This window comes from Dokdonia sp. Asnod2-E02, assembly GCF_045063915.1.
GTDB lineage: Bacteria > Bacteroidota > Bacteroidia > Flavobacteriales > Flavobacteriaceae > Dokdonia.
In genome coordinates this window covers 2,981,858-3,097,200 of record NZ_JBEFNX010000005.1, presented here as the reverse complement: position 1 = coordinate 3,097,200, position 115,343 = coordinate 2,981,858, and the positions used below count along the sequence as shown (strand labels likewise).

Annotated in this window: 104 protein-coding genes, 1 tRNA gene and 1 riboswitch (2 of these 106 running past the window's edge); of the genes, 59 read left to right on the top strand and 46 right to left on the bottom strand. The window is 37.9% G+C overall.

Annotation, left to right across the window (positions count from 1 at the left end):
- Positions 1-777 carry the 5' portion of a DUF3810 domain-containing protein gene (locus tag ACJJVM_RS14055; protein WP_405212042.1) on the bottom strand. Its footprint begins 300 nt before the window's first position, so the window shows 777 of its 1,077 coding nt (coding positions 1-777); its start codon is at positions 775-777; its stop codon lies off the left edge, out of view.
- Between the two features lie 111 nt (positions 778-888).
- Here ACJJVM_RS14055 and ACJJVM_RS14050 point away from each other — a divergent pair, with 111 nt between their 5' ends.
- A complete protein-coding gene (locus ACJJVM_RS14050) occupies positions 889-2,490 on the top strand; it encodes an FMN-binding glutamate synthase family protein (RefSeq protein ID WP_405212041.1) in 1,602 nt (533 codons plus the stop codon).
- A gap of 79 nt (positions 2,491-2,569) precedes the next feature.
- The gene (locus ACJJVM_RS14045; RefSeq protein ID WP_021778835.1) at positions 2,570-3,088 is read left to right on the top strand and encodes a hypothetical protein; all 519 of its coding nucleotides are present in this window, start codon (positions 2,570-2,572) and stop codon (positions 3,086-3,088) included.
- Here ACJJVM_RS14045 and ACJJVM_RS14040 read toward each other — a convergent pair whose 3' ends face one another.
- Entirely contained in the window at positions 3,089-5,185 is a 2,097-nt protein-coding gene (locus ACJJVM_RS14040; protein ID WP_405212040.1) for a M1 family metallopeptidase, read from the bottom strand. It lies immediately after the preceding gene.
- An 82-nt stretch (positions 5,186-5,267) separates the two neighbouring features.
- Between ACJJVM_RS14040 and recG the strand changes: the two genes are divergently transcribed.
- Positions 5,268-7,370, top strand: coding sequence for an ATP-dependent DNA helicase RecG (gene recG, locus ACJJVM_RS14035; RefSeq protein WP_405212039.1), 2,103 nt, complete (start codon positions 5,268-5,270; stop codon positions 7,368-7,370).
- Here recG and ACJJVM_RS14030 read toward each other — a convergent pair whose 3' ends face one another.
- Positions 7,371-8,621, bottom strand: coding sequence for a TlpA family protein disulfide reductase (locus ACJJVM_RS14030; protein ID WP_405212038.1), 1,251 nt, complete (start codon positions 8,619-8,621; stop codon positions 7,371-7,373). It lies immediately after the preceding gene.
- Between the two features lie 204 nt (positions 8,622-8,825).
- Between ACJJVM_RS14030 and pheT the strand changes: the two genes are divergently transcribed.
- The 3 genes from pheT to ACJJVM_RS14015 all read left to right on the top strand — a co-directional run bounded on the left by pheT (position 8,826) and on the right by ACJJVM_RS14015 (position 12,710).
- A complete protein-coding gene (gene pheT, locus ACJJVM_RS14025; RefSeq protein ID WP_405212037.1) occupies positions 8,826-11,252 on the top strand; it encodes a phenylalanine--tRNA ligase subunit beta in 2,427 nt (808 codons plus the stop codon).
- A gap of 212 nt (positions 11,253-11,464) precedes the next feature.
- Complete coding sequence (locus ACJJVM_RS14020; protein WP_405212036.1) at positions 11,465-12,187, top strand: hypothetical protein; 723 nt, start codon at positions 11,465-11,467, stop codon at positions 12,185-12,187.
- 4 nt (positions 12,188-12,191) lie between these two features.
- Entirely contained in the window at positions 12,192-12,710 is a 519-nt protein-coding gene (locus ACJJVM_RS14015; RefSeq protein WP_298348578.1) for a putative signal transducing protein, read from the top strand.
- A 9-nt stretch (positions 12,711-12,719) separates the two neighbouring features.
- On the opposite strand, the gene ACJJVM_RS14010 is transcribed toward ACJJVM_RS14015, so the two are convergent.
- A complete protein-coding gene (locus tag ACJJVM_RS14010; protein ID WP_405212035.1) occupies positions 12,720-14,339 on the bottom strand; it encodes an ABC-F family ATP-binding cassette domain-containing protein in 1,620 nt (539 codons plus the stop codon).
- Positions 14,340-14,506: 167 nt separating this feature from the next.
- Between ACJJVM_RS14010 and ACJJVM_RS14005 the strand changes: the two genes are divergently transcribed.
- The gene (locus tag ACJJVM_RS14005) at positions 14,507-15,919 is read left to right on the top strand and encodes a TlpA family protein disulfide reductase (protein WP_405212034.1); all 1,413 of its coding nucleotides are present in this window, start codon (positions 14,507-14,509) and stop codon (positions 15,917-15,919) included.
- A gap of 69 nt (positions 15,920-15,988) precedes the next feature.
- On the opposite strand, the gene fsa is transcribed toward ACJJVM_RS14005, so the two are convergent.
- The 4 genes from fsa to ACJJVM_RS13985 all read right to left on the bottom strand — a co-directional run bounded on the left by fsa (position 15,989) and on the right by ACJJVM_RS13985 (position 18,872).
- Positions 15,989-16,645 carry a fructose-6-phosphate aldolase gene (gene fsa, locus ACJJVM_RS14000; RefSeq protein WP_298348572.1) on the bottom strand — a complete coding sequence of 219 codons (657 nt, stop codon included), beginning with the start codon at positions 16,643-16,645 and terminating at the stop codon, positions 15,989-15,991.
- An 81-nt stretch (positions 16,646-16,726) separates the two neighbouring features.
- On the bottom strand, positions 16,727-17,530 hold the full coding sequence (locus ACJJVM_RS13995; protein ID WP_299148955.1) for an SDR family oxidoreductase: 804 nt from the start codon (positions 17,528-17,530) through the stop codon (positions 16,727-16,729).
- Positions 17,531-17,699: 169 nt separating this feature from the next.
- Positions 17,700-18,143 carry a thioredoxin family protein gene (locus ACJJVM_RS13990; protein ID WP_405212033.1) on the bottom strand — a complete coding sequence of 148 codons (444 nt, stop codon included), beginning with the start codon at positions 18,141-18,143 and terminating at the stop codon, positions 17,700-17,702.
- 96 nt (positions 18,144-18,239) lie between these two features.
- Positions 18,240-18,872 carry an NAD(P)H-dependent oxidoreductase gene (locus ACJJVM_RS13985; RefSeq protein WP_405212032.1) on the bottom strand — a complete coding sequence of 211 codons (633 nt, stop codon included), beginning with the start codon at positions 18,870-18,872 and terminating at the stop codon, positions 18,240-18,242.
- Between the two features lie 90 nt (positions 18,873-18,962).
- Between ACJJVM_RS13985 and ACJJVM_RS13980 the strand changes: the two genes are divergently transcribed.
- The 6 genes from ACJJVM_RS13980 to ACJJVM_RS13955 all read left to right on the top strand — a co-directional run bounded on the left by ACJJVM_RS13980 (position 18,963) and on the right by ACJJVM_RS13955 (position 25,182).
- Positions 18,963-19,358 (top strand): acyl-CoA thioesterase, encoded by a 396-nt coding sequence (locus ACJJVM_RS13980; RefSeq protein WP_405212031.1) that lies wholly within the window; start codon positions 18,963-18,965, stop codon positions 19,356-19,358.
- On the top strand, positions 19,358-20,026 hold the full coding sequence (locus ACJJVM_RS13975) for a vancomycin high temperature exclusion protein (protein ID WP_405212030.1): 669 nt from the start codon (positions 19,358-19,360) through the stop codon (positions 20,024-20,026). Before ACJJVM_RS13980 ends, ACJJVM_RS13975 begins: the two co-directional genes overlap by 1 nt.
- A gap of 56 nt (positions 20,027-20,082) precedes the next feature.
- The gene (gldG, locus tag ACJJVM_RS13970; RefSeq protein WP_405212029.1) at positions 20,083-22,512 is read left to right on the top strand and encodes a gliding motility-associated ABC transporter substrate-binding protein GldG; all 2,430 of its coding nucleotides are present in this window, start codon (positions 20,083-20,085) and stop codon (positions 22,510-22,512) included.
- A 119-nt stretch (positions 22,513-22,631) separates the two neighbouring features.
- Complete coding sequence (gene dnaN, locus ACJJVM_RS13965; protein WP_021778818.1) at positions 22,632-23,750, top strand: DNA polymerase III subunit beta; 1,119 nt, start codon at positions 22,632-22,634, stop codon at positions 23,748-23,750.
- A gap of 167 nt (positions 23,751-23,917) precedes the next feature.
- The gene (locus ACJJVM_RS13960) at positions 23,918-24,988 is read left to right on the top strand and encodes a M28 family metallopeptidase (protein ID WP_035324609.1); all 1,071 of its coding nucleotides are present in this window, start codon (positions 23,918-23,920) and stop codon (positions 24,986-24,988) included.
- Between the two features lie 118 nt (positions 24,989-25,106).
- A tRNA-His gene (locus ACJJVM_RS13955) sits at positions 25,107-25,182 on the top strand.
- Positions 25,183-25,246: 64 nt separating this feature from the next.
- Here ACJJVM_RS13955 and bshB1 read toward each other — a convergent pair.
- Positions 25,247-25,963: a bacillithiol biosynthesis deacetylase BshB1 gene (gene bshB1, locus ACJJVM_RS13950; RefSeq protein ID WP_299148961.1), complete on the bottom strand. Its 717-nt coding sequence runs from the start codon at positions 25,961-25,963 to the stop codon at positions 25,247-25,249.
- 50 nt (positions 25,964-26,013) lie between these two features.
- On the bottom strand, positions 26,014-27,189 hold the full coding sequence (locus ACJJVM_RS13945; RefSeq protein WP_405212028.1) for a trans-sulfuration enzyme family protein: 1,176 nt from the start codon (positions 27,187-27,189) through the stop codon (positions 26,014-26,016).
- A gap of 166 nt (positions 27,190-27,355) precedes the next feature.
- Between ACJJVM_RS13945 and hutI the strand changes: the two genes are divergently transcribed.
- From hutI to ACJJVM_RS13920, 5 genes are read left to right on the top strand one after another with little or no spacing between them, the layout of a single operon-like run.
- A complete protein-coding gene (gene hutI / locus ACJJVM_RS13940; RefSeq protein WP_405212027.1) occupies positions 27,356-28,585 on the top strand; it encodes an imidazolonepropionase in 1,230 nt (409 codons plus the stop codon).
- On the top strand, positions 28,582-29,160 hold the full coding sequence (locus ACJJVM_RS13935; protein ID WP_298348544.1) for a hypothetical protein: 579 nt from the start codon (positions 28,582-28,584) through the stop codon (positions 29,158-29,160). Before hutI ends, ACJJVM_RS13935 begins: the two co-directional genes overlap by 4 nt.
- Position 29,161: 1 nt before the next feature.
- Positions 29,162-30,163, top strand: coding sequence for a formimidoylglutamase (locus ACJJVM_RS13930; RefSeq protein ID WP_405212026.1), 1,002 nt, complete (start codon positions 29,162-29,164; stop codon positions 30,161-30,163).
- Complete coding sequence (locus tag ACJJVM_RS13925; RefSeq protein WP_298348540.1) at positions 30,144-30,611, top strand: GNAT family N-acetyltransferase; 468 nt, start codon at positions 30,144-30,146, stop codon at positions 30,609-30,611. Before ACJJVM_RS13930 ends, ACJJVM_RS13925 begins: the two co-directional genes overlap by 20 nt.
- A gap of 6 nt (positions 30,612-30,617) precedes the next feature.
- Entirely contained in the window at positions 30,618-31,409 is a 792-nt protein-coding gene (locus ACJJVM_RS13920) for an MBL fold metallo-hydrolase (RefSeq protein ID WP_405212025.1), read from the top strand.
- Between the two features lie 64 nt (positions 31,410-31,473).
- Here ACJJVM_RS13920 and ACJJVM_RS13915 read toward each other — a convergent pair whose 3' ends face one another.
- Positions 31,474-32,355, bottom strand: a complete 882-nt coding sequence (locus tag ACJJVM_RS13915) for a hypothetical protein (RefSeq protein ID WP_405212024.1) — start codon at positions 32,353-32,355, stop codon at positions 31,474-31,476.
- 372 nt (positions 32,356-32,727) lie between these two features.
- On the opposite strand from ACJJVM_RS13915, the gene ACJJVM_RS13910 reads away from it, so the two are divergent.
- The 3 genes from ACJJVM_RS13910 to ACJJVM_RS13900 all read left to right on the top strand — a co-directional run bounded on the left by ACJJVM_RS13910 (position 32,728) and on the right by ACJJVM_RS13900 (position 36,329).
- Positions 32,728-34,023 carry a DUF2254 domain-containing protein gene (locus ACJJVM_RS13910; RefSeq protein WP_405212023.1) on the top strand — a complete coding sequence of 432 codons (1,296 nt, stop codon included), beginning with the start codon at positions 32,728-32,730 and terminating at the stop codon, positions 34,021-34,023.
- A gap of 101 nt (positions 34,024-34,124) precedes the next feature.
- Positions 34,125-34,664 (top strand): DsrE family protein, encoded by a 540-nt coding sequence (locus tag ACJJVM_RS13905; protein ID WP_405212022.1) that lies wholly within the window; start codon positions 34,125-34,127, stop codon positions 34,662-34,664.
- Between the two features lie 45 nt (positions 34,665-34,709).
- On the top strand, positions 34,710-36,329 hold the full coding sequence (locus ACJJVM_RS13900; RefSeq protein WP_405212021.1) for a M1 family metallopeptidase: 1,620 nt from the start codon (positions 34,710-34,712) through the stop codon (positions 36,327-36,329).
- A gap of 7 nt (positions 36,330-36,336) precedes the next feature.
- Here the strand turns inward: ACJJVM_RS13900 and ACJJVM_RS13895 are convergent, their stop codons facing one another.
- Complete coding sequence (locus ACJJVM_RS13895) at positions 36,337-37,569, bottom strand: ABC transporter permease (protein ID WP_405212020.1); 1,233 nt, start codon at positions 37,567-37,569, stop codon at positions 36,337-36,339.
- Here ACJJVM_RS13895 and ACJJVM_RS13890 point away from each other — a divergent pair, their 5' ends adjacent.
- The 3 genes from ACJJVM_RS13890 to ACJJVM_RS13880 all read left to right on the top strand — a co-directional run bounded on the left by ACJJVM_RS13890 (position 37,570) and on the right by ACJJVM_RS13880 (position 41,016).
- Entirely contained in the window at positions 37,570-38,832 is a 1,263-nt protein-coding gene (locus ACJJVM_RS13890) for an exo-beta-N-acetylmuramidase NamZ domain-containing protein (protein WP_405212019.1), read from the top strand. It abuts the gene before it with no gap.
- Positions 38,825-39,475 (top strand): hypothetical protein, encoded by a 651-nt coding sequence (locus ACJJVM_RS13885; protein ID WP_405212018.1) that lies wholly within the window; start codon positions 38,825-38,827, stop codon positions 39,473-39,475. Before ACJJVM_RS13890 ends, ACJJVM_RS13885 begins: the two co-directional genes overlap by 8 nt.
- A 98-nt stretch (positions 39,476-39,573) precedes the next feature.
- Complete coding sequence (locus tag ACJJVM_RS13880; RefSeq protein WP_405212017.1) at positions 39,574-41,016, top strand: S41 family peptidase; 1,443 nt, start codon at positions 39,574-39,576, stop codon at positions 41,014-41,016.
- A gap of 55 nt (positions 41,017-41,071) precedes the next feature.
- On the opposite strand, the gene ACJJVM_RS13875 is transcribed toward ACJJVM_RS13880, so the two are convergent.
- Both ACJJVM_RS13875 and ACJJVM_RS13870 read right to left on the bottom strand, forming a co-directional pair.
- Complete coding sequence (locus ACJJVM_RS13875; RefSeq protein WP_405212016.1) at positions 41,072-42,142, bottom strand: YncE family protein; 1,071 nt, start codon at positions 42,140-42,142, stop codon at positions 41,072-41,074.
- 8 nt (positions 42,143-42,150) lie between these two features.
- Positions 42,151-44,007 carry a TonB-dependent receptor gene (locus tag ACJJVM_RS13870; RefSeq protein ID WP_405212015.1) on the bottom strand — a complete coding sequence of 619 codons (1,857 nt, stop codon included), beginning with the start codon at positions 44,005-44,007 and terminating at the stop codon, positions 42,151-42,153.
- Positions 44,008-44,040: 33 nt separating this feature from the next.
- Positions 44,041-44,247: riboswitch (cobalamin riboswitch) on the bottom strand.
- Between the two features lie 87 nt (positions 44,248-44,334).
- Between ACJJVM_RS13870 and ACJJVM_RS13865 the strand changes: the two genes are divergently transcribed.
- From ACJJVM_RS13865 to ACJJVM_RS13835, 7 genes are all read left to right on the top strand, one after another.
- Positions 44,335-45,513: an ABC transporter substrate-binding protein gene (locus ACJJVM_RS13865; protein ID WP_298348518.1), complete on the top strand. Its 1,179-nt coding sequence runs from the start codon at positions 44,335-44,337 to the stop codon at positions 45,511-45,513.
- Positions 45,506-46,531 (top strand): FecCD family ABC transporter permease, encoded by a 1,026-nt coding sequence (locus tag ACJJVM_RS13860; RefSeq protein WP_405212014.1) that lies wholly within the window; start codon positions 45,506-45,508, stop codon positions 46,529-46,531. The genes ACJJVM_RS13865 and ACJJVM_RS13860 overlap by 8 nt, the downstream gene beginning before the upstream one ends.
- On the top strand, positions 46,531-47,325 hold the full coding sequence (locus tag ACJJVM_RS13855) for an ABC transporter ATP-binding protein (protein ID WP_405212013.1): 795 nt from the start codon (positions 46,531-46,533) through the stop codon (positions 47,323-47,325). Before ACJJVM_RS13860 ends, ACJJVM_RS13855 begins: the two co-directional genes overlap by 1 nt.
- A gap of 4 nt (positions 47,326-47,329) precedes the next feature.
- Positions 47,330-47,854 (top strand): hypothetical protein, encoded by a 525-nt coding sequence (locus tag ACJJVM_RS13850; RefSeq protein WP_405212012.1) that lies wholly within the window; start codon positions 47,330-47,332, stop codon positions 47,852-47,854.
- Positions 47,855-47,868: 14 nt separating this feature from the next.
- Positions 47,869-48,456, top strand: coding sequence for a hypothetical protein (locus ACJJVM_RS13845; protein ID WP_405212011.1), 588 nt, complete (start codon positions 47,869-47,871; stop codon positions 48,454-48,456).
- Positions 48,457-48,544: 88 nt separating this feature from the next.
- Positions 48,545-49,951 carry a DNA recombination protein RmuC gene (gene rmuC, locus ACJJVM_RS13840; protein WP_405212010.1) on the top strand — a complete coding sequence of 469 codons (1,407 nt, stop codon included), beginning with the start codon at positions 48,545-48,547 and terminating at the stop codon, positions 49,949-49,951.
- A gap of 6 nt (positions 49,952-49,957) precedes the next feature.
- Complete coding sequence (locus tag ACJJVM_RS13835) at positions 49,958-50,326, top strand: hypothetical protein (RefSeq protein ID WP_021778795.1); 369 nt, start codon at positions 49,958-49,960, stop codon at positions 50,324-50,326.
- Between the two features lie 114 nt (positions 50,327-50,440).
- On the opposite strand, the gene carB is transcribed toward ACJJVM_RS13835, so the two are convergent.
- Positions 50,441-53,293 (bottom strand): carbamoyl-phosphate synthase large subunit, encoded by a 2,853-nt coding sequence (gene carB / locus ACJJVM_RS13830; protein ID WP_299148980.1) that lies wholly within the window; start codon positions 53,291-53,293, stop codon positions 50,441-50,443.
- A 106-nt stretch (positions 53,294-53,399) separates the two neighbouring features.
- Complete coding sequence (gene rpmH, locus ACJJVM_RS13825) at positions 53,400-53,561, bottom strand: 50S ribosomal protein L34 (RefSeq protein ID WP_021778793.1); 162 nt, start codon at positions 53,559-53,561, stop codon at positions 53,400-53,402.
- Positions 53,562-53,759: 198 nt separating this feature from the next.
- On the opposite strand from rpmH, the gene ACJJVM_RS13820 reads away from it, so the two are divergent.
- From ACJJVM_RS13820 to uvrB, 3 genes are all read left to right on the top strand, one after another.
- The gene (locus tag ACJJVM_RS13820; protein WP_035324584.1) at positions 53,760-54,338 is read left to right on the top strand and encodes a hypothetical protein; all 579 of its coding nucleotides are present in this window, start codon (positions 53,760-53,762) and stop codon (positions 54,336-54,338) included.
- A gap of 18 nt (positions 54,339-54,356) precedes the next feature.
- Complete coding sequence (locus tag ACJJVM_RS13815; RefSeq protein ID WP_405212009.1) at positions 54,357-55,556, top strand: aspartate aminotransferase family protein; 1,200 nt, start codon at positions 54,357-54,359, stop codon at positions 55,554-55,556.
- Positions 55,557-55,640: 84 nt separating this feature from the next.
- Positions 55,641-57,641 (top strand): excinuclease ABC subunit UvrB, encoded by a 2,001-nt coding sequence (gene uvrB, locus ACJJVM_RS13810; RefSeq protein WP_298348499.1) that lies wholly within the window; start codon positions 55,641-55,643, stop codon positions 57,639-57,641.
- 55 nt (positions 57,642-57,696) lie between these two features.
- On the opposite strand, the gene ACJJVM_RS13805 is transcribed toward uvrB, so the two are convergent.
- Both ACJJVM_RS13805 and ACJJVM_RS13800 read right to left on the bottom strand, forming a co-directional pair.
- Positions 57,697-58,131: an Hsp20/alpha crystallin family protein gene (locus ACJJVM_RS13805; RefSeq protein ID WP_405212008.1), complete on the bottom strand. Its 435-nt coding sequence runs from the start codon at positions 58,129-58,131 to the stop codon at positions 57,697-57,699.
- Positions 58,132-58,252: 121 nt separating this feature from the next.
- Positions 58,253-58,648, bottom strand: coding sequence for a TerB family tellurite resistance protein (locus ACJJVM_RS13800; RefSeq protein ID WP_298348496.1), 396 nt, complete (start codon positions 58,646-58,648; stop codon positions 58,253-58,255).
- Between the two features lie 137 nt (positions 58,649-58,785).
- Here ACJJVM_RS13800 and ACJJVM_RS13795 point away from each other — a divergent pair, with 137 nt between their 5' ends.
- The 4 genes from ACJJVM_RS13795 (at position 58,786) to ACJJVM_RS13780 (ending at position 63,271) form a co-directional block, all read left to right on the top strand.
- Positions 58,786-60,177, top strand: coding sequence for an amidohydrolase family protein (locus tag ACJJVM_RS13795; RefSeq protein WP_405212007.1), 1,392 nt, complete (start codon positions 58,786-58,788; stop codon positions 60,175-60,177).
- Between the two features lie 103 nt (positions 60,178-60,280).
- Positions 60,281-60,973 (top strand): helix-turn-helix transcriptional regulator, encoded by a 693-nt coding sequence (locus tag ACJJVM_RS13790; RefSeq protein ID WP_405212006.1) that lies wholly within the window; start codon positions 60,281-60,283, stop codon positions 60,971-60,973.
- Entirely contained in the window at positions 60,973-61,701 is a 729-nt protein-coding gene (locus ACJJVM_RS13785; RefSeq protein ID WP_405212005.1) for a DUF3307 domain-containing protein, read from the top strand. Before ACJJVM_RS13790 ends, ACJJVM_RS13785 begins: the two co-directional genes overlap by 1 nt.
- A 70-nt stretch (positions 61,702-61,771) precedes the next feature.
- Entirely contained in the window at positions 61,772-63,271 is a 1,500-nt protein-coding gene (locus ACJJVM_RS13780; RefSeq protein ID WP_405212004.1) for a S10 family peptidase, read from the top strand.
- 139 nt (positions 63,272-63,410) lie between these two features.
- Here ACJJVM_RS13780 and ACJJVM_RS13775 read toward each other — a convergent pair whose 3' ends face one another.
- Complete coding sequence (locus ACJJVM_RS13775) at positions 63,411-64,283, bottom strand: M57 family metalloprotease (RefSeq protein ID WP_405212003.1); 873 nt, start codon at positions 64,281-64,283, stop codon at positions 63,411-63,413.
- Between the two features lie 374 nt (positions 64,284-64,657).
- Complete coding sequence (locus ACJJVM_RS13770) at positions 64,658-65,308, bottom strand: LON peptidase substrate-binding domain-containing protein (protein WP_298348481.1); 651 nt, start codon at positions 65,306-65,308, stop codon at positions 64,658-64,660.
- A gap of 139 nt (positions 65,309-65,447) precedes the next feature.
- Here ACJJVM_RS13770 and lysA point away from each other — a divergent pair, with 139 nt between their 5' ends.
- From lysA to ACJJVM_RS13755, 3 genes are all read left to right on the top strand, one after another.
- Positions 65,448-66,653 carry a diaminopimelate decarboxylase gene (gene lysA / locus ACJJVM_RS13765; RefSeq protein WP_298348479.1) on the top strand — a complete coding sequence of 402 codons (1,206 nt, stop codon included), beginning with the start codon at positions 65,448-65,450 and terminating at the stop codon, positions 66,651-66,653.
- Between the two features lie 46 nt (positions 66,654-66,699).
- A complete protein-coding gene (locus ACJJVM_RS13760) occupies positions 66,700-67,839 on the top strand; it encodes a serine hydrolase (protein WP_405212002.1) in 1,140 nt (379 codons plus the stop codon).
- Positions 67,840-67,913: 74 nt separating this feature from the next.
- Complete coding sequence (locus tag ACJJVM_RS13755; RefSeq protein ID WP_021778779.1) at positions 67,914-68,477, top strand: alkylphosphonate utilization protein; 564 nt, start codon at positions 67,914-67,916, stop codon at positions 68,475-68,477.
- Positions 68,478-68,578: 101 nt separating this feature from the next.
- On the opposite strand, the gene ACJJVM_RS13750 is transcribed toward ACJJVM_RS13755, so the two are convergent.
- From ACJJVM_RS13750 to ACJJVM_RS13735, 4 genes are all read right to left on the bottom strand, one after another.
- Positions 68,579-69,526, bottom strand: a complete 948-nt coding sequence (locus tag ACJJVM_RS13750) for a nitronate monooxygenase family protein (RefSeq protein ID WP_021778778.1) — start codon at positions 69,524-69,526, stop codon at positions 68,579-68,581.
- A complete protein-coding gene (locus ACJJVM_RS13745) occupies positions 69,526-71,139 on the bottom strand; it encodes a S8 family serine peptidase (RefSeq protein ID WP_405212001.1) in 1,614 nt (537 codons plus the stop codon). The genes ACJJVM_RS13750 and ACJJVM_RS13745 overlap by 1 nt, the downstream gene beginning before the upstream one ends.
- A 46-nt stretch (positions 71,140-71,185) precedes the next feature.
- Positions 71,186-72,379: a tRNA 2-thiouridine(34) synthase MnmA gene (mnmA, locus tag ACJJVM_RS13740; RefSeq protein WP_298348470.1), complete on the bottom strand. Its 1,194-nt coding sequence runs from the start codon at positions 72,377-72,379 to the stop codon at positions 71,186-71,188.
- Between the two features lie 204 nt (positions 72,380-72,583).
- Positions 72,584-73,276, bottom strand: coding sequence for a toxin-antitoxin system YwqK family antitoxin (locus ACJJVM_RS13735; protein ID WP_405212000.1), 693 nt, complete (start codon positions 73,274-73,276; stop codon positions 72,584-72,586).
- 69 nt (positions 73,277-73,345) lie between these two features.
- Between ACJJVM_RS13735 and ACJJVM_RS13730 the strand changes: the two genes are divergently transcribed.
- The gene (locus ACJJVM_RS13730; RefSeq protein WP_405211999.1) at positions 73,346-74,746 is read left to right on the top strand and encodes a fasciclin domain-containing protein; all 1,401 of its coding nucleotides are present in this window, start codon (positions 73,346-73,348) and stop codon (positions 74,744-74,746) included.
- A 143-nt stretch (positions 74,747-74,889) separates the two neighbouring features.
- Here ACJJVM_RS13730 and ACJJVM_RS13725 read toward each other — a convergent pair whose 3' ends face one another.
- Positions 74,890-76,917: a dipeptidyl-peptidase 3 family protein gene (locus tag ACJJVM_RS13725; RefSeq protein ID WP_405211998.1), complete on the bottom strand. Its 2,028-nt coding sequence runs from the start codon at positions 76,915-76,917 to the stop codon at positions 74,890-74,892.
- A gap of 87 nt (positions 76,918-77,004) precedes the next feature.
- Here ACJJVM_RS13725 and ACJJVM_RS13720 point away from each other — a divergent pair, with 87 nt between their 5' ends.
- Positions 77,005-78,036 (top strand): GyrI-like domain-containing protein, encoded by a 1,032-nt coding sequence (locus ACJJVM_RS13720; protein ID WP_405211997.1) that lies wholly within the window; start codon positions 77,005-77,007, stop codon positions 78,034-78,036.
- A gap of 6 nt (positions 78,037-78,042) precedes the next feature.
- Positions 78,043-78,414 (top strand): fluoride efflux transporter CrcB, encoded by a 372-nt coding sequence (crcB, locus tag ACJJVM_RS13715; protein WP_021778771.1) that lies wholly within the window; start codon positions 78,043-78,045, stop codon positions 78,412-78,414.
- A gap of 25 nt (positions 78,415-78,439) precedes the next feature.
- Here the strand turns inward: crcB and ACJJVM_RS13710 are convergent, their stop codons facing one another.
- Positions 78,440-78,934: a YkgJ family cysteine cluster protein gene (locus ACJJVM_RS13710; RefSeq protein WP_299149011.1), complete on the bottom strand. Its 495-nt coding sequence runs from the start codon at positions 78,932-78,934 to the stop codon at positions 78,440-78,442.
- Positions 78,935-78,957: 23 nt separating this feature from the next.
- Between ACJJVM_RS13710 and ACJJVM_RS13705 the strand changes: the two genes are divergently transcribed.
- Positions 78,958-79,668 carry a class I SAM-dependent methyltransferase gene (locus ACJJVM_RS13705; RefSeq protein WP_405211996.1) on the top strand — a complete coding sequence of 237 codons (711 nt, stop codon included), beginning with the start codon at positions 78,958-78,960 and terminating at the stop codon, positions 79,666-79,668.
- On the opposite strand, the gene ACJJVM_RS13700 is transcribed toward ACJJVM_RS13705, so the two are convergent.
- Entirely contained in the window at positions 79,661-80,191 is a 531-nt protein-coding gene (locus tag ACJJVM_RS13700) for a DUF2059 domain-containing protein (protein WP_298348460.1), read from the bottom strand. The genes ACJJVM_RS13705 and ACJJVM_RS13700 overlap by 8 nt on opposite strands.
- A 43-nt stretch (positions 80,192-80,234) precedes the next feature.
- Here ACJJVM_RS13700 and ACJJVM_RS13695 point away from each other — a divergent pair, with 43 nt between their 5' ends.
- On the top strand, positions 80,235-81,008 hold the full coding sequence (locus tag ACJJVM_RS13695) for a hypothetical protein (protein WP_405211995.1): 774 nt from the start codon (positions 80,235-80,237) through the stop codon (positions 81,006-81,008).
- 75 nt (positions 81,009-81,083) lie between these two features.
- On the opposite strand, the gene ACJJVM_RS13690 is transcribed toward ACJJVM_RS13695, so the two are convergent.
- Together ACJJVM_RS13690 and guaA are read right to left on the bottom strand one after the other, a co-directional pair.
- Positions 81,084-83,132 (bottom strand): LysM peptidoglycan-binding domain-containing protein, encoded by a 2,049-nt coding sequence (locus ACJJVM_RS13690; protein ID WP_405211994.1) that lies wholly within the window; start codon positions 83,130-83,132, stop codon positions 81,084-81,086.
- A 9-nt stretch (positions 83,133-83,141) separates the two neighbouring features.
- Positions 83,142-84,674, bottom strand: coding sequence for a glutamine-hydrolyzing GMP synthase (gene guaA / locus ACJJVM_RS13685; RefSeq protein ID WP_299149020.1), 1,533 nt, complete (start codon positions 84,672-84,674; stop codon positions 83,142-83,144).
- 343 nt (positions 84,675-85,017) lie between these two features.
- Between guaA and ACJJVM_RS13680 the strand changes: the two genes are divergently transcribed.
- Positions 85,018-85,587 carry a hypothetical protein gene (locus ACJJVM_RS13680; RefSeq protein ID WP_298348454.1) on the top strand — a complete coding sequence of 190 codons (570 nt, stop codon included), beginning with the start codon at positions 85,018-85,020 and terminating at the stop codon, positions 85,585-85,587.
- Here the strand turns inward: ACJJVM_RS13680 and ACJJVM_RS13675 are convergent.
- Positions 85,580-86,017 (bottom strand): Lrp/AsnC family transcriptional regulator, encoded by a 438-nt coding sequence (locus ACJJVM_RS13675; RefSeq protein ID WP_298348800.1) that lies wholly within the window; start codon positions 86,015-86,017, stop codon positions 85,580-85,582. The two genes, ACJJVM_RS13680 and ACJJVM_RS13675, sit on opposite strands and share 8 nt — an antisense overlap.
- A gap of 106 nt (positions 86,018-86,123) precedes the next feature.
- Here ACJJVM_RS13675 and ACJJVM_RS13670 point away from each other — a divergent pair, with 106 nt between their 5' ends.
- The 5 genes from ACJJVM_RS13670 to ACJJVM_RS13650 all read left to right on the top strand — a co-directional run bounded on the left by ACJJVM_RS13670 (position 86,124) and on the right by ACJJVM_RS13650 (position 88,727).
- Positions 86,124-86,546 (top strand): hypothetical protein, encoded by a 423-nt coding sequence (locus tag ACJJVM_RS13670; RefSeq protein ID WP_405211993.1) that lies wholly within the window; start codon positions 86,124-86,126, stop codon positions 86,544-86,546.
- A gap of 193 nt (positions 86,547-86,739) precedes the next feature.
- Positions 86,740-86,880 (top strand): hypothetical protein, encoded by a 141-nt coding sequence (locus tag ACJJVM_RS13665; RefSeq protein ID WP_298348450.1) that lies wholly within the window; start codon positions 86,740-86,742, stop codon positions 86,878-86,880.
- A gap of 398 nt (positions 86,881-87,278) precedes the next feature.
- On the top strand, positions 87,279-87,671 hold the full coding sequence (locus ACJJVM_RS13660) for a hypothetical protein (protein WP_405211992.1): 393 nt from the start codon (positions 87,279-87,281) through the stop codon (positions 87,669-87,671).
- Positions 87,672-87,751: 80 nt separating this feature from the next.
- Positions 87,752-88,438 carry a hypothetical protein gene (locus ACJJVM_RS13655; RefSeq protein ID WP_405211991.1) on the top strand — a complete coding sequence of 229 codons (687 nt, stop codon included), beginning with the start codon at positions 87,752-87,754 and terminating at the stop codon, positions 88,436-88,438.
- A 79-nt stretch (positions 88,439-88,517) separates the two neighbouring features.
- A complete protein-coding gene (locus tag ACJJVM_RS13650; RefSeq protein WP_405211990.1) occupies positions 88,518-88,727 on the top strand; it encodes a hypothetical protein in 210 nt (69 codons plus the stop codon).
- On the opposite strand, the gene ACJJVM_RS13645 is transcribed toward ACJJVM_RS13650, so the two are convergent.
- The 4 genes from ACJJVM_RS13645 to ACJJVM_RS13630 form a co-directional block, all read right to left on the bottom strand.
- Entirely contained in the window at positions 88,728-89,621 is an 894-nt protein-coding gene (locus tag ACJJVM_RS13645) for a bifunctional 5,10-methylenetetrahydrofolate dehydrogenase/5,10-methenyltetrahydrofolate cyclohydrolase (RefSeq protein ID WP_298348442.1), read from the bottom strand. It abuts the gene before it with no gap.
- Between the two features lie 78 nt (positions 89,622-89,699).
- Positions 89,700-91,028 carry a signal recognition particle protein gene (gene ffh / locus ACJJVM_RS13640; protein ID WP_021778756.1) on the bottom strand — a complete coding sequence of 443 codons (1,329 nt, stop codon included), beginning with the start codon at positions 91,026-91,028 and terminating at the stop codon, positions 89,700-89,702.
- A gap of 161 nt (positions 91,029-91,189) precedes the next feature.
- The gene (locus ACJJVM_RS13635; protein WP_405211989.1) at positions 91,190-92,278 is read right to left on the bottom strand and encodes a hypothetical protein; all 1,089 of its coding nucleotides are present in this window, start codon (positions 92,276-92,278) and stop codon (positions 91,190-91,192) included.
- Between the two features lie 183 nt (positions 92,279-92,461).
- Positions 92,462-92,713 carry a type B 50S ribosomal protein L31 gene (locus tag ACJJVM_RS13630; RefSeq protein ID WP_021778754.1) on the bottom strand — a complete coding sequence of 84 codons (252 nt, stop codon included), beginning with the start codon at positions 92,711-92,713 and terminating at the stop codon, positions 92,462-92,464.
- Positions 92,714-92,894: 181 nt separating this feature from the next.
- Between ACJJVM_RS13630 and ACJJVM_RS13625 the strand changes: the two genes are divergently transcribed.
- Complete coding sequence (locus tag ACJJVM_RS13625; RefSeq protein ID WP_405211988.1) at positions 92,895-93,437, top strand: DUF4199 domain-containing protein; 543 nt, start codon at positions 92,895-92,897, stop codon at positions 93,435-93,437.
- 9 nt (positions 93,438-93,446) lie between these two features.
- Positions 93,447-94,388: a glycosyltransferase family 2 protein gene (locus ACJJVM_RS13620; RefSeq protein WP_380034231.1), complete on the top strand. Its 942-nt coding sequence runs from the start codon at positions 93,447-93,449 to the stop codon at positions 94,386-94,388.
- On the opposite strand, the gene ACJJVM_RS13615 is transcribed toward ACJJVM_RS13620, so the two are convergent.
- Positions 94,383-97,031 (bottom strand): T9SS type B sorting domain-containing protein, encoded by a 2,649-nt coding sequence (locus ACJJVM_RS13615; protein ID WP_405211987.1) that lies wholly within the window; start codon positions 97,029-97,031, stop codon positions 94,383-94,385. The genes ACJJVM_RS13620 and ACJJVM_RS13615 overlap by 6 nt on opposite strands.
- Before the next feature lie 94 nt (positions 97,032-97,125).
- On the opposite strand from ACJJVM_RS13615, the gene ACJJVM_RS13610 reads away from it, so the two are divergent.
- Together ACJJVM_RS13610 and ACJJVM_RS13605 are read left to right on the top strand one after the other, a co-directional pair.
- Complete coding sequence (locus ACJJVM_RS13610) at positions 97,126-98,853, top strand: phospho-sugar mutase (protein ID WP_405211986.1); 1,728 nt, start codon at positions 97,126-97,128, stop codon at positions 98,851-98,853.
- Between the two features lie 36 nt (positions 98,854-98,889).
- Positions 98,890-100,716, top strand: coding sequence for an ABC transporter ATP-binding protein (locus tag ACJJVM_RS13605; protein ID WP_405211985.1), 1,827 nt, complete (start codon positions 98,890-98,892; stop codon positions 100,714-100,716).
- A gap of 1 nt (position 100,717) precedes the next feature.
- On the opposite strand, the gene ACJJVM_RS13600 is transcribed toward ACJJVM_RS13605, so the two are convergent.
- Positions 100,718-101,422, bottom strand: a complete 705-nt coding sequence (locus ACJJVM_RS13600; RefSeq protein WP_298348425.1) for a hypothetical protein — start codon at positions 101,420-101,422, stop codon at positions 100,718-100,720.
- A gap of 243 nt (positions 101,423-101,665) precedes the next feature.
- On the opposite strand from ACJJVM_RS13600, the gene ACJJVM_RS13595 reads away from it, so the two are divergent.
- The gene (locus ACJJVM_RS13595; RefSeq protein WP_405211984.1) at positions 101,666-102,721 is read left to right on the top strand and encodes a vWA domain-containing protein; all 1,056 of its coding nucleotides are present in this window, start codon (positions 101,666-101,668) and stop codon (positions 102,719-102,721) included.
- Positions 102,722-102,837: 116 nt separating this feature from the next.
- Positions 102,838-103,269: a hypothetical protein gene (locus ACJJVM_RS13590; RefSeq protein WP_298348421.1), complete on the top strand. Its 432-nt coding sequence runs from the start codon at positions 102,838-102,840 to the stop codon at positions 103,267-103,269.
- Here the strand turns inward: ACJJVM_RS13590 and ACJJVM_RS13585 are convergent.
- Positions 103,259-104,809, bottom strand: a complete 1,551-nt coding sequence (locus ACJJVM_RS13585) for a family 20 glycosylhydrolase (RefSeq protein ID WP_405211983.1) — start codon at positions 104,807-104,809, stop codon at positions 103,259-103,261. The two genes, ACJJVM_RS13590 and ACJJVM_RS13585, sit on opposite strands and share 11 nt — an antisense overlap.
- 19 nt (positions 104,810-104,828) lie before the next feature.
- Entirely contained in the window at positions 104,829-106,037 is a 1,209-nt protein-coding gene (locus tag ACJJVM_RS13580; protein WP_405211982.1) for a class I SAM-dependent rRNA methyltransferase, read from the bottom strand.
- A 127-nt stretch (positions 106,038-106,164) separates the two neighbouring features.
- On the opposite strand from ACJJVM_RS13580, the gene ACJJVM_RS13575 reads away from it, so the two are divergent.
- On the top strand, positions 106,165-106,728 hold the full coding sequence (locus tag ACJJVM_RS13575; protein WP_021778743.1) for a M15 family metallopeptidase: 564 nt from the start codon (positions 106,165-106,167) through the stop codon (positions 106,726-106,728).
- On the opposite strand, the gene ACJJVM_RS13570 is transcribed toward ACJJVM_RS13575, so the two are convergent.
- The 8 genes from ACJJVM_RS13570 to aroC all read right to left on the bottom strand — a co-directional run.
- The gene (locus ACJJVM_RS13570; protein ID WP_405211981.1) at positions 106,729-109,227 is read right to left on the bottom strand and encodes a zinc-dependent metalloprotease; all 2,499 of its coding nucleotides are present in this window, start codon (positions 109,225-109,227) and stop codon (positions 106,729-106,731) included. It abuts the gene before it with no gap.
- Between the two features lie 105 nt (positions 109,228-109,332).
- Positions 109,333-110,262: a hypothetical protein gene (locus tag ACJJVM_RS13565; protein ID WP_405211980.1), complete on the bottom strand. Its 930-nt coding sequence runs from the start codon at positions 110,260-110,262 to the stop codon at positions 109,333-109,335.
- A 3-nt stretch (positions 110,263-110,265) separates the two neighbouring features.
- The gene (locus ACJJVM_RS13560; protein ID WP_405211979.1) at positions 110,266-111,195 is read right to left on the bottom strand and encodes a hypothetical protein; all 930 of its coding nucleotides are present in this window, start codon (positions 111,193-111,195) and stop codon (positions 110,266-110,268) included.
- 3 nt (positions 111,196-111,198) lie between these two features.
- Positions 111,199-112,170, bottom strand: a complete 972-nt coding sequence (locus tag ACJJVM_RS13555; RefSeq protein ID WP_405211978.1) for a hypothetical protein — start codon at positions 112,168-112,170, stop codon at positions 111,199-111,201.
- Between the two features lie 101 nt (positions 112,171-112,271).
- Complete coding sequence (locus ACJJVM_RS13550; protein ID WP_021778739.1) at positions 112,272-112,670, bottom strand: acyl-CoA thioesterase; 399 nt, start codon at positions 112,668-112,670, stop codon at positions 112,272-112,274.
- Positions 112,671-112,708: 38 nt separating this feature from the next.
- Positions 112,709-113,398, bottom strand: coding sequence for an HAD family hydrolase (locus ACJJVM_RS13545; protein ID WP_021778738.1), 690 nt, complete (start codon positions 113,396-113,398; stop codon positions 112,709-112,711).
- Positions 113,399-113,542: 144 nt separating this feature from the next.
- Positions 113,543-114,844 (bottom strand): dicarboxylate/amino acid:cation symporter, encoded by a 1,302-nt coding sequence (locus tag ACJJVM_RS13540; RefSeq protein ID WP_021778737.1) that lies wholly within the window; start codon positions 114,842-114,844, stop codon positions 113,543-113,545.
- A gap of 110 nt (positions 114,845-114,954) precedes the next feature.
- Positions 114,955-115,343 carry the 3' portion of a chorismate synthase gene (gene aroC, locus ACJJVM_RS13535; RefSeq protein WP_298348797.1) on the bottom strand. The gene runs 676 nt beyond the window's last position, so only the last 389 of its 1,065 coding nucleotides appear in the window; its start codon lies beyond the right edge, outside the window; its stop codon occupies positions 114,955-114,957.

The following is a 115,343-nucleotide window of genomic DNA, read 5'->3' as shown; positions in this document are numbered from 1 at the left end:
CTCATTATTAAGCGTAGCCATAACTGCCATAAAGTTTGCTTCATTTTCTTTAGCAAACCCTAGCTGGTGCGCTTGCTCGTGACAAGATATAACAGGCCACCTGTGAGCGGGTACCATCCCATTTATTTGTGCCTCATTTGTGATGGGGTTGAGATAGCCACTATATCCCATAACAGATAGTGGATATCGCAATAATGAGTTTTTTATACTTTTAGGAGGGTATTGCAAGGAAGGAAACTTCTGTTGTAAAGCTTCATAACCGTTGAGGGTTTGATTAAATATTTCCGCTTTCGCGAAAGCGTAATTAACCACCGCACTATCATTTACAGCAAGTGCCGTGTGTAATCTATTGCTATTATTAAGAAGTTTTTCTGTAAGTGACACAAGCTCTTGTGTGGTATACTCATTATCTATAGACAAGGATTTGTGTAGTGGTAAGCGGTAATAATTCATCCCCCAAAGCAGGTGAAAGGCAAAATATACAATAGAAAGCATCGCAAGGGTACGTAGTAAGAACGACTTGATGGTCTTAAATCTATTTCTTACCAAGATTACAATCTCACGCACCGCAAGCACAATTAAAACTGCATACATAATATCTCCAAAGGAGAACGGTAACCACCCAAAAGCATATCTAAAACCTTTTGAAATCACAGGGTATATCCCATTACTGTACCACTGCTCTACAGCTTGTGGATATAAAGCTAGTAGTCGTACAACGAGCATTTGTACAAATAATAGTAATCCAATTATGAGCGTTATGCGATTCTTTTTCAAGCGATATGATTTAAATTACGACACAATTTACAATGTGTGTTTAACAAAGTTGACTTAAAAATTACAATTCAAATTGTTTCTAGTCGTATTTTAGTAAAAAAATTATAGTTAATGGATTCTATTTTATCATTCTTAGGTGCTATTTCTTGGTGGATGTGGCTCATACTCGTTGTACTACTTGTAGCTATTTATGACACCTTTATACAGAAGAAGCATATCATTTTAAAAAACTTCCCAGTAGTAGGGCACTTTAGATATATGTTAGAAAGTATAGGTCCAGAGCTACGCCAGTATATTGTGGCAAATAATCGTGAGGAACTACCCTTTAACCGTATAGAACGCGGGTGGATTTATGCCTCTGCAAAAAATGAAAATAACTACGAAGGTTTCGGTACAGACCGTGATATTAACCAGTCTCATTACATTTTTATAAACAATGCGATGATGCCTTACAAGGTAGAAAAGGATCATCCCAATGCAAAAGATCCATACTTCCTAGCGTGTGCAAAAGTAATGGGCGCAGGAAGAAGAGCCCGTCCTTACAGACCTGGCTCTATTATAAATGTGAGTGCAATGAGTTTTGGTAGTCTTTCGGCAAAAGCTATAGAGTCTCTTAATCGAGGTTGTGCAAAGGCTTATGCATATCATAATACTGGTGAGGGTGGGTTATCTCCATATCACAAAAAAGGCGGTGATGTTGTCTTTCACTTTGGTACAGGATATTTTGGTGTGAGAAGTGAGGAAGGTGGTTTCTCAATGCCTAAAATGAAGGAACTAGTTTCAGAAAATCCGCAGGTGCGTGCCATAGAGGTAAAACTCTCTCAAGGTGCAAAGCCAGGAAAAGGAGGCGTTTTACCAGGATCTAAAATCACAAAAGAAATCGCAGAGATACGCGGGGTAAAACAAGGCGAAGACGTCTTATCACCTCCTAATCATAAAGCATTCTCAAACGTGCCAGAACTTGTAGATTTTGTAGAAGATATCGCTGCAGAGACTGGATTACCTGTAGGTATTAAAGCTGCAATAGGTAAACTTGATGCCTGGAGAGAGCTTGCTCAAATTATGGCAAGCACTGGCAAGGGGCCAGACTTTATCACTGTAGATGGTGGTGAAGGTGGTACGGGAGCTGCACCACCTAGTTTTGCAGACCACGTGGCACTGCCTTGGGTATATGGTTTTTCTGATATTTATAAAATCTTTAAAGAATATAAACTCACAGATCGTGTCGTTTTTATAGGTTCTGGTAAGCTAGGCTTCCCAGCAAAGGCTGCAATGGCATTTGCTATGGGCGTAGATTGTATAAACGTAGCACGTGAGGCAATGCTTGCTGTGGGTTGTATACAAGCTAAGGTATGTCACAATAACACCTGTCCTACTGGTGTTGCTACACAAAACAAGTGGCTGCAGCGTGGTATTAACATAGAAGATAAAGCAGAGCGCACACACTACTACTTTAAAAACTTTAAAAAAGAATTACTAGAGATTACTCGTGCCTGTGGTTATGAGCACCCAGCCCAACTCACAATGGATGATGTAGATATCAACCTAGGTGATAAAAACCTAACGCAAACCCTAGCAGATGTTTATGGTTACAACAAAGTTGCTGTTCCTTTTAAAAGTACAAAAGCACTTATGAAGTGTCCAGACCTAGGTGGAAACTACAATAAAAAAGAAGTAGCCAAAGAAATAGATATGGATGACGTGCGTTATTAACGTCTCTCTATAAATTGTACATACTAAAAATAGTATACCCTAGTTATAAAGATAACCAGCTTTAAACCCAATACAACCAATGACTCAAGACCTAACAAACCTTGCTTTTAACCTTCTTCCAGCCATAGTTGTAGCGCTACTAGCCTACTACTTCTTTAACCAGTTTACAAAAGAACAAGAAGGGCGACGTCGTTTTTTATTACATAAGGACAATCAGGCAAACGCGCTACCACAAAAACTACAAGCCTACGAGCGTCTTACACTATTTTTAGAGCGTATCTCCCCTGGCAAACTAGTTACACGTGTAAAACCGTATAATGATGATCCTAACGATTATGAAGCCTTGTTATTACGCACGATTAATGAGGAGTTTGAGCATAACTTATCACAACAAATCTATGTTACTCAAGAATGTTGGAACGTGGTACGCACTTCAAAAAGTAGTACCGCTGCCATCATACGTAAAACCAATATGAGTAATAAAGTAGAAACAAGCGACCAACTGCGTGAGACCTTACTGCGCGACCTTATGGACAATGTATCACCTAGCGAGACAGCCCTACAATTTATAAAGCAAGAGGTACGTGAGATAATTTAATTATAGTACTTCTATTCGTTTGAGATAAGCTATTTCTTTTTCAGTAAGAGAGCTGGTAAGTTCTTTTACAACAGCAAGATTTTTAGGGTTTTTAAGCTGCTCTTTGAGTAGTTTTCTTGCGCTTTCGCGAAAGCGCCATACGTGATGCACACTCGCCTCTACAAGTGATTGTAAGCTTTCCTTTTCAAAAGAGTCTAGCTGGCGCAGGTAGTTAAAGGCGTTTTGTCGCAACTGGTAAGGTTGTTCTGGTTGTGTGTAGCTTATGAGTTCTTGATATCGACCAAAAGATTGTGACGGCTTATACTCTGGTGTTGCAAGTGATAGTGCAAGCCACAAGGTACGTAAGTTCCCGTCTTGAAACCCAAACTGCCCATCCATCATATCAAGCACCTTGCGTTGTGAGGCAGGATCATTGCGCTGCTGGTGGTACACCCATAATTTAATCATTGCCTGCTCGCGGGTGACATAGCTATCATCTTTAAGCAACTTGTAAAAATCTGTAGCAAGTGATTGGGGTACATTTTCTAGCGATGTAGCTACAGCCTGACGTATAAAGACGTTATCAGAACTTATAGCTTGTTTAAAAACAGGCAGTGTCGCGTTTATAGATTCTTGAGCCGCTTGGTATATCGCCTCTTGCCCTAGGTAGTCGTTACCAGAGGCTACAGCATCCATAAGTTGTGTAAACTTATTTGATAACGGAGCTTCTCTACCTGACTGTAATCTAAAGTACTGTTGCATAAATTCGCTCTTTTTAAGCGACTGTAAGGCATCTTCTGCTTGAAAAGCAGTCTGGTATAGCCAGTTCTTCTTAAAGTCTGTGAGATCTACGGTAGCTAGCGCCTCAACCTCGGTCATAAAATCTTCTGTAGTTACATTTTTATATGCATACTTTTTAAGATAATTCTGCACAGCGAGATCAAAGGTGTTTGCCCCTACTCGCTCTCGTAATATGTGTATTGCCCAAGCACCTTTTTGATAATAGGTAAGACTACTTCCTCCAGAAGCAACAAGCTTTTGCCCCTTCCCTTGATCGCTTAAAGCTCGTAACTGCTCTGCAGTTTCAAAGAGTTTAAAGTAAAAATAGTCCTCTCCAAAGATCTCTCGTTCGGCGAGAAGTGCATAGTAAGTGGCAAATCCCTCCTGTAGCCAGTGGTGCTCACTTTTAGTCTCTGTCACAAGATCTCCAAACCACTGGTGTGCAAGCTCGTGTGCATTTACGTTTACATAATTACGATCGGTAAATCCTATTCCATCTACCATAAAATCGTCAGAAAAGATGGTGCAACTCGCATTCTCCATACCTGCATACAAGAAGTCTTTTACAGGTACTTGCTTATAGACCTTAAAAGGAAACGGCACGCCTATTTTACGTTCTAAAAAGTCAAAAACCTCCTTGGAGTATCTATAAGTAGCTTCTACCTGCAAAGAGTCTTCTGGATAATAGTAATACTCTAAAGGTACACCAGACGAAGCCGTAGCTGTTTTTACATCATAATTTCCCACCACAAGTGCCACGAGATAGCTTGCTATAGGCTTTTCCATATCAAATTCTGAAATTAACACGTTATAATCTTTTAATGTTTTTGCAGCTACGCCATTTGCAATAACTGTATGCCTATTGTGTCCCGTCACCTTAAAATCATATATGATTTTATCATTCATATCATCTATACTAGGCAACCAGTGTGAGGTATACTTACCTTGACCTTGCGTCCAGAACTGCTCACTCCCGTTATTATTTACAAAATATGCGGCCTGTGTAGGCTGCACTGAGTAGTCAAAAGTGGCTTTATAGGTCACCCCAGCCTTAAACGTCCCATTAAAGACTATGGTGGTATCTGTTGCACTTATGGCAAATGTGGGTGTTTTATCTACGAGCTGCATCGCCTTTCCATCCATCACAACTTGATTTACGTCTTGTAATGCGGTAAAGGTTGTAGTCACTTTTCCTAAAACAGAATTTGTGTCAAAATCAAGCGATAAGGAAGCGGTAACTTGCTTAAAATCTATGGTTTTGGTTTGAGCAGATATTTCTTGGGTATACGCTTTCGCGAAAGCGGACAACGATATAATAGCGAGCAATAGGTATTTCATATACTCAAAATAACAACTTTTGAGCCAGTATCTTTTATACAGGCATTCGAAAATTTGAGTTAAAGGCTTATTTTTACTTTTAATGAATCCCACATTTTTACAAACTCCCATAGATTACCTTAAAGGCGTAGGTCCTAACAGAGCAGACTTATTGCGGTCTGAGCTGGGTATACACACCTTTCAGGACCTAATGCATCTTTTCCCGCACAGATATATTGATAAAACGCGCTATTATAAAATAAGCGAGCTTGAGCGTAGCAATGCAGAGGTGCAGATTATAGGGAAGTTTACCAGTATGAAGATGATAGAGGGCAAAGGTCGCAGGCTTGTGGCAACCTTTAGAGATGATGGTGGACAGATGGAGTTAGTATGGTTTAGAGGTCATAAATGGATCAAGGAGGGTATCAAGATGAATACGCCTTATGTAATTTTTGGAAAATGTAATTATTACAACGGCAAATTCTCGATGCCACATCCAGAGATGGAACTGCTTTCTGAGCACGAAAAAAGTATACGATCTGCAATGCAACCCGTGTACCCATCTACCGAAAAATTATCTAATCGTGGCATCACAAACAAGGTGGTAAATGGAGTGATGCAAACCCTCTTTATGGAGGCAAAAAATCACCTCTTTGAGAGCCTCTCAAAACCCCTTGTTACAGAGCTCAAATTAATGCCAAAAAGAGAGGCACTTTTAAACGTTCATTTTCCGCAATCTCAAGAGCATCTTGCACGTGCTCAATACCGATTAAAATTTGAAGAATTTTTTTATATCCAGCTACAACTTGCCTTTAAAAATGTAAACCATAAAACTAAAATAAAGGGGTATCCCTTTGAGAAAGTTGGTCCCATTTTTACAGAGTTTTATAATGACCATTTACCCTTTGAGTTGACCGGTGCACAAAAACGTGTTCTTAAAGAAATACGTCACGACCTAGGTACAAATGCGCAAATGAACAGGCTTTTACAGGGAGATGTGGGTTCTGGTAAGACCATAGTAGCGCTTATGTCAATGTTAATGGCACTTGACAACGGTTTTCAGGCTTGTTTAATGGCGCCTACTGCCATCCTGGCAGTGCAACACTATCAAGGATTATTAGATTTATGTAAAGAACTGAATACCAGTATTTCATTACTTCAAGGTTCAACCAAAGCTTCAGAACGTAAAATCATACACGAGCAGCTAGAAAATGGTGAGCTAGACATCCTTATAGGTACACACGCTCTACTAGAAGACAAGGTAAAATTTAAGAATCTTGGGCTCGCAGTGATAGATGAGCAACACCGTTTTGGGGTAAAGCAACGCAGCAAGTTATGGCACAAAAATGAGTACCCACCACACGTACTTGTGATGACCGCCACCCCTATCCCCCGCACCCTTGCGATGACTGTTTACGGTGATCTAGATGTGAGTGTAATTGACGAGTTACCACCGGGCAGAAAAGCCATAAAAACGGTGCATAGATATGACGCAAATAGACTCAAAGTTTTTAAGTTTATTAGGGACGAAATTGCCCTAGGTAGACAGGTCTATATTGTATACCCATTAATACAAGAATCTGAGGCGATGGATTACAAAGATTTGATGGATGGCTACGAGAGTATTTCTCGTGAATTTCCGATGCCAGAATATCAGATTTCTATCGTGCACGGAAAGATGAAACCAGACGATAAAGAGATTGAAATGAATCGCTTTATAAAAGGTGAAACTCAAATTATGGTCGCCACAACCGTAATAGAAGTTGGCGTAAATGTTCCTAACGCTTCTGTAATGATTATTGAGAGTGCAGAGCGTTTTGGGTTAAGCCAGTTACACCAGCTGCGTGGTCGTGTAGGTCGGGGTGCAGAGCAAAGCTATTGCATCCTTATGACCAGTCACAAACTCTCTAGCGATAGTAAAGTGCGCCTAGAGACAATGACACGTACAAATGATGGCTTTGAAATAGCAGAGGTAGATCTAAAGCTGCGAGGCCCAGGCGACATTACAGGAACCCAGCAAAGTGGCGCGCTCAACCTTAAAATAGCAGATATTATACGTGACAATGACATTCTAAAAGTAGCCAGAAGCTACGCCTGGCAACTGGTAAAAGACGATCCTAAGTTTGAGAAAGAAGAAAACCAGATCATACGCTTTATGTATGCCCAGATGATGAAGTTTAAGAATATCTGGAGTTATATCTCTTGATTACTCTAAAAGCAACACCGTTACAAAATCATTAAAATCTTTTTCAAACTCAAGATACTTCTCCTCTGTCGCTTTACCGTTATACCCAGTATGTATGCGCCTCACAGCGCCTTTTTTATCTATATAAATTGTAGTTGGGTATGAAAGAACGTGATTAAGCATAGGCAATGTTTTTGCAGCAGCAGCCTTGTCTGCTCCTTGCCCATACTGCGCTAAGAGCACCGGATAAGGAAGCTCTAACCTGTCTTTAAGGCGTTTTATACTGTTGCGCGCAGCCTCTTCTGTTTTTGCATATTCATAAGCCAGACCTATGACTGCAAGATCTTTTGATGGATTGCATTTGAGATAATCCCTATAAAACTTAGACTCCTCTATACAGTTAGGACACCAAGAGCCCAATATCTGCACAAGCACGACTTTATTTTTAAATCGCTCATCTTGCAGAGAAATGATATTCCCGCTTTCATCTGGAAAGGCAAAGTCAACACGATCATAGCCTTCTTTGAGATATGTAAGATTCTTTGCATCTGGCAACTCATAAGTGTCGTTACGTTTTGCTACAAAAGGCTCTTTCCAATGATTACCACTATAAAAATCACCTTGCATCGTACTACCTGTTACGGTAGCCACAAATAGAAAAGCGTGTGCCCCGTCAAAGGTAGAGAGACGCATCTCATCACCATTAATCCTACCCTCTAGATACCTATAATCTCCGGTGGTTGTTCTAAAAGTACCTGTTACAACAGCTCCCGTACGCTTAAACATACCCTTTGCAATGTAACGATCTTCTTCACTCTCTGGGCTAAAAACTGTTTCCCAACTACCTGTCACATTCACATACGGCAGCTTATCATCTTCTTGAGCATACTTAGTAATAAAACGTACTGAGTCTCCATACACCATCTTAAAAGGGACTATGCGATCAAGACTGGGCTTTATAAAATTACCCGTTATTAGGTTTCCGCTTTCGCGAAAGCGTCCAGAAAAATATCCCTCAAAAACTGGAGTTTGAATACGTACACTATCACCCGTAATCGTTATTTCATCTACCAGAATGCGCTCTTTGGCATTATGTATAGCAAGTGTCCCGTCTTCAAAAGACTCAAAGACAAAAGGTAACTCCTCATTGTCTTGAACTGCTAGTGTAGCACGCCACACACCTTCTTTAATACCTTTATTTACTGGCGAATGGACGTCTTTTTTACAAGAAAAGAAACTAGCCAAAACTAAAATGATCAATATTTTATTCATAAAACAAAGTTATAGTAACCGCAACTTTTAAAAAGATGTAACAATGACTTTATTACGCAAGTGCAAAATATGCGGTTGTAAGTAATGAAATGGGGATATATACGCTTTCGCGAAAGCGTAAAAAACTACACAGATACTCTCTCTTCTCCTTTGCCTACTTGCTTACTTATCCTATATTTGCCTACTTCAAAAAGCTCCATTTTTATGAAAATTTCTTACAACTGGTTAAAGCAGTTTATTGATATAGATTGGGATGCCGAAAAAACTGGCGAACTCCTAACAGACCTAGGTCTAGAGATAGAAGGTATAGATACATACCAAAGTGTAAAAGGCGGTCTAGAAGGGATTGTAATAGGTCACGTGCTTACCTGCGAGCAACACAGCAATGCAGACAAGCTTAAAGTAACTACGGTAGACATAGGTGCTGAGGCTCCAGTACAGATAGTTTGTGGTGCGCCAAATGTAGCTGCAGGTCAAAAAGTACCAGTTGCAACTATAGGCACTACACTATACACAGAAGAAGGTGAAGCGTGGAAAATTAAGAAAGGAAAAATACGTGGTGAGGAATCTCACGGTATGATCTGTGCAGAAGATGAGCTAGGCCTAGGTAAGAGTCACGACGGTATTATGATACTAGACGAGGCACTTGTACCAGGAACACCAGCTGCTCAAGTTTTTGAAATAGAAAATGATCAAGTTTTTGAAATAGGTCTTACGCCTAACCGTGCAGATGCTATGAGTCACTGGGGTGTTGCCCGTGATCTTAAAGCTGGATTGTTACAAAAAGAGATAAACAAAGGACTTATCACTCCATCTACCTCTTCTTTTAAAATAGAAAAGCGTGTACACAAAATAGATGTAGATGTACTAGACTCAGAAAAAGCACCACGCTACGCGGGAGTTGTGATAAGCGGTCTTAAGGTAGAAGACTCGCCAGAGTGGTTACAACACAGACTTAAAGCTATAGGCCTCTCGCCTATTAATAATATTGTAGATGCGACTAATTATGTACTTCACGAACTAGGGCAACCGCTACACGCCTTTGACCTTAGTAAAATCACTGGAGAAAAGATTGAAGTACGCACACTAGAAGCTGGAACAAAGTTTACGACACTAGATGGTGTAGAGCGTGAACTACACGGAGATGATCTTATGATCTGTGATGCAGAGAAGCCTATGTGTATTGCCGGAGTTTTTGGCGGTTTACATAGTGGCGTTTCAGAAAATACAAATGCCATCTTTTTAGAAAGCGCTTACTTTAACCCTGTGGCTGTGCGTAAAACAGCAAAGCGCCACGGGCTTAATACAGACGCATCTTTTCGTTTTGAGAGAGGTATAGATCCTAATATTACTGAGTATGCACTTACAAGAGCTGCTATACTTATTATGGAGATTGCCGGTGGAGAGATTACAAGCGAGATAGTAGACATCTACCCTAAAAAGATAGAAGACCAGCAGGTGTTCTTAAACTTTGATAATACTACAAAACTTATAGGCCAAGAATTACCTCGTGAGGTGATTAAAGAAATTTTAATGTCACTAGATATTAAAATTAACAACGTGACAGAAAGCGGTATAGGTATGACCATACCAGCTTTTAGAAATGATGTGACGAGAGAGGCAGATGTTATAGAAGAGATACTACGTGTATACGGTTATAACAACATCTCTTTTGGCAACAAGCTTAATGCTACCGTATCATCTACCTCAAAATTTGATGATCACAGAGTAAGTGATGTAGTGGGTAATCAACTCGCGGCACAAGGCTTCTATGAGATGATGGCAAACAGCCTTACCACTCCAGCCTACACAACACTCTCTGAAAATCTTAAAGATGCATACAATGTAGAGATGCTTAACCCGCTAGGTAAAGAACTTAGTGTAATGAGACAGTCTATGCTGTTTTCTGGACTTGAAGCAATCTCGTATAATGTAAACCGCCGTCGTAGTGATATAAAGCTCTTTGAGTTTGGAAAAACGTATCACAATTACCCAGGTGAGCGCAAGGAAGATAAGCACCTTGCATTATTTGTAACAGGTAATCGCAACAGTGAGTCGTGGACGGGTACTAGCACTCCTACTAACTTCTTTTACTTAAAAGGTGTTGTGACATCAGTACTAGAAAAACTTAATATTACCAGAGTACGTCCTTCGAGTGTGAAAAATGATTTATTTTCTGAAGCTGTAGGTTTATCTCTTGGAAAACAAGAAGTGGTAACCTACGGTATTGTAAAGAAAAGTGTTTTAAAGAAATTTGACATTTCTCAAGACGTATACTTTGCAGATTTTAACTGGGACGCGATTTTAGAGATTGCTGCTCGTAATAAAGTACGCTTTAAAGATATCCCAAAGTATCCATCTGTGCGCAGAGACTTTGCCTTATTACTTGACACAAAGGTCCAGTTTGAGGAGGTTGCAACGCTTGCAAAACAAACGGAAAAGCAATTACTCAAAGAAGTAAACCTTTTTGATGTATATGAAGGTAAAAACTTGCCAGAAGGAAAGAAAAGTTATGCTGTGAGTTTCTTATTACAAGATGAAAACAAAACACTTACAGATAAGAATATTGACAAAGTGATGAATAAACTGCAACAACGTTTTGAAAAAGAACTAGGAGCAACGCTTAGATAATCATTTTAACAAATTACTTTAAGCCCCAAATTTTCTTGAAAATTTGGGGCTTTTTTATTGTCTACAATCGAGGCATCTTACAATTAGAGAAGCACAACTTACTGCTCTTAAGACCTTAACATATTTGTTTAATAGTTTCAATAATTTTATACAGTATGACTGTTGCATTGACATTGCGGCTTTTGTATTGTATATTTAGTAGAAAAAAAGAGATGCTATTAACCAGAACAAACATTCACAACAAATTATTACGTGAGCGCAGCAAGAGTGAGCAAGAGCAAGATATTCTGGCTCAAGTAGAAGCTATTTTTACACAAGACCGCTTTCGCGAAAGCGGAATCTTAAAAACCCTTAATAGTCCTTCTGGCTCAGGTTACAATGAGTTTAACATAGACCTACTGGCCGCCGAAAATATATTCCACATTAAACAAATAGAAAAGATTTGTATAGATTACAGACTTCGTTTTCTAGGCACAAAGTACTTTAAAGGTAAATATCCACAGCAAGCGCTAGACAATATTAAATATCTTGAAAACACGCACAATACAGAGCTAGATGGTTTTAAAATCATAGCTCCGTCAAAAATGTTTGTACTAGAAAAAGCAGACGACCCTTTACTTTTTGCCCCTATGGGTAATGGCTATTACTACCTCATACATAAATGGGGAAATGACCTTAACCCCTTTAGAAAGCAGTGGGCTTGGTCTTTTAAATCTTTTGAAAACCTTATCGTAACCACACTTTTAATAAGCCTAATAGCCACTATGCTTATACCAGATGGTCTTTTTACAAAGAATCAAGATTTAAGTCAAGATATTATGGTCTTTTTCTTTATGTTTAAGTCCATCGCAGCGATTGTGTTATTTTATGCCTTTGCACTAGGTAAAAATTTCAACAAAGCGATATGGAATAGCACTTACGATAAAACAAGATAACTATATGAGTATACTACCAGATTCCCGTTATGAGAAGATCCACACTGGATCTGCCATTGAGACAAAACGTTTACAGATCATTCTAGAAGAACAAGGAATCCCTAGTATACTGAGAGATGATAATGAGAGTGCAAAGCTAGCTGGCTATGCACTAGGCTCTCCAGATCAATCAAGACTACTGGTTGACAAGGAACATCTAGTAAAAGCAAAACACGTCGTAGCAGCGACCCTAGAGGATTTTAAAACTAATGCCCTTACAGATGATGAGCTTAACTCGCTCTCACAAGAAGAATCGCAAAGTGAACCTCTAAAAACGATCTCTAAAAGTACTACAGAAAAGAAAAAGCCAGGAGTATCTCCTGGCCGTCTTATCTTTTATGTACTCTTCTTATTATACTCCTTATGGCGTTTATCACCTTTATTAAGAGGTGAGGAATTACCATTACTTCGCATTATAATAAGCGGCGCGTTAAGCATATTCTGTATTTATATGCTCATCTCTTACTTCACTAATAAAAAGTAAGGGAGTAGCCTACTCGTACATCGCCATACGCTGCTCCTTGATGCTCTTATCACTCATATACTCATCAAAGTTCATAAAGCGATCTATAACTCCTTTAGGAGTAAGCTCTATTACACGGTTACCTACTGTGCTTGCAAACTCGTGATCGTGTGTAGTAAGCATTACAGTACCTTTAAAGTTTTTAAGTGCATTGTTAAACGCTGTAATAGACTCAAGGTCTAAGTGGTTTGTAGGCTCATCTACCATTAAGATGTTTGCACGCTTCATCATCATTTTTGAAATCATACAGCGCACTTTTTCTCCTCCAGATAATACGTCTGACATCTTAAGTGCTTCTTCACCAGAAAAAATCATTTTTCCTAAGAAACCTCTTAAGAAAACCTCTTCCCTCTCCTCTTCTGTTTGTGCATACTGGCGTAACCAGTCTACAAGGTTAAGCGTTCCGTCTTGAAAGTACGATGAGTTATCTAGCGGTAAATATGACTGTGTTGTTGTAACTCCGAAATCAAAACTACCGCTATCTGGAGTTTGATTACCATTTATAATCTCATAAAATGCTGTAGTAGCACGACTATCACGAGAAAATAATACTGCCTTGTCACCTTTATTTAGATTGATATCTACACCTTTAAAGAGTACATCTCCATCTAGACTTGCAGTAAGGCCTGCACAATTAAAAATTTGATCTCCAGCCTCACGATCCCTGTCAAATATAATACCTGGATAACGACGGCTAGAAGGCTTAATTTCTTCTATATTAAGTTTATCTATCATCTTTTTACGAGATGTAGCTTGCTTAGATTTTGCAACGTTTGCAGAGAATCTAGCGATAAACTCTTGTAATTCTTTTTTCTTCTCCTCAGCTTTTTTGTTTTGCTGTGCTCGTTGTCTGGCTGCTAGTTGAGATGACTCATACCAGAAGGTATAGTTACCACTATAGTGAGTGATCTTACCGTGATCTATATCTGATATGTGTGTACAAACCGCGTCAAGAAAGTGACGGTCGTGAGATACTACTATCACACAATTCTCATAGTTTGCTAAGAAGTTTTCTAACCAAGCAATCGTCTCATAATCCAGGTCGTTTGTAGGCTCATCCATAATAAGTACATCCGGATTACCAAAAAGTGCCTGTGCAATTAAGACACGTACACGTTGCTTACCATCTAGATCTGCCATAGATGTATGGTGAAGCTCCTCTTTTATACCAAGGTTAGATAGCATTGTAGCTGCGTCACTATCTGCATTCCAGCCATTCATCTCTTCAAACTGTACTTGAAGCTCTCCTATACGGTCTGCATTTTCATCTGAGTAGTCTGCATATAATGCATCAATCTCAGATTTGATTTTATATAATGGCTTATTACCCATTACCACAGTCTCAAGTACGGCAAACTCATCATAAGCATAGTGATTTTGCTCTAGTACAGACATACGCTTACCTGGCTCTAGGTGAACGTGACCAGAAGTAGGGTCTTGCTGTCCCGTTAATATTTTAAGGAAAGTAGACTTTCCTGCACCATTTGCACCTATAATACCGTAGCAATTGCCATTAAGAAACGAAGTGTTTACCTCGTCAAATAAAACGCGTTTACCAAATTGAACCGAAAGATTAGAAACTGATAACATAAAATTGTCTGTTTAGAGCCTGCAAAAATACCTATAATTAAAGAAATTTTAAACATAAGGATAGTTAAATGCTTTTAACGTGGCTTTAACAACTTCAATACACCTTTAAACTTATTTTTGAGAACAATGCGCTATGCTTGCTTTTCAAGCATAAATTAATACCCTATATGAAATATCACATCGCCCTTCTCTCGTTACTTGTAGTATGTACAAGCAGTTGCATCTCTGAAGACAAAGACAAGGCAGACGGAACCTACATAGGCGGTGAGATTATTAACCCTGTACAGAGCTATGTACTTTTGCGCAAAGGTGAAAACGTTACAGATAGTATACCCCTAGATAGACGTAATAGATTTTTACATAAACTAGAAAATTTTGAAAGCGGCCTTTATCGCTTTGAGCACGGAGAACACCAGATTGTTCATATTGAGGAAGGTGACAGTATACTATTGCGTGTTAATACAAAAGAGTTTGATGAGTCTTTAAGCTTCTCTGGCTACGGTTCAGAAAAAAGTACTTTTCTTATAGATATGTACTTGCACTGGGAGTCTGAAAACAACAACATAAAAAGAAAGTATCAGAAAAATCCTCAAAACTTTCAAAAGACATTAGACTCAATGTCTATTATACATCAAGAAGAATTGAGCGATTTCTTAAATAATCCCGAAGCCACCTACTCAGATGATTTTATAGATATTGCCCGAGCGGTTTCAAAACTGGATAACTATCAGCGCAAGGAGCTTTACCCCTTTGCTCATTATGGGAAAGATAAACTTAACTTCATTAAAAAACTGCCAGGTGACTTTTACCGCTTTCGCGAAAGCGTAGATATAAATAATCCTAACCTTGATGAATTATACGGTTTTAGAAGATATCTGGGATCATACATAAACCATCTAAGTTTTTTAAGATATGGTGACCAGTCTAAGTACGACCGTATGTCTTACGTGCATAATCACCACCAGATTGCTGTTATAGATAGTATTATTACAAATGAGCCGCTCAAAGAAAGACTTCTCAACCAGATGGCACGTATTTTTATTGCAAACAGCAATAACTCTAAAGAGGTTGCAACCCTGTTTGATGAGATAAAGGCCGTTTCTTCATCTCAAGAAACCATTGAAAACATAGATGCATTGTACTCTAACAATGAGAGTATGCAGGCCGGAAACACGATACCAGATGTTCTTATTGTAGATACTAACCTTGCAATGAGCACACTATCAAGCCGTATTACAAAGCCTACTGTGCTATACTTCTGGTCTTACTCGAGAAAGTCACATATGAACAACTCGCACCAAAAAGCAAAAGATTTACAAAGGAAATACCCAGAGTTTAACTTTATAGCGATTAATGTAAATAAAGAACAAGATAAGTGGATACGTCATCTAGATAACAAGAATTACAACTCCCTTATGGAATACCAACTTGCAAAGCCTGCTCTGGGCAGAAAGCAACTAGTGCTCAATGATATTAACAAGACAATAGTGCTAGATAAAAAAGGTGTGATTCTTAATAGCCACGCAAACATACACAGCTCAAAATTTGAGAATGAGCTACTTGCCTATTTAAATCAATAGACCACATATAATTACATAACAAAGCCTCCTTACTAAGGAGGCTTTTTTATGCTTAGTAATTAATGAGGATTACTTGTTACCCTTCTCATAGTCTGCTAGAAACTTAGCAAGACCACTATCTGTAAGCGGGTGTCTTAATAATCCCTCTATAGAAGATAAAGGACCTGTCATAACATCTGCCCCTATTTTTGCACAATCTATTACGTGCATTGTGTGCCTTACTGAGGCTGCTAGAATTTGTGTGTCAAACATATAGTTATCATATATGTGACGTATCTCTGTTATAAGATTAAGCCCATCTGTAGAGATATCATCTAGTCTTCCTATAAATGGAGATACATATGTTGCACCAGCCTTTGCTGCAAGTAATGCTTGCCCGCAAGAAAACACGAGTGTACAGTTAGTACGTATCCCTTTATCAGAAAAATATTTTATAGCCTTTATACCATCCTTAATCATAGGCACCTTTACGACAATTTGCTCGTGTAATGCAGCGAGCTCCTCCCCTTCCTTAATCATCTCATCATACGTAGTAGAGATTACCTCTGCACTCACATCTCCTGTAGCAATAGCACAGATATCCTTATAATGCTGTAAGATATTCTCACGGCCTGTGATACCTTCTTTTGCCATAAGTGATGGGTTTGTAGTTACCCCGTCAAGAACACCAAGGTCTTGCGCTTCTCTAATCTGGTCTAAGTTTGCGGTGTCTATAAAAAATTTCATAGGTTTTTCTTTTGTTGATTATACACAAATGTAGCTAAAAGTGATAAGTCGTTTCCCTTACAAGGATTAATTGTTTGTTAACTACAAGCCGTAATGGTTGAGCAACAGTTTTTCATACCAAGTATCTGGCAGCATACGCTTAAGTGCTATACTAAAACGTTGCATAAAGAACCCAACTCGATAATGCACTTTTGGATTTTTTGATTCCATAACGCGTTTTATGACTTTTGCCATAATAGCGGTGTCCATTCCTTTATCTACGTGCTCATCCATAAGAGCTAGCGTGTTCTTATAGTTATCTTTATAAGGTGAGTTATCTAGTACGGGGGCGTGATATCTACCTGCAGCAATATTGGTTGCAAAATCTCCTGGAGCTACAGTAGTCATCTTCACATTAAACTCTTTAAGTTCCATACGGTATGCCTCTGTAGTGATGCCTAGTGCACCTTTTGTTGCTGAGTAAATACCACGATAAGGTAACCCCATATATCCAGCTATAGATGTAATATTTATAACCATACCAGAGCGCTGTGCTCGCATAGTAGGTAATACTGCTTTAATCACTTCTAGTGCGCCAAAGTAATTTGTTTCAAAAACACGTCTCGTCTCTGTATCTGGAGTTTCTTCAAGAGGGCCGGTTATGCCCATACCTGCATTATTTATAAGGTAGTCTATTTTTCCTTCGGCATTGAGAAGCGTGGCTACTGCTGTCGTTATGGTTTCTGGCTTTGTTACATCAAGTGCCAGCATATGTACACCATTTTCTACACTATTTTTAGGATTACGGCTTGTACCATAGACGGTGTATGAATGATTTACTAAAAACTGTGCGATGGCTTGCCCTATACCAGAAGAGGCACCGGTGATTAAAACTACTTTTGACATATGTTATTTTAGAGTGGGGCAAAGATAAGAAGATATGACCTTTACAGATACCTTCGTCTCAAATTACTAGGGAAGAGTTGATGGGTTGTTATTACGCTTTCGCGAAAGCGTAAAAAAAAAAGCGCCCAATTACTTGAACGCTTTTGAAATAATTTCTTTTGAACCGTTATTATAAGCGACGTGCTTTATCAAAAAACGCGTAGTACGGTGCTGTATCTCGTAGCATACTGTATCCAGACACCTCGTCTTTTCTTCTTCCGTTTGCATCTAGTAGTAGTACGGTAGGGAAAGACTTGTCTCTATTATACTTGTCTTGCAGCTTCATATTTTTCTTTTTCTGCTCTGGTGTGATGATATCTTCTCTAAAAGGGATATCTATCTCTAATAGCACAAAGTCGTCTGCCTGCTGGATAAATTTATCTGTTTGCCAAAGATCTTTTTTAAGCATTTTGCACGGGCCACACCAGTCACTACCTGTAAAATACATTAAGATAGGCTTACCTTGACGCTGTGCTACTTTCTTTGCTTTATCAAAATCTGTGTACCATTTTGCCTGCTGCGCTTGCATAGTCGCTGCCGAAATGAGTAGTAAAAAGACGATGAATTTTTTCATTATAATTGTTTTAGGGCTATTGCAAATTTAAAAACTTCTAGAAATAAACAACAATCTTGCCACAAAATTGTAATTGCCTACAATTTACAAAACTTACTATAATTCTAAAACTGCATTTGCAATAGGTTTTCTAACCTTCTTTAAGGAAGAAAACATATCATCTTCTGCCCTATGACCTACAGGCATAACTAGTACTGGTTGTATACCGTGTTTATCTAGGTCAAGGGCCTCGCTGTAACCTTCTGGAGAAAAACCTTCCATAGGGCAGGCGTCTATCTCTTCTAACGCGCAAACGGTAAGTAAATTACCCATAGCGAGATATGCTTGCTTTGTCGCCCAGAGGTGATTATCTGCAACACTTACGTTTTTAAAATGGTCTAATAGATAATCTTTAAAAGGTTTTAGAACCTCGTCTGGTGTGTTGCGTATAGCCTTAACGTTATTAAAGTAATCTTCTACATAGGTACCATCTACGTTTTTTTCTATACAAAATACAAGTACGTGAGAAGCATCTGCCACCTGTTGCTGGTTCATTGTTACAGGTACTAAAGCCTCTTGCTGCTTTTTATCACTTATAATTACAAGTCGCACGGGCTGTAACCCAAAACTTGTGGCCGTAAGATTAAAGGCATTTTTTAAAATATCTATTTGAGCGGTAGAGAGCATACGCTTGTTATCAAACTTTTTAGTCGCATACCTCCATTTTAAAGCTTCTATTACTTGTAGCATTTGTTCTGTTTTTAGACCTTGCAAAGATACAGACACAAGGCTGCATATCTAGTATGTTATGCAGTAAGAATTACTAAGTCACATCTACCTATGCTTACAGTACAACAACGTATTAAAGAAAGTGAGACACGCATTTTTAAAGCGGTTTTTCCTAATACGACTAATCATTATGACACCCTTTTTGGGGGTACCGCATTACATATGATGGATGAGGCTGCTTTTATATGTGCAACACGTTTTAGCCGTAAGAAAGTAGTAACTATATCTACAGATAAAATAGATTTTACAAAGGCAATTCCAGAAGGTACCATTGTAGAACTTATTGCTCAGGTGGAAACTGTGGGCAATACAAGCTGTATGGTACGCGTTGAGATTTACAAGGAAGATATGTATAGCTATGATCGCGAGCTAGCCGTGGCGGGTAAATTTACCTTTGTCGCTATAAATGATGACAAAAAACCTATTAATATTATTGATAAGGCCTAGTGAGAAAAATTATTAAGAAAATAACCATCCTACTTTTTGCTTTTTTGGCACTCCTTGCTTGTGGGATATTTATACTCTCTGGCCACGTTAAATCTAGCACTAAAGATCAAACTTATAATAAAATTACCGAGGTACCTCAAGCTTATACAGTTATTGTACTAGGTGCTAGTGTGCGATCTAACGGTGATCTATCTACTATGCTAGAAGATAGGGTCTCGAGCGCGCTCTCCCTTTATCGCGCGGGTAAAGTGTCTAGATTTTTACTCTCTGGAGATAATGGTACAAAATCTTATAATGAGCCTAAGGCTATGCAACAGTACCTTATTAACCAAGGAGTGCCAGAAGAAGATATATTTTTAGATTACGCAGGTTTTGACACCTATGATAGTATGTATCGAGCAAGCTCTGTTTTTAATGTAAAGGAAGCTATTGTAGTAACTCAAAAATTTCACCTACCTCGAGCACTTTTTATCGCAAATAGATTAGGTCTTGACTATTACGGCTTTATAGGAGATAAACATATCTACCAGCGTGAGAATGCTAATAAACGCAGAGAACTTCTAGCAAATGTAAAAGCATACTTAGAGTTAGGCATAAGTAAAGAGCCTACCTATCTAGGGGCAAAAATCCCAATAGATGGGCCTCCTCAATCTACATACTCAGATTAAAATGTATTTCAAAAATTAAAAAATCTACTGTAGTTTTACTCAAAAAAAGTAACCCATTGTACGCAATATTAAAAAAGGAAATCACCACATTTTTCTCCTCACCTATAGGCTACCTAGTCGTAGGGTTATTTCTAGTGGTCACAGGATTATTTTTATGGGTTTTTGAAGGAGAATTTAATATTCCTAACTCAGGCTTTGCAGACCTTGCTCCATTTTTTCTTATCGCCCCGTGGATGTTTACTTTCCTTATACCTGCGGTAACTATGCGCAGTTTTAGTGAAGAAAAAAAAGCAGGAACCTTAGAACTATTACTCACAAAACCCATTACTACATTACAACTTACGCTAGGTAAATATCTGGGTGCTTACAGCCTCATACTTATTGCTATTATACCTACGTTAATGTATGTGCTCGCTATATATATGCTAGGTAACCCCGTAGGTAATCTCGACGTTGGTGTAACCATAGGGTCATATGCTGGACTTATACTGCTTGCTAGTATCTATACGGCATTAGGAATATTTATATCTACCTGTACTAGTAATCAAATTGTTGCCTTTATTGCATCAGTAGGGCTTTGCTTTTTTCTCTATTTTGGAATTGAGGGTGTCGTAGCTTACAGCAGCCTAGAGGGTAGCAAAACCTTCTTATCAAGCTTAAGTATTAAATCACATTATGAAAGTATAAGCAGAGGAGTTATAGACACGAGAGATCTTATCTACTTTATAAGTGTAACTGCGTTTTTTATCATACTCACGGTATGGAGATTGCAAAAAAATCAACAGACTTACGTGAAAAAAATCTCTAACATAGCGCAACCGCTACTCTTGTTTGTAGGGTTACTACTTATAAATTATGCTGGTTCATTTGCATATAAACGTTATGACTTAACTCAGGACGGTAGGTATACCATAAGCAAGCCTACAAAGGAATTATTAGACCAAATTAAAAGTCCTCTTATCATAGATATTTTTCTTGAAGGAGACTTTCCTGCAGAATTTAAAAAGCTTCAGAACGAGACGCGCTACCTTCTTGAAGAAATGCAGGCTCACAATCCTAATATTTACTTTGAGTTTTCAAACCCTGTAGAGCCTGGCGAAACGACCGCTCAAGTAGCAGGGCAGTTTAACGAGTTTGGAATGACCACTATCCCGCTTAAAGTAAAACAAGACGGCAGGGAGACTACACAAACTATTTTCCCCTGGGCTACTATTAATTTTAATGGTAAAGCCGTTCCTGTTTCTTTAGTAAAAAATGCGGTAGGATCGTCACCAGAACAGCTGGTTTATGCGTCTATTCAAAATCTTGAGTATGCCTTTGCAGAGGGGCTTAACATCTCTTTAAATGCAAAGACTAAGCGCATAGCAGTACTACGAGATAATGGTGAATTACCAGATGCAAAAATTGCAGATATGTTTCGTAAGCTGGGCGATACTTATAATATTGCCCCCTTCCCAATGGAGGTGGCAAACCAAGACCCAGAAAAAGCACTAAAAGCCTTACAAAACACCTTTGACCTCGTAGTTATCGCAAAGCCTACAAAGGCATTTACAGAGCAACAAAAATATGTGATAGATCAATATATTATAAACGGAGGTAACAGCCTCTGGATGCTCGATGCTGTGGCAATAGAAGATGATAGTCTGCGTAATGATGCAGGTAAAACAGTTGCATTTCCTAGAGATCTCAATCTGGACGATCAACTCTTTAAATATGGTGTACGCATAAATCCCTCACTAGTGGTAGACCTCTACTCTGCCCCGCTAAGTGTAGCATCTGGAGAAGGAAGTGAGTCACAATACATACAACTACCGTGGTTATACAGACCACAGGTACCTAGCCTTAACACCCACCCTATAAATACTAATATTGAAAAACCGGTACGCTTTAACTACGCAAACCCTATAGAACTTCTTGAGTCTAATAATGAACTCTCAAAAACAGTATTATTACAATCTAGTATCTATACAAAGCTAGAAGCAACTCCTAGAGAAATTGCACTTGCACAAGTAGATATAGAACCTCAGGAGGCAGATTTTCAAGCAGGACAACAACCACTAGCTGTTTTAGTAGAAGGTGCATTTTCTTCGGCATTTACAAATCGTGTTTTACCAGATGGAAGTGATAAAGAACGCTTTCGCGAAAGCGCAACAAACCCCTCAAAACTCATACTCATATCTGACGGTGACATTATAGCAAACGAACTAGATAGCCGCGGGCAGCCACTAGAATTAGGCTTTGACTACTACACAAGAACCAGCTATGGTAACAAAGAGTTTTTGCTTAATGCGGTTAATTACCTGCTCGATGATAATGGTCTTATTAACATAAGAAGTAAAGAAATTGCCCTTCCATTTATAGACTCCCAGAAGGTTTCAAAAGAGATCACCACGTGGCAAGTCTTGACCATTGGGCTTCCGCTTGTGATACTACTTATTTTTGGCGTCATATATACTGCAATAAGAAAGCGTCGTTACGCCCGCTAGATGTTGATAAGTTAATTTCTAAAGCCGTCGCATTTCAAATATATTTGTAAGTAGTGTGCAGGTAATTTATTGCATCACTTTATATTCAATTTTCTTGCATAGCAAAACCTAATAATACTATGAAATTTATAGTCTCTAGCTCTTACCTTCTCAAACAACTACAAGTGTTGGGAGGGGTGATTAATAATAGCAACACATTACCTATACTAGATAATTTTCTTTTTGAACTTGATGGTAACGCCCTTACGGTTTCGGCATCAGATTTAGAAACTACAATGACTTCAAAACTTGATGTAGAGTCTAGTGATAATGGAGCTATTGCATTACCAGCGCGTTTGTTACTAGACACGCTTAAAACATTTCCTGAGCAACCACTAACTTTTACTCAGCACGAAAATAACACCATAGAGATAAGCTCTAACCACGGTAAATATGCACTAGCATATGCAGATGGTGCAGAGTTTCCTAATGCCGTATCACTAGAAGATCCTAGTGTGGTAAAAATACCTGGAAGCGTGCTTGCTACGGCTATAAGCAACACCATATTTGCAACAGGTAATGACGATTTACGCCCAGTGATGAGCGGCGTTTTCTTTCAGTTTGCAACAGATGGTTTAACCTTTGTAGCAACAGATGCTCACAAGCTTGTAAAGTATGGTCGTACAGATGTTGTAGCATCACAGGCAGCAGAGTTTATTATGCCTAAAAAGCCACTTAACTTACTTAAAGGAATCCTCTCTACGTCTGACGATGAGATATCTGTAGAGTACAACGAGAGCAATGCCAAATTTACTTTTGATAACGTAGAGCTTGTATGTAGACTTATAGATGGTAAATACCCTAACTATGAGGCCGTAATACCTAAGGAAAACCCAAATAGACTTACTATAGACCGCAACCAATTTTTAAACTCTGTGCGTCGTGTATCTATTTTCTCAAATAAAACAACACACCAGATACGTCTTAAAATTGCTGGAGCAGAACTTAACATCTCTGCCGAAGATATAGATTACAGCAACAAGGCAGAAGAGAGACTTACTTGTGATTATCAAGGTGATGATATGCAAATAGGTTTTAACTCAAGATTCTTAACAGAGATGCTTAATAATATGAATGCAAATGATGTTTCTTTAGAAATGTCACTTCCTAATAGAGCAGGTATCTTAACTCCAGTAGATGGTCTTGATGAAGGTGAGCAAGTAACAATGCTTGTAATGCCAGTAATGCTTAACAACTAAGAGACTTACGCCTCATAAAGTAATACCATAATGCCACTCTTAACTAGAGTGGCATTTTTTATGCAGTTTCTTTACGCTTTCGCGAAAGCGTACTAACAGGCTTTACAGCACTCTCCTATTTTATTCGGTTGAATTCTGTACTTTTAGCAATCTTAAAATAAATTTGAATGAAAAAATATTTTGCGCTTTTAGGTTTAAGCCTTGTAGCATTATCTTGCAATGAATCAAAAAAAGCAGTAGCTCCTACCCAAGCAGCAGACCCTGTAATAATAGATGTTACCGCTTTAGAAAGTGACGAGACAGACGTACGTAAGTACACAAACACAATCACCGAAGGAGAACTCAAAGAAATGCTCTACGTGTATGCCAGTGATGAATTTGAAGGGCGTAACACAGGAGACCCAGGTCAAAAAAAGGCAGCAGCATACCTTGTAAACTATTACAAAGAGCTAAACGTACAACCAGGTAATAATGGTGATTACTATCAAATCGTTCCTAATACATTTTTTAGAAAAGGAAGCGGGCTTAATGATTCTGAAAATGTTCTTGCTTTTATAAAAGGATCAGAAAAGCCAGAAGAGGTTCTTGTGCTCTCTGCACACCTTGATCACGTAGGTATGGACGCAAAAGGAAATGTATATAACGGTGCAGACGATGATGGCTCTGGAACAGTAGCTTTACTTGAGATTGCAGAGGCTTTTAAACAAGCTGTTAAAGATGGGAAGGGACCTAAACGCTCTATCCTATTTTTACACGTTACAGGTGAAGAAAAAGGTCTTTATGGATCAAGATATTATTCAGAAAATCCAGTATACCCACTTGCAAATACCATTGCAGATCTTAACATAGATATGATAGGTCGTAATGATGATGCGCACAAAGAAGATAACAACTATGTGTACCTCATAGGCTCTGATAAGCTTAGTACAGATTTACACAATATCTCATCTGCAGTAAATGCAAAGTACTTTGACATTAACCTAGACTACCGTTATAATGTAGAAAATGAGCCTAACAGATTTTACTACCGCTCAGACCACTATAACTTTGCAAAGCACAATGTGCCAGTAATCTTCTACTTTAATGGAACGCACGATGATTATCATAAAATAAGTGATACTCCAGATAAGATTAACTATCCTTTACTTGAGAAGCGCACAAAGCTCGTTTTTGCAACAGCGTGGGAACTTGCAAACAGAAAGGAAAAACCGGTAGTAGATAAAGCCGAAAAAGAGTAAAACAGAAACAACTCATTATCAGAATTATAAAAAATGGAGCAAAAAAAATGCTCCATTTTTTTTGATAAAAGGTTGTACATCTATTAATATTAATTATCTTTGCACTCGCAATTAAAATGGTGGTTGTAGCTCAGCTGGTTAGAGCGCTGGTTTGTGGTACCAGAGGTCGCCGGTTCGAAACCGGTCTTCCACCCTTAAAAAAAAGCTATCCTTCTGGATAGCTTTTTTGTTTTTATATGCTTTGTGTGTTGTGAGCTCTTATATTAAGTCAAATAGGCTATTTACAGCTGCATATCGCTCTACAGTAAAACCTTCACCATACTCTGTACCTATAAGTCTACCTAGGTCTCTTGCTCTATAGTTTATGCTATCTTTAAAAGTTTTACTAGATATAGGCGTGTCTCCTTCCTTATTATTTGGATCGTGAAACTGTGATGTGTAAGCAAACACAGACTCACATTTTTTATCTATAAAGCCAGTAACATCTACTACCACATCTGGTTCTATATTTTGCCACTGTATATAGTGATACACAGTTTTGGGACGCCATTTTTCTTGAGGCTTTCCTTCTACTATAGTTTCTATTTTTTTAAGACCGCTTAAAAAGCAAGCATCACTGGCCAGTTTACTCCCTTTACCGTGATCTATGTGCCTATCTGTAATAGCATTACAGAGTACCATTTCTGGTTGATATTTACGTATGATTTCTATAATCTTGAGCTGGCTCTCTCTATCATTTACAAAAAATCCATCTGCAAGTGCGATATTTTCTCGTACGCTCACACCTAATATCTTTGCTGCATTTGCTGCCTCTACATCACGTATCTCTGCAGATCCTCTTGTTCCTAACTCTCCTCTTGTAAGATCAAGAATACCTACTTTCTTTCCGTTTGCTATTTCCTTTGCTATCGTTGCACCACAGCCCAACTCTACGTCGTCTGGATGTGCTCCTATAGCTAGTATGTCTAATTTCATAAAATATATTGTTATAATGCCTGTAATGGCATTTTATAAGCCGTACAATTCTAGTCTGCTACTATTGTTGCTTTTTTAAGCACAACTTCAAGCGCTTGGTCAATATCTGCCATAAGATCTTTTTTCTCTTCTATACCTACAGAAAAGCGTATCAAGCCATCTGCAATGCCTTGTTTTGCACGCTCTTCTTCTCCTAGTAAAAAGTGAGAGGTTTGCGCTGGGCAAAGCATTGTACTCTCTACACCTGCAAGACTCATAGAAGGTTTTATGAGTTTAAGCGCTTTTTGAAACTCCTCTGCATCAATGTGTGGTGCTAACTCGAAGGACATCATACCACCAAAACCGCTCATTTGCTTTTTTGCAAGAGCATAGTCAGGATGCGACTTGAGACCTGGATAATACACCTTATCTATTTCCTCCTTTTTATCGAGCCACTTGGCAAGTTTCTTTGCATTTCTATTTTGAGCTTTAACACGTAGCGCCATTGTCTTGATACTACGCTCAAGCATCCAGACCATAAGATCACTTAAGCTTCCTCCTAGATTTTTACCTAGGTTCCAGATACGGTCTATATGCTCTTGACTTGCTGCAACGGCTCCTGCACAGATATCACTATGACCACCCATATATTTTGTTGCCGAGTGTATCATTATATCTATGCCAAAAACTTTTGGATTTTGATTTACAGGTGATGCAAAGGTGTTATCTATCATCGTTACAATGCCGTGCTTTTTGGCTAGTGCAGAGACCATTTCCATATCTGTCACTTTCATAAGCGGGTTAGACGGGGTCTCTATGTAGATAACTTTGGTTTGTGGGGTAATCGCTTTCGCGAAAGCGGCCTCACTAAGATCTTCTGTAAACGTATAGGTGATACCATATTTATCAAACTCCTCTACCACAAGGTTGTAAGTCCCTCCGTATAAAGTTTCTTGTAATACAATGTGATCGCCACTTCTTAAAAACGCAAGTAACGTTGTGCTCACTGCAGCCATACCACTGCCAAAAATCATTCCCGCCTCAGTTTTTTCTAAAGCTGCAATTTTCTTGCTTAGACCTTCTTGGTTAGGTGTATTAAAATAACGTGGATAGCGCTTTACATCTACATCCATAAAGGCATATGAAGATGACATAAATATAGGAGAAACAGCTCCTTGAAACTGCTCGTCTTTAACTTCTCCCGTGTGAGTACAAATGGTATTGAGACCCTGGTTTGACTTTGACATAACTTTACTTTTTTTAATGTTCTAAAAATACAAAAAACACCTAGAGCACCTCTCTCATTATTAAAGAATAAAATAGTGCACTCTGGGCCAATGGCTTAGCACAGTTTTAGACATTCTCTTAAAAATGTTAATGCAATAGTCGTATAAAGTTGCTACCTTTAAAAGGATGAAATTGATTACTAACATATATCAGCTTTTAGTAACTGGAGAATATGATAAGCCTCTTTGTGGTAAGGAGATGGGCGCTATGCCATATATTGAGAATGCGTATCTCGTAATAGATGAAGATCGCATTTATGAGTATGGTAGTATGGATGACTTACATCCTATCGCTGTAGATGAAGTTATAGATGCAACAGGTCAAATAGTATTACCTATGTGGTGTGACTCTCACACGCATCTAGTATTTGCTACAACTCGTGAAGATGAGTTTGTAGATCGCATAAAAGGCTTGAGTTATCAAGAGATTGCTGCCAGAGGTGGTGGAATTTTGAACAGCGCTCGCAAGTTACAGGCAATGAGCGAAGATGAACTTTATGAAGATGCATTAGAGCGCTTATCACAATGTATTAAAACGGGTACTGGAGCTATAGAGATTAAAACAGGTTATGGCCTTACAGTAGCGTCAGAACTTAAGATGCTGCGCGTTATCAAAAGACTCAGTACTGCCGTAGATATCCCTGTAAAAGCAACGTTACTAGCTGCTCACGCTATACCAGAACGACACAAACAAAATAGAGAAGCTTATATAGATGAGATTGTAAATGAGATGATACCAGCATTTACAAAGGAGTCATTAGTAGATTTTATAGACATATTTTGTGAGACAGGATACTTTACTGTAGCAGAAATGGATACCATAGTAAACGCAGGAAAGGCCCACGGCTTAAAACCTAAGGTACACGTAAACCAGTTTACAAGTATAGGTGGTATACAGAAGGCTATAGAGCTTGAAGCACTCACTGTAGATCATCTAGAAGAACTTACCGAAAAAGATATAGATGCCTTAAAAACATCAAATACGATACCGGTAGCCTTACCAGGCTGTTCTTTCTTCTTAAATATACCATATACACCCGCACGCAAGATTATTGACGCAGGCCTATGTATTGCTGTGGCAACAGACTACAACCCAGGATCATCACCTAGCAGCTCTATGAATTTTATAGTCTCACAGGCGTGCATCAATCTTAAAATGACCCCTGCAGAGGCAATTGTTGCAGCTACTATAAACGGTGCATTTGCAATGGATGTCGCAAAAGAAACTGGAAGTATTACAAAAGGAAAAAAAGCAAATTTAATAATTACTAAACCCCTACCCTCTTACAATGCAATTCCCTATCACTTTGGACAACACCAGATTGATAAGGTAATTGTAAATGGAGAAGTCTTATGATTATACCTAATTTTTTTATCGTACCGGGAAGCCCGGTAAGTGACACATTTATTGAACACGGAGTTACTACTTTTTATGACGCGATACGCAAAGTGCATCATCTTCCTTATGGGAGAGTAGAAAACCCGTTAGAGTTTGGAAACATTATTACAAATGGTCGAGGCACTTGTAGTACAAAACACGCCACATTAAAAACACTCACAGATGAGCACGCAATTTATGGCTTACAACTAGAACTTGCTATTTATGCTATGAATGAAGAGAACACCCCAGGTGTGGGAGCGACTCTTGATAAATACAACCTGCCATATATGCTAGAAGCACACACGTTTTTATGTTATGATGACGAAGTATATGATTACACATTTGCTCAGTCTAAAAACCTTAAGTGGAAAGATGCAATACTAATGCAAACCACAATAGATACAGACCAGATAGGTGAGTATAAAAAGAACTATCACAAATCTGTACTCGCAGACTGGATAAAAAGAGATAACCTACCATATACGCTAGACGAACTTTACATTATAAGAGAGCAATGTATAGAAGCGCTCTCAGACGCGATAACGCATTGATATGATACAGCTACACATTGCAACAGAAAGTGACATTAAACCATTCACACATCTTCGAGCTGGTGAGACCAAGCTAGGAGAAACCTTGCAACTATGTGATAGCCTAGATGACATTGTAAATAATAATTGCACCTATGTTCTTTTTGGAATTTGTGAGGATATTGGAATTCGCGCAAATTACGGTAAGCCCGGGGCAATAAAAGCTTGGGGAAGTTTTGTAAAAGCTTTTGTAAACGTTCAAGACAATCAATTTAATAATGGTAACGATATCCTACTATTAGGTCATATAGCTGTATCGCCAGATATAGACGATATAGATAAAGAGAATCCAGAAAACCTAGGTAGTATTGTAGCAAGAATAGATAGTAAAGTAGCAACCGTAGTAAACCGCATAGTAAGTGCGGGCAAAATACCTATAGTTATAGGAGGCGGTCATAATAACGCCTACGGAAATATAAAAGGTACTGCAACGGCTTTGCAAAAAGCTATAAATGTCATCAATTTTGATGCTCATACAGATTTAAGAAAAACAGATTATAGACATAGTGGCAATGGCTTTACGTATGCGCTAGAAAGTGAGAACTCATACCTCAAGACCTATTGTATCTTCGGGTTACATAAAAACTACACACCACAGTATATTTACAATATGATAGCTACTAGCAATCATATCACCGCTTTTGATATGGAGGATATGCTTCTCGAAAGTAAACAGGTGGAAAATTTTAAAACTGCTATCTCCCAGTTAAGTGACAATACATTAGGTATTGAGATAGATGTAGATAGTATTGCAAATTTCTCAAGTAGCGCACAAACGCCTTCTGGATTTAACTTAGAGATGATGCGTTATTTTTTAGGACAGCTTGCGATAAATAATAAATGTGGTTATTTACATATTTGTGAGGCCGCTCCAACAAAGAAAAATTATCAACAAGTAGGTAAAGCATTATCTTACCTCGTTACAGACTTTATAAGAAATCATCGTGAACATTATACCCTATAACACAAAACATAAAGACGCCTTCAAGCATCTTAATATAGAATGGCTAGAGACCTATTTTTATGTAGAACCTTATGACTTAGAAGTATTAAGTAAGCCAGAGACTTACATTATAAATAAAGGAGGATACATATTTTTTGCCCAGCACAATGATGAGATTGTAGGCACCGTGGCGCTTATGCCCACACAAATAAATGGTGTACTAGAACTTACAAAAATGGCAGTATCTCCACAGGCTAGAGGTCTAGGCATAGGTCAAAAATTAATGGAGCATTGTATCGCTTTCGCGAAAGCGGAAAACCTTTCAAAACTCATACTCTATTCAAACACCGTTTTAGAAAACGCTATTCATATTTATAAAAAATGGGGTTTTATTGAGATTCCCGTAGAAGAAAATGCATCATACGAGCGAGCAAACATAAAAATGGAAAAAATAATTAACCATAAATAACCGAAAATGAAATTACTCAACATTATACTCTTAGCCGCCCTTACCATAAGTATTACAAGCTGTAAAGAGAATACACCAAACGAAACCAAAACAACTACAGAGGTTGTAAAAGAGGGGAAAGCAAAGAAAAGTAACTTTGAGATTTACCCAGTATCGCACGCTACTATGGTTTTAAAATGGGATGATAATGCTATTTATATTGATCCCGTAGGAGGTCCGGAAAATTTTGACCTTTATGATGCGCCAGATCTTATCTTGATTACAGATATACACGGTGATCACTTAAACGTAAACACTGTACAAGGTATTCTAACAGAATCTACAAAGATTATTGCGCCACAAGCAGTAGTAGATAAACTCCCAGAAGATTTACAAAAAATCACAACCGTACTTAGTAATGATAATTCATTAATGAAAAATGGTTTTGACATCACTGCAATCCCTATGTACAACCTTAGAGAGGAGGCACTTAAATTTCACTCAAAAGGCAGAGGAAATGGCTATGTAATTGAAAAAGATGATAAACGAGTATACATCTCTGGAGATACAGAAGACATACCAGAAATGCGCAATCTAGCAAATATAGATATAGCTTTTGTATGTATGAACTTGCCATATACAATGACGGTAGAGAGCGCTGCGAGTGCGGTATTAGACTTTAAGCCAGAGACCGTATTTCCATATCATTACAGAGGTACAGAAGGTCTAAGCGACGTCTCAAAATTTAAAGAACTAGTAAATAAAGGCGATAGTAATATTAATGTTGCCCAGCTAGACTGGTACCCTACAGTAGAATAAAAAAAACACCGCTCTAAGATGGATACCTTAGAGCGGTGTAATATGCTTTTAAATATGGTCTCTTTTACTTTAGACTAAAAGAAGTTTGAGCAAGAAGCGCCCCTTTATCATACACAAAGACCTTATAAGTTCCTTCTGGAAAAAACTTTGTGGTCTTCCCTATATTCTCACAAATATCTAGCGCTGTATTTTCATAATAAAACTTAGAGATTGTACTGTATGTAACCACTATCCCGTCAAAGGCTACTTGCTTGTTATCACCTAGCGTGTTTCCTTCTGGGTCTACAACCTGTACATAAAGCATACGGTCACCAGCTTCGGCAAGACGATTTTGTGGTACTGTATAACACGCACGTAACTTATCTACACGTCTATTATTTGAGTTTTCTATAAGCTTACCAGAAGAGCGTTCTATAACTCCAGTTGCACTAAGCTTATTTGCCGCCAGTGCAGAACCTAAGCTTACGCGCTCAGCCAGGGCACTATTTTCTAGTGATAGAGAATCTCCTACACCTCTTTGTACCTCTAGCTCATACGTTGTACTGTCTACGCGCATCGCTAGCATCTGGTTACTACCACGTAGGGAGTCATTTTGAGCAAATAAGAAATCACGCTCGTTACGTAGTTTAAAAACTTCTGCTCTATACTTCCCAAGACTCGCTATGGTGGCATCTTTTGCATTTATGTCAGATATAAGACCTTGTATTCTATCACGAGCATCGTTAAGCTCTGTGTCTTTAAGGTTATTTTCTTCTATAACTACATCATACTTACTCACCATTTCCTTAAGATCTGCAAGCACTACATTCTTCTCTTTTGTAAGTTGGCTCTTTGTATCTTTTTCTTGGTTATACAGTTTTACTGCAAAGGCACCGGCAACGACTAAAAGTACTGCAAGAATCCCTGCAATGATCTTAATACCGTTTCCACTTTTCCCGTTGTCCATAATATTTAGTTTAATTTTATTGGTTATACGTCTAATGCAAAGAATTGGATTTTATTTTAATTGCTTCTGCTAAAATATTCTTTTTACCATACAATTAACGCCCGATATTAAAAATTGTTAAAATTAGATATTCACATAATCCAAAGAGCGACAACTTACGTAGTAAAGATGCTGATATACAATTGTATAACAAAACATAGCCATCCCTAGCAAGCACATTGATTTGAGCAAGAAAATTACATTGCCATTGGTAATAAACAAGGTGAAAATTTTAATCACGCTTTCGCGAAAGCGTAAAAACAACCCTTAACAGCTGTTAACGTAGTTCTAAAAGCAATGCTATCCTTAAGTTTTTTACGGAAATTGTAACTTATGAATAGACTGTACACAAAACTTGAGCTTCTATACAGCCGCATTACTGGTAATGTAGCATTCTACCCTAGCCTCATTGCCTTTATGGGACTCGGGTTAGGGTTCTTAATGTCTTATGCAGAGCAGCAAGGAATCTCAAAGTATCTTATAGACGTTGTACCAGCGCTTGTAATTAATGATGCAGATACGGCTCGTACGCTACTCAGCACCTTTATAGGTGGTATTTTTAGTCTAATGGTTTTTAGCTTTTCTATGGTTATGCTCATACTTAACCAGGCATCTAGTAATTATTCACCACGCATATTACCAGGACTTATTGCAAATAAACGTCACCAGGTGGTACTAGGCTTTTATATTGCTGTCATCATTTACTGTATCATTATCTTACTTAGTATTGAGCCAGAACAGTCTAAAACGCAACTACCAGGCTTTGCTGTACTTGTAGGGATTGTATTAAGCATACACGTGCTTGCAGCTTTTATATACTTTATACACTCTATATCTCAAGCCATACAGATTAATAATATTATAAATCGTATTTACAAAGTATCACGAGATCGCATCCAGCAACTTATAGACACAGAGAGTGACCCCACTGGAGTAGCCGTTTTTAAGGACAGTGACTCTTGGCAAAGTTATACCACAAAGTTCTCTGGACATCTTAATGATATAGCACTAGACTCCCTTGTAGATTTTTGTAATGAGCACTCTTGTAAGGTATCACTACTAATTCCTAAAGGATCATTTGTACTAGATAGTACAAAAATAGTAAGTGTAAATAAGGATCTTAACGAGGAGGCTATTGAGGCGCTACGCTCTTGTTTTGGCTTTTCTAGATCTGAGATTGTGAAAAATAATTATATACTCGGTTTTAAACAGCTTACAGAGATTGCTGTAAAAGCAATGAGCCCGGGTATAAATGATCCCGGAACGGCAATTACCTGTCTAGACTACCTTACCGAGCTATTTGTATTACGTATGCAAAAGAGAGATAACAGCTTTGTGACAGATAAAGATGGTAATGCCCTCGTATCACTACGCACTATAAACTTTGAAGAAGTCCTCTATTTTATTTTTGCATCCCTAAGGCAGTATTGCAAAGAAGACTTTATTATGCTACATAAAATGTTGCAAAGCTTGAGATACCTAAGTACATCTGATGCGTTAAAGGACGAGTATACAGAGGCTATTATCAACCAAGTACAACTCATCATAGATGATGCAAACCAATTTATCAAAAACGAGTCAGATCTTGCTATTTTAAACAAGGTGGCTAGTGAAGTGCAAACAGGCTAGATGATATTATTACCACCAGATAAGGTTTTTTGACTGGTTTTCTTTTTCTTTATACACATTACATAATGCGTGCTGCATTACTTAAAACTACATTTACTTTTATGAAAAATTTGCTTCTTATTGCTTTATGTTTCGCTTTCGCGAAAGCGTACTCACAACAACCCTCATCACAACCTGGTGAGTTTATCAAAGATTTTGGAAAAACTTTTGCCGTACCAGAACCAGATTTTAAAACCGATACTGAAGCCCAATTTTATATTGTTTTTGATGTGGCAAAAGCCCCAGAAGACCCTAGTGTAAGAAATCCATACATAGAGACGATGGCTCGCTTTTTAAATATGCACGATAAAGCAGGTGTGCCTAGGGAGAATATGCACTTACGTGCAGCTATACACGGCAAAGCGGCATATGGCGTTCTTACAAATGAACTTTATAAAGAAAAATATGGGGTAGATAATCCCAATATTGCACTTCTAGAAGCACTAAGCGATGCCGGAGTAGAACTTATACTCTGCGGGCAAACGGCGGGATCACGCAACATTACTTCGGCACGAAGATTGGAAATAATAGATGTAGCCCTCTCTGCAATGACCGTTTTAAGCCAGTCACAAATGAGTGGATACTCGCTTATTGCATTTTAAAAAACCGTTACAAGCATACCTTACACAATAAATTAAACCAGATTAATGCGTTACCTATTTTTACTGGGCTTTATACTCACGAGCCTATCTTCATACTCTCAAAAAATAACTCGTCAAGACAGTTTACGTGGTAGCATCACACCACAAAGAGCGTGGTGGGACCTTGTACATTATGACCTTTCTGTAGAGGTGATGCCAGAGTCAAAGACAATTATAGGGACTAATGTGATGACCTACAAAGTGCTTAATGAAGGCACTAATGAGTTACAAATAGATCTACAAGCACCTATGGAGCTTACCGCTGTAATGCAAGATGGTCACTCGCTGGATGTACGGTCAGAAGGTAATGCCCATTTTATACAACTTGAAGATCCACAGAGTGAGGGTGAGCTAAGGAAGATTTCGCTAAGTTTTGAAGGTAAACCTAGAATTGCAAAAAACCCGCCTTGGGATGGTGGTATCACTTGGAAAAAAGATAGCAACGGGAAACACTTTATCGCTAGTTCAAATCAAGGCATAGGCTCTAGTGTATGGTGGCCTAACAGAGATCACCCGGCAGATGAGGTAGACAGTCTTGATATGCACGTTACCGTGCCTAAAGATCTCGTAGACGTGTCAAACGGAAGACTTGTGCACATAGATACAGACGCAACTACAAAAACATACCACTGGACAGTAAAAAACCCAATAAATAACTACGGTGTAAACTTAAACATAGGCGATTATGTAAACTTCTCTGAAGTTTATAAAGGAGAGAAAGGCCCTCTAGATATGAGCTACTGGGTGCTCAAAGAGGATGAAGAGAAGGCTCGAGAGCAGTTTAAACAAGCCCCTATGATGATGGAGGCTTTTGAGCACTGGTTTGGTCCTTACCCGTTTTATGAGGATAGTTTTAAACTCGTGCAAGCACCTTATCTTGGGATGGAACATCAAAGCTCTGTAACCTATGGCAATAGATTTAAAAATGGATACCTAGGAAGAGATCTCTCTGGTACAGGTGAGGGATTAAAATTTGATTTTATCATCATTCACGAGGCTGGTCACGAGTGGTTTGCAAATAATATTACAAATAAGGACGTGGCAGATATGTGGATACACGAAGGCTTTACCTCATATTCTGAAAATCTATATCTCGATTATCACTTTGGAAAAGAAACTGCAGCAACTTATACTATAGGTACTCGTGATAAAATACGTAATGATAGACCCATAATAGGCACCTATAATGTAGATAAGGAAGGAAGTGGTGATATGTATTACAAAGGTGCAAACATACTACTCACCTTACGTAGCATAGCGCAAGATGATGATTTATGGCGAGCAACACTGCGAGGCTTAAGCAAAGAATTTTATCACCAAACGACAACAACCGCTGCTGTAGAAAATTATATTGCAAATGCGCTAAATCTAGACTTAACGCCCTTCTTTAATCAATATCTCAGAGAAAAAGATATCCCAACATTTGAGTATAAAATCAATAAAAAAGAAATGCACTATCGATTTAATAATACCATACAAGGCTTTACAATGCCCTTACGTATCAAGATTAATGATGAGTATATATGGCTTGATCCTACAGATATATGGCAGTGCCTAGATGTAGCTAAAGGAACTAGCACCGTACAAATAGATCGTAATATGTATGTAGATATAAGAAAGATGTAGGTAATACCTACTCAAATCTTATAGCTCTCACGGGGCTAATTTTTGTGATGATATAAGATGGTATAAGGAGTACAAGGACACAAATTGTAAAGACTCCCAAGTTAAGAGATACAATATGCCACACGTTTATGAGTACAGGCGCCTCACTTACATAATAAGTAGATGGATCTAGTTTTATAAACCCAAAATACTTCTGAGCAAATAAAATTCCTAGTCCTATAAGGTTACCCCAGAAGAGTCCCAGACCTATAAGATACATTGCATTGTAGATAAATATCTTACGCACATTCCAGTCTGTGCTGCCCAGTGCTTTAAGAATACCTATCATACGTGTGCGCTCAAGTACAAGTACAAGAAGTGCCACAGCGATATTTATACCTGCTATAAGAATCATCACAATGATAATGAGCATTATATTAAAGTCAAATAACTTGATCCACTCAAAGATATTATAGTTGCGCTGTATGATAGATATTGATCTAAGCATAGAGCCAGAGTTTTCATACACTTCATTATTAACTCGCTCTATATTATCAAAATCATCTACAAAAACCTCAAACGCTCCTACCTCGTCCTTTTCCCATTTATTTATAAAAGTAAGATGGCGGCGGTCTCCTATAATGTAAATCTTATCAAACTCTTGATAAGCGCTTTCATAAAGACCTACAATATCAAGTGATCGTGATCTAAAACGTGTGTTTTCTTTATTTACAAAGTGCATTACCGCTTTATCCCCTACCTTAAAACCTAAACGTTTTGCAAGATAGGTACTCATTAAGATTTCATTATTGAGGTCACCCGTGAGCTCTGGCTTGCGGCCTTCTATGATATAATCTTCTATGCGAGACCAGTCATAATCATCACCCACACCTTTGTAAACCACACCTTCAAAGGTCTCTGCAGTGCGTATCATTCCTGCCTTAGTCGTGATTGCTTGCACGTGTGTTACTTCTGGTACAGCATCAAAGTTTGGGTAAAAGTCTTGATTAATGGTAATAGGGTTTACAGTCTCCTCACTATTATTTCCATCAAAGTTTGATACGAGTATATCACCAGAAAAGGCAGACACCTTCTGTCTAATCTCACGTTGAAGCCCTACACCGGTAGCTATAGAAATAAGCATCATCACCATACCTATTGCGATTGCTGCAATGGCAATTTTAATTATCGTACTGGAAGCACTACTTTTATACGATGTCCCGCCATTTAGGCGTTTGGCTATAAAATACTCTAGATTCAAATGCGTCTCATTTTATTCAAAAATACCCTTTTTTTAACGCTCACACTCTTAATTTCTTGTGCAAATACGGGTGGGGATAAGACCGCTTTCGCGAAAGCGGAATCCAAACAACCCACGACAAGTAACGTAGTAGTCATAGATTCTAGCATTACTGTGGGTGCAAATAGAACAGAGCTGTACCTCCCATTACTAGTAAATAAAAATGTAGGAGTAGTTACAAACAAAAGCGGACTCATCTTTACCGAGACACTGCATACAGAAGCGCAAAGTACTCACCTGGTAGACTCCTTACTAAGTATGGGAGTTACGATAAAGAAGGTTTTCTCGCCAGAGCACGGCTTTAGGGGTAATGTAGATGCCGGCGAAAAAGTAAAGGACGGTAAGGACCCAAAAACGGGTCTCAACATCATCTCTCTTTACGGAAAGAATAAAAAACCCACAGCACAACAATTAGAAGGGGTTGATGTCTTACTCTTTGACATACAAGATGTGGGCGTGCGTTTTTACACCTACATATCTACCCTTACCTATGTTATGGAAGCAGCTGCCGAAAGTGGGATTCCTGTCATAGTGCTAGACAGACCTAATCCTAATGCACATTACATAGACGGTCCTACACTAGAAAAAGAACACACTAGCTTTTTAGGTATGCACGAGATACCACTTGTATATGGTATGACAATAGGCGAATATGCAAAAATGGTAAATGGAGAAGGCTGGCTAAAAGATAAGGTCACAGTAGATCTTACGGTAATACCGCTTAAAAACTGGTCGTACCAGAAAAAATATGCGCTCCCTACAAGACCATCGCCTAACTTACCTAATGATAAGAGTATCAATTTATATCCTAGCTTAGGCTTTTTTGAAGGAACTACGGTAAATGCTGGTCGCGGGACAGAGATGCAGTTTCAAATCTTTGGCGCACCAGATTTTCCTAAAGAGCACTTTTCATTCTTATACACGCCACAACCTAATTTTGGATCAAAATCACCAAAACATAAGGGAGTCACCTGTAACGGTAAAGACCTACGTGATGAGGCCTATATGAACACTGTAAATCTTGAATGGCTCATAGAAGCCTATGCTGCTAGTAGCAAGAAGGATGCTTTCTTTAAAACAGCTAGTTTTACACTTCACGCAGGTTCAACACAATTACAGCAAGACATTGAGGCGGGCTACACCTTTAAAGAGATTAAAAGAAAATGGTTGCCAGGTATAGAACGATTTAAAAAGATACGCTCAAAATATCTAATGTATGAGTAGGGATGCGTTTTTGCTTTCGCTTAAAGCGAAAATTGAAACCCTATTTACCACCTACACAAAGCTTCTTCATACACAAGAACAGCAAGACATCATACGTAATGGCTTTGTATTCTCTAAGATAGATCCTACGGCAAACGTGCTGGTTATGGGTATAAATCCATCATTACGCACAGATTTTATAAGTGACGATATGTGTAGCTATGATTATAGTAAATTACACGAGGATAGGTACTTTAAAAAATTTTACAACTTACTATCAGCTTTCGAATCTCAAGGAATTACTTATTGCGATTTATTCTATCAACGACATACCGAGCAAAAACAAATAGCAAACTTTCTTAACAATGAGATAGGTAAACAGTTTCTCAGAGATCAACTTGAGATTACTAAGGAGGTCATCACCTATGTTGCTCCTAGGCTTATCTTACTTTTTAATAGACAAGGCGCTCAGTTTTTTTCTTCAGAGTGGATGGATATTAGTCTAGATCTAGATAAAAAACTGTCTACACATAATAAACTTGCTTATAGCCACAAACTTGAATCTTACATTTACTTTGCCCCCTTCTTAGGGTATAGAACACCAAAAACCGCGTTTGAGCAACTAGATCACGATTTGCCGCTGTTAGCAAAGCTTGTTAATTAATCTCAAAACTTTAAAGCAGACAATGTAATTGTAGTGACTTTTTTACGTTTAACTATATTTGATACTAGATTACGATATACTCCCTTAATATTAATCCTATGAAAAAGATTACCCTACTCCTACTCGTCTTTACAATGCTCTTTTTTTCTTGTAATGACGATCTTGATGATACTATAAGACCAGCAACTACAGTAGAGTTGTCTGACTTTGTTTACAGAGGTCTCAATTACTGGTCATTATATAAAGACCAAGTGCCAGAGCTAGCAAATGATTTTTTTAGTAATGATGGAGAAAAATTTGACTACTTATCGCAGTTTGCTTCTGTAGAGGATGCTTTTGATGCACTTACGGCACCTGTAGACCGTTTCAGTATATTACGAGATGATTATACAGAATTAGAAAACTCGCTAGCGGGAATTCGCACTGCCTCTGGTATGAATATCTCCCTGCTTATTATGCCTAACGACCCTGCTAGAGCCTTTGGTATTGTGAGATATGTGGTAAATGATAGTCCGGCAGCTATTGCGGGTGTACAGCGAGGTATGATTTTTACACTTGTAGACGGGCAACCATTACAAGATGCGACTGGACAACCTATAGATGGTAACACAAGTTTTTCTAGCTTTTTTAGTCCAGAAAGCTATACCATAAGTACAGCAACCTTTAACGGTACAGACTTTGACCTTACGGGAGAAGAAATCGTAATAAATAAAATACAGCTCATTATAAACCCTGTACATACGGTGAATGTTTTAAGTGTAGGTGGTAATGAGATAGGGTACTTACATTATACCGGCTTTACAAATGAGTTTGACAGTGCTCTTAATAATGCTTTTGCAGAGTTTCAGGCAGCTGGCATTACAGATCTTGTGCTTGATTTACGCTATAATGGTGGTGGCTCTATAGAGACGGCAAACGACCTCTCGTCTATGATTACTGGTCAGTTTGAGGGACAAACCTTTATCACTCAAGAGTATAACTCAGATCGCAATCCAGAGAATCAATTTACACGTACTTTCAATAATAATCTAGGAAGTGGCAATGATGGAGCAACTATAAACAGCTTAGGTCTTTCTAGAGTATTCATACTCACTACGGGAAGAACAGCAAGTGCCAGCGAACTTATACTAAGTGGTCTAGATCCATATATTGAGATTATACAGATAGGTACAAACACCGTAGGAAAATTTGAAGGGTCCTTCTTATTATATGATGCGCCAGCTCCAGGTTTTAGAAGATCTGAGGCAAACCCAAATCATAGATATGTAATGCTACCGCTTGTACTTAAGTCTGTAAATGCAAATGGTCTTACTGACTATTTTGATGGCTTTACACCAGATATTGAAATAGCAGAAGATTTTACAAACTATGGCCAGCTAGGTGAGCAAGGCGAGCCACTTCTAGATGCAGCCATAGATGTTATTCTTAACGGAAGAAGCAACGCACAATATAACACGACGATACAACCCTCATATTATGACACAGAGCAACAAAACCCACTCTACCAGCGTATGATAGTTGATCAACTTGATATAAACTAGCACAAAAAAGGGGTGACAATTATGTCACCCCTTTTTAATTAACTATTAGAATAACCTAGTTAATCTCGTAAACGTTACCTGGTACAATACCTACATTAAGCGTATTTAATAAAGTACCCGTAGTAGTGTCATAAAGCTCTACAGTTCCATTACTAGCAAAGTCTGCAGCGTTACATCCTGCAAGTGTACCGTCGCTGAGTATGGTCATATTATAGAAAAAAGATCCAGATATAATTGCTGTACTAGTCGTTGTAAAATCTGCTATTGTTGTTTTATAAACTGCTCCACCTAGATAATAAAACACATCATCACCTACTACATTTAAGAAGCTAGGGTGTTCGGTATCTGTAAATAAAACTGTTTCTACAGCAGTGTTTGTATCTGTATCTATAATAGTAAATTGTCCTCCTGTCTCATTACCTGTAAATGCTGGAGCGCCGCTAGCTAGAACTACAAGACGTCCCGCTGTGTCAAACTGTAGTGAGTTAGGTACGTCACCAACCTCTATTGTAGTAACAACATTTTCTTGCTCACTAGAGATTACAGATACAATGTTATTTACTCCAAAACCTCCTTTGTGTGCTACATAAATAGCATCTCCTTTTGCTACGATTTGCTCTGGCCCTTCTGCAACAGCAATTGTACTTACTATCTCATTTGTATTTAAATCTAAAACAGCCACATAATCATCTGTAGCTACAGCTGGATCTCCCCAGTTAGTCACATAACCGTTATCCCCTATTATTACCATATTACGTGGGTTATTAAGTCCTTCTGTAATTTGGATTATTTCTTCAAAGGTATCTTTTTCTACTACCGTGATACGTGAGCTTACGTTTGTAACTACATAAACATTATCATCTGTCATAGTTAGTGATTGCACGATGTTACCCAGGTTATCACCATTTACAGCTTGATAGATAGATGATGTCACCGTAGTAAGGCTTTCATCTATATAATCTACTGTTCCAAAACCATTTGAAAAAGGTCCTTCATTTGTTACTAAAAATCCAGTAGCATATGGCCCTTCAACCTCTGGGGTAACTGGTATAAAAATATCATCATCTGTATTACAAGAAAATAATAAAAGTGTTGCAATACAAAATGTGTAAAAAGAATGTTTCATAAGTGTGTTTAAAAAGTAATAGTTGTTTGTAATAAAAAGTTTCTTCCAGGGTTAGGTCTAAAAGCAACCGTCTGGTAGTTCGTATTAAATAAGTTATTGACTCTCGCCATTACTTGGAGCTTAGTACCTTGCTTGTGTAAGATGTCATAGCTTGTCCCTATGTGAGCAATCGCATAGCCGTCTACCTGCGCCGTGTTATCTGTAGTTGTAAAAACACGATCTACAAAAGTAGTTTGCACATAACTACTCAGCCTGCCATAGTTATGCGCGATACCGAGTATCGCTTTATGAGCTGGCACATAGATAAGCTGTTTGCCTCTGGCTACATCTTCGGCCTGTGTATAGGCATACTGAGCAGTGGTTGTAACTTTATGGCTACCCATAATAGCCGTATAATCAAGTGCTCCCTCTATACCATAATGCTCAGAATCTGCTATGTTTATAGGTGACCAGATACCGCTCAGATTAGGCTGCCATTGTATCAAATCATCTGTGTTTATGTAAAATCCTCTCAGTCCTAAAGTGAGGTTTTTACGTGTTCTTTTTAAGCCTATTTCGGCTTGTATGCTTGTTTCAGGTTTTAAATCTGGGTTACCTACAGCACCTGGTCCAGACCAGTAAGCATCGTTAAATGTGGGGATTCTATAATTTTTTGACGCGTTAAATGTGAGTGTATACGCTTTCGCGAAAGCGTAATCAAAACCAGCTCCCAAAAGAAATGGACTATCAAAACCTTCTACCAGCTCTTGTCTAGCCTGAATCTCATAGGTAAATTGATTAGTAAGTTGCTGTTTCCACAAGGCGACAACAGATCCTTGATTTCTAGTAGTCGAAACGATAGACGCACCAGCTGCCGAAATATGGTTTACCTCACCTATTACAGTAAGTTCCTTTTTACGATCTAGCTTATAAGTTGCCTCGTAGTTTGCCAGGTAGCGTATAGATTTACCTAGATCATTATCGTCAGTTTGGTTATTTGCAAAATATCTAAACTGTTCAAAAATATGAGCCGCACGCAACTTGCCATTAAATCTTGTACCCAGGTTTTCCCATATGGCGAGTGTTCTTGTATTTCTGTCTTCATACCCATCATTAGACGGTGCCGTGAGCGTGCCAGAAAAGTTGCGATTACCTACATAGGTATTGTGGTGCAGTTTTAATAAATGTGTACGATCACCCTTATTTTTAAGGAGATAACCCATATTAAAAATGGCGTTAAGATTATCATATTGACCATTTTCATTAAACTGATTATCTGTATCGAGATAGTCAAAATCATTTTCAGAACGTTGGTAATCTAGGCCGGCATCTATGTAAAAATTAGTGTTTGAAAATTGCGTTTTGGCCGTTGCGATTTGAGTATCAAAACTTCCGTAACCTGCGGCTACTGTCGTGCTCAGTCCTTTATTAAATCTAATATCATTACCTAGATGAACACTACCACCTACTGCTCCAGATCCATATATAATGCTCCCGCCGCCCGCTCTCACATCGAGCTGATCATAATTTTTTGACGATAAGGTATTAAAATCAGACTGGCCAGTGAGCTGGCTATTTATGTTTATACCGTTCCACACGACGGCTGTCTGTGCCGCGTTAGTCCCTCTAAAAGAGGCAGAGGCTACGCCACCAGGCCCATTTTCTCTAAAGTATATGGTGCTATTTGCTCGCAACACCTCTGTAAGAGCCGTGCGCGAGCGCTGTATGGTGCTATCACTTATCTTCTCAAGAGCTATACCTACGCTGTGGTTTTTTAACTTTGAGTCACTAAGTATTACTTCAGGTAAAACTTGAAGTGTATCTATTTGTGCGGCAGTTGTAAGTGCGCATAGCACGACAACAATAAAAAGGAATCTATGTTTCATCTATCTACCAACTTTTTACCCGAAAGTTGCTTGATTTTAATTATGAATAGTGGCAGGTCTCCTGGCTTGCTTTTGTTACACCTTCCCATCATAACACCTTATGACAGTGGCTTTGTAGTAGTAACAAACCCTTTATGGGCTTAGCTTACAGTTGCGGGAACAGCTTCCGATTTATACGGAATTCCCTTTTAATTTTCTGCACCCGTGTGATGCATCAAAACCAAAATTCGTCGCAAATATACATAACATTACTACCATACCTAGCAGTAAATCAAAAAGAAGAAAGCCCTCTTGCGGCATTGGATAATTTAATACTACTTTTGGCAAATGAAGTACTTACACCTTTTAGTCTGTCTTATACTTCTGGTAACATCTTGTAAAAATGAACCAGAAGTCACGACTGTTACTCCCACAATGAGTGCATCACAAGCAGTAACCTATGCAGATGGTTTTACCATTACAAAGTATGAAAACTACACATTGCTATCGGTCACAGAAGCATTCCCAAATGCAGATAAAACCTTTACCTACGCCCTTGTGCCAGAAGGAGGGTTGCAAGCTTCTATAGAAGAAGAAAACAGTAAAAGCCTCACCGAGTTACTTACTAATCGAGGTGTAGATGCCATTATAAAAACGCCTATAAAAAATGTAGTCGTTACCTCTACTACGCACATCCCCTCGTTAGAAATGCTTGGGGTTATTGAAACTCTAAAAGGTTTTCCTAATCTTGATTATGTGTCGAGTCCGCTTTCGCGAAAGCGTATTGAAAACAATCTCATTACAGAGCTAGGTCAAAACGAATCGCTTAACACAGAACTTGCAATAAATCTCAATCCAGATGCAGTTATCACCTTTGGTGTAGAAGGAGAAAACAAATCTGTAAACACGCTACAACGTGCAGGAATCCCTGTGCTTTACAACGGCGACTGGGTAGAAAAAGAACCGCTAGGCAAAGCAGAGTGGATCAAATTCTTTGGCGCTCTGTACGGGAAAGAAAAAGAGGCAGATAGCATTTTTACAAACATAAAAAATCAATATCTAGCCACTAAGAAACAACTTGCATCTGTAACGTCAAGTCCTACTATTTTAAGTGGTGCGATGTATAAAGACGTTTGGTATTTACCTAAGGGTGATAGCTGGCAGGCTAAAGTTCTAGAAGATGCCGGAGGCTCATACCTATGGGCAGATACCGAGGGAGTGGGAAGTATTGCCTTGAGTATAGAATCTGTGCTGGAAAAAGGACAGCAAGCAGACTTCTGGATTGCACCTGGGCAGTATACATCATATTCAAAACTACTAAGTGACAACCCTGCCTACGGACAGTTTGATGCATTTAAGAATAAGAAGGTCTATACCTTTGCAAAGAGTAAGGGAGCAACGGGTGGTTTATTATATTATGAACTTGCGCCTAACAGACCAGATCTTGTCTTAAGAGATCTTACCAAAATCTTACACCCAGAGCTTATTACAGAAGAGTTTACATTTTTTGCACCGCTAGATGAGTAATAAAAGTTACATCATACCCTTTTGCATATTAGTTTTTGTACTAGTGTTGTGCTTTATTGTAAACATAAGTTTAGGCTCCGTAAACATTCCTTTTACAGAGGTTATCTCTGGGTTACTGGGTGGTGATGTGTCAAAAACATCTTGGTCATATATTATCGTAGATTATAGATTACCTAAGGCTATTACGGCAATTATTGCTGGTGCAGGCCTTGCGGTTTCTGGCTTGTTAATGCAAACGCTTTTTCGCAATCCGCTGGCGGGGCCATTTGTATTAGGTATAAGTAGTGGTGCCAGTCTAGGCGTCGCTTTATATATCTTAGGAGGTACGGCACTGGGGCTATCTTCTACCCTATTATCTGGTAAATGGGGGCTTATCATATCGGCTAGTGTAGGAAGTTTTTTAGTCTTACTTATGGTGCTAGGTGTAGCTACGCGTATAAAAGATACAATGGCGCTCCTTATCATAGGTTTAATGGTAGGAAGCCTTACGAGTGCCGTAGTAAGTGTGCTGGCCTATTTTAGTAAAGCAGAAGAGTTACAACGATTTGTTTTTTGGTCCTTTGGGAGTCTTGGTGACGTCTCTTGGCGTGGCGTGGGAATCCTTTCTATTTGTTTTGTCATTGGGATTATGGGCGCTGTTTTTTGTCTCAAATCACTTAACAGCCTTCTTTTAGGAGATGCATATGCACGTACGATAGGTACAAAATTTAGTCAGTCACGTCTACTCATTATTATTGCGACAAGTTTGCTAGCGGGCAGTATCACTGCTTTTGCAGGTCCCATTGCCTTTATAGGGCTTGCAGTACCACATTTAGTACGCCAGCTTATACCTACGGCAAATCATCGCATACTATTACCAGCTGTTATTATAGGAGGGGCAATCCTTATGCTCGTTTGTGATACAATAGCACAGGTACCGTATAGTGAGTATACATTACCTATAAACGCTATCTCTGCAATGGTGGGTGCTCCTGTAGTGATATGGCTATTAGTTCGTAAAAAGAAACTTCTTTTTTAATGCAATCTATAAACAATCATATCACCCTCCGCACAAAAGATCTTGTTATAGGCTATAACAATAATCGTGAGGAAACACCTATAGCAAAAAATCTTAATATAGATTGTAAAAAAGGAGAACTCATTGCGCTAGTAGGGATAAACGGGTCTGGTAAATCTACATTGCTGAGAACACTCGCAGGACTTCAAGAACCGCTTGCTGGTGCTGTCTATATTAATGATAAAGAGATTACCAAAGTAACTCCAGCATTACTCGCACAGCAACTTAGTGTTGTATTGACTAATCAAGCTATTTCAAAAAATCTTACGGTAGCAGAGCTTGTAGCACTTGGCAGACAGCCTTATACAAACTGGCTAGGCACGCTCACAGAGGTAGATAAGGATATTATAATAACAGCTTTAAAACGTACCGAAACCTACATACTCAAAGACAAGAAGTGTTACGAGCTTAGTGACGGGCAACTGCAGCGTGTCCTCATAGCAAGAGCACTTGCTCAAGACACACCTATAATTATGCTAGATGAACCTATGACACATCTAGACCTACATCACAAAGCCTCTGTTTTAAACCTGCTAGCTAGAATCGCAACAGAAGAGCATAAAACTATCATTTTTAGTACACACGAGATAGATTATGCACTTACCCGTTGTGATAAAATGATTGTGATGAAAGAGCGACAAGCCTTATACGACACTCCAGAAGCACTTATTGCTCAGGGAGTTTTTGATGTACTCTTTCCTTCTCACAATGTGGGGTTTGACCGTAAAAACCGTATCTTTTTTCTCAAAAAGTAAGACGATGCGTTTTCTTCAATTATTTCTAGTAGCTATGGTGCTCGCTAGCTGTTCGGCACACTCTTTTAAGGGTGAAGAAGAACGCTTTCGCGAAAGCGTAAAAACATCCATCCCAACTGCTACAGAGGCAGTTTATAAGGTTATAGACACATCAAAAATTTATAAGCTTGTGGCGAGTTATTATAAATATGATACCAATCAAACCAATGTAGTAGCTGAATATAATTACAAGAAATATCTAAAATTTTACAAAGATGGAAAGCTAGCGGTTTTTGATGATTTTGACCTCACAAGCATTGATACGCTTAAAGCGAAAGTAACCGACCACGGTTATTACGATTATACATACAACACCTTATATACAAGGCATCACCTCACAAATAAGAGTGGAAAACAATTTTATAACCCGCAAGTGCACCAGCCTAACGGTGACACCTTATCACTCTACTCTCAAAGCACAAAAAGTATAAGTCATTACCTAGCCATAGCTATTCCGGCAAACGTGGTTGTTGCCGAGGCGGAGTGGTAGAAAATAATTATAGTTTGATTGACATTATAAATTTTGTAAGAGACTTTATTAGAATAGATTTATTCATTGGTTTTGGATTGTATTCTATCATATTTTTTGTGCTCAATAAAACACTAAAAAATAATCTATTTTTAAAACGGTTTGATGACAATACTATAAAATTAGTTATACGCTTAGGGTTTGTTTGGATTTCACTGTGGTTGTTAGGTTTAATACTTTACTATTTTAGTCTAGAAAATCAAGCAGAACGAATTAAATATTTAGAAAGGTTAACTGGAGAATATAGTTATGGTATATGGGCTCAACCTATATTCTGGTTTGTGTTAACACAACTATATAGAATCACATTTTTCACAAAATACCTAGTCAACAGACTAATAATAAGTTTTCTTTTTGTCTTGACGTTTGAAAGGTTTATTATTATCATAGTAACAATTCACAGAGATTATTCACCTGATAATTGGAGTCTATTCGATGATTTTGATATCGACGGAATGTTCTTAATTCAGGGCTTATTAGCAAAAACCTTAGTTGTCTTAACGATTTTTAGTCTTCATCACATTTTAATTGAAAGAATAAAACTATTAAAACTAAAAACATAAATGGTTTTGAAAATTAATAGCTCACAATTTCCTCCTAACATCATCTTTTAAAATACGTATTGCACGATCTTCTTTATATCTTTACCATATGAATGATACTTTATTACTTTTTCTTATTGCTTTCATATGCTTAGTGGGCGGTACGCTCTTAGGGATATTTATCTCAAATCTTAAAAAGAAGGGAGAACTTAGTGGTTTACAAGAGCGCTTGCGTCAAGAAGAACTTAAGATAGAAGAGGCTAGAAACACAAGCCTTAAAGTAGAGACACAAATGCAGCAACTTCGCGCAGAAAACAATGAGCAACTCCAGCAGCTACGCGCAGATAGTGAGAAACAACTTAGCTACCTTAGAGAAGAAAAAGATCAGTTTCAAAACGAACTTACCGCTCGCAACGTAGCCTTTGAAGGCTTACAAAAAAGGATGGAAGAAAAAACGGCAGAGCTAGAACAACTGCAAGAAAAGTTTACCAAAGATTTTGAACTCATCGCTAGTAAAATTCTTGATGAAAAGTCTAACAAGTTCACTTTACAAAACAAACAAAACCTTGATATCATCTTAAAACCGCTTCAAGAAAAAATTCAAAACTTTGAGAAGCGCGTAGAAGAAACTAATAAAGAGGCAATAGATAGAACCTCTGCCCTTAGAGAGCAAATAAAAGGTCTTACTGCTCTTAATGAGCAAATGACAAAAGAAGCCAGTAACCTTACTAAAGCGCTCAAAGGAGATAGTAAGATGCAGGGTAACTGGGGCGAGCTTGTACTAGAGCGTGTGCTAGAAAAATCTGGGCTAGAAAAAGACCGCGAGTATTTTATACAACAAAGCTTTACTACAGAAGAGGGTAAACGTGTACTTCCAGATGTGGTGATACACTTACCGGCAAATAAGAAGATGATTGTAGATAGTAAAGTATCCCTACGTGCCTACGAGCGCTTTGTAAATGAAGAAGACCCACACCTTAGAGATGCGCACTTAAAGCAGCACGTAAATGATTTAAAGCGACACGTACAACAGCTTAGTGATAAAAACTATCAAGATATCTACCAGATAGAAAGCCCAGACTTTGTACTGCTATTTATACCTATCGAGCCAGCTTTTGCCATTGCCATAAATGCGGAAAATGAACTCTATAATAAAGCTTTTGAGCAAAATATTGTTATCGTTACACCTTCTACCCTACTTGCCACACTGCGCACTATAGACTCAATGTGGAATAATGAGAAGCAACAACAAAATGCGCTAGAAATCGCAAAACAGGCTGGAGGACTTTATGATAAATTTCACGGGCTAGTAACAGATCTTACGGCCGTAGGTAAAAAGATGGATGATGCAAAAAGTGGATACTCTGCCGCTATGAATAAACTTGTAGAAGGTAATGGTAACCTAATCACAAGAGTAGAACGCCTTAAAAAAATGGGTGCCAAAGCGAAAAAAGCACTCCCAGAAGCTATCATCAAGCGTGCAAATGCAGATGATGACCTAACCTTACTAGACTAAATAATTATGAAAAAAATACTATTTGTAGTCCTTACTACCATCTTTTTACTGGCAGCAGCTTGGTTTGCCTTCATTTACTACGTCCCTTATAGTAAAGGAACACGCGCCGGCGAACTTATAAAATTCTCTAGCAAAGGAGTAATTTTTAAAACTTGGGAAGGTGAGATAAGCCAGGGTATAAGTGGAGCACAAATCTTTAGCTTTTCGGTATTAGATCAAGAAGAGGAGGCTATTGAGGCGCTTAATAAATATCAAGGTCAATATGTAAAGGTTGAGTATATAGAGCGCTTTGGGACCTTCTCTTTCTGGGGAGATACTAAGTACTTTATTACAAATGTAGTACCAGAGCAATCACCACATTTTAATAGACAATAGGGAGATTAAGAGTGTTTATTACGCTTTCGCGAAAGCGTACTCAAAACCCCCATAAACTTAAAAAGGTCTACTCATTGAGTAGACCTTTTTTAATACTGTAATTTGAGCAGTAAATTAGTTACTCAAGTACATCTTTCTTCTTGCGTATAAATCGTAAAAAGCATCATCACGAAGGTTATCTATAAATAAGATACTCTCTCCTGTACTCTTCATCTCTGGTCCTAAGTTCTTATTTACATTTGGAAACTTATTAAAAGAGAATACTGGTTGCTTGATTGCATATCCTTCTAGCTGTGGGTTGAAGTTAAAGTCTTTTACCTTCTTCTCACCTAGCATCACCTTAGTTGCGTAGTTTACATATGGCTCTTTGTAAGCTTTTGCTATAAATGGAACCGTACGAGATGCTCTTGGGTTTGCCTCTATGATGTATACCTTATCATCTTTTACAGCAAACTGTATGTTTATAAGACCTACTGTATCAAGTGCTAGTGCAATTTTTCTAGTGTGATCTTTAATTTGCTCTAGTATAAGGTCTCCAAGGTTAAATGGAGGTAATGTTGCATTACTATCACCAGAGTGTATACCACAAGGCTCAATGTGCTCCATAATACCTATGATGTATACATCTTCTCCATCACAAATAGCATCTGCCTCTGCCTCTATCGCTCCGTCTAGGTAGTGATCTAGTAGGAGTTTGTTATTAGGTATCTTACGTAGTAAGTCTACAACGTGCTCTTCTAGCTCGTCATCGTTTATTACAATCTTCATTCCTTGTCCTCCTAGTACATAAGATGGTCTTACAAGGATAGGGTAATCTAGTTTTTGTGCCACTGCAAGTGCCTCGTCTGCCGTCTCTGCTGTATCAAATTCTGGATAAGGAATATCAAGATTTTTTAATAATGTAGAGAAGCTTCCTCTGTCTTCGGCAAGATCTAGTGCTTGGTAACTTGTACCTAAAATTTTGATACCGTAACGGTCAAGCTTTTCGGCAAGTTTAAGTGCTGTTTGCCCTCCTAGTTGTACGATTACACCTTCTGGCTTTTCGTGGCGTATGATGTCATAAATATGCTCCCAGAATACAGGCTCAAAGTATAACTTATCTGCCGTGTCAAAATCTGTAGATACAGTCTCAGGGTTACAGTTTATCATTATAGTTTCATAACCACACTCTGCAGCGGCAAGTACACCGTGTACACAGCAGTAATCAAACTCGATACCTTGCCCTATACGGTTAGGTCCTGAACCTAATACTACTATCTTTTTCTTGTCTGAAACTACACTTTCGTTTTGAGCAAATCGAGTTCCGTCAGGAAGCTCCATTTCATTTTCAAAAGTTGAGTAAAAGTATGGTGTTTGTGCTACAAACTCTGCCGCACACGTATCTACCAGTTTATAAACTCTGTTTATTTTTAATTCATCTCGCTTGCTTGTTACTGCACTTTCGAGACATCCTAGCATATGTGCTATTTGTCTATCTGCAAAACCTCTTTGTTTTGCCTCGAGTAATAAATTTCGCGGAAGCGTATCTACCTTAAAAGTAGATATCTCTTTTTCCATTGCATATAGCTCCTCATATTGTTTAAGGAACCACATATCTATTTTTGTAATCTCGTGTATACGTTTAAGCGGGATACCCATCTGGATTGCATCATAAATCACAAATACACGGTCCCAGCTTGCGTGGGTAAGTTTGTCTATAATCTGGTCGTAACTCTTATACCCTTTACCATCTGCTCCTAGACCATTACGTTTAATCTCTAGTGACTGTGTTGCTTTGTGTAAGGCTTCTTGAAAAGAGCGTCCTATACCCATTACTTCTCCTACAGATTTCATCTGTAAGCCTAGCGTGCGGTCACTTCCTTCAAATTTATCAAAGTTCCAACGTGGTATTTTTACAATTACATAATCTAATGTAGGCTCAAAAAGGGCCGATGTAGATTTTGTAATCTGGTTATCTAGTTCATCAAGGTTGTATCCTATCGCTAGTTTTGTAGCGATTTTTGCAATAGGGTATCCCGTTGCTTTTGATGCCAGTGCAGATGATCTAGATACACGTGGGTTAATCTCAATTGCGATAATCTCTTCTTCATTATCTGGGTTTACCGCAAACTGTACGTTACACCCTCCAGCAAAGTCACCTATACTGCGCATCATATGGATAGCCATATCACGCATTTTTTGGTAAGTAACATCAGATAATGTCATTGCAGGTGCCACAGTAATCGAGTCTCCTGTGTGGATACCCATAGGGTCCATATTTTCGATAGCACAGATAATAACCACATTATCATTTGCATCACGTAGTAACTCTAGCTCATACTCTTTCCACCCTAGTAAGGCTTTATCTATCATCACCTCGTGTACTGGTGATACTTCTAGACCGTGAGATAGGAGTCTATCAAAATCTTCTTCTTCAAAAACGAAAGATGCTCCCGCTCCTCCTAGTGTAAAAGAAGAACGTATTACTAATGGAAAACCAAACTCTTGAGCAATCTCTTTTCCTTTTAAGAATGAGTTTGCACTTGCCTGTGGTGCCATAGGTATACCTATCTCTCCCATAAGTGTTTTAAACTGATCGCGATCTTCTGTAATATTAATAGCCGCGATATCTACACCTATAAGCTCTACTTCAAAATCTTTCCAGATACCCTTCTCATCTGCCTCAATACAAAGGTTAAGCGCAGTCTGCCCTCCCATAGTAGGAAGCACTGCATCTATATTAGGATGCTTTTTGAGTATCTCTACAATAGACTTTGTAGTAAGTGGCAATAAATAGACGTGATCTGCCATAGAGGGATCTGTCATAATCGTTGCCGGGTTAGAATTGATTAGAATAGTCTCAATTCCATCCTCTCTTAATGATCTTAATGATTGTGATCCTGCGTAATCAAATTCACACGCTTGACCAATAACAATAGGTCCAGAACCTATGAGTAGAATCGATTTTAAGTCTTTATTTTTAGGCATTTACTGTGGTTTTTCTAGAATTATCTAAAATTATGAACTGATAGGGTATAAAAAAAGGTGTTACTTAAAAAAAGTAACACCTATATATTTACATCAACGAGATGCATTATTTTTTGTGACGAAGCTCAGAAGATACACTTATTTTCTTTCTTCCTTTAGCACGGCGACGTGCTAAAACTTTACGACCGTTTACAGAAGCCATACGCTCTCTAAAACCGTGTTTGTTTCTTCTTTTTCTTTTTGATGGCTGAAACGTTCTCTTGCTCATTTTGTATCTTCTTTAATGTCTTGTTAGGACCGCCTTATAATTTCTTTTATTTACAGCTTTCTAAGCTGGGCGCAAATATACGAGAAGTTTTTACTTCTACAAATGGAAAAATAAATTTTTTTTATCTCCTTTTATATACCTTTGCTCCCGCCTGTATATAGGGCAAAAATAAGAAAACAAACGGTCTAAATATAATCTATGTTTAATAAAAACATCAAACTCGTTCTAGCTATAGCAACTCTTGCAGCAGCAATATGGCAATTTACAGAGAATGAAATAGGTAATGGTATAATGCTACTCTTACTTATGGGAATCTTTATATTCTTATATTTTAAAAACGAAATTATCTTACTTGCCTTTTTACGTTTACGTAAGCAAGACTTCCCTGGAGCTCAAAAGTGGCTTTCAAAAATTAAAAACCCAAGCAGCGCTCTAGTTACAAAACAAGAAGGATACTATAACTACCTACAAGGACTTATGGTATCACAGACTAATATGACCCAGGCCGAAAAATATTTTAAGAAAGCCATAAGCCTAGGTCTCTCTATGGATGCAGATCTTGCAATGGCAAAATTAAGTCTTGCAGGTATTGCAATGAGTAAAAATAGAAGACGTGAGGCACAAACCCTTATGAAAGAGGCAGAAGCTCACGATAAGCACGGTATGCTAGGAGAGCAACTCAAGACTATGAAGGCAAACTTCAAGGCCGCTGGTAATCAACCAAAACACCAGTACGGAAGACCTACATCTGCCAGAGCTGGTAGAAGACAGCGATAGTATACCTTTTGCTACACAATGAAAGCTGACTTTCTAACATACCAAGCACAAACCACTCCTCACCCACTAGCGATGGAGGTAGCAAAGGCAGAAGGCAGTTACATATATAATACAGAGGGCAAGAAGTTTTTAGATTTTGTAGCAGGCGTCTCTGCCTGTAGCTTAGGACATCAACATCCTAGAGTGAAAACTGCAATTATCAATCAGCTAGATAAGTATGCTCACGTGATGGTGTATGGAGAATATGCACAGTCTCCAGCCGTACAGCTCACAAAGCTCCTTGCAGCGCACTTACCTCCATCTTTACAGAGTACATACCTTGTAAACAGTGGTACAGAAGCTATAGATGGTGCTATAAAACTCGCTCGTAGAGCGACGGGTCGCACAGAGATTATCGCAGCCGTAGATGCCTATCACGGTAATAGCTATGGAGCACTAAGCCTTATGAGTAATGAAGAGCGCACCGCGCCCTTTAAACCTATGATAGGTGATGTCTCTTTTATAAAATTTAATTGTGACCGCTATCTTGAACGCATCACAGAACATACAGCCGGAGTTGTATTAGAAACCATACAAGGCGGTGCAGGTTTTATAGAGCCTACTAATGACTTTCTATCTAAGGTAAAACAACGATGTAAAGACGTAGGCGCTCTTCTCATACTTGATGAGATACAACCGGGTATGGGGCGCACAGGTAAACTTTTTGGGTTTGAGCACTACAATGTCGTTCCAGATATTCTTGTAACAGGTAAAGGGCTAGGCGGCGGTATGCCTATAGGTGCATTTACTGCATCTCGCGACACAATGGCGTTACTATCAGATAATCCTAAGCTGGGACATATTACCACCTTTGGCGGGCATCCAGTGATTGCGGCGGCAGCGCTAGCCACACTACAAGAAATCACAGAGACCACTCTTATAGCAGACACCTTAGTAAAAGAACAACTCATACGCGAGCAACTCGTACACCCATATATTACAGAAATAAGAGGGCGCGGCCTTATGCTTGCTGCACTCACCCCTTCGGCAGCAATTACTTCTGAGGTGATACTTGCTTGTCAAGATGCGGGTCTTATTTTGTTTTGGCTACTTTTTGAAGATCGCGCCATACGCATCACTCCGCCACTTACGATCACAACAGAAGAAATCATAGAAGGATGCGCTATTCTTCTAGCGGCCTTAGACCAAGCACTAGAGAAGCACGGTAGCTTAACATAATTAAAATACTTTATAACAATTCATTGGGATAGTTACGCTTTCGCGAAAGCGTAAAAACTCGTAATTTTATAAAAAAAGCTGATCTTGAAATTTAAACTACAATCTGACTTTAAACCTACTGGTGATCAACCCTCTGCAATCAAACAACTAGTAGACGGCATCAATAAAAACGAAACCTACCAGACACTATTAGGTGTTACCGGAAGTGGTAAAACATTTACGGTCGCAAATGTGATACAAGAGACAGAAAAACCCACACTCATACTCGCTCATAACAAAACACTCGCAGCGCAATTATACAGCGAGTTTAAAGCATTTTTTCCAGATAATGCGGTAGAGTATTTTGTATCATACTATGACTATTACCAGCCGGAGGCCTTTATTCCTTCTTCTGGAGTGTATATAGAGAAAGATCTTTCTATCAATGAAGAGATAGAAAAAATGCGACTAAGCACCACGACTTCCCTACTCTCTGGGCGTCGCGATGTGATTGTGGTTGCATCTGTATCGTGCTTATATGGTATAGGTAACCCCGCCGAGTTTGAGAAAAACATAACAGAAATCAAGCAAGATCAAGTTATGGCACGCACGATGTTTCTTAAAAAACTCGTACAAGGACTCTACTCACGTACCGAGGGAGAGTTTAATCGTGGTAATTTTAGAATAAAGGGAGACACGGTAGAGGTGTTCCCGGGATATGCAGATATGGCTTTTAGAGTTCACTTTTTTGGTGATGAGATAGAAGAGATAGAGGCTTTTGACCCAGCATCTGCAGAGGTGATTGAGAAGTATTCTCGCTTGCGCATCTATCCTGCAAATATGTTTGTAACCTCTCAAGATGTACTACAAGGAGCCATAAATCAAATAGGTGAGGATCTTACTAAACAGGTAAGCTTTTTTGAAGAAGTAGGTAAACACCTAGAAGCAAAAAGACTAGACGAGCGCACAAATTTTGACTTAGAAATGATACGAGAGCTAGGCTATTGCTCTGGTATTGAAAATTACTCAAGATATCTAGACGGTCGCGAGCCAGGTACAAGACCTTTCTGTCTACTAGATTTCTTTCCAGATGACTACTTGATGGTAGTAGATGAGAGTCACGTGACGGTCTCGCAAGTAAGTGCGATGTATGGAGGTGATAGAAGTCGTAAAGAAAACCTGGTAGAATATGGTTTTAGACTACCCGCAGCGATGGATAACCGCCCACTTAAATTTGAAGAATGGGAAATGATGCAAAATCAAGTTATATATGTTTCGGCTACCCCAGCAGACTATGAATTACAAAAGTCTGAAGGAACTTATGTTGAGCAAATTATACGTCCTACGGGTCTTTTAGACCCTATAGTAGAAGTACGCCCATCTCTCAACCAGATAGATGATCTTATAGAAGAAATAAACAAAGTCACAGAGCGCAATGAGCGCGTGCTTGTCACCACGCTTACTAAGCGTATGGCAGAAGAGCTTACAAAATACCTCACCCGTATAGATATACGCACCCGCTACATACACTCTGATGTAGATACACTTGAGCGTGTAGAAATAATGCAAGATTTACGTAAAGGCGTTTATGATGTACTTGTGGGTGTTAACCTACTTAGAGAAGGTCTAGATTTACCAGAGGTATCTCTAGTAGCTATACTTGATGCAGATAAGGAAGGTTTTTTACGTAGTAACAGATCACTTACCCAAACTATAGGACGTGCCGCACGTAACGTAAATGGGAAGGCTATTATGTATGCAGATAAGATTACAAAGTCTATGCAAGAAACCATAGATGATAGTAACTACCGTCGCCAGAAGCAAATAGACTATAATACTAAAAATGGCTTTACCCCTATGGCTATTAAAAAGAGTCTTGATAATGCGCTTACGCGAAAGGAAACTTACAAGATTGAAGCCGAAGAGCTCGTTAATCTAGCTGCCGAAGATGCAGAAGAGTATCTTACTAAGCCACAAATAGAGAAGAAAATACGAAGCACTAGAAAGGCAATGGAAGCTGCTGCCAAAGAACTAGACTTTATGCAGGCTGCAAAGCTTAGAGACCAGATTAAAGTATACCAAGAGCAAATTAAGGAACTAGCATAAATAAAGAAAGGGCTCCCTTGCGGGAACCCAATCTCAAACTAACCAACCAAATTTATTATTGTATCTCAATTAACCTTGAAGGTTGCACTTGAGCCTCTTCACGCTTAGGTAAAGAAACCGCAAGAACACCATCTGTATAACTTGCTTTAATTTTTGCCGTATCTACAGATTCTGGTAAATTAAATGAGCGTTTAAAAGAAGCATAGTTAAACTCTCTACGAGTAAACTTTGCTGTCTCTTTTACTTCTTCCTCGTTATTAATTTCTGAGGAGATTGTAAGTAAGTCATTGTCAAGATTTATATTAAAATCTTCTTTCTTTAAGCCCGGAGCGGCTACGTGAAGCTCAAACGCATCATCTTTTTCTATAATGTTTACAGAAGGTGTTGCGTTTGTAAATGTGTTTGTTCTTCCTCCTAGCCAGTCTGTGTTAAGTAATTCTTCAAAAACAGATGGTAAGTATGGAGCTGTATTTTTTCTAACTAATGTCATAACTATAATTTTTAAATTGTTTTCAAACTTGTACAGCTATAGACAAATTCAGTTCCAACAATAAAATTATGACGTTATGACATATTTCAGGTTTTAAATAGTGACTTTTTGTCGTTTTTTATTAATTATAGAATCGTTTAAAGATTTCTACAAGTCGTTCTGACGGTATAAGTTTACCATCATAATTACCCATCTCCCCTAGTATTTGTTCTACCGCTTCTGGTCGTATACCCAGCTTGAGACCATAATTCCTAAGAGCATCAATCTCTACAAAATGTGTTTGCTCATCTACATTCATTACTAGCAATAGTCTATGAAACTGTGTGATGCGCTGTAACTCTGTACTAAAAACCATTTCCTGCAGCGGATTTTTAATAAGCTCATCTACTGCTTCCTTAGATATCTCAAGACGCTTTGCAACCTCGAGTATAAAGTGATATTCACGCTCGTGCAAGTGGCTATCTGCTTTTGCCATAGCAATCATATCTGATATAATTTGTAGATTTTCGGTAGTCATTTATAATGGTTTAATGGCGCAATGTAACTTTTATTTTGGAGTCATAAAAATGTTTTGGTTGCTGTATAATTTGTAGTTTTAGGGGATTAATTACGCTTTCGCGAAAGCGTAACTCACCTAGTATCTAGACATATTATATGAATCTATCTGTACGCTTTTACTATTTAATTGCTTTTGTAAGTCTTAGTATTCTAAACGCTTGTCAAGAGCATACTTCTCAAAATACATATGACCTCGCTATAAAGAACATCACGATTATAAATGAGAAAGGTATAAGCGATGGGGATCTTTACACAGTTTATATTAAAGATGGATTAATAGCCGAAATTGATCCTCTAGACACTTCAAAATCCTTATTTTCCACAAAGGAAATAGATGGAAGTGGCAAGTATATTTTACCTGGATTTTGGGATAATCACACACATTTTAGAGGAGGATCTAAACTGGTTACTCAAAACGATTTTTTTTTAAAGCAGTTTATAAAGTACGGTATCACTACTGTAAGAGATGCAGGTGGTGACCTCACACCGCAAGTACAGCAGTGGGACAAAGAGATACAAAATGGCACACGCATAGGTCCTACAATTTATACCTCTGGACCTAAGCTAGATGGCAAAAATGCACGCTGGGCAGGCTCTATAGGTGTTTCTAACAGTGATGAAATAAGCAAAGCACTAGACTCATTACAATCTATAAATGTAGATTATGTAAAGCTTTATGATAGTACACTATCTGGAGAGCAGTACCTAGAGATTATAAAACAAGCAGAGTCTCGCGGTATGATAACTTCTGGACATATGCCATTTACCGTCACCCTTGATGAAACTATAGATGCGGGAATAGACAACATTGAACATCTTTACTACATCTTAAAGGGTTGCTCATCTCAAGAAAAAGAAATCACAGCACAAATAAAAGAAGGTAAACTAGGCTTTTGGGGAAGTATGGCACAACTTATAGAAACCTATGATGAAGATACCGCGCAGCGCACTTTTAAAAAACTCAAAGACAATAACGTATATGTCACTCCTACCCTTTTTATAGGTAACATTCTGAGCTATATGGACGAGGTAGACCATAGTAATGACTCATACTTAGCACTACTAGAAGAAGATTTTATCGTGACCTACGAGGGTAGAGTAAACAGTGCATTAAATGCTAGTGATGAAGCAAAACAAAATAGAAAGAACTTGCAAGAATTCTTTTTACAGTTAGTAAAAAAACTAGATGACGCAGGTGTTACCCTACTATCTGGATCTGATAGTGGAGCTTATAATGCTTATACATATCCTGGCCCATCACTACACGGCGAACTAAGAGAGATGACCAGAGCGGGTATATCTACGAGTACCGCACTTAGTAGTATGTATGATGGTGCTCATTTCTTAAATAAATCATTATATCAATTCTCAAAAGGAGGTATAGCAGACCTTGTTATTTTAAATAGTAATCCGCTTAGAGACATTAAAGCGACTGAGGATATCTGGCTTGTTATTAAAAACGGAGCAATTATACATAGCAATGATTAATCTATAAGTCAAAACACTTATAAATACAACTTATAAGTAAATACACTTATAAAACAATAATATAAGTAAATATGCTTATATTTGAATTATATAAACTATCTAAGTGAAAGACAAACAACATATAGTTATCTCTGGAGACTTTATTGCTTATACAAGTTTAAGTACAGATGAAAAGAAAATTCTTGAGCAATCACTGTACAAACTGTTTGACCAGCTTCAAGAAAAATTTGACACCTTCTCTAGACTCATAAAGGGTGACTACTTAGAGTGTGTAGTGCCAGATCCTGCAAATGGACTATCTGTAATGCTTGCTATAAAGACTTTTATTAAGTCACTAGAGATAGAAGATAAACCAGAAAATAATAGATCAAAAGTATTCCAGACGTACAGCATACGCCTGGCAATGGGTCTAGGTACTTTAGATCGTTTTGACATTGCAAATAATGTCATAGATGGCGACGCCATTTATAGAAGTGGTCGCGCTATAAGCGACGAGAGTACGCACAACAAGGAGCGTATGGTTATAAAAAACACATTATTCTTTAGCTCAGATAACGAGGAGCTCACTTTTAATATAGAAACCATACTCGCACTACTAGATCACCTGCTCGCCAGAGCTACAAGTAGACAAAATGAAGTGTTGTTTTTAAAAATTATGGGTAACAGTGAGAAGACCATTGCAAAGCAGTTATCTGTGAGCCAGTCATCTATAAACCAGCACTCAACCGCCTCTGGGTGGAACGGTATGGATAAATCCATTCGTTATTTTTCTCATCTTTTAAGCACTCTTAATTAATGGAAATAGCAACCTTAATCGCCCTACAGACTATAGCTCACTTACTAGGAGACTATACCTTTCAATCTAAGAAAACAGCAAAATCTAAGGCAAAAAAAGGGTTTAAAAGCAAACACCTCAAGTGGCATATATTAATAGTTTTTGTGTGTTCTTACCTTCTCTCTTTTGATTATAGATTTCTTCCTGCAGCTATACTCATAGGTGCATTACACTGGGTGATAGACGGTTTTAAACCTCAAATACTAGCTAGCAAAAGACTACATAAAGGAGCCTTTTTTATAGATCAGTTATTGCACATTCTTATATACGCGCTAGTGAGTACTACTTTTATAAAACTTATAGGATGGCAACCTATACTTATAGACACTACACACTTTACATACATCTGTCTTATTGCAGTATTTTTATTATGTACAAAGCCCGCAAATATCCTTATTAAAGAAATTTTTACGCTCTTCTCTGTATCGTTTACAGAGAAGTCACAAGACTTACCCAATGCAGGTAGACTCATAGGTATCACAGAGCGCTGGCTCGTGCTTGTACTTATAATAATAGGCCAGTTTAGTGCTGTAGGCTTTTTAATTACCGCAAAATCTATATTAAGATTTAAAGATGGTGATTACCTTAAAACCGAATATGTTTTAATAGGTACAATGCTCAGTTTTGCCATTGCAATTGCTTGTGCACTGGTCATAACACTCTTTGTACTTCCCATTTCGGGACGTTAAAAATTTCCCAATTTTGAAATAATAAAATGTCAGTTGGTATTTTAGGAGTCACAACCAAAATATCCAACCTATGTATTTCAAACACCTACTCACAGGGCTGCTTGTTGTTTCCGCTTTCGCGAAAGCGTATTCTCAAAAAATCCCAGTACCTGTAGACACCACAATTGTCACAAAACACACCACCACCATAAAAGGAAAAACCATTCCTTATACGGCAATCGCTGGGTTTCAACCCGTTTTTAACCAAGAAGGAACACCAGTAGCTAGTCTACTTTACACCTATTACAAAAGATCTGACATAAAAGATGATCAAGAGAGACCACTAGTAATCTCCTTTAATGGAGGACCAGGCTCTGCCTCTGTTTGGATGCACATTGCATACACAGGGCCACGCATCTTAAAGATAGATGATGAGGGCTACCCTGTACAACCCTACGGTATAAAAAGCAATCCTAACTCGATACTTGACGTGGCAGACATTGTTTTTGTAAACCCTGTAAATACAGGATACAGTAGAATGTTACCTAATGAAAAAGGAGAAATGCCAGACAAGAAACAGTTTTTTGGCGTTAATGCAGATATTAAATACCTAGCAGACTGGGTAAACACTTTTGTTACAAGAAATAACCGCTGGAGATCACCTAAGTTTCTTATAGGAGAAAGCTACGGTACAACAAGAGTTTCTGGACTTGCCGCAGCGCTTCAAGACAGTAAATGGATGTTTATAAATGGAGTGATACTTGTATCTCCTACAGAAATAGGTTTTGACTTTGACGGTCCTGTAGAAGTAGCAAACAGGCTTCCTTACTTTACCGCGGCAGCCTGGTACCACAATATGCTACCACCAGCATTACAACAAAAAGACCTTACAGAAGCACTAGCCGAAAGTGAAGACTATGCAGTAAATGAGCTCCTACCACTTATTGTAAAGTCTGGTTACCTAGATGCATCAAAAAAGGAGGCTGCTATCAAAAAAATGGCATATTATTCTGGCCTTTCTGAAAAAACAATACGTCAAAACAATCTAGAAGTACCCTTTAACTACTTCTGGAAAGATCTCTTAAGAGATCGTGACGGCCTTACTATAGGTAGATTAGACTCTCGCTATAAGGGAATGGATGTAAAAGAATCTGGAGATCGACCAGATTATAATAGCGAGCTTACCTCGTGGCTACACTCATTTACTCCAGCGATAAATTACTACTATAGTCAAGAGCTAGGATTAAAAACAGATCTATCTTATAATATGTTTGGCCCAGTACGACCTTGGGACAGATCAAATAATAATGCAGGACCAAGTCTGCGCAGAGCGATGGGTGTAAACCCTAACCTTAATGTAATGATACAGAGTGGTTATTATGATGGCGCTACAACTTACTTTAATGCAAAGTATGTAATGTGGCAGCTTAATGCTAGCGGTAAACTAGCAGATAGATTAAGCTTTAAAGGTTATAGATCTGGACATATGATGTACTTACGTAATGAGGACTTAATCAAAGCAAATGATGATATACGTGAGTTTATCAAAAAATCATCTGTTGGGATTGAGAAAGGTGCAATGCATAAATAATAGATTACAAAATAGGTGAGAATTACGCTTTCGCGAAAGCGCATAACAAACGCTCTCACAATCTATAAAATTAAAAACGCCCTATCCAGATGGATAGGGCGTTTACTTACTAGCTAGTAATCTTTGTAAACCTCAATTCTTAGTACATAGCTCGCAATGCGGTAATATCATTATTGCTAAACTCTCCATCCTCATTATTTGAGAAACAAGCTTGCATTATTGAGTCAAAATCTCTTGTAGGTGTACCTGGTAATTGTACTGCTCCAGTAGATCCTGCAGACTCTCCTCCTCCACTACCACAACTCTGGCGATCGTAGTAATCTGAGTGACGGAAACCTATAGAGTGACCTATCTCGTGTGTAATAACGTGCTCATTTACGTTTGTACTAGAACCTTCAAGGTTGTAAATCTGTACAAATTTATTAGGACGCCCTTGTGCATCTGGAAAACCTGCTACACCTCCAGAACCAGAGTTATTTGCAGAGTTATCATAAACAACCATATCGCTGTTTGAGAAGTTTGTTCCAAACGTAAGTCTAAAACGTAGTGCAGATCCTGAGATACGGTTAAAGTTATTTACCGCCCACTGTAAAGCTGTTCTACCTTTATTAGTAAGACCAAAGTTATCATTACCTGTGTAACCTATAATGTCTATTGTTCTGTTTGCTCCAGTTACTAGGTTAAACGTTCTAAACTGGCGCTGGTCATTGACCTGCATTTCCTGTAACTCCTTTGCAGTTGTTACAATGTCATCACCTATGTAGATACGCTGCTCTACAGTACCATCTGGAAGGTGAAAATCTCCTTTTGTGATCGCAGCTATATCTATAGCCATACCACGCACTTGATCAATAATAGCTTGATCTGTAACCTCAACACGATTGTTTTCGACTACTAGTTCTACATTTGCTTGATCATCTTGAATGGCATCTGCTTCTTCTTTTTCACAAGAAGTAAAAGATACTGCTACTAGCGCTAGTGCCATCGCACTAAATTTGAATTTGTTTTTCATTTTGGGTTGCATATTTTAGGATTAATATTAGTTTCAAAATTAACTCTTTTTAACACTTATATTAATCTATTATCACCACTACAACGTTTTCGCTAGTATTTTTATCATATTATTAAATAATTTACTGATTAATCTATAATGCAATAAAGGAAATCCTTTATTGCATTTTAACAATCTGATTAACAACTATTTCAAGGGTGATAAAGTCGTGATTAGTCTAGTAAATTGGTAGAGATTACCCCCGTTAACGTCAATAATTACATTAATATGAGTGTAAAGTGACTATTAAGAAAGTGCTAAGAAAATATCATTTTTGAGAATTTGATAATTTTACAGCTATTTTGTTATAATCTTAAATAATATGCAACAAAAATCTACTCAAGCTTATAATCCTTGAAGTCTAATGGGTCAAAGTTTTTAAAATGACCATTGAGCTTTATGAGCTCTTTGGTACGGTTTACAGACTTTAAGGTAGGTATTGCAGCTTGTAAATGCGCTATGAGATATACAAAACAGTCCATCTCTGAAGAAATCTGAAGTAGCTCATACTGCTGCTCGATATTAAGTCCCATTTTATGAGCAAACCTAAACGCACTTACGGTTTGTATAGCAACCTCTGGTGTCTTTACATCAAGAAGGTTATAAAATATGGTAAGCAGGCTTACAAATTCTTCCTTTATCTGTAAGGAAGCATCATTTTGCGAAATTTGAAAAACCACTTCTCCCCCGGCATATAATCGTTCTCCTAGTGTGTTATAAAAATCTACTAGTTTAAAGACACGTTCTCCTCTACATATAATATCTGCCGCACCAGAGGGATATCTTTTCACCACTTCTACAACACGCATTTCTGTGCCATAAGATAAGGTGTTATTTATATAGGTAGGGATACCAAAGGTTATATTACCCTCCTCACAATCCTTAAGTAATTGTTGATATCGCTCCTCAAATATATGTAGAGAAAGTAGCTCTCCTGGGTAAGCCACCATCTCAAGAGGAAACATAGGTAACACGGCTGTAGTCATCTGTTTTTATATGAAATTTACAAAAGCCTCTTGAGGCTGTTATATAATGAACATTTTTTAACCTTATTGTTCAACATTTATAACAAAAGTATTCTGTCTATTTATAGAAGTCTTTTAATTTTACTTTAAATATAAAGTAATGACCAATAAAGACCTCTTAAACGTAGTAAAAAACTACGGCAGCCCTGTTTACGTCTATGATGCAGACACTATTACCGCTCAATATAATAGACTTACAAACGCTTTTAAAAGTGTAAAACAGCTACGTCTTAACTATGCAGTAAAGGCGCTAAGCAATTTATCTGTTCTTCAACACTTAAAAGGCTTGGGTTCTGGTCTTGATACCGTATCTATACAAGAAGTACAACTTGGTCTTAAGGCTGGCTTTACTCCAGATCGTATCATTTTTACACCTAACGGTGTCTCGCTAGGAGAAATAGAAGAAGTTGCAGCAATGGGCGTGCAAATTAATATAGATAACCTATCTATATTAGAGCAGTTTGGCACAAAACACCCAGAGACACCTGTTTGTATACGTATTAATCCACACGTGATGGCAGGAGGAAATACAAATATCTCTGTAGGACATATAGATAGTAAATTTGGGATTAGTATCCACCAGTTACCACACGTACTGCGCATAGTAGAAAACACGGGTATGAATATAAACGGTATACATATGCATACCGGTAGTGATATACTAGATATAGATGTCTTTGTGTATGCTACAGAAATCCTTTTTGAGACGGCAAAACAGTTCAGCGACCTTACTTTTATCGATTTCGGAAGTGGTTTTAAGGTACCTTATAAAGAGGGAGATATAGAAACTAATATTGAAGAACTAGGAGAAAAACTAGGGAAACGTTTTAACGCTTTCGCGAAAGCGTATAAAAAACCATTAACACTCACCTTTGAGCCAGGTAAGTTTCTGGTAAGCGAGTCTGGTAAATTTCTTGTACAGGTAAACGTCGTAAAACAAACTACCTCAACAGTATTTGCACAAGTAGACAGTGGTTTTAACCATCTTATACGACCTATGCTATACGGTAGCCAGCACGAGATACATAACATAAGCAATCCTAACGGAAGAGAGCGCTTTTATAGCGTAGTAGGCTACATCTGTGAGACAGATACCTTTGCAAATAATAGACGCATTGCCGAAATTTCTGAAGGAGACATACTCGCTTTTGATAATGCAGGTGCTTACTGCTTTACAATGGCAAGTAATTATAATAGCCGTTACAGACCTGCAGAGGTACTCATAAAAGGCGGTAAAGCTCACCTTATACGCAAGCGAGAGACCTTTGATGATCTTATTGCAAATCAAGTTCTCATAGAAGAATAGTAATGATATATTTTATAAAAAGACCAGCCCTAAGCTGGTCTTTTTTATGAATACTAACTACATTTATAATATGAGATATGTACTTATATTATGTTTATTTATGGCAAGCTGCTCTACACCCATAGAGAAAGCCCTTAACTCATCTAGCCCGATTATCACAAGGGTTACAGATAGTATAGACAAATACGAAGTCCAGATTCTTTTTACTCAGATTGATACTACAGATAACGGTGATGTGCAATTTAAAGATTACAGTTATGGACTCAATGAACAGAATTACTTTTACCCAGCAAGCACTGTAAAACTTCCAGTTGCCGTACTCGCCGCAGAATATACAGATGCTAGAGAAGATATAACCCTAGATACACCTTACATCATAGACGGTGATGAGGAGTTGCACAGCATAAGTAATGACCTACAACAGATTTTTGCCGTAAGCGATAATAAAGCTTATAACCGTCTTTATGAATTACTAGGTAGAGATTATATAAACTCCCGCTTACGCGAAAAAGGCTACACACAAACTACCATACAACATAGACTAGCTACACCTGAAGCAGCAGTTAATGCTAGAAAAACAATTCAATTTTTCCCAAGCTATACAGCCGAAAGTGTTATTATCACAAATAAAGAAGACAAAGACCTCATTCCTAACAATGTGGTAGGTAATAAAAAAGGACAAGGCTATATTGAAAATGGAAATCTTATAAATGAGCCTATGGATTTTGGTTTAAAAAATCACTTCCCATTACAAGAGCAACATCATTTTGTAAAAAGTCTGGTATTCCCACACTCTTTTGAAACCTCAAAAAGATTAGAACTATCTGAAACATCTAGACAAAGAGTACTTAAGGCTTTGAAAACGCTCCCACGTGATGCAAAGTATAATCAAGAAGAATACTACGACAGCTATGTAAAATTCTTTATGTATGGAGATGTAACAACACCCATCCCAGATAATATACATATTTATAACAAAGTAGGATTTGCATACGGCACGCTTACAGAAACCGCCTATATTGAGGATACTCAAAATGATATACGCTTTATACTCTCTGCCACCATACTTGTTAATGAGAATCAAATTTTTAATGACGACACTTATGAGTATGAGCAAATAGGTATTCCCTTTCTCGCTCAATTAGGACGTGAATTTTACGAGCAAGAAAAAGAGCGAAAGGAATAACTAGCTTACGGCTAAATTTTGTTTCTTCGCGCTATTACCCTACATATTCTTTTTATCAATAAAAACTAATTGCCGTGAGCTTAAGAGAACTTAATAAACGTACCATCATTTGTGAACTTTGTAGTAATGAGTATGACCTCTCCCCTTTTATAGTAGTTCCTAAGGAAGAAGATATACTCGCTTGCAAGACTTGTATTACTCAAATAGAAAATCCTGAGGAGGTAGATGTAAATCACTGGCGCTGTCTTAATGATAGTATGTGGAGTACTGTACCAGCTGTACAGGTCGTGGCGTGGCGTATGCTTACTAGACTTCGTAAAGAAGGCTGGCCACAAGATCTTCTTGATATGATGTATTTAGAAGAAGAAACCTTAGAGTGGGCAAAAGCTACAGGTGAGCATATAGAAGAAGATGAGAATACGGTAATACACAAAGACGCAAATGGTACACGCCTAGCAAATGGTGATAGTGTCGTGCTCATAAAGGATCTTGATGTAAAAGGAGCAAACTTTACAGCAAAGCGTGGAGAGTTTATGAGAAACATAAGTCTAGTACACGATAATGCAGAGCATATAGAAGGTAGAATACAAGGGCAGCAAGTTGTTATTGTAACAAAATATGTAAAGAAGAGCAACTAGTAAATAACAAGATTCATACATCTCAAAAGTGTATAAAACCAATAAAAAAAGGCCAACTATCTAATGGATTGTTGGCCTTTCTCTAATCTATAATAGTAGTATTACCAGTTATCAAAATTGAGTAATGCATTTTTTGCCTCCGTATACTCAGCTATCATATCGCTTACTATAGTTGCAGCAGGTTTTATGTCATTTATAAGTCCAGATATTTGTCCTATTTCAAGTTCTCCTTGTTCTAGGTCTCCCTCAAACATCCCTTTTTTTGCTCTTGCACGACCTAATAATTGAACTAGTTGCTCTTTAGTAGGTGCTGTAGTATATAAGGCTGCTACCTCTTCATAAAATTTATTTTTTATAAGTCTTACAGGCGCCAGTTCTTTAAGAGTTAATACCGTATCTCCCTCTTGCGTATCTATAATGGCTTGTTTAAATAATTGATGCGCGCTAGACTCATCACTTGCTGCAAACCTACTTCCTACCTGCACACCGTCTGCTCCTAGTGTCATTGCGGCAAGCATACCTCTACCTGTAGCAATACCTCCAGCTGCAATAAGAGGTACATCTATCTTATCTTTTACCATAGGGATGAGTGTAAATGTTGTTGTTTCCTCACGACCATTATGACCACCTGCTTCAAAACCTTCGGCTACAACGGCATCTACACCAGCTTCTTGAGCCTTTAGTGCAAACTTCACACTACTTACTACGTGTACAACTTTAATACCGTGCTTCTTTAATTCTTTAGTCCAAAGCTTTGGATTACCTGCGCTTGTAAAAACAATAGGCACCTTATAATCTACCACAGTCTTCATATGCTCTTCTATGTTAGGGTACAACATAGGTATGTTAACCCCAAAAGGTTTATCTGTAGCTTTCTTGCACTTCTCAACGTGCTCTACAAGCACATCAGGATACATAGAAGCAGCACCTATGATACCAAGACCGCCAGCGTTACTTACAGCACTAGCAAGACGCCATCCAGAGTTCCAAATCATTCCTCCCTGTATAAGAGGATATTTTATTTTAAATAACGAAGTAATTCTATTCATTAGGACTTTATAAATTTTTGTGTAATGAGCGTGGTACCATCATTAATCTGTATGAGATACACTCCTTTTTTTAGATTTTCTAGAGGTAGATAACTTGCCCGAGACTCTACTATTTTTGTTGCTATGAGTTTTCCAAGAATATCATAGATATGTACATCTACTTTGCTTACATCTTCAGGAAATACTATCATCGCAATCTCCGAGGCAGGATTAGGCACGATTTGGTACGTGCTCTTATTAGTATAATCTTCTAGAGTTAATAAATCATCTAGTGCTGCGCCAAAATCTGGTATTCCGTACCCAAGCTGTGCTGTAGGGTTTGTATATAGAGAGGCAGACTCCCTCACTATTTGCATAACGTCTGCATTAGTACGTTGTGGATTTGCTTGCCAAAAGCTTGTAATAGCTCCCGCCATTATAGGTGAGCTAAAGCTCGTACCATTGTTTGTAGTTATGTTATTATTTTGATCTATCACAGCACTACCAGCACCCTTTGCAACCACATCTGGTTTGATACGACCATCACTAGAAGGACCTATACTACTAAAACTCGCATAATCGCCGTTTTCATCTACAGCTCCTACCGTAAAAGATCCAAAAGCATCTGCTGGGGCACTTATCATCCCATTACCACTGTTGCCAGCACTAGTTACGACAAGCATTCCTTTCTCAAAAGCGAGATTTGCACCGCGCGATATAAAGGTAGTCTGGCCATCCATATCTGCATATGTATAGTCATAATCTGGATTGTCAAAAGTGCGATAGCCTAGTGAGGTATTTATAACATCTACACCCAGACTATCTGCTCGCTCTGCTGCTTCTACCCAGTAAGACTCCTCTACAGGATTTTCACTAGCTACATCTTCTGTACGAAAACAATAAACAGCAGCATCTGGAGCTGTTCCCACAAACTCATCTTCTACAAAACCTACAATATCGCTCAACACACGTGTACCGTGACTGCTATTTGAAAATGCAAACTCATTATCTTCTCTACTTACAAAATCATAACCATCCAGTAACTTTCCTGCATCTCTTAGTCGTGCAAAACCTTCATTTTCATCTACTCCAGGAAAACCAGAATCCATAACGGCTACAACCATCCCTTCGCCTGTATAATCTTGCAAATGCAACTCATCTACCGATAGCATAGTAACTTGATTATCTGTCGCCCCATAATTAAAAACTACTCTACTTTGAGATTGTAAAGGATCTTCTTTAGAAGAAAGTAGTGGTGTCGCAGCTCTAGTAATATTTTTATTTGCATACTCAATAGCGCTAACAAATGATAGGCTTTCTAGTGTTGCTATCTGGGTTTCTGTACCACGTACGTGTACACAGTTCATCCATTTTGATTTTGCAAGCACTGTAATACCTGCTTGTGATTTTATCTCAGTAATGTAATTTTCATTTACAGGGACATCACGCTCATCTATAATAACACCGTGTAGTTCTTTACGATCAAGTGCTTCTTGTGAGAGTATCGTTATGGGATTTTCTAGGCTTTGGGTGACATTTTCTTTATCTACAAAATAAACCCAGGCATCTTGCGCCTCTTGGGCATTTGTATAAAAGCATACAAACAGTAGACTAAAAAATAATAGGGATCTCATAGCGACATAGTTTATGAGCCAAGGCTCGTAGGATTTCGTACGTAAGTTACGAAATAACCCCAGAACCAAGACACTCCTCACCGTGATGCCAGGCTACAAATTGCCCCTCGGCTATGGCTGTTTGTGGGTTGTCAAATATGACATACATACCCCCATCTACTCTATATAAAGTGGCTTTCTCAAGAGGTTGACGGTAACGTATGCGTGCCTCTACCTGCATTGTCTCATCTACCGCAAGTGTAAGATCTTCTCGTATCCAGTGTATCTCTTCTTCCTTTACAAAAAGTCCTTTACGGTATAAACCTCTATGGTTTTTACCTTGACCGGTGTATATCACATTATCCTTTACATCTGTATCTATTACAAAGAGTGGCTCTACCGTTCCTCCTACGCCTAGTCCTTTGCGCTGGCCTATGGTAAAATAATGAGCCCCTTGATGCTTCCCTACTACTTTTCCTTCGGCTACGGTATATGATGGTTTTTTTACAAGGTTTTCTAATTCCGCTTTCGCGAAAGCGTTACTAGCCTTCTCCCCACCCGCAACTTCAGGTATAACGGTCTCTGGCACCTCAACGATAACACCTTCCTTAGGTTTAAGCTGCTGCTGAAGAAAATCTGGCAGACGTACCTTCCCTATAAAACAAAGTCCTTGAGAATCTTTCTTACCTGCAGTAACGAGTTCTTGTTGTAGTGCAATGTCACGTACCTCTGGCTTTTGTAAATGGCCTATAGGAAACAACGTTTTTGCCAGTTGCTCCTGCGATAGCTGACATAAAAAGTAAGATTGATCTTTATTATTATCTGCCCCAGCTATAAGTTGGTACACTGTCTTACCATCTACCTCTATAGATGATTTCTGACAGTAATGTCCTGTTGCGACGTAGTCTGCACCCAGTGAAAGTGCAATTTTCATAAACACGTCAAATTTAATCTCGCGATTACATAGAACATCTGGATTAGGCGTGCGACCCATCTCATACTCTCTAAACATATAATCTACAATGCGTTCTTGGTACTGCTCACTAAGATCTACGGTTTGAAAAGGGATTCCTAACTTTTCTGCAACAAGCATCGCATCGTTACTATCATCTAGCCACGGGCACTCATCAGAGATTGTTACAGAGTCATCGTGCCAGTTTTTCATAAAAAGGCCTATCACATTGTATCCCTGCTCCTTAAGCAAGTATGCTGTAACACTACTATCTACTCCTCCACTTAGACCTACTACTACCGTTTTCATAACTTTTACTTAGATATTGTATACTCAATAGTCTCTTTTGAGACTCGTATAAAGTGTCTAGAAACACTTAAAAAAATTGTGGCGCAAAATTACAAAATAACAAGCCATTATAAGAATGGCAAAATGTTACTTTTATACTCACTATATAACTACATATTTATAATAGTCTATTGTAGTAGTAACTGGTAAGATATCCTTACAGTACTATTGTACGCCTATTTTATTGCGCGGATACTTAATCTCCTTGTCTACCTGACCATTTTTGTAATACTTCCAGAGGCCGTGTTTTCTATTATTCTTATAATTACCCTCTACCTCTTTCCGTCCATAACCGTTATAAAAGATGGCTGGTCCTTCTAGTTTATCTTGTTTATAGGTCACACTTTTAAGCACCTTTCCCTCTTCTGTATATGTGATAGCCTTTCCTTCTTTGTTTCCATCTACATACTGCTCGACTAGTGCTGGAACTCCGCTTATAAAAAAGACATTGCGCTGTCCTTGAAGAAGACCATTACTATAAGCTTCTTTTATCATAACAGTTACACCATCTTGATGATAAGACAGCCACTCACCTTGTCTTTTACGGTCCTTCATCTTACCTGAACTCACTTTCTTTCCTTCTGTGGTATAAAAAGTAACGTCTACAAAGGGTGAATCTGTCGTATATTCTTTTATAGCCGTGGGGTGACCACCACTAGAATCAAAAAATTTAAATACTCCTACTTCTTTACCGTGGTTAAAAGATCCGGTATATCTTAGTTGTTTTGAGCTGTCATAAAACTTTTGCCAACTACCGTGACGCTTACCTTGAGCGTCATATTCATTGAGAGCTTGCGCAGATGCTGTAAGGTTAATATGGGCAGTTATTAAGAAAAAAAGGATTGTTAATTTTGACATTTTAACTTTCTGTTGGGATTATTTTTTGTTTATCTATTCTAGTTTTACATTAAACAAAAACTACAAACTATGAAAAATCTATTTAATTTTACAAAACTAGCGTTTCTTGCATTAACGCTATTAGTCTCAGTATCGTGTGATGATGATGATGATAATGGAAATATTATTGAAGGTGAAAGCAATACCATCGCAGATTTTGTGGCCAGTAATGATGATTACAGTTCGCTACTAGCTGCGCTACAACAGACAGATCTAGATGCAACACTGGCAGGTAGTGGTACTTTTACAGTATTTGCTCCTAACAACACGGCTTTTGAAACATTTCTAGATGGAGCAGCCTTAGAAGACGTAGATACAGATGTATTACGTGAGGTATTACTAAATCACGTTCTTAACACGACACTTATATCTACAGACCTAACAACTGGTTATGTAACAAACCTCGCAACAGAACCTTCTTCTAATGCAAACATTAGTCTCTATGTAGACACAACAGATGGTGTTGTTCTTAATGGACAGTCTACTGTAACAACACCAGATATTGAAACAGATAATGGTGTCATACACGCTGTAGATACGGTAATAGCCTTACCTACCATAGCTACATTTGCCACAACAAACCCTGCACTTACCTCACTAGTTGCAGCACTCACAGATGAGGGAAACACAACGTTTACAACACTACTAAGCGACACAGAACAAGACTTTACAGTATTTGCTCCTACTAATGATGCATTCGCAGCTTTTCTTGATGGTGCAGCGCTAGAGGATGTAGATAATGATGTACTAGCACAGGTACTATCTAACCACGTCGTACCAGGTGCAGTTGCCATCTCTGGAACACTTACTAATAGTTATGTAAATACTGCAGCTACCTTTAATGGTGAGGTAGATGCTCCTTTAAGTTTATATATTAATACAGATAACGGTGTCACTCTTAACGGTGGGTCTGATGTAATCATTGCGGATATCGTTGCGGTAAATGGTGTCGTACACGTAGTAGATACAGTAATAGGGTTACCAGATGTAACAACATTTGCGACGGCAGATCCTAACTTTTCTACACTAGTTGCAGCGCTTACAGCAGATGCATCATTTGGATACGTAGGAGCTTTACAAACTCCAAATGGAACAGATCCTGCGCCATTTACTGTGCTTGCTCCCGTAAACACGGCTTTTGAAAATTTACTTACTGATCTTGGTGTAGATTCTCTAGATGATATTGATACTGCTACACTCGCTGCTACACTAGAACTACACGTTATTGCTGGAGCAAATGTAAGAGCAGAAGATCTTGCTGGTCTTGATGGAATGATGGTAGAAACACTAGGCGGTACAAATATTACTATCCAGGCAGATCCTGCTGCGGCAATTGATCCAGATAATGGTGAAAACCCAATAGTTGCTACAAATGTACAGGCTACAAATGGCGTTATACACGCTGTGAGCAGAGTATTAAGAGACTTATAATTTTCCCCCGAAATTTGTTTAGATAAGCTCCATTGTCCTTCTCAGACAGTGGAGCTTTTGTTTACTAAGATTTCTATTGATAAAAAAAAGGCTCTCTTTCAATGTTGAAAGAGAGCCTTTTTACTTTTCGCGAAAGCGTTATCCTATTTTAGTGAGCCATACTTAGATGCATACTCTAGCATTTGTGACTCAAAGCTTTCTGGCTGCTGGATAGAAAAACCAGTGATCTCCTCACCATCCATAGTAGGTACAATAGCTGGGTTTACAAAACCGCTGTAAGGTGCACTTTTAAACTGGCTGTTACGATCAAGCACTTCTTTGTGAATGTCTTGATCTACTTGTACTCCATAATCTTCTACAAGATTTTTTGCAGCTTCATAATCTCCTTCAGAAGTAATGCGTTGTGTCTCTCTAAGAAGTTCTCCAAAGATCTCACGTAGCTTTACATAGTCATTTATGTTATAGTATGTCTTACCATCTCTAGTAACTTTTTCTATCACATTATCTTCTAGGCCACGCTCGTAAGACCAAGCACTAACCCACTGGCGGTTTACCATATGTGCTTCTTCTACCATATCACCAAGTTCTAATCGTATAAGTTGCGTCATAAGACCGTTACGTATGTAACCGTCATAGGCCGCCTTACCAGTTTTCTCCCAGTCTTCTACAAGACCTAGTTCTTGAAGTTTTGGATCCATAAGATAGTACAGCCCAAAAAGATCTGCTCTACCCTCTTCTATGGTAGACTTATAACGTTTAAGTGTTTCCTTAGGTGTCCCTACTCCTTTATTAATTTGACCTGAGGCGTGACCTACTACTTCGTGTAGCGCTGTGTGAAGTTTATCTCCTAGTTGACCATATTGCTCCTCTAGTACAACCTCTTCTTCATCGTGTGCAAATTCTTTAAGACGCCCAGAACCTCCCGCATTGTTATATGCGTTTATAATGTTACCTAGCGATACAGACTTACTACCGTGCGTCTGGCGTATCCAGTTATTGTTAGGTAAGTTTACTCCTATAGGTGTAGAAGGTGATGCATCTCCGGCCTCACCAGCAACAATTACTGTTTTATAAGAAACACCTTTTACAGTTTCTTTTTTATGCTCTGGCATAAGTGGTGAGTTATCTTCAAACCATTGTGCCTCTGTAGAGAGTACAGCCATCTTTTTTGACATATCAAAATCTTTGATTTGTACGATGGTTTCATAAGACCCCTTATATCCCTTGGGATCATTATATACTTCTATAAAACCGTTTATCCAGTCTATATTTCCCTCGGTAGAAGTTGCCCAGGCGATACAGTAATCATCCCATGTGTCTAGACTTCCCGTCTGGTAGTACTCGATAAGTAATCCTAAGGCTTTTTCTTGTTGCTCATTTTCGGCAACAGTTTTTGCCTTTTCTAGCCATCCTATGATATTATCTATCGCCTCTCCGTAAAGACCTCCACTCTTATAAACTTGCTCTACAAGTTTTCCGTTTTCTTTTACTAGACGTGTATTAAGTCCTTTTTCTATAGGCTCATTTGCATCTACTTTTATGGCGTCATAAAACTGCTCTGCCTCTGCTGTGGTAACATCTGGGCCATAAAAATTTATCGCACTCTCAAGTACAATATCTGCATCTTTAGAAAGGTTTACTTTCTTGCTGTCTTTATCATTAAAAAGTACATCAAAAGCTTCACCTTCTAGCGTAGCACCGCTCTCAGCAAGTACTTTTTTAAGATACTCTGGTGAGAAGGCAGGTTTCATCTTTGCATTGCTATAATGGTGGTGTATCCCGTTTGCAAACCAGATTCTCTTTAGGTATGTTTCAAACTGTGCCCACTCTTCGCCTGTTTTTTCAACCTTATCTGATGTATATACAGTCTCAAGAGCCTCTCTAATAGCAAGATTATGTCTGTAGTTTTGTGCCCACATAATATCACGACCAGCAAGACCAGCCTGTGTCATATAGTACACTAGTTTTTGCTCTTTTAATGTAAGATCTTCAAATCCTGGTATTTGATAACGTAGTATTTTAATATCTGCAAACTGACCTACTGTAAAATCAAAGTCTGTTGTGGCGGTTTTTTCCGCTTTCGCGAAAGCGTTATCACCCTTCTTTTCTTCTGCACATCCTACTACTACCATAGCGGCAATGGCAAGTGCGTATACTCCTTTATATTTCATATGTTTTGTGTGAATAATGGTCGTAAATATAACGAAATTCCACACGATGAATTTTATTATCTTTACCCATAAACCAAACCACCACCAATGAAATTTTTAAAATTCTTCCTTTTTCTTATCCTTATCGTAGTTATAGGAGGTGCTATTTATTTTGGTACGCAAGACGGTACCTATAAAATAGAATCTACTCGTACTATAAATGCACCAAAAGAGGTGATTTATGATATAGTAAATGAGTATAAAACTTGGGAGGACTGGGGACCTTGGAAAAAAGAAGAACCTACAATGGTTTTTAACTATGCAGATAAAACATCTGGCGAGGGAGCTTCATATAGCTGGCAAGGTGAGATGGATGGTAGTATGACTACTACAGAAGCTGTACCACACACTTCTATAAAACAAAATATGACTTTACAAACTCCTGGAGGAGAGCGCAAGCCTGAGGTTTACTGGACTTTTGAAACAACACCAGAACTAGCAACCATTGTTACCTGGGGTATACAGGGAGAGCATACACTTATGGATAAAGTATATTATGCTATCACAGGGATGGACTTTGACGGTGATATGATGGCAATGTATGAAGAAGGACTTACTGGTCTTGAAACGGCTGCAAGAAAAGAAATCTCAAAATACACCATAAATGTAGATGGTATCACGCAATACAGTGGTGGCTTCTACCTCTATAGAACTACCTCTGCAAAGGCTAGTAAAGTCTCTCAAATAATGGGCGAGAACTATGGTGGCATAACGTCATTTATGAGTGAGAATAACATTGCAATAACTGGAATGCCATTTACAATTTATAACGAGACACTTGAGAATGGAGATGTTATTATGACTAATGCACTTCCAGTAAGAGAAAAAATAATCGTTGCAGGTGATGCAAACGTCTTTAGCGGTTATATGCCTACCGTAACAGCTGTAAAAGCAACTTTAAAAGGTAATTACGTACAACTAGGAGAAGCCTGGGCTACGGCAATGCAATATGTACAAGATCAAGGATACACCTTATCAAGCGAAAAACCGTTTGAGGTGTATGTAACAGATCCTCAAAATCACCCTAATCCTGCAAACTGGGTTACAGAGATTTATGTACCTATAGAAGATATAAAATAAGCTATTTTGAAATCGCTCTTACTCGTTTTTATAGGTGGTGGTACTGGTAGTGTAGCCAGATATTTATTAGGTAAATATCTTAACAGCACAACAACGGGAATACCCTATGGTACCTTTGCCGCAAACGTACTAGGTAGTTTACTTATAGGTATCATCTTAGGGTGGGCGCTTAAAAACAATTCTCTTTCTAGTAATACTGCTCTGTTGCTCGCTACAGGTTTTTGTGGTGGCTTTACGACCTTCTCAACCTTTGCTTACGAGAACCACGTGTTTCTTAAATCTGGAGATTTTATGACCTTTGCCCTCTATGCAATTGCTAGCTTTGCGCTAGGGATACTTGCCGTTTTTGGCGGTATGGAAATTGCCAAAGCTTTATAAATAAGAAGCACACACTACAACATTGTTATAGTTTAATACGCTTTTTCATTTCTTCTACTATATTAAAGGCAGCTGGGCACATTTTTACATTTTGTAATGTAAGCTTAGAGATTTGTTGAAATTTCTTCCTGTCCGTATGCGGAAACTCTCTGCAAGCCTTAGGACGCACCTCATATATGGAACAGTAATTATCTGCACCTAGAAAGGTACACGGCGTTTCTTGCAGTACATAGTCCTTATCTTCATCTATTCTAAGGTATGCGTTTATAAAATCAAATTCCTTCATTCTAAAATGTTTAGAAATACGTTTTATATCCTTATCTGTAAATAAAGGCCCCGTGGTTTTACAACAGTTTGCACACGTAAGGCAGTCTGTCCTTTCAAACTCCTCTTCGTGCAATTCTTGCATTATGTAGTCTAGCTTTTTTGGCGGTTTATTACGCAACTTTGCAAAGAACTTTTTGTTCTCATTCTGCTTATCTTTGGCCAGCTGTGGGAGGCTTTTTAATACTTCTTCCATCGCGCAAAGGTAATAATAAAGGTATGGGTACAAAGGCAGATATTTTTGGGGCAGCGCTTCTTGATTTTATAAATGATGAGTATACAGAAGATATTCTGGTACACTCTTCTATAGCCGAAGATGATGTGATACCTGTTCCTTACCTATTCAGAGATTTTAAAGAAATGCCTCTGCTTGAACAGAAAGCCTTATCCCTTTCTAAAGGAAAAACACTTGATATAGGTAGTGGTGCCGGTAGCCATAGCCTTTGGTTACAAGAGCAAGGTCTTGATGTTACTGGCATTGATATAAGTGAGGGTGCTGTTACGCTTTCGCGAAAGCGTGGCCTTAAAAATTCTATACACGGTGCTATACTTGATCACAAGGGCACTTATGACACGCTACTATTACTTATGAACGGCACGGGAATATTTGAAAAAGTGCAAAAAATAGATAGCTACTTAAAACATCTCAAATCACTCTTATCGCCAGAAGGGCAAATTCTCATAGATGGGTCTGATATTGCCTATATGTTTGAAGACGAAGATGGTGGTTTCTGGGTAGATACACATCGTGATTATTATGGTGAAGTTACTTACAGTATGAGCTACAAGGGTGAGCAGGGAGACACTTTTGACTGGTTATATCTAGATTATGCAAAGCTTGAGTGGTATGCAAAAAAAAATGAGCTCAAGTGTGAGCTCATTTTTGAAGGTGATCATTATGATTATCTTGCAAGACTATCGCTTACATAGAGTATCCCTTTTCGGCAAGTTTATCTACCATAGAGCGATACAAATCTCTACTCCATATTTGAGAAATCTCTCCTATATTTTGTGCTATATCTGGCTCTGCCATTAATATTTTTTGTCCTGTAGGTGTGTTGTAAAATACAGAAGCTTCTTTTTGCTGTTCATAATCTAGCGCTGTTCTATCTGCAAGTAACTGGCGACCTGTACCTGTTTCATAAAAGGCAAGCATATTCTGTATATCCTCGTGACTATATGTCCCTCTGTATGCAGAAACTAGCATATTTAATACACGCTCTACCTGTTTTGGAGAGTCTGCTTTAAGCTCTGTCCATACAGATTCTGGCACATTTTGACTTTCATATTGCTTTTTAAGTAAATCAAATAATCCGTCTGTTGCATTACTGTACTGAGCGGCAGTTCCATTTACTTTAAAATAAGCAAGTACATCTTCGTGATAACTAGTATCTTGAGCCTGAATAGTTAGAGAAGAAATAAAAAATATGGCTAAAAGTAATTTTTTCATCATTTTTACGATTAAATTATAGCGATAAATATAGAACATATTACATATGAAATCCTCACAATGGCTCACATTTTTATTTGTATTCCTTACTATCACTTTAGGTTGTAGTGACGATGATACAACAACCGTTCCAGAAACAAATGAAAATGCAGCAAACCAACAACCTCTAGGTAGCTCTGCTGCAGAATTACTCTCAAGCGAAGACTTCACGAGCTTACGTGTAGAGGTAGCTTACCCGCAAGGTTTTAGACCTACACAGCAAACTCTAGATTTATTGATTCCGTTTTTAGAAGAAAGACTAGATAAACCAGACGGTATTACAATGGTAGAATCTATAATAACAACAGATGAAACAGGACCTTATGATATAAACGAGATAGTAGATATTGAGGATGCTAATAGGACGGTGTTTAACAATGGTGATGAACTAGGCGTGTGGCTTTTCTTTTCTGACGAGCGTAGCGAGGGAGACAGTGGCAACTCTGTTGTACTAGGCTCTGCTTATAGAAACACATCTATGGTTATTTATGAGAAAACTTTTATTGATATAGCAAATAACTCAACTACACCTGTTAATAGAACACTTATAGAGACCTCTACCATACGTCACGAGTTTGGACATATATTTGGCCTTGTGAATGTGGGAACTCCAGATCTATCTGCTCACGAAGATTTAGATAACCCTAGACATTGTAATGTAGAAGATTGTCTTATGTATTTCCAGACGGTAACAAACTCTTTTAATACAAGTTCATTAGAAAGTATACCAGACTTTGATGATTTATGTATTCAAGATTTACAAGCAAATGGTGGGCTATAACGCACACTAACTTGAATAAAAAAAGGGCGATTGATTACTCAATCGCCCTTTTTTGTTATCTAATAAGATAAAGGTTTAATCTTCTACCTCTGTAAAAAGTACTTCTTCTAGTTGTAAACCATCTGTATACTTTAATAAGTACACTGCCTGATTAGAAAAACCACCTGCCCCTCTTCTATCGTATTTAAATTTATTCTCTATATAATCTGTCTCTACTCCAGAAGAAGCTGCACTATATAAATCTTGTGCATATGCTAGACGTAGTAACGTGTCATACATAAGATCATAGCCACGTATTGCATACTCACTTGGGCTTACATTAAATCTAGTCTCATAGCTATCTACAAAGGCTTTTACATCTTTATATTTATACTCTTTCTCTACAGACGGAAAGTGAAAAGAAAGATTTTTTAAATGCTCGTGTTGTATCTCATCACTGTCATAAGCTCTCCCTCTGTTGGTAGTAAATAAAACAACCTTACGCGCTCCTACTTGAGCATTAAGATTAGTCGTTACATTACTTATTAAAGGGACATCATTAGACTCTATAAATACCCAGTTTTCTAATTCGTCAGAAAGTTGATTAGGTATATCATCTGGATATAAATAGTATCCATTATCACCAGAACGTGGTGTTACCGTTTTTGCGCTAGGAAAAAGTGCTTTTATTTTTGATTTTGTAGTTGCATTTTTTGCATCTGCAATAATCACTACATTTTTACCTTGCCCATTAAGTTTAAGGTAAGAAAGCATTTTATCTCTTAACAACGCATCTGCAGGCCACGATACAAAAATATTTTTTCTTCCAGCCACATTGTTAGACCTAGGGGATATTACGGGTACATTTTGAGAAGCCAATAATGATGAAGCACGATCTATATTACTACCTAAAAGAGGTCCTATTACAGCATTTACACCTTTAAAATCATTAGACTGTATCACAGTCTCAACTTTTCTAGCATTTACTGCCTTACCGTCTTTACGGTTATATGCTGTATCATAAGTATCTAGTTGAACAGATATTCCTAGCTTTTTTGCATCTTCTGCAGCCATAAGGATACCGCTATATAAATCTAATGATAAACGTAGGATACGATCATTTTTAAGCAAATCTTCATTAGTCTCTACATTATCACTAGAAACACGGTTTACACCAAAGGGCAACATAACCGCAACACGCTTTGTAGAAAAATCTGTTAGACTAGTAGCTAGGCTACCTTTTTTACCCTGTGCTATAACAACTTCTGTTTGTGTAGAGGTCTCGCCGTATGCTGGCGTAGGGTTATCTGAACCTGGACTTCCTTTAGGCACTTTAAGTATCATCCCCTCTTTAAGTCCTTCGTCTAGTGCAGGGTTAAGGGTTAAAAGTTCGTCTGCCTCAAGGTTTAAAGAACGTAATAAACTATACATTGTATTACCTTTCTTAACTTCATAAAAAGCATACTTGTCATTATTAATAATTGTACTCTCTGCAAAGTTTGCTTTAGGTACATTTATAACATCTCCTATCTTAAGCCCACCTTTTACTTGTGGATTTGCCTGCTCGAGCTCTGCTATTGTGATACCATACTTTCTGGCAATACCGTACTTGGTCTCTTTTGCAATTACCTTATGAGTGGTTTGCTCAAGAGTAGTTTGAGGCTCAGGAAGTGTTACAACAGACTCCGTAACTATTTCTGGTTTATAGTTAGTCGGGATACGAAGTTTATCACCCTTTCTAAGAGTCTCACTGTATAAACGCTTGTTGTATCTCTTAATCACATCTTGAGGCACTCCATAACGCTTAGATAAACTATACAATGTCTCCTTGCGTTTTACTTTATGCGTCTTAAATTTAAGATTATCTTGTTCTACAACTTGTGCACTTCCTTGTGAAGAAGCTGGCAAGATGAGTACTAGACCATTATAGATTTCCTTTTTGGCATCTGGATTAAGCTTAGTGATTTCTTTTTCACTAATACCGTACTTTTTTGCGATATCCTTTACTGTCTCACCACCTTTTACTTGGTGAGATATAAACTTTTGAAAAAAGGTGCTAGATACTTTTGAGGCTGCTGTGGCTGCGTTTGCTTTCGCGAAAGCGAAACAAAAAACAACCGCTATTACTGCAATATATTTAGTCATATTCATATTTTATTCCCACTCGATAGTGGCTGGTGGCTTAGAGCTTATATCATATACTACTCTATTAACGCCTTTTACCTTATTAATTATATCGTTAGACACTTTTTGTAAAAATTCATAAGGAAGATTTACCCAGTCTGCCGTCATACCATCAGTACTCTCTACTGCTCTTAACGCTACACACTTCTCATAGGTGCGCTCGTCTCCCATAACCCCTACAGAGTTTACCGGGAGAAGCATTGCTCCTGCTTGCCATACTTTATCATATAATCCCCACTCACGAAGACCACTTATAAATATATGATCTACCTCTTGTAGTATGCGTACTTTCTCTGCCGTAATATCACCTAGTATTCTAATAGCTAGACCAGGCCCCGGAAAAGGGTGTCTACCTAAAAGCTCTTGTGATAAGCCCATACTCGCTCCTACTCTACGTACCTCGTCTTTAAATAACATTCTAAGTGGTTCTACCACCTTAAGCGTCATATAATCTGGCAATCCACCCACGTTGTGGTGAGATTTTATTGTTGCGCTAGGACCTCCGGTTGCACTTACAGATTCTATCACATCTGGATAAATAGTTCCTTGACCAAGCCACTTTGCATTTTCTACGAGCTTGCTCTCATCATCAAAAACCTCTACAAAAACGCGACCTATAGCTTTACGCTTAGTCTCTGGATCACTCTCACCTTCAAGAGCATCCAAGAAGCGTGCCGAAGCATCTACTCCTTTTACATTAAGTCCCATACCTTCATACTGCTTAAGTACTTGTGTGTACTCATCTTTGCGCAGTAAACCGTTATTTACAAAGATGCAGTATAAGTTTCTTCCTATTGCTTTATGTAGTAATGTAGCTGCAACTGTGCTATCTACACCTCCAGAAAGACCGAGTATCACACGATCTTCTCCTAGTTTTTCTTTTAAATCTGCTACGGTGGTATCTACAAAGGCATCTGGTGTCCAAGTTTGTGCTACACCAGCAATTTTTACTAAGAAATTTTCTAAAATTTTCTTACCATCTGTAGAGTGATATACCTCAGGGTGAAACTGTATACCATAAGTATCTTCACCTTCTATTTTATACCCTGCATTTTCTACATCGTGGGTAGAGGCTATGCGCTTTGCTCCTGCTGGTAGTTTTTTTATGGTATCACTGTGACTCATCCATACTTGACTACCAGTAGATACACCTTCTAAAAATGTTTCTCCCTCTTCTACCATAGATAGATTTGCACGACCATACTCACGTGTGTTAGATTGCCCTACTTCTCCATCAAAAAATTGTGCTAAGTATTGCGCTCCATAACATACGCCCAGTAAGGGTTTTTTTCCTTTTATTTCAGAAAGGTCAGGATGTGGTGCATCTTCACTACGTACAGAGTGTGGAGACCCAGATAAGATTACAGCCTTGTAAGAAGACAGATCTTTAGGTTGATTGTTAAATGGTTTAATCTCGCAGTAGATATTTAACTCACGCACACGTCGTGCTATTAACTGCGTATATTGAGACCCGAAGTCTAAGATGAGAACGTTATTTTGCATAGACAAAAATAGTATAATTATATAAAGTTATAAGGCATATAATTAGACAAAAAATAACGGAGTTTTTAACAGTATATATCTGCTCCGTATTTTGTCTCATAGCCGTTATTTAAAAGTCTTTTTTTCTGCATTATGACTTCTTGTACTATGTAGCAATACGTACACTTAGTTTTTATAATTGAAAAACGCATCCCCTTGTCGAGTCTTTCTCTCTAGTTATCGAAAAGTGAGCTACATACGTCTATTTAAGAATAATACAATCTAAATAAACTGTACATTTATAAGAAACCAATAGGCTATAAAAGGCTCACTGTTTTAACTATACCAACTTTACTACCCAATTATGATAAATGACGAAGATGAGCGTTTTAATAGTGAACTAGACGAGTGGCGTAAACTTCCTGTTTTTAAACAAGGTCTCGTTATTCTACATCTTATAGAGCATATTATAGAAAGTATACACTTAGATGATCCACATCCAAGCACTCATTATAAACTTAAATTATACGAGCGCTATACGAGACAAATGATGGAAAATGCACTGCTCATCCCTTCAGAAATAGCCACTGCAGACTCTACAGACCTTTATGATCATAAAATGGAGAATGCAACTATGATACGTAAAGCAGCAAAAGAAATTCTAGTAGATAGTAAAGGCTTACAAGCCTCTGGATACAAAGAAACAGAGTACTTAGAGCTACTTTATGATGCCGTAGAAGAATTTAGACCACTCTTTGCAGAGTGGGTGCAATCTTTTGATACAAAAAACTTTATCATAGATCGCTGGGGGCTATTTAATCCTCCAGGAATCGCATATGATGACCCTATAGATAGTTTGAGCTTTGACTCCTCTGCATTTTTAAGAGACTTAGAAGATGACTGGGATGATGGAGATGATGACGACCTTATTTAACAATAGGATTATAAGACACTACGTGTGACAATACAATCTGGGTTTTAGACTCACCATAGGTAATAACCCTGTCTATAAGCTCTTCCAGATGCTTCTGGTTACGGAGTACGACTTCCATAACAATATTCTCATTACCGGTAATACGATAACAGTTTACTACCTCTTCCCATTTTTTTACATTTTCTAAAAATGGTTTTAATTTACCCATAAAAGCACGTATCGTTATAATTGCCTTGAGTTGATATCCCATTGCCTCTGGGTTAACTATTGCTTTATACCCTTGTAAAATACCTGCATCTTCCATTTTACGTATACGCTCACCTACTGCTGGAGAGCTCACGCCTACCTTTTTTGCAATAGCAGTATTAGACTGCCTAGCATCTTCCTGCAAACATTGTAAAATGCGATTATTTAATGAATCAATCATAATTTTTAAAGTTATTACTTAAAAATACATTTATTCATAAGCAAAACAAATTTTTTACTTAAAAATCTAAATAGAGTTATCAACTCAAGCTTGTATTTTTACCTTACTGATGGTAACTTTTAAAGACATACAACTTGCAAACACTACGGATGTTTCTAGATGCACGCTATATGCAGATGCAGTAGCATTTTTTACGCTTTCGCGAAAGCTGTCTAAAAATCATTTATCATCAAGCGCTTGGCACTGCTTAAAACAAAGGAGTATAGCTTCAAACCTAAGTCAAGATATTTCTACAAGCGCACTAACACTACCTATGACAATAGCCGAAGCCTCTGTTACTACAGATTATGGCAAAAAACTATTTTTTAAAAAAACTCTAGAACAACGTGTAGAAAAAATTATTACACTATGTGTTACTCTCCAAAACATATACCAGCCACAAGACAAAAGAGCAAAGCAATTGTATAAAGCTGCAAATAAACTACAAGCCGGACTCAAAAAATGGTCTCTTCATTTAACATCTCAAAATTAAAAACTATAACGCCCATAGGCTCTTAAAGAGCTAAGGCGATATTTACTTTAAGACTTTGTTGTTAAATACCGTTAAGCCATACCGAGCTATATAAAAACCAATGTACTTTTAATGTATGATGATTAATATCAACTATATACCAATAAGGTGATATTAATTATTTAAAAACAATTAACCATTAAAATCAAACATTATGACAAAGAGATTTTTAACACTAGTAGCTGTAGCCATATTTACACTTTCATTCTCTAGCTGTAGAGAAAAAACAACTGGAGAAAAAGTAGGTAACGCAGTAGAAAACGCTGTAGATGATGTTGAGAATGCCGTAGATTAATCATCAATACATATAAACAAGAAGCCTTTCTATAACAAGAAAGGCTTTTTTTTGTGATCTAAAATTAAAAAAGGTCTTAACACTGTAGCGTCAAGACCTTTTATTATCCAGAGGAGGGTATAGATAACGATGGCTATTTATTAATCTATTGTAAACGAAACCTTATACGCTCAAATAGTCATTACAATTTATATACGTCAAAACAAGAATTATGGATCTCTAGAGAAAAAAATATTGCACAAAAAAGACTCACAGCAAGCACGTTACCATAAATATCCTAAGCTATGGAAACAAATTTTGTAAGTGCCTGTATAATGCTACGTCAAAGAACTCATAACAATCATACAGTCTCTAAAATAGAAACTGAAATAAAAAAATCAAATAAAGAAAAAATTGCTATGAAAAAATTAATCTCAATGTTCGTTTTACTTTTATCTGTAACATTTACAGCACAAGCGCAAGATAAAATGATGAAAGATGCTCCTACAAAAGTTATTGCCTTAGAGCAAACTAAAGGTGAGTTTACTCAAAAACAAATCGTTGTTAATGAAGGAACTTACACCTTCTCTATTGCAAATAACAACGTAGGCACAGATGTAGGTTTTGTTTTAGTACCAAAAGGTAAAGACATTTCAAATCCAGAAAATCACATTAAAACGGCTTATGTAACTGCCGTTGTACCTAACAATACGACAGGTAACTCAAACGCAACTACACTTAAAAAAGGTGAGTACGTATACTTCTGCCCGCTTAACAAAACAGCTACAGATAACGTTCTTATAGTAGAATAAGATACACTACAGCTATCAAAGCCCCATACCTTATGTATGGGGCTTTTTTTTGGTTATTTTTGAACCAGAAAACTACCACTATGAAAAAATACATCGCATTACTATCTCTTTTTGCCATAACGATAAGTTGTAATGAAAATTCAAAAACAGCAACTCAAGATGAAGCAGAAGTAACATTTACTCCCACTACCGAAGCCGAAAAAATTGCTTATGCAAACGGTATAGAAAACTGGGATAAGGTAACACAGCTAGACTTCACCTTTAATGTAGATCGCGGGGGTAATACCGTCGCAAAACGTTCTTGGTCTTGGAAACCAAAACAAAATGAAGTCACAATGACCGCTGCCAGTGATACCGTTACTTACAATCGTGCAAGCGTAGACAGTACCTCTATGGCGGCAGACCAAGGTTTTATAAATGATAAATACTGGCTACTTGCACCTTACCAGATATTATGGGATGAAGGAACAACAGTAACTGTAAATGATAGTGTTATGAGTCCGCTTTCGCGAAAGCGTAGCCATAAACTTACCTTACTTTATGGAGATGAAGGTGGTTATACACCAGGAGATGCTTATGATTTTTACTACGGTGATGATTACCGTATCACAGAGTGGGTTTTTAGAAAGGCAAATGCTAGCGAGCCGTCTATGATTACCACTTTTGAGGATTATAAAGATATAAATGGCTTACAGATTGCTACAGATCATAAAAGTGAAGACGGTAGTTTTAGGCTCTATTTTACAGATGTAAAAGCATACAATTAATATGAGTTTTAGTCAAAAAAGCAAAAGCCCAAAGTGGAATTTAATCACCTTGGGCTTTTTTATATTTCTAAGTTCCTTAATGCTATCATACAGCGATTATGGAACGCTACAGAAGTCTTCACAGTCTATTGTTTACATACCTGTCATTATAGGCATTGCAAGCATTATTGTTTATGCGCTATCTAGGCTGTTTACAAAGCGTTACAACTGGATTGTAACGTTACTAGGCATTGCTATAATGCTTATGATTGCTGTCCCCATATTTTTTGGAGCAGCAAAGCATAATTAATTATTTACCCTTAGACATTGCTCTGTGACGCTCTCTTGCTAGTAATGTGTTTTTAAGTAACATAGCAATAGTCATAGGTCCTACTCCACCAGGTACTGGGGTAATAAAACTAGCTTTCTTACTTACAGCATCAAAATCTACATCACCTGTAATGTAATACCCTCTCTCTCTAGACTCGTCTGGCACACGTGTGATACCTACATCTATAATTACTGCATCATCTTTTACCATCTCTGCCTTAAGGAAACCAGGGACACCTAATGCGGTAATAATAATATCTGCTTGCGAGGTAATCTGCGTTATATTTTTTGTGTGACTGTGGGTTAATGTCACCGTAGAGTTTCCTGGAAAACCTTTACGCCCCATAAGGATACTCATAGGTCTTCCTACTATATGACTACGACCTATTACAACAGTATGTTTACCCTTAGTCTCTACACCATAACGATCCATAAGTTCTAATATACCAAATGGTGTTGCAGGTATAAACGTACTCATATCTAGTGACATCTTTCCAAAGTTTGTAGGGTGAAAACCATCTACATCTTTATCTGGGTTTACTGCTAGTAGTACCTTTTGAGTATTTATTTGTGGTGGTAATGGTAACTGTACGATAAAACCGTCTATATCATCATTATCATTAAGTTCCTCAATCTTATCTAGCAACTCTATCTCACTAGTGGTATTAGGCATACGCACCATAGTAGACTCAAAGCCTACACGCTCACAAGCGCGCACTTTGCTACCCACGTAAGTAAGAGAAGCACCATCATTACCTACAATTACTGCAGCAAGGTGAGGCACCTTCTCGTTATTTGCCTTCATCTTATCAACGTCGGCTTTGATTTCGTTTTTAATGTCGTTTGAGGTTTTTTTACCGTCGAGAATTACCATAAGTGACTCCTTATTATTTTGATTAGTTAGGTATATAAAAGAGCAAAGGCATCCTTTTAGAATGCCTTTGTATATAATTTATTTCATTTGATTCATCATCTGCATCATCTTTCGGCCACCGCCGCCTTGCATCATTTTCATCATTTTGCTCATTTGGTTAAACTGCTTGAGCAACTGGTTTACTTGTTGTACAGAGGTGCCAGATCCTTTTCCTATGCGCTTTTTACGACTTGCGTTTATAGTAGAAGGGTTTTCACGTTCTCCTGGTGTCATAGAGTGTATGATTGCTTCTATATGTTTAAAAGCGTCGTCATCTATATCTACATCCTTGAGCATTTTTCCGGCACCTGGGATCATCCCCATTAGGTCCTTCATATTACCCATTTTCTTTACTTGCTGAATTTGCTTTAAGAAATCGTCAAAACCAAACTGGTTCTTTGCTATCTTCTTTTGAAGCTTTCTAGCTTCTTCCTCATCAAACTGCTCTTGTGCTCTCTCTACTAGTGAGACAACATCTCCCATACCTAAGATACGGTCTGCCATACGAGAAGGATAAAAGACATCTATAGCCTCCATCTTTTCTCCAGTACCTATAAACTTAATAGGTTTATCTACTACAGATTTTATTGAGATTGCTGCTCCACCTCGTGTATCACCATCTAACTTTGTAAGTATAACTCCATCAAAGTTAAGAATATCATTAAAGGCTTTTGCTGTGTTTACAGCATCTTGACCTGTCATTGAGTCTACTACAAAGAGTGTCTCTTGTGGTTGTATAGCAGTGTGTACATCTGCTATTTCTTTCATCATTGCTTCATCTACTGCTAGACGACCTGCGGTATCAATGATTACTACGTTGTGACCGTTTGCTTTCGCGAAAGCGATACCATCTTGAGCAATTTTTACAGGGTTCTTCTCATCGCGGTCTGAGTATACATCTACCTTAATCTGGTCTCCCACGACGTGTAGCTGGTCTATTGCCGCTGGACGATATACATCACAGGCTACTAGAAGTGGTTTTTTAGTTTTCTTAGTTTTAAGAAAGTTTGCCAGTTTACCAGAGAAGGTTGTTTTACCAGAACCTTGCAGTCCAGACATAAGGATAATAGACGGAGTTGCAGAAAGGTTTATGCCTGCAGCATCACCCCCCATAAGCTCTGTAAGCTCATCCTTTACTATCTTAACCATTAATTGACCCGGTTGAAGAGTCGTTAACACGTCAGATCCTAGTGCCTTTTGTTTTACACGATTTGTAAATTCTTTGGCAGTTTTAAAGTTGACATCTGCATCTATAAGCGCACGACGCACTTCCTTAAGAGTTTCGGCTACATTTACTTCTGTAATGCTTCCGTGTCCTTTTAAGACGTGGAGGGCTTTATCTAACTTATCACTTAAATTATCAAACATAGTTTTCTGGTAGTATGTAAAGGTTGCAAATTTAAGAATTTGAAGCGGTTTTGCACAGATTAACAGATGTAGATTCTATAAAAAAGAACCAAAAAAATATGGCTACCTATAAAGATAGCCATATCATATATGTCGCTTAGTCAGTACTGAGATAACCTCACCTACTCACAATCTTCTGGAATTAAGTTTATAGCAGCAACTGTATACTCAAGTGTATCTGGGTTTTCAATACGGGCATAAACTACTTGAGTTCCCGCTGTAGAACTTATAACATATTGATCTACAAGTAAATTTATTGAAGCATCTGCATCACTTTGAGAAGCATAGTAGGTAATACCCCACTCTACTAGTGGTGATACTTCACCCGTAACCTCATCTACTTCTTGTTGTGGTGCCGCGATAATTACAACACAGTCATCATAATCTGATAATGTAAATGAAGCTTCTCCATCTATAATACAACTCTCAAAGTCTAAAGTTTTACAATAGTCTGCCTCATCACATTCTTTATTGAGCACAAAAGTAACACCCTCATCATTTTCAATAGTAAAACTATTATTGCTGTCTACAATTAACTTCCAATCAAAATTCCAATCTGATTGCACATCTCCATCTCCTTGTAAATTAATATTAACGTGTACCTCTCCTTCTATTGCAAAAACAATCCAAGTCCCATTATAAGACTCTCCTCTATAATAAAACTCTGTGAGGCCTTCATTACCGTTGTCAAAAACGGCATTTGTATAGGTGTTAAAAACCTCATCTTCTGGTAACATCACTTCCCAAACACATTCAAGAAGCAACTCTGTTCCCGATTCTATGAGTTGTTGCTCTTCCTCGGCCCTACAAGCAATTATTGCTTCCTCAAGCTCTTCTTTATTTGCTACTTCAAAAGTAGTTCCATCTTCTAGCTGACTAGTTATAGGAAAACTTACATTTATAAAGTGATTTTCTTCTATGCTACTTAGTAGAGACGCAAACTCACTATCATTTGAAACGGTTTGAGATGAAATAATCTGTAAATCTTCATTATACTCAATAACAACAAAGGAATACACAAAGTCTATACAAGTAACTTCTCGAGCATCTGGATCATCTGTAACAATACGATCTATTAAATTAAAAAGGTTAGACTCTTCGGCAATAAGGTCTGCTGTTGTGATTTGACTCAAATCGTCTACATCTTCATTATCGCAACTAGCAAAAACTAGAAGTGCAAAAATTGAGAGGATTATGTGTGATAGTTTCATAGATAAAATTTAATTGATGATTATTGAATATCTGTTTATACCTATAAGACTACTATCTACGTATAGGTTGCGTTATTTTTACTATTATCTATAGAAAAATATTATTGTGCTGAATATGATAATTTTTTGCACAAAAAAAGCCTCCTTGAATAAGGAGGCTTTTTATAAATTAAAGTATAAGAATTACTTCTTAAACTTAGCGTATTTGTTTTTGAACTTGTCAATACGTCCAGCTGTATCTACTAGCTTAGCTTTACCAGTATAGAATGGGTGTGACGTTCTTGAGATTTCAAGTTTGATTAAAGGATACTCAGTTCCTTCTATCTCAATTGTTTCTTTTGTATCTGCAGCAGACTTAGTTAAGAACACCTCATCGTTAGACATATCCTTAAATGCTACTACTCTAAAATTTTCTGGGTGTATTCCTGCTTTCATCTTAATTCAGTGCTTTAATATTCGATTTTTCGAGGTGCAAATTTACATAATTTTTAAAAAACTACAACTATTATTTAAAATAATTCTCACCTATTGTACGAAGTTACGATTTTTATAGGCTCGATGTAACGATATTGTATCTTTGTGTACTAACTAGCCATAACCAAACCATCATACTATTATGAAAATTGAAACTACAAACACGACCACTATCAAAGATGTAATGATTAAATTCGGTTTCGTACTTGGTGTAATGTCTATACTCTTCAATGTTGTACTTTATGCAACAGATAATTTTCTTGCACCACACTGGTCACTAGGGGTTTTAAACTTTGTGATTACAATCATTATAATTATAATGGCTCTAAAAGCTTTTAAACAAGGTAATGGCGGGTTTATGAAGCTTGGTCAAGCGATAAAAATTGGACTAGGCGTATCACTTATAGCAGCACTACTAGGAGGTATATGGCTTCTTATACTCACCCAAGTGCTAGAGCCTAATTATTCTGAACTTGCACTAGATGCGGCTCGTAATCAAATAATCGAGATGTACCCAGATATGAGTGATGCACAGTTAGACCAATCTATTTCTTTTCAAGAGCCTTTCACAAAGATTAGTTTTATGTTACCAGTAGCTATAATGATGTCTCTGTTTTTTGGTTTTATCATATCGCTTATAGGTGGATTAATATTAAAGAAAGAGAACCCGCACGCAGACGCTTAGAAAATACATATGCAAATATCTGTTGTTATCCCTCTACTTAACGAGGAAGAATCACTAAATGAATTACACCATTGGATTTCAGAAACCCTGGATTCCAATGGTTTTTCTTATGAAATCATATTTGTAGATGATGGCAGTACAGATGGCTCTTGGGAGGTGATAAGTACGCTTTCGCGAAAGCGTAACAACATAAAAGCGATACGTTTTAATCGCAATTTTGGAAAATCACAAGCGCTACACGCTGGGTTTAAAGCTGCCGAAGGTGATGTAATTATCACAATGGATGCAGATCTTCAAGATAATCCCGAAGAGATCCCTGAGCTCTATAAAATGATTACAGAACAAAATTATGATCTTGTCTCTGGCTGGAAAAAGAAGCGCTACGACTCTGTAATTGCAAAAAACTTACCTTCAAAACTTTTTAACGCCGCCGCTCGCAAAACAAGTGGTCTTAAACTACACGACTTTAACTGCGGTCTTAAGGCTTATAAAAATGAAGTTATAAAAACGGTAGATGTTTATGGTGAAATGCACAGATACATCCCAGTACTGGCAAAAAATGCTGGTTTTTCTAACATAGGTGAGAAGGTTGTACAGCATCAAGCTCGCAAGTATGGGGAGACTAAGTTTGGGATGGAACGTTTTTTAAACGGTTTTCTTGATCTATTGACTATTTGGTTTTTAGGAAGTTTTGGTAAACGACCTATGCACCTTTTTGGGGCACTGGGAGTGGTGATGTTTATAGTAGGTTTTGGCTTTGCGGCATATTTAGGTATTGATAAACTATTCTTAAATAAGGCCGGGAGGCTCATTACACAAAGACCACAGTTTTATATCTCTCTTGTATCTATGCTCATAGGTATACAACTATTTATAGCTGGTTTTATAGGAGAACTCATCTTACGTACAAAGAGAGAAAAGCAACGATACCACATTAAGGAAACATTATAAATCACCTCTTGTTATTAAAGTAAAGAAACCATATGTAGTTCTTTCTTCATAAGTGATTTTATACCAGTAAGTATTAGTTGCTAGTTTTTTACCGTTGTGGGTACCATCCCATCCTGGTGAGTTACTTGTGAGTGAGGTCATTTGTTTTCCAAATCTATCAAATACCTCTACGGTCAATCCTGGATAATTTTGAGCATTTATAACGTGCCAGGTGTCATTGTAACCGTCGCTGTTAGGTGTAAAGAACTTAGGTGCACCCCTTACTTCTACCTCTCTCGTAATATAATTGCAACCCACTTCATCTCTCACAGCGATATTATAAATGCCAGGAGATAAGTCCTCAAACACATTTGATGTACCAAAAGTCGCTCCTCCATCTATACTGTAATAAATAGTCCCTTCTGCAAGGTAGGCATCTACAATAATCGTGTTACTCTGTAAAAAATCCTCTACTTCTACCTCTACTTGTAGTTCTAGCCCTGCTACAACTTCATAATATAGTGAACCACTACAACCTGCAAATAAAGTAACATCTAGTGTATATACTCCTGCCTCTGTTATGAGCAAGTCTTTTGTAGTTTCTCCAGTACTCCACTCATACTCCATAAAGCCTTCTGGACCTTCTAAGACGGTGCCCTCTTCCGTAAAACAAATAACGAGTTCTTGGTTTTCTAAGTCTAGAGGTTCACCTAGCATTATCGATGCTAAACCCACGCCAATACAATCATCTGGCTCACCTAGTCTGTAGTATAACGAAGTGGGTTGAGAAAAATCAAATAGGATTGAACCCTGGATTTCATTGGTCTGTAAACCCGCAAACTCAATAGATTCATATAGACGTATTAAAACGTCAGGATAAATATCTTGCAGAGCATCAATAATGTTTTCTACTTGTACTACTGATGAGTTCTCCCCTTCTACTGATGGGCATATAAGCAACTCGATATCTTCAAAAGGTTGTCCAAGATCGACACTTAGAATAATCTCGGTCGCTCTTCTACAATCTAAAGATGATTGAACACTGGCGTACACCGTTTGTCCATTATTCAAATTAGTATAACTCTCCGGATTAATAATTTGATTTTGGTCTAATAGCGCATCAATTTCAGTTTCATAAAACTGAAGGTTAACTCCACCTACAAGCGTGCCATCTTCAATAAAAAGTACATCAAGCGCGTCATATAAATTAAATTGAGAAATACCATCGAGATTTCCATCTACATCACATTGATATAAAAAAGCAGGTATAATTATTGGCGCTAAGACATTTTTTACAAGCACACTGTAAACCTCTACTAATCCAGACAAATATGTAACCTGTGCAGTAACTGTATATGTACCTACTCCAGAAAAAATATGTGATGGTGCAAATTGAACACTTTGATTTGAGACTCCAGAATCTGGATCTCCAAAATCCCAAACAACACTAGTTATCGCATCTTGAGTATTTAAGCTAAATAAAGTTTCATCACCGCTACATAAATTTTCATACTCTATAATGTTTCTATAGTTATCTTCATTTGTTATCGGTAAACCTAAAGAAGAAGTATTATTTCCTAATCCTACCGCTCTAAATTCAAAATTACAATCTACTCCTAGTCTATTAGGTAAGGTTATTACAGATAGTGTAGCACCTCCAAAACTATGATACAGTTTACCATCAATAGATAGTTGTAATAAGCCTGCAAGGTTAATAAATGGACTTGATAGATAATCTGCTAGCTGTATTCTTGACCCAGGTATATCTGCTACTTGCAGGTTATATTGAAATACTCTAGAATTACCTGTGTCTTGCCCTCCTACAATGGGCACCTTTCCAGAAGCATAAAGCACTTGAGAGTTTGGAGAAAAAGAAGCTCCATAATAAACAACATCATCACCAAGTAATTGCTCATTACTCAAAACGCCAGTACTCATATTGAAATCATATAAATACAATTCACCAGCAAGTGCTGGTTCAAAATAAGAGTGACAGATGGCAACCTTAGAGCCGTCTGGAGAAAATTTTATAGCTCCTCTTATGTTTCTAAAATCGGAAATATTAGGTCCTATTGTAGTTATAACAGGAGTACCTACTCCAGCCGCTGTAACAGGATATGCATAAAAACTATCTTCATACTGAGTTAAAACCCAATAACCATTTGCGTTCCTTACAGCTGTTAGCTTTTCTGAACCTTGATTTAAAATATTTATATTTTTTTCTACCACAGCACCATTACCACCCGCAGCGTTCATATCTACGACAGAATAATTAATACCGTTACCCTGAGCGCTAGACTGGTAATGCTGTACCGCATCTGCAGTAAAAATGTAATATCTAGTAAGGCTGCCAGGTTCTGGTATTATGAGTGTACCATTCGTAGATGAAAGTTCTCCTAGAAGTCCGGTGCCATTTTCCATCACTTCATTATCTGCTGTATAAACTGTAAGTCCATCACTATAAAAAAGAAGAGCTCCAAATGAACTACATATAGCACCACTACTTTCAATAGTGTTGATAACACTTCCATCAAATGGCATTGGGCAACCCTCAGAAAAATCTAACCCTGCCCCATTACCAAAATACCACTTACTCGCTTCGAGCTGACCAAAGGTAACTGTGCTGCATAATAGTAAAAGAAGCGAGAGATTTTTAATTGACATACGTCAAATATCAAATCTATTTATGAGAAATTGGTATTTCCCGATAAAAATTAACACAAAACCGTACTTTTGTTACTCTAACAAATAGAATATTATGGTATACCACGATCCTGCAATTTTAGAAAAGGCAAATGCCTGGCTTACTGACACTTTTGATGCACAGACACAACAAAGCATTAAAGATAACATAGCTCATAACCCAGATGAGCTCGCAGATAGTTTTTATAAAAATCTAGAATTTGGTACAGGTGGTATGCGCGGTGTTATGGGTGCAGGAACTAATAGAATTAATAAATATACCCTAGGTAAAAACACTCAGGGACTCTCAGACTATTTATATACTCAGTTTACAGATGAGCAAATAAGTGTCGCCATAGCTTATGACTGTCGTCACAATAGTAAAGAACTAGCACAAGTTGTAGCAGATGTATTTTCGGCAAATGGTATTAAGGTTTTCTTATTTTCAGACCTAAGACCTACACCAGAGCTTAGCTTTGCTGTGAGACACTTAAACTGTCACTGTGGCATTGTACTCACTGCGAGTCATAACCCACCAGAGTATAACGGTTATAAAGTATACTGGCAAGATGGAGGACAACTAGTGCCACCACAAGATGCTGCAATAATTAAAACCATAGATGCACTAGACTTTAGTGATATAAAGTTTAAGGGTAATGATGATCTCATAGAGCGTATTGACACCACAGTAGATAAAGCTTTTATAGACGCAAGTGTTGCAAAGGTATCTTTTGGTCTTGACAATAAAACCAAAGAAGATTTAGGTATCGTATTTACTTCTTTACACGGGACTTCTATAACACTAGTACCAGACACTTTAAAGCAGGCTGGTTTTGCAAACCTATCTATTGTAAAAGAACAAGAAGTGCCAGATGGTAACTTCCCTACCGTAGTATCTCCTAACCCAGAAGAGACTGCTGCTCTTAAAATGGCTTTAGAGCTAGGAGAAAAAGAAGGAGCAGATATAGTGATAGGTACAGATCCAGATTGTGATCGCCTAGGTATAGCCGTGAGAGGTGATAATGGTAAACTCACCATACTCAACGGTAACCAGACTATGGTCTTGATGACAGATTATTTATTAGAACGCTTTCGCGAAAGCGCAAACCAGCACCCACAACCATTTGTAGGGAGTACAATCGTATCTACACCTATGATGGACGTACTTGCTGCCTCTTACGATGTAGAGTGTAAAACTGGACTTACTGGCTTTAAGTGGATAGCAAAAATGATTGAAGACTACCCACAGCAACACTTTATAGGTGGTGGTGAAGAAAGCTTTGGTTTTATGGTAGGTGATTTTGTGAGAGATAAAGACGCCGTAACCGCTACCCTACTCGCTTGTACCATCGCAGCAGAAGCAAAGAAAAATGGACAAACACTATTTGAAAAACTAAAAGCGCTTTACCTAAAGCACGGGTATTATCAAGAGTCTCTAATCTCACTTGTTAAAAAAGGACAATCTGGCGCAGCCGAAATAAAACAAATGCTCAAAGATTTACGTGAGAACCCTATGCAAGAAATAAATGGTAGCAAGGTGACTCGTGTAGAAGATTATCAAGCATCTACTTCTCTTGACCTAGCCACCGGAAACACTAGTACCATTGACATCCCAAAATCTAACGTGCTTATTTATTATACAGAAGATGGTAGTAAAGTAGCCGCTAGACCAAGTGGTACAGAGCCAAAAATTAAGTTTTACATAAGCGTTAATGCACCACTTTCATCTCTTGAGGAGTATGACAGTGTTACTGCAAATCTAGAAAATCGCATTGCTGGTATAAAAACTGCATTAGGGGTATAAACTTTTTTAGCTTTCGCGAAAGCGCACACATACTTTATGGAATATTTTAAGAAGATTATTTCTTACGCAATGCCTTACAAGGGATATGGGATTCTCAATATCATTTGTAATGTATTTTATGCATTGTTTAGCACATTAGGTTTTGTAGCACTTATACCTATGCTACAGGTCCTTTTTGATAAAACAAAAACAGTTACCGAAAAACCAGAGTGGAACGGCCTCCTCAAAGCAAAAGACTTTATGGAAGACTCTCTGGGATATTATGTCACAGAAATTGCTAGAGATGATAAAGTGCAAGCCCTCACGTTAATGATAGGATTTGTGATTGCGGTATTCTTACTCAAAAACCTTTTCGGTTACCTAGCGATGTACTTCATTACCTTTTTAAGAAATGGAGTCTTGATGGATATTAGAAATGCAATGTATGAGAAAATTGTCTCACTACCTGTGGCTTACTTTACAGAAAAACGCAAGGGTGACACCATTGCTCGTGTCACATCAGACGTGCAGGAGGTACAGCATTCATTTTTAAGCATCCTTGAGCTCATTGTAAGAGAACCTCTTACCATCATATTTGCGCTGGGAACTATGTTTTTACTCAGCCCGCAGCTGGCAGTATTTGTGCTTACGTTTATACCTATAATGGGATTTGTAATATCACTCATAGGCAAGCGTCTTAAAAAGAAGTCTGACCGTGTACAACGTGAGCAAGGAGAGATTTTATCAAAACTAGAAGAAACTCTAGGCGGACTCAAAATCATAAAAAGTTTTAATGCCGAAGACCGTTTTCAAGATAGCTTTAACACGAGCACAAAACGCTTTAATGATTATGCAAACAGCTTGATGCAACGCCAGGCTCTTGCCTCTCCTACTAGTGAGTTTTTAGGTATTGTAGTGATAGGTGTTTTGCTTTGGTTTGGTGGTAATATGGTGCTTACAGAAGGAACTCTAGATGGCCCTACATTTATCGCATTTATGGGACTCGCTTATGGGATATTAACCCCGGCTAAAGCATTTTCTAAAGCTAGTTACAGTGTAAAACGTGGTAATGCCTCTGCTCAACGTATTCTAGAAATTCTTGAAACAGAAAATACGATTACAAATAAAGATATCACAACACCAGTAGAAGGCTTTGCAAAGGCTATTGCGATTAATAATATTTCATTTAAGTATGAAGAACAACTAGTACTTAAGAATTTCACACTTAACGTCCCAAAAGGCAAAACAGTTGCACTAGTAGGCCAGTCTGGTTCTGGTAAGAGTACCATTGCAAACCTACTTACCCGTTTTTATGATGTCGTTTCTGGTGATATTACAGTAGATGGGGTAGACATACGCGATATGTCTCTTAAAGACTTAAGAAAAAATATAGGTATTGTAACGCAAGATGCTATTCTATTTAACGATTCCCTACGCAATAATATGATTGTAGGTAAAGCAAATGCAACAGATGAGGAAATTATAGAATCACTTAAAATTGCAAATGCTTGGGAGTTTGTAAAAGAGCTTCCAGAAGGTCTTGATACTAATATAGGTGATAGTGGTAATAAGCTAAGTGGTGGACAAAAGCAGCGACTGTCTATCGCGAGAGCAGTGCTTAAAAACCCGCCTATTATGATACTTGATGAAGCTACCTCTGCTCTTGATACAGAGAGTGAGCGTCTCGTGCAAAAGGCCCTAGAAAATATGATGAAAAATCGTACCTCTATTGTGATTGCTCACAGACTCTCAACTATTCAAAATGCAGATGAGATTGTGGTTATGCAAAAAGGTGAAATTGTAGAACAAGGAAAACATCAAGAATTAATAGATCAGAAAGGAATGTACCACAAACTGGTATCTATGCAATCTTTTGAGGAGTAGACTACTCTTCTTTTACAATAATAACGGTAGCGGTAAATCCAGAAGCAAGAAACCAAGAGTTTGACGAGATGACCTGTCGCTCATCATCATACATAACAAACTGTGCAGTATTTGCTCCTACAGAGCCTTGATTTAAGGCCTTTACTTCTATTTTATTAAAACCTTTTACAAGATCAAGATAAAAACCTTGAAACTCTCCTTCTAAAAAGATACGAGGGTGAATTACTGTACCATTAACGCTTACACTCACGAGGTCACCATCTACAGTACCGTGATCACGATACGTAAAGTTTACAAACTTAGAGCCACTTTTAAAATCTCCTAGATATTGATCTCTATAATATTCTGGCTTTAATTTTTCTTTATCCTTTGCGTTAGAGTTATTCATTTTATTCTCAAGAGCGCTAAAGTCTTTTTTTGCAAAATCGTCTCCTTTTATGAGATTGATTTCTCGCTTTTCCTTTGCGGCAAAAGGGTCGCTTAACTTTATCTTACTCTTAAATATGAGTGATCCAGACTGTATCGTGTTATCCTTTTTTGGAGCTGTAGGTGATACAAAAACTTCTGTAGGCACCTCATTAGGTTGTTCTCCCTTTATTTCTATAGAAGCTCTAGGTGCATCTATCTGCGCATTTACTGTACCTGCAAAGCATACCACTACACCCAGTGTAATGAGCCATAACGTTATGGGAGAAATAGTTTTCAAGGGGTCAATTAGTTTTTTTAAAAATGTGACATTATGTAATAAGGGTGTTACACAAAGTATGCCAATAGTTGATTTTAGTACGCTTTCGCGAAAGCGTTATCTCATTAATCTACATTCAAATATAAAATAATTACAACTCTTAACGTATTTAATAGGTAGTGAAAAAATAGAATCCATTACAATTACAAAGAAATAAATACAAAAGTAAGGCGTTCTTTAGTCAACAATCTCAAATGACTAATTATGAAATTATACATATTAATTTTTGCCCTTGTGAGTATTTCAATTTTCACCTCTTGTAGCTCAAGAGACGATGATGGAGGTGGTGATGATAGTATTGCTTGTCTTAACTTAGGTACCCAAGAATTAAATATTACCATACAAGAATCATACACAACCTTACCATCTAAGGTTTCTGTATTTTTTAAAGTAAATGGTGCAGATGGAAGCCCTGTGGCCGGGTTAACTCCTTCTAACTTTACCATTTTTGAACAAGGTCGCAATGATGATTGTTATAATGAAATCTCTAGCTCAGAAGCATCTGCCGCGATATCTCCAAATGCTCAAATTTTTTCAAACAACACCCTCCTTGTACTTGATTTGAGTAATAGCGTGTTGAGTTCAAGTCTACAAGAATTAAAACAAGCCTCTACCAGTTTTATTACTAATGTGATGCCAGCCGTACCTACAGAATCTTTTAAAATGGCTATTTATTGGTTTGATGGAGAAGATGTACTGCACGAGTTACAACCACTTACTACGAGCGCAACTCAACTTCAAGAGGCTATAGATGGTATTACAGATGACATAAGTAACGACCCCTCTACAGACTTGTATGGAGCTGTAATCAAAGCGGCTACAAATGCCGAAAACATAGTAGACACCTTAGAAAATGAAGATTTATTTGCAGCTGCATCTGTCGTAATATTTACAGATGGGACAGATCAAGCTGCCAGATATAGTGAGCAAGAAGCACTAGACGCTGTAAGTAATGCCGCAGAAGATATAAGTTTTTTTACCATAGGTTTAGGCTCAGAAATAGATGAGGAGGTTCTCACAGCAATAGGTAAAACAGGTAGCGCTTTTGCCGAAAATAGTAACGAACTGGAAACTGTTTTTAATGACATATCAAACGGAGTCGCTGGGCAAGCAAATAGTTTCTATCTTTTTGAATATTGTAGCCCAAAACGTGATGGTAGTGGTGATAATGATCTTATTATACAAGTCATAACTGGTGACAGAGATGGTATTGTTCAAACCTCTTTTGATGCAACAGGGTTCACTAGTGGCTGTGAATAACACAATATTTTACTCATTTATAGTACTTTATCGATAACTTTAAACCTATTATCTATTGACATACTCACTTAAAATCTTTAAATTTAAGATTATTACTAAAGATTTAATTTTGACATATGTTAGTATCCGAATCAAATCTTAATTACGAATTACAAGACATCTACATTCTTGATAATGGCACTTTTTACTTCTTTGATAATTTTATTATCTCAGAAATAAAAGAAGGCGTGTTATTTGACTGGGAGATGGCTCAAGAAATTATAACTATCGCAGAGTCTTACTATGGTGTAGGTCAAAAGGTAGCTTACATTTCTAACAGAGTACATCCATACTCACTTGTTCCTCAAGACTGGCTAAAGTTTTTTAAAGCTAGAAACTCTATTAGCGCTTTTGCTGTGGTATCATACAGCCAGCAAGAACGATCTAATATTTTACTAGAACGTTTATTTTTTAAATCAAAAATTAAAAAATTCTTTGATTTAGAAGAAGCTGTAAAATGGGCTATAAGTGAGCAACTAAAGTATGATGATCGTAGAACTACTGCTTAAGTGAAGAATGAATGAGTGGAGATGTATAAAAATTTATACCTAGTATCTCCATTCTAGAATAGTGTTTTTGTAATCTCCCTCTGTAATTATCCCAATTATAATTTGCTGGATTACTCCAGCCTAATTCTGCGTGCCCTATAACTCTAGGGAAAGCCAGATACTCAATATCTTCTGATGTTTGTATTGTCTCTGCCCATAATGGTGATTCTAAACCTAGTAATTGCGAGGTATCTATATCCTTAAATATAGAAGACGGCTGCCAGATATAAGCACTATCTACCTCTACCATACCCGCCCAAGTAAGACCTATGGGAGACTGTTTTGTATATTTCATATCTAAGTACATCTTCTTAGCCGGTGAGAGAATCACTTTTGCCCCTTTATCTATTCCTTTTTGAGCGGTAGCTTCTTTTTGCCAGTGCTGTATTACATAGGTACTATCTATATCTGCACTTTGTATTTCTTCCCAGCCCACAACACTTTTACCATACTTTTTTACAATAGGAAAAACCTTATTTAAAAATATATTATAGTCCTTTTTTGAAGTAACGTGAGATTCATCACCACCTAGATGTATATACTCTCCAGGAGTTATTGCTGCTACTTCTCTTATTACATCATCTATAAACTTATACGTGATATCTTTATCTACACATAGCGTACTAAAACCTACACGCATACCTCTATAAAGTTTTGTTGCTTTACCATTGCAATTAAGCTCTGGGTATGATGCAAGAGCTGCATTAGTATGACCTGGCATATCTATTTCGGGAATTACCGTAATATATTTACTCTGTGCGTAAGCCACAATTTCCTTGTAATCTTCTTGTGTGTAAAAGCCTGGGCTCTCATCACGTACAGATGAGCTTCCTCCTATCTCTGTAAGTTTGGGCCAAGATTTAATTTCAATACGCCATCCTTGATCATCTGTAAGGTGCAAGTGTAGCTTGTTGAGCTTATAAGACGCCATTTGATCTATGACACGCTTTACTTCGTTTACGGTAAAAAAGTGTCTGGCTACATCAAGCATCATCCCTCTGTATGCAAATCTAGGCTCATCTATTATACGTATACCTGGTATAACAATACTATCCAAACGCTTAGCAGCTATAAGACTGTCTGGAAGTAGCTGGGTTAATGTTTGCACACCTTTAAAAAGTCCCGCTTCTGTAGATCCTGCAAGGGCAATTTTATGATGCGTTATGTCTAGCACATAACCCTCTTCAGATTGAATACTATCTGGAGAGACCAGAGAAAATAAGATAACATTTTCTTCTTTCTGGGTGGTTTGTACGGCTTCTTTTAAAAATGGTGTTACCTTAAAGTACTTTTTAAAATCACTAGCCACATTTCTAACTTCTGTGAGCGTGTCACTTACTATTACGGTTTCTATATCAAAAAGAAAACCATATGGGTGCGCTTTTACCTCATTAGGTATAGGGATAAAATTTACATCTTCTATAGTGGTTTCTACAAGCGGTTTTTCTTCTTTACAAGAAAGTATAGCTATCGATATAAAAAGAACCAGTAGGCAACGCATATGTTTATTTTTTGTGTAATTAATTAAGCCTGTAGTACCCACATTTGAGATAAGCACCTTCTGGAAAACCTATAGGGTGATCTATGTCGTGGTAGGTTTTATCTTCTACATTAAAGGTTCTATTAGACTTTCTTATATGTGCCTCACATATATCAAAAAATACCTGAGCCTCCACTCTAGAAGAGCAAGACGCTAGTACCAGCAACCCATTTCTCTTAGTGAGCTGCGCTCCCAGTTGTGCCAGTCTTGCATAACTATTTCTAGCAGTAGGCACTTCTCTCGCACTTTTTGCAAAACTAGGCGGGTCTATCACCACAATATCAAACTGCTGTTGCTCATCTATGAGTTGCTGTAATCCCACAAAAGCATCTATAGCCATCGTTTTATGTGTACCCTTATGCGGGTTTAACTTCCCGTTTTGTACTGCCACTTCTAGAGCCTGTGCGCTTATGTCAAGACTCACCACCTCTTTTGCTCCACCAGCAAGCGCGTGTACAGAAAATCCTCCGGCATAACTAAAAACGTCTAGTACGCTCTTTCCTCTAGAAAGTTCTCCCACACGCTTACGGTTGTTGCGATGATCTAAAAAGTAACCTGTTTTATGACCATAAATCACATTTGCCGAAAATTTTACACCGTGCTCCACAAAAGTGACAACGTCGTTTTTAAGTACGCCGTGTATCACCTGTCCATCTGCAAGACCGTAAGTATTGCCTTTACCCACATTACGACTCAACCTCAACACCATAGTCTCAGTATGAGAAATAGCTAGTAAATGTGGTAATACCATCTCTAGGTATGGAAACCAGATAGCGCTATATACTTTTACTACAATCACCCTATCGTACACATCTGCAATGAGACCCGGAAAACCATCATTCTCACCAAAAAGAAGTCGATAACTATTAGTGTCTGTACGTAAGAGTTTAGCTCTTTTTTTAAAAGCTACTTGAATTTTACCCTTAAAAAATGCTTCGTTTGCAGTAGCTGGGGTACTACTTAGTACCTTAAGACGTATGGGTGAATCTGGATCATAAAGAGCGATACCATACACCTTATCTGCCCTGTTATCAAAAAGAATAGCAAGATCTCCAGCTTGACCTTCCTTATTGAGTTTTGCAATACTATTATCAAAAACCCAAGGGTGCCCTTGTTTAACAAGCTTTTCGGCTCTAGCATTGAGCTTTACAGCAAGACGTTTGGTTTCAATTTTAGGTAAATCAATCATTAAGGAGCGTTGTATTATTAAAATTACGCTTTCGCGAAAGCGTAAAAAACCAAATTAATCGTAATTTTCCAGTATGAAGATATATCGCACGTTTTTTTTAGTACTATCAGCACTTTTTTTTCTTTCAATGCAAAGCGATCAAGAAAGTCCGCTGGTGAATATAGCCGAATTTGATTCAAAATTTTCATATGATGTACGCTATGCTACAGATGATAATTTTCTAGAACAAACCGTTTACGACTGTGTACAGTGTCTCCTTATACCAGAGGTTGCAGAGGCGCTTGTTGAGGCAAATAATTACTTTTGCGAGCTAGGGTATATGATACAGCTATATGATTGCTATCGCCCACTCTCTGTACAAAAAAAGATGTGGGAGATTTACCCTAACCCTGGCTACGTGGGTAATCCTTACGGTAGTGGTTCTATACATAACCGTGGTGCTGCGATAGATATGACCATTGTAAAGCTGGACGGCACACCGCTAGATATGGGTAGTGACTATGACTTTTTTGGAAAAGAAGCTCATATAGACCACCCACATAACGATACCATTACGGCAAATAGAAAACAGCTGTGGTCTGTGATGAAAAAATTTGGCTTTTCACCCATACGTACCGAATGGTGGCACTTTAACTATGACGCAAAAAATTACGGGTTAAAAGTGCTCGACATAGACTTTGACTGTGAGTAATTATTTTGGATTAAGTAATTGATCTATACGTGCAATTGCATCTTCATAATGGTACTTAGTCATTGTATCTACACTTGCATTGCGTGCTGACCTTAATGTCTTTTTAAGTTTTTGCAACTCTCCGCGTACAAGGGGTCTTACATCTGATGCGCTTATATCATAACGTAAAGCTCCCTCAAAACCTGGTCTTCCAGATCTTGATTTTGGCCCTTTATCTGTCATTAAAAATGCCATACGATCTAAGTATGATCGCTGTAAGTTACGACGATAAATGTCTACAGAAGTACCTCTTCTTGTCTCAGACCAGATACCAGACCTCAGGTCTGAAAGCATCTCTAGAGCGCTATAATATTCTGTCTGTGTAGTCTCTGCATCTATTAATCTCCCTAGTCTATCAAAACTTAAAAGTCTATTTAAGTATCTAGATTGTGTTCTTCTTATTTTTTCTGCATAACCGGCGTGGTCTATATTTTGTAAGATAGCAGGGTCTACAAGCCAGGTAGGTGTTTCAAAAAGGTTATTCTGTAACCATTGCATAGATTCCTTTTGTGATGCTTCATCTAGGTGCGTGTACACCACGCCGCCCTGTGCAGGAGTTTTGATATTTTCATATACGCCACCTACGTTAGTCACCACGTGACCTACAAATCTACTATATACCCCTATGAGTTCTCCATAGAGTTCTTCTAGGTCTTGGTAATCGTTTGTTTTACGAGATGTCCACGACGGTAAGTTTTTTGCTACGTAGCGTAGGTTTTTAATACCATACGTACTTGCCTTTACAGGATCATTACCTATCGCCTCCGTTTGTGATTGTGGGTCAAAGCTACTAGACTGTCTCCCAAATTTATAGATTGGATCTCCTACTTTTTCCTGAATCCACTGGTTAAGGGTTGCTTTCTCCATTAGTGGTGAGGTAGCATCTGGTATCCATCTATAACCCCAGTTTGTAGCATAGTGATCATAAGGTCCCATCTGTCTCACAAAACGAATGTTTGTGTCTCCTGGCTGTGCGATATAGTTATAACGAGCATAATCCATTAGACTCGCTGCGATACCATTTTTTTGAGTAAACGCCCCATCACGGTATGACGCTACATTATATGCATAACTTGCCGCCATATTGTGAGGAAAACCAAGTGCGTGGCCTACCTCGTGAGCTATCACCATACGCATCATCTCCCCTATCTCCTCTTCTGGAGTATCTAGTGTGCGTGCGCTTGGATTTGCCGCTCCAGTCTCTAGTAAATAACGGTTTCTATAACTTCTTAAGTGATTGTGATACCAGATAATGTCACTTTCTATAATCTCCCCGCTACGTGGGTCAGACACGCTAGGGCCTACGGCATTACGAGTTGTACTGGCTACGTAGCGCACTACAGAGTAACGTATATCTTCTGGACTAAACTCTGGATCTTCTTCTGGTGTAGGAGCATCTTTTGCTATAATGGCATTTTTAAAACCTGCTGTTTCAAACGGTTTTTGCCAGTCCTCTATACCTTGTTTTATATACTCCTTAAGTGACTCTGGCGTACCAGGGTCTAAATAATATACAATAGGTTTTACAGGGTCTACAAGTTCTCCTCGCTTATATGCTTCTACATCACTAGGCTCTAGTCTCCAGCGGCGTATGTATGTTTTTTGATCTGCCTTGAGCGCCTCACTACCGTAATCATATTGCTTTACTGTAAAGAAGCCTACTCTTGGGTCATACAACCTAGGTTGCATAGGTTGCTCTGGCAGTAATATCATAGACTGGTTTACCTGAAGGCTTATACTCTCTGCAGCCCTCTCTGTAGGCGGCTCTGCCGCATCATATGTAAAGTCTTGTTTTACCTCTATATTTTCTGGAAAACTCTTAACGCTGTTTATAAAACTGCGATTTGCATCTAGCTTTTTTACTTTATACTGTTTACGTAAACGACCAGAAAGTGCACTTATACCCTTTACATCAGACGAGAACAGCTTTGTTACATTAATAACAGCAGCTGTGGAGTCTTTATCAAAAGTCTTGATGTCAAACGCGTAGAGTGTAGGCTCATAATTATTTACACGTACAGAATTACTTATCGCCTTTGTACTATCTGCTACACTGGCATACGATTTAATTTTAATAAGTATTTTATCTTGAAAGCGCTCCCACTGCACTACTTGCTCATTGGTCTTTGAGCCAGCATTTATATAACCTCCTCCTAATCCATTAGGAATTTGAGCAATACGGGTTACCCACAGCATATCTTTATTAAGCTGTGAGAAAGGAATCTCATAAAAGAACTCATCCTTAACTTTATGTACTTGAAATAATCCAGAATCTGTAACCGCTTCTTTTGTGATTACCTTATTGTACGGTTTAAAACCACTCTTATCTGGCTTTTCTTCTGGAGCTTTCTTCTCAGTCTTATTTTTAGATTTTTTGCGGCGTGTTTTTTTGCCTTGTGCAAAGGAATCTTGAGTTGTAAAAAAAGTAGTTAGTAAACAAAGGAGTAGTATTCTTTTCATCTGTAGTTTATTTCTACTCGAAAATAAGAATTGACCGCTGGGAGTTAATTTAATTTAGATAATATTAACAATTGGGTATTACGCTTTCGCGAAAGCGTAAACATATTATTGCTTTGTAAACCTATAAGTAAACTCTCTCACGTTATTTCCTAACTGTGCGTCCCAGCCCTCATAACCAAATACAATAGTCATATCAAATACAGAGTCATCTAGAGGGTCAAATTGCCCAAAGGAGGTCTCACTGGGTCCTGTAAGAACTATGCTTAATGCGTCATTACAAAAACCTTTATGCATTTGATAAATCTTTGGGTATATAGATTTACCTGCTATGGTAAATTCTATACCTTCTAACGAGATTTCCATAAAGCGCACATTAGGCTTACCGGTGTTAAATATTGTTATAAAGCCTTCTTTATTAATTTCTTCAGGATTGTTACCACTTACAATTTCATAAAAATAGGTGCCCGTAAAATCTGTATCTGGTATAGGTTCTAATACATTAATCACATATCGAAATGGGCTTTTATAATTACATATATCTGTAAGCATATGGGCACTCGCACTATTATTACTAAAACTGCGACCGTCTTTTAACACTAAATCTAGTCGAACCTCAAACTGATCTCCAGGTCTAATATTACCGATATCAAGATTATGCTTATTTACCACCTCATCGTAGCTTATCTCTAGTGTATCTCGAGGTAACCCATATGGTCCTGCAGTAAAACTTGAAGCCTCAATATCTTTGAGCATAATTTCTGGAGATGAATCATTTCCATTTGACACATCACGATCGATATACTTTGTGTATACCCGCACGTAATCTAACAAATCACCCCATTCTCCATCTTGTTCTTCTATCTCTACTGCAAAAGTACTGTTGAGATCTCCTGAAATAAAATTATTATCTATTCGGTTGATGTTTCTTAAAAGAGCGCCTCTTTGTATATCCCTATTTATAATGTCAAAAGCTTTGTCATCACTACTACAACTTGTAAAAATACCCATCAAGATTATGAAGTATATTATTTTCATAATTTATTGTTTTGTAAATCTATAAGTAAACTCTCTCACGTTATTTCCTAACTGTCCATCCCAGCCCTCATAACCTATCACAATAGTCATATCAAATACGGTATCATCTACAAGGTTAAGTTGCCCAAAGGATGTCTCGCTAGGTCCAGTAAGAAGATGCAGTGTAGAATCCCTACAAAAACCATTATATGATCCATAAATTTTTGGATAAATAGAAGTTCCAGCAATAGTAAATTCTAACGCATCTGTATATAATGGCATAGTGCGTACATTAGGCATAGTCGTACTAGATATTGTAATAAAACCTTGTTTAGAAACTCCATCGGCATCATCTCCACCTATTATTTCATAAAAATAGGTGCCCGTAAAATCTGCATCAGGGATGGGTTCTATCACATTAATCACATAACGATATGGGGATTTAAAAAAACAAAAGTCTGTAAGTATAGAAGCAGAGCCACTATCATTACTATAACTACGACCGTCTGTTAAGAAAACTTCTAGCCTTACCTCAAACTGATCTCCAGGCTCTATATTATCCAGATCTAAACTATGTGCATTTATCATCTCCTCATAGCTTACCTCAATAATATCTCTAGGCAAACCAAAGGGTCCAGCAGTAAAACTCGACGCTTCAATATCTGATAGTATAACCTCTGCTGTACTATCGTTGCCATTAGACAAATCTCGGTCTATATACTTTGTATAAACTCGTACAAAGTCTAACAATGCTCCATCTTCTTCATCTTGCTCCTCTACTTCTACCGCAAATGTGCTGGTAAGATCTCCATCTACAAAATTCTTTTCTATACGATTGATGTTTCTCAACACAGCACCACGTTCTATTCCCTCAGTAACAACCTCTATCGCTTTTTCGTCATCACTACAGGCTGTTAAAATGCCTACTAAGATTATAAAGTATATTTTTTTCATAATTTATTGTTTTGTAAATCTATATCTAGATGGTGCGGTGTTAAATCCACAACCTCCATCAAAGTTAAGGTAGCCCTCTACAAACCAGAGTTCAAAAACAGTATCATCTACAATATCTGCACTCCCATTTTCTGTATCAGGCCCAAGTAAAATAGGCGCTGTAGAGCTGCAATAACCTTCTGGTGAAGACAGCTGGTTTTTACCAAAAATAATCTCATCTCCCACTACATTAAACTCCCATCTTCGTTTTTGCTCTATGCCCCTATGATACCTCCAGTGCCAGGCATAAAATTGTCTTGTGGTATTAGACCGCCCTTTTGTAATTTCTACCGTATAGCAATCTACAAAGGTTTCTCCATCTGGACCGGGTCCATCCAGTATAGACTCTACGGCATACACCCCCGTATATGCCGTATCATCTATAGGTGATACTACATTAATAGTATAAAGAAATGGGGAACTATAGAACGTATCATAAGCAATTATTATAGAGCTAGAAGTACCCGTGGTAAAATTTCTACCATCAGTAAGTTTTAAATTAAGCCTGTATATAAATTGATCTTTTACAGCAACATCACTAAGCTGTAAGTCTACAAAGGAAAGTGCCTCTTGAAATGATATATTAAGTTCATATCGAGGTAAACCAAATTCGCCTTCATAAAAATCTGAAGCCGGTATGACATCATATAATACCTCTTGTGTAGAAATTGCCTCTGTGACCGAAGTATTACCTATGTACTGTATATAAACCTCAACCTCATCTAGCAAGTCTCCATCTTCAAGATCTTGCTCTTCAATTACAACGTGAAAATCACTTTGCACATCTGTAATTAAGTAGTCATTATTTATGTACTCCTGCGTTCTTAAAACAGCCCCTCTTGTAATCTCCTCTGCAATAGTTTCGGTAGAGACAATATCTCCCTCATCACAAGATGTGATAATAATAAGTAATACAAGTAGTAATAGTTTTTTCATTTAGCAAAGCATCATTTCGATACTATAAAACTAAACGTAAAATATTCATTTACAGGTGCAACCGATAAGAGTTAACCCATTCTTAAGAAGAATTACCCTCTCTACTCTGTAGATGCGCCCAGTCTATTTTTTACATACTCTATTTCTGTCTTACCGTGTGGTTGGGGCTTACCTTCTTCATCTAGCCCTACCATAACAATACGTTCTATAGTAATAATAGTCTCTCGTGTCATTTTATTTCTCACCTCACACTTAAGAGTAACAGATGCTGTCCCAAACTTAGTAGCCTCAAGACCTATCTCAATAATGTCACCTTTTTTTGCGCTTGCGCGAAAATCTATCTCACTCATATACTTTGTGACAGATCGAGGGTTTTCTATCTGAATTATAGTATATAATGCAGCTTCTTCATCTATCCACTCTAACAACCTTCCTCCAAACAAAGTTCCATTTGGGTTTAAGTCTTCTGGTTTAATCCATTTGCGTGTGTGAAAATTCATAGGTTTTTCTTTTTATATTTTAATCTACTCGTATAAAACTAAGATAAAATGGAACTTAAAGACCTAGCATCTTCAAGACTTTTAAAACGTTCGTGAGACACTTCTATATCAACCTGCTCGTGAGCCCAAGTAGTATGGAAAGGAATATGCACCGCATAACTACCTACCTCAAGCACTGGCAACACATCAGACTTTAAAGAGTTCCCCACCATTAAAAATGAAGTAGGGTCTATATCTAGATGTTTTATAAGCTTTAGATAATTTGCCGGTTGTTTATCAGACATTACCTCTATGTGGTGAAAATATTTTGACAGACCAGATTTCTCGAGCTTACGTTCTTGATCTAGTAAATCACCTTTAGTAGCAACTACAAGCTTGTAATGCTTTGATAGCTCCTCTAGCACCTCTTCTATATGCGGTAGTAAGGTAACAGGCGCGTTGAGCATATCCTTACCTAGATCTATAATATCGCCTATAATGGCATTAGAAACTTTTCCATCAGACACCTCTTGCGCACATTCTATTAGTGATAATGTAAAAGGCTTGATACCATAACCATATAGTGCTAGGTTGCGCATCTCCATTTCAAAAAGACGCTTCTGGCAATTATCATAGTCTATATAATCGCTTAGCAGTTCACAAAAAGTATGTTCTGCATCTCTAAAGAAAGTTTCGTTTACCCATAGAGTATCGTCTGCATCAAAAGCAATAGTCTTTATATTCTTCATTATTTTATAATCATCTTAGTGGCTATAAAAGTACAGAATACAAGGAGAAAATCTCCTAAAACTACAATACTAGACTCGCAAAAAACGACGCAATAAACCTTCTTAAATTATGATATTGATAATGACAAATAAAAGCTAGCGCTTCTACCCCTTATAGTTGTCATCCCAGTCTTTAACCTTAGGATCACCTAGTTTATCTACAGACTTTGCAACTACCATAGATACCGCAGCATCACCAGTCACATTTACTACTGTACGACACATATCAAGAGGTCTATCTACCGCAAAAATAAGTGCAAGTCCTGCCTCAGGTATTCCTGCATAACCTAGCACACCCACAAGCATTACCATACCCGCACCAGGTACTGCAGCACTACCTATAGAAGCTAGTGTTGCTGTTGCAATAATACCCAGTTGTGTACCCAGTGTAAGATCCATACCAAAAGCTTGTGCTATAAATACTGCCGCTACTGCTTGATATAAACTGGTACCATCCATATTGATAGTCGCTCCTACAGGTAAGACAAAACTAGCCACCTCTTCCTCTACACCTAGGTGTTCTGTAACTCGCTCCATTGTTACTGGTAATGTAGCAGCACTAGAACTTGTTGAGAATGCTAATAATTGTGCCGGAGAAATACCATTAAGAAATGATGCTGGACTTCTTTTTGTAAAGATGATAACGATGAGCATATACACGCCTATCATACATAATAGACCAAGTACAACCGTAAATGCATACCAGCCCAGGGCTTTAAAAAGATCTGCATTAGGCGACTCTACCACAAGGGCTGCAAGAAGTGCAAACACACCGTAGGGTGCTGCGAGCATAATGAGATCTACCATTTTAAGTATCACTTCATTTACACCATCAAAAAAGCTTTTTACCGTCTTACTCTTTTCTTCTGGTATTAAAATTAGCCCTATACCAAAGAATACTGCAAAAAAGATTACCTGCAACATATTACGATTACTAGTCGCTGCCGAAAATATATTTTGTGGTACAAGGTCTTCAAGAGCCTGCAATGGTCCTGTTTCTTTTTGTGCCTTTGCAGTTTCTTTATATTTATTTGTACTATCTGTATAACCGTCTACAAGCTCTGTACGCGTCTCGTCTGAGATAGATTTACCTGGAGATACTATATTTACTAAAACAAGTCCTATAGATACCGCAATAACCGTAGTGACAACATACGTCCCTATAGTACGTCCTCCCATCTGTGAGAGCTTAGATATATCTTTAAGATCTGACACTCCTTTGATGAGTGCGGCAAGTATTAATGGTATTGCAATTAACTTTAAAGAGTTAATAAAGATGGTTCCAAAGGGTTTTATCCAGTCACTTACAAAGTCTTTTCCCCACTCAAAATTTGTCATAATGAGAGCAAAAACAACTCCTAAAACCATTCCTATTAATATTCTCCAGTGTAACGCAAGTTTTTTCATAAAGGTCTTAATATTTACTAGGCACGACGTAAAGCCACGCTATATCGATATAGTTTATACAAAAGCCTACTTTTTAATAAGTGAGCTCTTTATTAAATAAATGAATTATGCTACAATCTAACAGATTTATCTCGTAGTACAAAATCTGCAATCACAAGTGCTGCCATTGCTTCTACTATAGGCACCGCTCTAGGGACTACACAAGGGTCGTGACGCCCTTTACCTTGCATCTCTACAGTTTCTCCGGCGGCATTAATCGTTTCTTGCTTTTGCATCACCGTTGCTACCGGCTTAAACGCTACTTTAAAATAAATATCCATCCCGTTTGAGATACCGCCTTGCACGCCACCACTAAGATTGGTCTTTGTAGTACCGTCATTATTAAAATGGTCGTTATGATCTGAGCCCTTCATCTTTGCTCCCTCAAAACCGCTTCCATACTCAAAGCCTTTTACAGCATTTATAGAAAGCATAGCCTTACCTAACTCTGCGTGTAGTT

What these genes read in the sequence shown, in the direction of transcription:
- ACJJVM_RS13705 (WP_405211996.1), top strand. Translation starts at nt 78,958, where the DNA reads ATGGGTACAAAGGCAGATATTTTTGGGGCAGCGCTTCTTGATTTTATA.
- ACJJVM_RS13610 (WP_405211986.1), top strand. Translation starts at nt 97,126, where the DNA reads ATGGTATACCACGATCCTGCAATTTTAGAAAAGGCAAATGCCTGGCTT.
- guaA (WP_299149020.1), bottom strand. Translation starts at nt 84,674, where the DNA reads ATGCAAAATAACGTTCTCATCTTAGACTTCGGGTCTCAATATACGCAG.
- ACJJVM_RS13560 (WP_405211979.1), bottom strand. Translation starts at nt 111,195, where the DNA reads ATGAAAAAAATATACTTTATAATCTTAGTAGGCATTTTAACAGCCTGT.
- ACJJVM_RS13855 (WP_405212013.1), top strand. Translation starts at nt 46,531, where the DNA reads ATGCAATCTATAAACAATCATATCACCCTCCGCACAAAAGATCTTGTT.
- ACJJVM_RS13650 (WP_405211990.1), top strand. Translation starts at nt 88,518, where the DNA reads ATGCTATCATACAGCGATTATGGAACGCTACAGAAGTCTTCACAGTCT.
- ACJJVM_RS13730 (WP_405211999.1), top strand. Translation starts at nt 73,346, where the DNA reads ATGAAAAATCTATTTAATTTTACAAAACTAGCGTTTCTTGCATTAACG.
- ACJJVM_RS13670 (WP_405211993.1), top strand. Translation starts at nt 86,124, where the DNA reads ATGGTAACTTTTAAAGACATACAACTTGCAAACACTACGGATGTTTCT.
- fsa (WP_298348572.1), bottom strand. Translation starts at nt 16,645, where the DNA reads ATGAAATTTTTTATAGACACCGCAAACTTAGACCAGATTAGAGAAGCG.
- ACJJVM_RS14010 (WP_405212035.1), bottom strand. Translation starts at nt 14,339, where the DNA reads ATGTTATCAGTTTCTAATCTTTCGGTTCAATTTGGTAAACGCGTTTTA.
- ACJJVM_RS13575 (WP_021778743.1), top strand. Translation starts at nt 106,165, where the DNA reads ATGCAAAGCGATCAAGAAAGTCCGCTGGTGAATATAGCCGAATTTGAT.
- ACJJVM_RS14015 (WP_298348578.1), top strand. Translation starts at nt 12,192, where the DNA reads ATGAGTATACTACCAGATTCCCGTTATGAGAAGATCCACACTGGATCT.
- ACJJVM_RS13645 (WP_298348442.1), bottom strand. Translation starts at nt 89,621, where the DNA reads ATGGTAATTCTCGACGGTAAAAAAACCTCAAACGACATTAAAAACGAA.
- hutI (WP_405212027.1), top strand. Translation starts at nt 27,356, where the DNA reads ATGAAATTGATTACTAACATATATCAGCTTTTAGTAACTGGAGAATAT.
- ACJJVM_RS13630 (WP_021778754.1), bottom strand. Translation starts at nt 92,713, where the DNA reads ATGAAAGCAGGAATACACCCAGAAAATTTTAGAGTAGTAGCATTTAAG.
- ACJJVM_RS14050 (WP_405212041.1), top strand. Translation starts at nt 889, where the DNA reads ATGGATTCTATTTTATCATTCTTAGGTGCTATTTCTTGGTGGATGTGG.
- ACJJVM_RS13695 (WP_405211995.1), top strand. Translation starts at nt 80,235, where the DNA reads ATGAAATCCTCACAATGGCTCACATTTTTATTTGTATTCCTTACTATC.
- ACJJVM_RS13850 (WP_405212012.1), top strand. Translation starts at nt 47,330, where the DNA reads ATGCGTTTTCTTCAATTATTTCTAGTAGCTATGGTGCTCGCTAGCTGT.
- ACJJVM_RS13770 (WP_298348481.1), bottom strand. Translation starts at nt 65,308, where the DNA reads ATGACTACAGCCGTGTTACCTATGTTTCCTCTTGAGATGGTGGCTTAC.
- ACJJVM_RS13900 (WP_405212021.1), top strand. Translation starts at nt 34,710, where the DNA reads ATGCGTTACCTATTTTTACTGGGCTTTATACTCACGAGCCTATCTTCA.
- ACJJVM_RS13885 (WP_405212018.1), top strand. Translation starts at nt 38,825, where the DNA reads ATGAGTAGGGATGCGTTTTTGCTTTCGCTTAAAGCGAAAATTGAAACC.
- ACJJVM_RS13620 (WP_380034231.1), top strand. Translation starts at nt 93,447, where the DNA reads ATGCAAATATCTGTTGTTATCCCTCTACTTAACGAGGAAGAATCACTA.
- ACJJVM_RS13985 (WP_405212032.1), bottom strand. Translation starts at nt 18,872, where the DNA reads ATGCTACAAGTAATAGAAGCTTTAAAATGGAGGTATGCGACTAAAAAG.
- ACJJVM_RS13570 (WP_405211981.1), bottom strand. Translation starts at nt 109,227, where the DNA reads ATGAAAAGAATACTACTCCTTTGTTTACTAACTACTTTTTTTACAACT.
- rmuC (WP_405212010.1), top strand. Translation starts at nt 48,545, where the DNA reads ATGAATGATACTTTATTACTTTTTCTTATTGCTTTCATATGCTTAGTG.
- ACJJVM_RS13860 (WP_405212014.1), top strand. Translation starts at nt 45,506, where the DNA reads ATGAGTAATAAAAGTTACATCATACCCTTTTGCATATTAGTTTTTGTA.
- ACJJVM_RS13915 (WP_405212024.1), bottom strand. Translation starts at nt 32,355, where the DNA reads ATGGACAACGGGAAAAGTGGAAACGGTATTAAGATCATTGCAGGGATT.
- ACJJVM_RS13665 (WP_298348450.1), top strand. Translation starts at nt 86,740, where the DNA reads ATGACAAAGAGATTTTTAACACTAGTAGCTGTAGCCATATTTACACTT.
- ACJJVM_RS13920 (WP_405212025.1), top strand. Translation starts at nt 30,618, where the DNA reads ATGAAATTACTCAACATTATACTCTTAGCCGCCCTTACCATAAGTATT.
- ACJJVM_RS13615 (WP_405211987.1), bottom strand. Translation starts at nt 97,031, where the DNA reads ATGTCAATTAAAAATCTCTCGCTTCTTTTACTATTATGCAGCACAGTT.
- ACJJVM_RS13580 (WP_405211982.1), bottom strand. Translation starts at nt 106,037, where the DNA reads ATGATTGATTTACCTAAAATTGAAACCAAACGTCTTGCTGTAAAGCTC.
- ACJJVM_RS13710 (WP_299149011.1), bottom strand. Translation starts at nt 78,934, where the DNA reads ATGGAAGAAGTATTAAAAAGCCTCCCACAGCTGGCCAAAGATAAGCAG.
- ACJJVM_RS13635 (WP_405211989.1), bottom strand. Translation starts at nt 92,278, where the DNA reads ATGAAACTATCACACATAATCCTCTCAATTTTTGCACTTCTAGTTTTT.
- ACJJVM_RS13775 (WP_405212003.1), bottom strand. Translation starts at nt 64,283, where the DNA reads ATGAAAAACAAATTCAAATTTAGTGCGATGGCACTAGCGCTAGTAGCA.
- ACJJVM_RS13980 (WP_405212031.1), top strand. Translation starts at nt 18,963, where the DNA reads ATGCTTACAGTACAACAACGTATTAAAGAAAGTGAGACACGCATTTTT.
- ACJJVM_RS13960 (WP_035324609.1), top strand. Translation starts at nt 23,918, where the DNA reads ATGAAAAAATATTTTGCGCTTTTAGGTTTAAGCCTTGTAGCATTATCT.
- ACJJVM_RS13585 (WP_405211983.1), bottom strand. Translation starts at nt 104,809, where the DNA reads ATGCGTTGCCTACTGGTTCTTTTTATATCGATAGCTATACTTTCTTGT.
- ACJJVM_RS13735 (WP_405212000.1), bottom strand. Translation starts at nt 73,276, where the DNA reads ATGTCAAAATTAACAATCCTTTTTTTCTTAATAACTGCCCATATTAAC.
- ACJJVM_RS13780 (WP_405212004.1), top strand. Translation starts at nt 61,772, where the DNA reads ATGTATTTCAAACACCTACTCACAGGGCTGCTTGTTGTTTCCGCTTTC.
- ACJJVM_RS13565 (WP_405211980.1), bottom strand. Translation starts at nt 110,262, where the DNA reads ATGAAAATAATATACTTCATAATCTTGATGGGTATTTTTACAAGTTGT.
- ACJJVM_RS13805 (WP_405212008.1), bottom strand. Translation starts at nt 58,131, where the DNA reads ATGACATTAGTTAGAAAAAATACAGCTCCATACTTACCATCTGTTTTT.
- ACJJVM_RS13995 (WP_299148955.1), bottom strand. Translation starts at nt 17,530, where the DNA reads ATGTCAAAAGTAGTTTTAATCACCGGTGCCTCTTCTGGTATAGGGCAA.
- ACJJVM_RS13935 (WP_298348544.1), top strand. Translation starts at nt 28,582, where the DNA reads ATGATTATACCTAATTTTTTTATCGTACCGGGAAGCCCGGTAAGTGAC.
- ACJJVM_RS13820 (WP_035324584.1), top strand. Translation starts at nt 53,760, where the DNA reads ATGTTTAATAAAAACATCAAACTCGTTCTAGCTATAGCAACTCTTGCA.
- ACJJVM_RS13930 (WP_405212026.1), top strand. Translation starts at nt 29,162, where the DNA reads ATGATACAGCTACACATTGCAACAGAAAGTGACATTAAACCATTCACA.
- carB (WP_299148980.1), bottom strand. Translation starts at nt 53,293, where the DNA reads ATGCCTAAAAATAAAGACTTAAAATCGATTCTACTCATAGGTTCTGGA.
- ACJJVM_RS13655 (WP_405211991.1), top strand. Translation starts at nt 87,752, where the DNA reads ATGAAAAAATACATCGCATTACTATCTCTTTTTGCCATAACGATAAGT.
- ACJJVM_RS14045 (WP_021778835.1), top strand. Translation starts at nt 2,570, where the DNA reads ATGACTCAAGACCTAACAAACCTTGCTTTTAACCTTCTTCCAGCCATA.
- ACJJVM_RS13595 (WP_405211984.1), top strand. Translation starts at nt 101,666, where the DNA reads ATGAAATTATACATATTAATTTTTGCCCTTGTGAGTATTTCAATTTTC.
- ACJJVM_RS13880 (WP_405212017.1), top strand. Translation starts at nt 39,574, where the DNA reads ATGAAAAAGATTACCCTACTCCTACTCGTCTTTACAATGCTCTTTTTT.
- ACJJVM_RS13910 (WP_405212023.1), top strand. Translation starts at nt 32,728, where the DNA reads ATGAATAGACTGTACACAAAACTTGAGCTTCTATACAGCCGCATTACT.
- ACJJVM_RS13760 (WP_405212002.1), top strand. Translation starts at nt 66,700, where the DNA reads ATGAATACTAACTACATTTATAATATGAGATATGTACTTATATTATGT.
- rpmH (WP_021778793.1), bottom strand. Translation starts at nt 53,561, where the DNA reads ATGAGCAAGAGAACGTTTCAGCCATCAAAAAGAAAAAGAAGAAACAAA.
- ffh (WP_021778756.1), bottom strand. Translation starts at nt 91,028, where the DNA reads ATGTTTGATAATTTAAGTGATAAGTTAGATAAAGCCCTCCACGTCTTA.
- ACJJVM_RS14040 (WP_405212040.1), bottom strand. Translation starts at nt 5,185, where the DNA reads ATGAAATACCTATTGCTCGCTATTATATCGTTGTCCGCTTTCGCGAAA.
- ACJJVM_RS13835 (WP_021778795.1), top strand. Translation starts at nt 49,958, where the DNA reads ATGAAAAAAATACTATTTGTAGTCCTTACTACCATCTTTTTACTGGCA.
- ACJJVM_RS13990 (WP_405212033.1), bottom strand. Translation starts at nt 18,143, where the DNA reads ATGAAAAAATTCATCGTCTTTTTACTACTCATTTCGGCAGCGACTATG.
- ACJJVM_RS13540 (WP_021778737.1), bottom strand. Translation starts at nt 114,844, where the DNA reads ATGAAAAAACTTGCGTTACACTGGAGAATATTAATAGGAATGGTTTTA.
- ACJJVM_RS13865 (WP_298348518.1), top strand. Translation starts at nt 44,335, where the DNA reads ATGAAGTACTTACACCTTTTAGTCTGTCTTATACTTCTGGTAACATCT.
- ACJJVM_RS13815 (WP_405212009.1), top strand. Translation starts at nt 54,357, where the DNA reads ATGAAAGCTGACTTTCTAACATACCAAGCACAAACCACTCCTCACCCA.
- recG (WP_405212039.1), top strand. Translation starts at nt 5,268, where the DNA reads ATGAATCCCACATTTTTACAAACTCCCATAGATTACCTTAAAGGCGTA.
- ACJJVM_RS13660 (WP_405211992.1), top strand. Translation starts at nt 87,279, where the DNA reads ATGAAAAAATTAATCTCAATGTTCGTTTTACTTTTATCTGTAACATTT.
- ACJJVM_RS13875 (WP_405212016.1), bottom strand. Translation starts at nt 42,142, where the DNA reads ATGAAACATTCTTTTTACACATTTTGTATTGCAACACTTTTATTATTT.
- ACJJVM_RS13945 (WP_405212028.1), bottom strand. Translation starts at nt 27,189, where the DNA reads ATGTCAAAGTCAAACCAGGGTCTCAATACCATTTGTACTCACACGGGA.
- ACJJVM_RS13625 (WP_405211988.1), top strand. Translation starts at nt 92,895, where the DNA reads ATGAAAATTGAAACTACAAACACGACCACTATCAAAGATGTAATGATT.
- ACJJVM_RS13545 (WP_021778738.1), bottom strand. Translation starts at nt 113,398, where the DNA reads ATGAAGAATATAAAGACTATTGCTTTTGATGCAGACGATACTCTATGG.
- dnaN (WP_021778818.1), top strand. Translation starts at nt 22,632, where the DNA reads ATGAAATTTATAGTCTCTAGCTCTTACCTTCTCAAACAACTACAAGTG.
- ACJJVM_RS13745 (WP_405212001.1), bottom strand. Translation starts at nt 71,139, where the DNA reads ATGAGATCCCTATTATTTTTTAGTCTACTGTTTGTATGCTTTTATACA.
- lysA (WP_298348479.1), top strand. Translation starts at nt 65,448, where the DNA reads ATGACCAATAAAGACCTCTTAAACGTAGTAAAAAACTACGGCAGCCCT.
- ACJJVM_RS13550 (WP_021778739.1), bottom strand. Translation starts at nt 112,670, where the DNA reads ATGAATTTTCACACACGCAAATGGATTAAACCAGAAGACTTAAACCCA.
- ACJJVM_RS13750 (WP_021778778.1), bottom strand. Translation starts at nt 69,526, where the DNA reads ATGAATAGAATTACTTCGTTATTTAAAATAAAATATCCTCTTATACAG.
- mnmA (WP_298348470.1), bottom strand. Translation starts at nt 72,379, where the DNA reads ATGAAAACGGTAGTAGTAGGTCTAAGTGGAGGAGTAGATAGTAGTGTT.
- ACJJVM_RS13605 (WP_405211985.1), top strand. Translation starts at nt 98,890, where the DNA reads ATGGAATATTTTAAGAAGATTATTTCTTACGCAATGCCTTACAAGGGA.
- ACJJVM_RS13785 (WP_405212005.1), top strand. Translation starts at nt 60,973, where the DNA reads ATGGAAATAGCAACCTTAATCGCCCTACAGACTATAGCTCACTTACTA.
- ACJJVM_RS13690 (WP_405211994.1), bottom strand. Translation starts at nt 83,132, where the DNA reads ATGACTAAATATATTGCAGTAATAGCGGTTGTTTTTTGTTTCGCTTTC.
- ACJJVM_RS13590 (WP_298348421.1), top strand. Translation starts at nt 102,838, where the DNA reads ATGTTAGTATCCGAATCAAATCTTAATTACGAATTACAAGACATCTAC.
- ACJJVM_RS14020 (WP_405212036.1), top strand. Translation starts at nt 11,465, where the DNA reads ATGCTATTAACCAGAACAAACATTCACAACAAATTATTACGTGAGCGC.
- ACJJVM_RS13720 (WP_405211997.1), top strand. Translation starts at nt 77,005, where the DNA reads ATGAAATTTTTAAAATTCTTCCTTTTTCTTATCCTTATCGTAGTTATA.
- ACJJVM_RS13700 (WP_298348460.1), bottom strand. Translation starts at nt 80,191, where the DNA reads ATGATGAAAAAATTACTTTTAGCCATATTTTTTATTTCTTCTCTAACT.
- pheT (WP_405212037.1), top strand. Translation starts at nt 8,826, where the DNA reads ATGAAAATTTCTTACAACTGGTTAAAGCAGTTTATTGATATAGATTGG.
- ACJJVM_RS14005 (WP_405212034.1), top strand. Translation starts at nt 14,507, where the DNA reads ATGAAATATCACATCGCCCTTCTCTCGTTACTTGTAGTATGTACAAGC.
- ACJJVM_RS13795 (WP_405212007.1), top strand. Translation starts at nt 58,786, where the DNA reads ATGAATCTATCTGTACGCTTTTACTATTTAATTGCTTTTGTAAGTCTT.
- ACJJVM_RS14030 (WP_405212038.1), bottom strand. Translation starts at nt 8,621, where the DNA reads ATGAATAAAATATTGATCATTTTAGTTTTGGCTAGTTTCTTTTCTTGT.
- ACJJVM_RS13725 (WP_405211998.1), bottom strand. Translation starts at nt 76,917, where the DNA reads ATGAAATATAAAGGAGTATACGCACTTGCCATTGCCGCTATGGTAGTA.
- ACJJVM_RS13800 (WP_298348496.1), bottom strand. Translation starts at nt 58,648, where the DNA reads ATGACTACCGAAAATCTACAAATTATATCAGATATGATTGCTATGGCA.
- ACJJVM_RS13905 (WP_405212022.1), top strand. Translation starts at nt 34,125, where the DNA reads ATGAAAAATTTGCTTCTTATTGCTTTATGTTTCGCTTTCGCGAAAGCG.
- bshB1 (WP_299148961.1), bottom strand. Translation starts at nt 25,963, where the DNA reads ATGAAATTAGACATACTAGCTATAGGAGCACATCCAGACGACGTAGAG.
- ACJJVM_RS13680 (WP_298348454.1), top strand. Translation starts at nt 85,018, where the DNA reads ATGATAAATGACGAAGATGAGCGTTTTAATAGTGAACTAGACGAGTGG.
- ACJJVM_RS13870 (WP_405212015.1), bottom strand. Translation starts at nt 44,007, where the DNA reads ATGAAACATAGATTCCTTTTTATTGTTGTCGTGCTATGCGCACTTACA.
- ACJJVM_RS13890 (WP_405212019.1), top strand. Translation starts at nt 37,570, where the DNA reads ATGCGTCTCATTTTATTCAAAAATACCCTTTTTTTAACGCTCACACTC.
- ACJJVM_RS13555 (WP_405211978.1), bottom strand. Translation starts at nt 112,170, where the DNA reads ATGAAAAAACTATTACTACTTGTATTACTTATTATTATCACATCTTGT.